At 52.6% G+C, this 99,242-nt stretch carries 81 protein-coding genes and 1 pseudogene; 51 read left to right on the top strand and 31 right to left on the bottom strand.

Annotated features, from left to right (window positions below; all coding sequences use genetic code 11):
• A pseudogene (locus B152_RS25790) lies at positions 1-215 on the top strand (IS1595 family transposase); the annotation flags it as partial.
• A 54-nt stretch (positions 216-269) separates the two neighbouring features.
• On the opposite strand, the gene B152_RS0107465 reads toward B152_RS25790, so the two are convergent.
• Positions 270-788, bottom strand: a complete 519-nt coding sequence (locus B152_RS0107465; RefSeq protein ID WP_026261365.1) for an adenine phosphoribosyltransferase — start codon at positions 786-788, stop codon at positions 270-272.
• Positions 789-1,097: 309 nt separating this feature from the next.
• Here B152_RS0107465 and B152_RS0107460 point away from each other — a divergent pair, with 309 nt between their 5' ends.
• The 5 genes from B152_RS0107460 (at position 1,098) to B152_RS0107440 (ending at position 5,332) form a co-directional block, all read left to right on the top strand.
• Positions 1,098-1,634, top strand: coding sequence for a DUF302 domain-containing protein (locus tag B152_RS0107460; RefSeq protein ID WP_020591784.1), 537 nt, complete (start codon positions 1,098-1,100; stop codon positions 1,632-1,634).
• A 244-nt stretch (positions 1,635-1,878) separates the two neighbouring features.
• Positions 1,879-2,535 carry a class I SAM-dependent methyltransferase gene (locus tag B152_RS0107455; protein ID WP_020591783.1) on the top strand — a complete coding sequence of 219 codons (657 nt, stop codon included), beginning with the start codon at positions 1,879-1,881 and terminating at the stop codon, positions 2,533-2,535.
• Positions 2,536-2,661: 126 nt separating this feature from the next.
• Complete coding sequence (locus B152_RS0107450) at positions 2,662-3,459, top strand: substrate-binding periplasmic protein (protein ID WP_020591782.1); 798 nt, start codon at positions 2,662-2,664, stop codon at positions 3,457-3,459.
• A 338-nt stretch (positions 3,460-3,797) separates the two neighbouring features.
• Positions 3,798-4,907, top strand: coding sequence for a SpbR family protein (spbR, locus tag B152_RS0107445; protein WP_020591781.1), 1,110 nt, complete (start codon positions 3,798-3,800; stop codon positions 4,905-4,907).
• A gap of 182 nt (positions 4,908-5,089) precedes the next feature.
• A complete protein-coding gene (locus tag B152_RS0107440) occupies positions 5,090-5,332 on the top strand; it encodes a hypothetical protein (protein WP_020591780.1) in 243 nt (80 codons plus the stop codon).
• 28 nt (positions 5,333-5,360) lie between these two features.
• On the opposite strand, the gene B152_RS26205 is transcribed toward B152_RS0107440, so the two are convergent.
• The gene (locus B152_RS26205; protein ID WP_020591779.1) at positions 5,361-5,747 is read right to left on the bottom strand and encodes a hypothetical protein; all 387 of its coding nucleotides are present in this window, start codon (positions 5,745-5,747) and stop codon (positions 5,361-5,363) included.
• A 98-nt stretch (positions 5,748-5,845) separates the two neighbouring features.
• Between B152_RS26205 and B152_RS22915 the strand changes: the two genes are divergently transcribed.
• From B152_RS22915 to B152_RS0107405, 6 genes are all read left to right on the top strand, one after another.
• Entirely contained in the window at positions 5,846-6,427 is a 582-nt protein-coding gene (locus B152_RS22915) for a VOC family protein (RefSeq protein WP_211212156.1), read from the top strand.
• 91 nt (positions 6,428-6,518) lie between these two features.
• On the top strand, positions 6,519-7,805 hold the full coding sequence (gabT, locus tag B152_RS0107425) for a 4-aminobutyrate--2-oxoglutarate transaminase (protein ID WP_020591777.1): 1,287 nt from the start codon (positions 6,519-6,521) through the stop codon (positions 7,803-7,805).
• Between the two features lie 130 nt (positions 7,806-7,935).
• Positions 7,936-8,799: a carbon-nitrogen hydrolase family protein gene (locus B152_RS0107420; RefSeq protein ID WP_026261363.1), complete on the top strand. Its 864-nt coding sequence runs from the start codon at positions 7,936-7,938 to the stop codon at positions 8,797-8,799.
• A gap of 159 nt (positions 8,800-8,958) precedes the next feature.
• Positions 8,959-11,724 carry an aminotransferase class I/II-fold pyridoxal phosphate-dependent enzyme gene (locus B152_RS0107415; RefSeq protein WP_020591775.1) on the top strand — a complete coding sequence of 922 codons (2,766 nt, stop codon included), beginning with the start codon at positions 8,959-8,961 and terminating at the stop codon, positions 11,722-11,724.
• Positions 11,725-11,765: 41 nt separating this feature from the next.
• Complete coding sequence (locus tag B152_RS0107410; protein WP_020591774.1) at positions 11,766-13,286, top strand: biotin carboxylase; 1,521 nt, start codon at positions 11,766-11,768, stop codon at positions 13,284-13,286.
• Positions 13,287-13,318: 32 nt separating this feature from the next.
• Positions 13,319-14,305: a C45 family autoproteolytic acyltransferase/hydrolase gene (locus tag B152_RS0107405; protein ID WP_020591773.1), complete on the top strand. Its 987-nt coding sequence runs from the start codon at positions 13,319-13,321 to the stop codon at positions 14,303-14,305.
• A gap of 82 nt (positions 14,306-14,387) precedes the next feature.
• Here the strand turns inward: B152_RS0107405 and B152_RS0107400 are convergent, their stop codons facing one another.
• The 6 genes from B152_RS0107400 to B152_RS0107370 form a co-directional block, all read right to left on the bottom strand.
• Positions 14,388-16,085, bottom strand: coding sequence for a methyl-accepting chemotaxis protein (locus tag B152_RS0107400; RefSeq protein WP_020591772.1), 1,698 nt, complete (start codon positions 16,083-16,085; stop codon positions 14,388-14,390).
• Between the two features lie 186 nt (positions 16,086-16,271).
• Positions 16,272-17,165 (bottom strand): DMT family transporter, encoded by an 894-nt coding sequence (locus B152_RS0107395; protein ID WP_020591771.1) that lies wholly within the window; start codon positions 17,163-17,165, stop codon positions 16,272-16,274.
• Positions 17,166-17,294: 129 nt separating this feature from the next.
• The gene (locus B152_RS0107390; RefSeq protein WP_020591770.1) at positions 17,295-18,017 is read right to left on the bottom strand and encodes a hypothetical protein; all 723 of its coding nucleotides are present in this window, start codon (positions 18,015-18,017) and stop codon (positions 17,295-17,297) included.
• Positions 18,018-18,138: 121 nt separating this feature from the next.
• A complete protein-coding gene (locus tag B152_RS0107385) occupies positions 18,139-18,753 on the bottom strand; it encodes a LysE family translocator (protein WP_020591769.1) in 615 nt (204 codons plus the stop codon).
• Positions 18,754-18,937: 184 nt separating this feature from the next.
• Positions 18,938-19,996, bottom strand: a complete 1,059-nt coding sequence (locus B152_RS0107380) for a polyprenyl synthetase family protein (protein ID WP_020591768.1) — start codon at positions 19,994-19,996, stop codon at positions 18,938-18,940.
• Positions 19,997-20,248: 252 nt separating this feature from the next.
• A complete protein-coding gene (locus B152_RS0107370; protein WP_020591766.1) occupies positions 20,249-21,064 on the bottom strand; it encodes a glutathione S-transferase family protein in 816 nt (271 codons plus the stop codon).
• A gap of 168 nt (positions 21,065-21,232) precedes the next feature.
• On the opposite strand from B152_RS0107370, the gene B152_RS0107365 reads away from it, so the two are divergent.
• From B152_RS0107365 to B152_RS0107330, 8 genes are all read left to right on the top strand, one after another.
• Positions 21,233-22,222 carry a LysR family transcriptional regulator gene (locus B152_RS0107365; RefSeq protein ID WP_020591765.1) on the top strand — a complete coding sequence of 330 codons (990 nt, stop codon included), beginning with the start codon at positions 21,233-21,235 and terminating at the stop codon, positions 22,220-22,222.
• 711 nt (positions 22,223-22,933) lie between these two features.
• On the top strand, positions 22,934-23,935 hold the full coding sequence (locus B152_RS0107360) for a UDP-glucuronic acid decarboxylase family protein (protein ID WP_020591764.1): 1,002 nt from the start codon (positions 22,934-22,936) through the stop codon (positions 23,933-23,935).
• Positions 23,928-24,911 (top strand): UDP-glucose 4-epimerase GalE, encoded by a 984-nt coding sequence (galE, locus tag B152_RS0107355; RefSeq protein ID WP_020591763.1) that lies wholly within the window; start codon positions 23,928-23,930, stop codon positions 24,909-24,911. The genes B152_RS0107360 and galE overlap by 8 nt, the downstream gene beginning before the upstream one ends.
• A 41-nt stretch (positions 24,912-24,952) precedes the next feature.
• Positions 24,953-25,921: a glycosyltransferase family 2 protein gene (locus B152_RS22910; RefSeq protein WP_020591762.1), complete on the top strand. Its 969-nt coding sequence runs from the start codon at positions 24,953-24,955 to the stop codon at positions 25,919-25,921.
• The gene (locus tag B152_RS0107345; RefSeq protein WP_083921832.1) at positions 25,918-27,267 is read left to right on the top strand and encodes an ATP-grasp domain-containing protein; all 1,350 of its coding nucleotides are present in this window, start codon (positions 25,918-25,920) and stop codon (positions 27,265-27,267) included. The genes B152_RS22910 and B152_RS0107345 overlap by 4 nt, the downstream gene beginning before the upstream one ends.
• Entirely contained in the window at positions 27,268-27,990 is a 723-nt protein-coding gene (locus tag B152_RS22905) for a hypothetical protein (protein WP_020591760.1), read from the top strand.
• The gene (locus tag B152_RS0107335; RefSeq protein ID WP_020591759.1) at positions 27,987-29,141 is read left to right on the top strand and encodes a GNAT family N-acetyltransferase; all 1,155 of its coding nucleotides are present in this window, start codon (positions 27,987-27,989) and stop codon (positions 29,139-29,141) included. Before B152_RS22905 ends, B152_RS0107335 begins: the two co-directional genes overlap by 4 nt.
• Entirely contained in the window at positions 29,138-30,385 is a 1,248-nt protein-coding gene (locus B152_RS0107330) for an MATE family efflux transporter (RefSeq protein WP_020591758.1), read from the top strand. The genes B152_RS0107335 and B152_RS0107330 overlap by 4 nt, the downstream gene beginning before the upstream one ends.
• A 32-nt stretch (positions 30,386-30,417) precedes the next feature.
• Here B152_RS0107330 and B152_RS0107325 read toward each other — a convergent pair whose 3' ends face one another.
• Both B152_RS0107325 and B152_RS0107320 read right to left on the bottom strand, forming a co-directional pair.
• A complete protein-coding gene (locus B152_RS0107325; RefSeq protein ID WP_020591757.1) occupies positions 30,418-30,636 on the bottom strand; it encodes a helix-turn-helix domain-containing protein in 219 nt (72 codons plus the stop codon).
• Between the two features lie 51 nt (positions 30,637-30,687).
• Positions 30,688-31,359 (bottom strand): DUF2975 domain-containing protein, encoded by a 672-nt coding sequence (locus B152_RS0107320; RefSeq protein WP_020591756.1) that lies wholly within the window; start codon positions 31,357-31,359, stop codon positions 30,688-30,690.
• 348 nt (positions 31,360-31,707) lie between these two features.
• On the opposite strand from B152_RS0107320, the gene B152_RS25175 reads away from it, so the two are divergent.
• The 8 genes from B152_RS25175 to ppdK all read left to right on the top strand — a co-directional run bounded on the left by B152_RS25175 (position 31,708) and on the right by ppdK (position 40,588).
• Positions 31,708-32,310 (top strand): outer membrane protein, encoded by a 603-nt coding sequence (locus B152_RS25175; protein ID WP_157230943.1) that lies wholly within the window; start codon positions 31,708-31,710, stop codon positions 32,308-32,310.
• 123 nt (positions 32,311-32,433) lie between these two features.
• Positions 32,434-32,667: a putative signal transducing protein gene (locus tag B152_RS0107310; RefSeq protein ID WP_020591754.1), complete on the top strand. Its 234-nt coding sequence runs from the start codon at positions 32,434-32,436 to the stop codon at positions 32,665-32,667.
• Positions 32,664-33,404, top strand: a complete 741-nt coding sequence (locus B152_RS22895) for a tRNA1(Val) (adenine(37)-N6)-methyltransferase (RefSeq protein WP_020591753.1) — start codon at positions 32,664-32,666, stop codon at positions 33,402-33,404. The genes B152_RS0107310 and B152_RS22895 overlap by 4 nt, the downstream gene beginning before the upstream one ends.
• Positions 33,405-33,513: 109 nt before the next feature.
• Positions 33,514-34,386 (top strand): S49 family peptidase, encoded by an 873-nt coding sequence (locus B152_RS0107300; protein ID WP_020591752.1) that lies wholly within the window; start codon positions 33,514-33,516, stop codon positions 34,384-34,386.
• Positions 34,387-34,517: 131 nt separating this feature from the next.
• On the top strand, positions 34,518-34,766 hold the full coding sequence (locus B152_RS0107295) for a hypothetical protein (RefSeq protein WP_020591751.1): 249 nt from the start codon (positions 34,518-34,520) through the stop codon (positions 34,764-34,766).
• Positions 34,767-34,874: 108 nt separating this feature from the next.
• Positions 34,875-35,834, top strand: coding sequence for a glycine--tRNA ligase subunit alpha (locus tag B152_RS0107290; protein ID WP_020591750.1), 960 nt, complete (start codon positions 34,875-34,877; stop codon positions 35,832-35,834).
• A 3-nt stretch (positions 35,835-35,837) separates the two neighbouring features.
• Positions 35,838-37,919 carry a glycine--tRNA ligase subunit beta gene (gene glyS / locus B152_RS0107285; RefSeq protein WP_020591749.1) on the top strand — a complete coding sequence of 694 codons (2,082 nt, stop codon included), beginning with the start codon at positions 35,838-35,840 and terminating at the stop codon, positions 37,917-37,919.
• Between the two features lie 8 nt (positions 37,920-37,927).
• Positions 37,928-40,588, top strand: a complete 2,661-nt coding sequence (ppdK, locus tag B152_RS0107280) for a pyruvate, phosphate dikinase (protein ID WP_020591748.1) — start codon at positions 37,928-37,930, stop codon at positions 40,586-40,588.
• Positions 40,589-40,662: 74 nt separating this feature from the next.
• On the opposite strand, the gene B152_RS22890 is transcribed toward ppdK, so the two are convergent.
• Positions 40,663-41,592, bottom strand: a complete 930-nt coding sequence (locus B152_RS22890; RefSeq protein ID WP_020591747.1) for a DMT family transporter — start codon at positions 41,590-41,592, stop codon at positions 40,663-40,665.
• A 361-nt stretch (positions 41,593-41,953) separates the two neighbouring features.
• Between B152_RS22890 and B152_RS0107270 the strand changes: the two genes are divergently transcribed.
• The 4 genes from B152_RS0107270 to B152_RS25170 all read left to right on the top strand — a co-directional run bounded on the left by B152_RS0107270 (position 41,954) and on the right by B152_RS25170 (position 45,735).
• Complete coding sequence (locus B152_RS0107270; RefSeq protein WP_020591746.1) at positions 41,954-43,111, top strand: ABC transporter substrate-binding protein; 1,158 nt, start codon at positions 41,954-41,956, stop codon at positions 43,109-43,111.
• A gap of 67 nt (positions 43,112-43,178) precedes the next feature.
• Positions 43,179-44,240, top strand: a complete 1,062-nt coding sequence (locus B152_RS0107265; RefSeq protein ID WP_020591745.1) for a FecCD family ABC transporter permease — start codon at positions 43,179-43,181, stop codon at positions 44,238-44,240.
• Positions 44,237-45,013: an ABC transporter ATP-binding protein gene (locus B152_RS0107260; protein WP_020591744.1), complete on the top strand. Its 777-nt coding sequence runs from the start codon at positions 44,237-44,239 to the stop codon at positions 45,011-45,013. The genes B152_RS0107265 and B152_RS0107260 overlap by 4 nt, the downstream gene beginning before the upstream one ends.
• A 92-nt stretch (positions 45,014-45,105) precedes the next feature.
• Positions 45,106-45,735: a HutD/Ves family protein gene (locus B152_RS25170; protein ID WP_020591743.1), complete on the top strand. Its 630-nt coding sequence runs from the start codon at positions 45,106-45,108 to the stop codon at positions 45,733-45,735.
• A 37-nt stretch (positions 45,736-45,772) separates the two neighbouring features.
• On the opposite strand, the gene B152_RS0107250 is transcribed toward B152_RS25170, so the two are convergent.
• The gene (locus B152_RS0107250; protein ID WP_020591742.1) at positions 45,773-46,318 is read right to left on the bottom strand and encodes a hypothetical protein; all 546 of its coding nucleotides are present in this window, start codon (positions 46,316-46,318) and stop codon (positions 45,773-45,775) included.
• Between the two features lie 330 nt (positions 46,319-46,648).
• On the opposite strand from B152_RS0107250, the gene amaB reads away from it, so the two are divergent.
• Positions 46,649-48,154 (top strand): L-piperidine-6-carboxylate dehydrogenase, encoded by a 1,506-nt coding sequence (gene amaB, locus B152_RS0107240; RefSeq protein WP_020591740.1) that lies wholly within the window; start codon positions 46,649-46,651, stop codon positions 48,152-48,154.
• A 77-nt stretch (positions 48,155-48,231) separates the two neighbouring features.
• Here the strand turns inward: amaB and B152_RS22880 are convergent, their stop codons facing one another.
• From B152_RS22880 to B152_RS22870, 9 genes are all read right to left on the bottom strand, one after another.
• Positions 48,232-49,101 (bottom strand): ABC transporter ATP-binding protein, encoded by an 870-nt coding sequence (locus tag B152_RS22880; RefSeq protein WP_157230941.1) that lies wholly within the window; start codon positions 49,099-49,101, stop codon positions 48,232-48,234.
• An 8-nt stretch (positions 49,102-49,109) separates the two neighbouring features.
• Entirely contained in the window at positions 49,110-50,201 is a 1,092-nt protein-coding gene (locus B152_RS0107230; RefSeq protein ID WP_020591738.1) for a FecCD family ABC transporter permease, read from the bottom strand.
• Between the two features lie 6 nt (positions 50,202-50,207).
• Entirely contained in the window at positions 50,208-51,242 is a 1,035-nt protein-coding gene (locus B152_RS0107225) for a FecCD family ABC transporter permease (RefSeq protein ID WP_020591737.1), read from the bottom strand.
• Between the two features lie 95 nt (positions 51,243-51,337).
• A complete protein-coding gene (locus B152_RS0107220) occupies positions 51,338-52,771 on the bottom strand; it encodes an MATE family efflux transporter (RefSeq protein WP_020591736.1) in 1,434 nt (477 codons plus the stop codon).
• 4 nt (positions 52,772-52,775) lie between these two features.
• Positions 52,776-53,810, bottom strand: coding sequence for a PLP-dependent cysteine synthase family protein (locus B152_RS0107215; protein ID WP_020591735.1), 1,035 nt, complete (start codon positions 53,808-53,810; stop codon positions 52,776-52,778).
• Positions 53,801-55,351 (bottom strand): alanine racemase, encoded by a 1,551-nt coding sequence (locus B152_RS22875; protein WP_020591734.1) that lies wholly within the window; start codon positions 55,349-55,351, stop codon positions 53,801-53,803. The genes B152_RS0107215 and B152_RS22875 overlap by 10 nt, the downstream gene beginning before the upstream one ends.
• Positions 55,345-56,367 carry an ornithine cyclodeaminase family protein gene (locus B152_RS0107205; protein WP_020591733.1) on the bottom strand — a complete coding sequence of 341 codons (1,023 nt, stop codon included), beginning with the start codon at positions 56,365-56,367 and terminating at the stop codon, positions 55,345-55,347. Before B152_RS0107205 ends, B152_RS22875 begins: the two co-directional genes overlap by 7 nt.
• Positions 56,368-56,648: 281 nt before the next feature.
• Positions 56,649-57,626 carry an ABC transporter substrate-binding protein gene (locus tag B152_RS0107195; protein WP_020591731.1) on the bottom strand — a complete coding sequence of 326 codons (978 nt, stop codon included), beginning with the start codon at positions 57,624-57,626 and terminating at the stop codon, positions 56,649-56,651.
• A gap of 101 nt (positions 57,627-57,727) precedes the next feature.
• Complete coding sequence (locus tag B152_RS22870) at positions 57,728-58,186, bottom strand: ParB N-terminal domain-containing protein (RefSeq protein ID WP_020591730.1); 459 nt, start codon at positions 58,184-58,186, stop codon at positions 57,728-57,730.
• 409 nt (positions 58,187-58,595) lie between these two features.
• Between B152_RS22870 and B152_RS25165 the strand changes: the two genes are divergently transcribed.
• Together B152_RS25165 and B152_RS0107180 are read left to right on the top strand one after the other, a co-directional pair.
• Positions 58,596-59,060 carry a glycine zipper 2TM domain-containing protein gene (locus B152_RS25165; protein ID WP_020591729.1) on the top strand — a complete coding sequence of 155 codons (465 nt, stop codon included), beginning with the start codon at positions 58,596-58,598 and terminating at the stop codon, positions 59,058-59,060.
• A complete protein-coding gene (locus B152_RS0107180) occupies positions 59,045-59,689 on the top strand; it encodes a COG3904 family protein (protein ID WP_020591728.1) in 645 nt (214 codons plus the stop codon). The genes B152_RS25165 and B152_RS0107180 overlap by 16 nt, the downstream gene beginning before the upstream one ends.
• 2 nt (positions 59,690-59,691) lie before the next feature.
• On the opposite strand, the gene B152_RS25160 is transcribed toward B152_RS0107180, so the two are convergent.
• Positions 59,692-60,357, bottom strand: a complete 666-nt coding sequence (locus B152_RS25160) for a TetR/AcrR family transcriptional regulator (RefSeq protein WP_020591727.1) — start codon at positions 60,355-60,357, stop codon at positions 59,692-59,694.
• A gap of 220 nt (positions 60,358-60,577) precedes the next feature.
• On the opposite strand from B152_RS25160, the gene B152_RS0107170 reads away from it, so the two are divergent.
• From B152_RS0107170 to B152_RS0107155, 4 genes are all read left to right on the top strand, one after another.
• Positions 60,578-62,920: an efflux RND transporter permease subunit gene (locus B152_RS0107170; RefSeq protein WP_020591726.1), complete on the top strand. Its 2,343-nt coding sequence runs from the start codon at positions 60,578-60,580 to the stop codon at positions 62,918-62,920.
• Positions 62,921-63,024: 104 nt separating this feature from the next.
• The gene (locus B152_RS0107165) at positions 63,025-63,843 is read left to right on the top strand and encodes an outer membrane lipoprotein-sorting protein (RefSeq protein WP_020591725.1); all 819 of its coding nucleotides are present in this window, start codon (positions 63,025-63,027) and stop codon (positions 63,841-63,843) included.
• Between the two features lie 11 nt (positions 63,844-63,854).
• Positions 63,855-65,150, top strand: a complete 1,296-nt coding sequence (locus B152_RS0107160) for a hypothetical protein (RefSeq protein ID WP_020591724.1) — start codon at positions 63,855-63,857, stop codon at positions 65,148-65,150.
• A gap of 177 nt (positions 65,151-65,327) precedes the next feature.
• The gene (locus B152_RS0107155; RefSeq protein WP_026261353.1) at positions 65,328-65,876 is read left to right on the top strand and encodes a DUF1697 domain-containing protein; all 549 of its coding nucleotides are present in this window, start codon (positions 65,328-65,330) and stop codon (positions 65,874-65,876) included.
• Here the strand turns inward: B152_RS0107155 and B152_RS25155 are convergent.
• The 3 genes from B152_RS25155 to B152_RS22850 form a co-directional block, all read right to left on the bottom strand.
• Positions 65,873-68,167, bottom strand: a complete 2,295-nt coding sequence (locus tag B152_RS25155) for a mechanosensitive ion channel family protein (RefSeq protein ID WP_211212154.1) — start codon at positions 68,165-68,167, stop codon at positions 65,873-65,875. The two genes, B152_RS0107155 and B152_RS25155, sit on opposite strands and share 4 nt — an antisense overlap.
• 236 nt (positions 68,168-68,403) lie before the next feature.
• Positions 68,404-68,835 carry a VOC family protein gene (locus tag B152_RS0107145; protein ID WP_020591721.1) on the bottom strand — a complete coding sequence of 144 codons (432 nt, stop codon included), beginning with the start codon at positions 68,833-68,835 and terminating at the stop codon, positions 68,404-68,406.
• A gap of 57 nt (positions 68,836-68,892) precedes the next feature.
• Positions 68,893-69,819, bottom strand: coding sequence for a class I SAM-dependent methyltransferase (locus B152_RS22850; protein ID WP_157230939.1), 927 nt, complete (start codon positions 69,817-69,819; stop codon positions 68,893-68,895).
• 337 nt (positions 69,820-70,156) lie between these two features.
• Between B152_RS22850 and B152_RS0107135 the strand changes: the two genes are divergently transcribed.
• The gene (locus tag B152_RS0107135; RefSeq protein WP_033405878.1) at positions 70,157-71,131 is read left to right on the top strand and encodes an ArgK/MeaB family GTPase; all 975 of its coding nucleotides are present in this window, start codon (positions 70,157-70,159) and stop codon (positions 71,129-71,131) included.
• A 43-nt stretch (positions 71,132-71,174) separates the two neighbouring features.
• Entirely contained in the window at positions 71,175-72,437 is a 1,263-nt protein-coding gene (locus tag B152_RS0107130; protein ID WP_020591718.1) for a Card1-like endonuclease domain-containing protein, read from the top strand.
• 12 nt (positions 72,438-72,449) lie between these two features.
• Here B152_RS0107130 and B152_RS0107125 read toward each other — a convergent pair whose 3' ends face one another.
• A complete protein-coding gene (locus tag B152_RS0107125; protein ID WP_020591717.1) occupies positions 72,450-73,409 on the bottom strand; it encodes a methyltransferase in 960 nt (319 codons plus the stop codon).
• Positions 73,410-73,463: 54 nt separating this feature from the next.
• Complete coding sequence (locus tag B152_RS0107120; protein WP_157230937.1) at positions 73,464-74,534, bottom strand: hypothetical protein; 1,071 nt, start codon at positions 74,532-74,534, stop codon at positions 73,464-73,466.
• Between the two features lie 96 nt (positions 74,535-74,630).
• On the opposite strand from B152_RS0107120, the gene B152_RS0107115 reads away from it, so the two are divergent.
• Together B152_RS0107115 and B152_RS0107110 are read left to right on the top strand one after the other, a co-directional pair.
• Positions 74,631-74,981, top strand: coding sequence for a metalloregulator ArsR/SmtB family transcription factor (locus tag B152_RS0107115; protein ID WP_020591715.1), 351 nt, complete (start codon positions 74,631-74,633; stop codon positions 74,979-74,981).
• A 42-nt stretch (positions 74,982-75,023) separates the two neighbouring features.
• On the top strand, positions 75,024-75,356 hold the full coding sequence (locus tag B152_RS0107110) for a DMT family transporter (protein ID WP_020591714.1): 333 nt from the start codon (positions 75,024-75,026) through the stop codon (positions 75,354-75,356).
• Here B152_RS0107110 and B152_RS25150 read toward each other — a convergent pair.
• Positions 75,336-75,887 carry a GNAT family N-acetyltransferase gene (locus B152_RS25150; protein WP_020591713.1) on the bottom strand — a complete coding sequence of 184 codons (552 nt, stop codon included), beginning with the start codon at positions 75,885-75,887 and terminating at the stop codon, positions 75,336-75,338. The two genes, B152_RS0107110 and B152_RS25150, sit on opposite strands and share 21 nt — an antisense overlap.
• A 25-nt stretch (positions 75,888-75,912) precedes the next feature.
• On the bottom strand, positions 75,913-76,830 hold the full coding sequence (ygfZ, locus tag B152_RS0107100; protein ID WP_020591712.1) for a CAF17-like 4Fe-4S cluster assembly/insertion protein YgfZ: 918 nt from the start codon (positions 76,828-76,830) through the stop codon (positions 75,913-75,915).
• Between the two features lie 166 nt (positions 76,831-76,996).
• Here ygfZ and B152_RS0107095 point away from each other — a divergent pair, with 166 nt between their 5' ends.
• Together B152_RS0107095 and B152_RS0107090 are read left to right on the top strand one after the other, a co-directional pair.
• The gene (locus B152_RS0107095; RefSeq protein WP_026261351.1) at positions 76,997-77,953 is read left to right on the top strand and encodes a glycosyltransferase family 9 protein; all 957 of its coding nucleotides are present in this window, start codon (positions 76,997-76,999) and stop codon (positions 77,951-77,953) included.
• Positions 77,950-78,768: a glycosyltransferase family 2 protein gene (locus B152_RS0107090; RefSeq protein WP_020591710.1), complete on the top strand. Its 819-nt coding sequence runs from the start codon at positions 77,950-77,952 to the stop codon at positions 78,766-78,768. Before B152_RS0107095 ends, B152_RS0107090 begins: the two co-directional genes overlap by 4 nt.
• 171 nt (positions 78,769-78,939) lie before the next feature.
• On the opposite strand, the gene B152_RS0107085 is transcribed toward B152_RS0107090, so the two are convergent.
• Positions 78,940-80,025: a glycosyltransferase family 9 protein gene (locus B152_RS0107085; RefSeq protein ID WP_020591709.1), complete on the bottom strand. Its 1,086-nt coding sequence runs from the start codon at positions 80,023-80,025 to the stop codon at positions 78,940-78,942.
• Between the two features lie 457 nt (positions 80,026-80,482).
• On the opposite strand from B152_RS0107085, the gene B152_RS0107075 reads away from it, so the two are divergent.
• From B152_RS0107075 to B152_RS0107065, 3 genes are all read left to right on the top strand, one after another.
• Positions 80,483-81,529 carry a glycosyltransferase gene (locus B152_RS0107075; RefSeq protein WP_157230935.1) on the top strand — a complete coding sequence of 349 codons (1,047 nt, stop codon included), beginning with the start codon at positions 80,483-80,485 and terminating at the stop codon, positions 81,527-81,529.
• Positions 81,530-81,627: 98 nt separating this feature from the next.
• Positions 81,628-82,974: a dihydroorotase gene (locus B152_RS0107070; protein ID WP_020591706.1), complete on the top strand. Its 1,347-nt coding sequence runs from the start codon at positions 81,628-81,630 to the stop codon at positions 82,972-82,974.
• 57 nt (positions 82,975-83,031) lie between these two features.
• The gene (locus B152_RS0107065; RefSeq protein ID WP_020591705.1) at positions 83,032-83,742 is read left to right on the top strand and encodes an MOSC domain-containing protein; all 711 of its coding nucleotides are present in this window, start codon (positions 83,032-83,034) and stop codon (positions 83,740-83,742) included.
• Positions 83,743-83,805: 63 nt separating this feature from the next.
• Here B152_RS0107065 and B152_RS0107060 read toward each other — a convergent pair whose 3' ends face one another.
• A complete protein-coding gene (locus tag B152_RS0107060) occupies positions 83,806-84,432 on the bottom strand; it encodes a 2-hydroxychromene-2-carboxylate isomerase (RefSeq protein ID WP_020591704.1) in 627 nt (208 codons plus the stop codon).
• A gap of 416 nt (positions 84,433-84,848) precedes the next feature.
• Here B152_RS0107060 and B152_RS0107055 point away from each other — a divergent pair, with 416 nt between their 5' ends.
• The 3 genes from B152_RS0107055 to B152_RS26115 all read left to right on the top strand — a co-directional run.
• Positions 84,849-91,118 carry a DUF5801 repeats-in-toxin domain-containing protein gene (locus B152_RS0107055; RefSeq protein WP_020591703.1) on the top strand — a complete coding sequence of 2,090 codons (6,270 nt, stop codon included), beginning with the start codon at positions 84,849-84,851 and terminating at the stop codon, positions 91,116-91,118.
• A 364-nt stretch (positions 91,119-91,482) separates the two neighbouring features.
• Positions 91,483-97,764, top strand: coding sequence for a DUF5801 repeats-in-toxin domain-containing protein (locus B152_RS0107045; RefSeq protein ID WP_020591701.1), 6,282 nt, complete (start codon positions 91,483-91,485; stop codon positions 97,762-97,764).
• Between the two features lie 333 nt (positions 97,765-98,097).
• The coding region (locus tag B152_RS26115) for a hypothetical protein (RefSeq protein ID WP_020591699.1) at positions 98,098-99,242 on the top strand (1,145 nt) is incomplete at its 3' end.

Here is a 99,242-nt window from a genome sequence, read left to right as displayed (position 1 = left end):
TCAACCATTCAAAGCTCTTTGCCGACAAGCAGAATCATATCAACGGGATCGAGAACTTTTGGAACCAAGCCAAGCGCCACATGCGCAAGTACAACGGCATCAAGCCGGACAATTTCTACTGGTTCTTGAAGGAGTGTGAATGGCGCTTCAACGGAGGCAACCATGCAGACCTCCTGAAGCAGCTAAAATCATGGTATAAACACGCGAAACACTAACCATTAGCTACTTCAGCCCCTTTTTTTATTTCTTTTTACTAGGTGCAATCGACCCTAGTCGTCGTACTGGATCAGGGTGGTGACGGGTAGTCCGGCGAGGCGCTCGCGGCCCTTGAGGAAATTCAGCTCGATAATGCAGGCGGCCATGCGCACATCGGCACCAGCCTGCTTCAGCAGGGCAACAGCAGCTTCCATGGTGCCGCCTGTGGCGAGCAGGTCGTCAAGCATGACCACCCGCTGGCCCGGTTTGATCGCGTCTTCCTGAATTTCGATGGTATCGCTGCCGTATTCCAGATCATAGCTGTAGGGGATGGTCTTGCCCGGGAGCTTGCCTTTTTTACGGACCATGATGAAGCCCAGACCCAGGCGCAGTGCCAGAGGCGCAGCCAACAGAAAGCCGCGAGATTCAATGCCTGCAAGCACATCGGGCTTTTCTTTTTCGATAATTGCAGCAAGGCGTTCGATGGTTTCGTGCCAGGCCGCCGGATGGGCAAGCAGGGTCGAGATATCATAAAAGAGGATACCGGGTTTGGGATAGTCTGGAACCGGCCGGATATGATCTTTCAAATCGATGGTCATCTGCTTCTGGTTCCTTTTCGTGATCTGGCTGATCTCAGTCAGAATAAGTCCTGCACCCGGTCAGGGAGCTATGTTGTGGCCTTGATGTGACCCAAGCGCGATTAATGCAGAATTATGACGGATTCTGCAACAGAACCTTTTTTTTGCGTAAAAGCCTGGCCTGTTCCTTGTCCGGCGTTCTGCTGTGGCAAAGTCAGGGTCGGGATCACGTTACAGTGAGGGGCGCTTGCTGTCGTGCGGGGGCTATGCTGCAATCGCTTTCCGGGATGCCCCGGCCTTATTATTCACTCAGGAGAAGTCCTTATGATCCGGCGTCGCTATACTTTTTTTCAGACCCTCTTTCCGACTGAGGGCGGGGTCTTGTCTCTCTTTACCGGGCTTCTTATGGGGTTGGGGCTGATTATTGCGCCGTCTTCTTTTTCTCCGGCGCGGGCTGATCAGGGTTTCCCCCAGGACGGCATGGTGGTGATCAAGACAGATAAGGTCTTCCCGGTGCTGGTTGCCGATTTGGAGACAGCTATCAAGGATAACAAGATGGGCCTTGTCACCCGGGCATCGGCCAGCGCGGGTGCGGCCGGGCAGGGTATTACCATTCCCGGAAATATGGTGGTGGGTGTCTATCGTAATGACTTTGCCCGGCGCATGTTGGAAGCTTCCCTGCCCGCAGGAATAGAAGCACCGATCCGTTTCTATCTGACGGAAAATGAAGACAAAACGGCCAATCTGACCTATCAGAAACCCACGGCGGTCTTTGCCCCATATGGCAATGCTGACCTTGATGTTATGGCGGCGGAACTGGACGTGATTTTTGCCTCAATTGCCAAGGGGGCAACGAAATAGACCGGGCTGATTTAATTCAGAGGCATCTGAACAGCTAGAGTATAAAGGGAGTTGCCGGAGCTGATCCGGGGCGTCTTTTGCCTTGTTCTTCAGGTGCCTTATTTTTCAGGCGTTAAAGCAGTTTACCGGGGAAGCGGTATCGCGTAGAAAATATCAGGATGTGCCAAGTGCCTTATTACCTATCTTTTGTTAGAGGCAGGGCGGCAGGGAATATTCAGTTCCAACAGAATACGAGACAAGCAAGGTGCGCAAAAAAGACAGGACTGATAACGGGGATCTGGCTGTTCCCATTGATCCAGGTGAGGATCAGTCCGACGTGCTGTTTTGTGATTTTGCCGGAGGGGCGGTGGGGCACCGTCGGCGCTTTGGCGGGGGACGGGGACAGGATCTGCCTAAAGCCGCTGGCTTTACCAAAGGGCGCACACCGGATGTGGTTGACGCGACGGCCGGATTTGGCCGTGATGCTTTTCTGCTGGCTTCGCTTGGCGCCGAAGTTACGCTGATCGAACGCTCACCGGAAGTCCATGCCATGCTTGAAACTGGGATGGCGCGAGCGCGTGAGGCTGACGAGAAGCTGGCGCAGATTATCGCCCGTATGACCTTGCTTTTTGGAGATGCGAAAGAGCTTCTGCCCGGACTTTCACCTGAGGTTGTGATCGTTGATCCCATGCATCCTCCGCGCAAAACCAAGGCGTTGGTGAAAAAGGAAATGCGGGTTTTGCGTTCTTTTGTCGGGGCTGACCCGGATGCGGAAGACTTGATGAAAATGGCTTTGTCAGTTGCGAAAAAACGGGTGGTCCTGAAGTGGCCAGCCAAGGCTGATCCTCTGGCCGGAATCAGGAAACCTTCTCACCAGATCATCGGCAAGTCGACGCGCTATGACGTCTTTATGATCGGCTAATGCCGAAAGGACGTTATTCCTTTGTCGGTTTGCTTCTGGTATCTTTGAAGACTGAGAGGGTAGAATAGGGGCGAGATTTCGTCTCCAATATTGCGCAGCATTGTTGCTCCGGTGATGAGGGCTAAGATGATCTACCTGTTGAGGTTTCTCCTGATTATCACCCCCCTGTACCTGGGCTGGAGTGGTGGATCCACTGCTCGGGCGGAGGTTCTTAAAATAGCTGCGATAGACTGGTGTCCGCAAGTTTGCCCCAATGATCTCCGCCAAGGTTATGTTGTTGATACCGTTAAAGAGATCTTTGCCGGGAGTCCCTTTGAGTTGGAAATCAATATCTATTCCTGGGTGCATGCGATCGAGTTGACACGCTCGGGCAAAGCCCATGCGCTGTTGTCCCCTGCCAGATCCGAAGCGCCGGGGCTGCTCTTTCCTGATGAAGGGGTTGGGACCCAGAAGATGTGTTTCTTCGTCTCTCGTGAGTCCGACTGGCGCTATATCGGTGAAGATTCTTTGCAAAATCAGCGCATCGGGGTCATCAGTGGAGGGTCGATTGAGGAACTCAACGATTACATGAGCAAACATCAAGAGAACTTCTACATTAATTCCTATACCGCCAAATATGTCCCTTTGAGTGCCCGGATGGTCGAGAAAAAGAGGCTGGACAGCTTTATTTTTACACTGAATTCGACCTTGTATGAGCTGAAAAAGGCACAGCTGTCCGAGCGGATTAAAACAGCTGGCTGCGTCTCTACTGCCAAGATCTATATGGCCTTTAGTCCTGATGCGACACAGGGCGATCTCATTCAGCGGGCGATGGCCCTTTTTGACCAGAGGATGTCCGAAATGATTGCCCAAGGCAGGATCACGTCGATTATGGGCAGCTATGGCCTGGCAGATTGGAAAAGCGGAGACAAAACCATTTTCTGACAGGGGCAACTGGAAGCGTTTTTCTTTTAAGATTGCGTATTTATGATTGTGTGTTTGCGATATTTATCAATTTATGCGGAATTCCTTTGACGAGAATTTTTGTCTTTTGTGATATAGTTGTGTCATGCTTTAGTTGTGATCAAGATGCAAAATCTTGGTAAGCTGTTGAAAAATATTAAAATATTATGTTGTCTTGAGGATGTTTTTTACAAATATGAGGCAAATTTTATTTTGTTATTAAACATGAATTAACGGGACGTCCTGATAATAGGGGCTGAAAGAGTCGGGATACCATTCCGGTATAGGCCGATGCGCAGGTTGAAAGAAGCTGGAGAGCTATGAGTCTATCGCAGCAAGATGTCGCCAAACTTCTGGCAGATCCTTCTCCCGTCGTCCGGGCCCAGACAACGGCGAAAATTGCCTCACACTTTGAGTCGAAAGAGTTTACGGCTGAGGAAAGGGCAATTGCCGAAGATATTTTTCGGGCCCTGGTCAAGGATGCTGAACTTGTTGTTCGTGAAGCCTTGGCCAATACTCTCAAGGCTTCCGAGGATCTACCCAGGGATGTTGCTCTGGCTATGGCACGGGATGTGGAATCTGTTTCCCTGCCCGTGTTGAAATATTCAGAAGTATTCTCTGATGAGGACCTGATTGCCATTCTCCGTTCGGAAGGCGCGGCCAAGCAGGAGGCTATTGCCCTGCGGTCCAACGTGTCCGAAGCTGTGTCCGAGGCTGTTATTGATACGGGAAATGAAAACGCCGTTGCCAAGCTGGTCTCTAACGAAGGTGCGGCGATTACTGAAAAATCCTATGGCAGGGTGATGAACGAGTACAAGGAAAGCGATATGGTTTCGGGATCTCTATCCCGTCGCCCTTCGCTTCCCGCCTCAATTGCCCAACGCCTGATGAGTTCCCTGTCTGACCGTCTGCAGGAATACGTGGTCAGCAGGAAAGATCTCGATTTTGATCAGGCTTCCAATCTGATCCTGCAAGTTCGTGAACGGGCGACTGTTTCCCTGCTTAAAAATGGGTCAAGCCATGAGGAGCTGGTCAAACTGGTCAAGCAGCTGAACAAGAGCGGTAAGTTAACCCCGTCACTGGTCCTGCGGGCACTTTGTACTGGCGATATGATGTTTTTTGAATGTGCCATGTCGGAGCTGGCAGGTATTCCCCTGAAGAATGCTCAGGCCCTGATCCATGATGAAGGCGCTCTGGGTCTGAAATCACTCTATACCAAAGCCGGGATGTTGATGGCCTATTTCCCCTTTGTAAAAGCGGCGATCCGAGTGCATCGGGAAATGGATTACAGCGGTGAACAGAATGACCGCGAGGTTTTTGCCAGCCGGTTGCTTGAGCGGCTTCTAACCGTCTTTGAATTGCCTGATCAGGAACTCAGCCCGAACGAGGTGGAATATCTGGTAACCAAGCTTCAGCAATATTCTGCCTGATTCACCATATCATTCCTATTGAAAAACGGTCCTGCTAACAGGGCCGTTTTTTTTGCGTAAGGATCATTTCTCAACCGCAGCTGATCATTCAGCTTGATTGTATGCCGGGCAGATAATATCTGATCAGGCAAGAAGAGGCCGTACTTTCGCGGTTTTTAGAAACTCTGTATCAGCGAGACACAATGCCGGGACCGGATTTATATGAAACCCTGGCTGTTATGGCAGGGGCTGCAGCTGTTGTGGCTGCAGCGGGATGGTGGGCGAGCCGTCCGCGGGTTCCGGGAACAATCCGCTGGATCTCACCGACGGCGATCCAGTTTCTTGGTGTGATTGTCTTTGTATTGATGGTACCGCATTTGCTGGGACTGCTGGGTGGCCCCGATCTGTTGCAGGCACTTTCGTCCCAACGCGGGTACCGCGGCTGATCACTGCTTCACAAAGACCCTCAGGATGTTATGGGGCATAAAAACCCTGAGGAATCGGGGCAAGGTCCTCGTCTTCCTCGTCTATACCTGTCAGGTCGCCGATGGGTTCAAGATCATTTCTGGTCCACCAGTAACGGAAACCCTGGGCGCGGAGCCAACGCTCGACCCGGGCCAGATCATTCCATTCCCGGCCAAACCCGCGGGCTGAATTGATCCGGGCAAGTTGCCCGTCGACATAAACCAGAACTCCCCAAGAAAAGGGATGTTTGCTCTGGTCGCCAAAGCCCCCGCCTTTTTGCTGTCGGTGAACCCGATAGACCACCGGAAATTCACCCAGCCTTGCTGCCGTCCGCAGAAAAGGCAGGTCGGACTGTGTAATGGTCAGGGTCACGCCTAACGCTACATCTTGATCCATGTTGTTGACAGGTTCCTTTTTTTACTACAGCATGATCCATGATGAATTTTAAGTAATAGCATCCCCGGAGATGCAGTGAAAGAAGATAGAGGTAAAAATTGGCGCGAAAGATTAACCCGGTACCCAAGGGATACCATACATCTACGCCGGTTCTTGTGGTGCAGGATGCTGCGGCAGCCATTGAGTTCTATTGTGAGATTTTTGGCGCCAAAGAGCTTTCAAGACTGCTATCCGATGATGGTCTGACGATTTTAAGATCAGAACTGAAAATCGGAAACTCCGTTATTTTGCTCAACGATGAAATGCCCGCCTATGGTATCCTGTCTCCTGCTTCTTTGGGCGGGGCACCCACAGCCTTGCAGCTCTATCTTCCGGAACTGGATGCCGTTTGGGCGCGTGCAGTCAAAGCCTATTCCCATGTGTTGCTGCCGCTGGAAGATGTCTATTGGGGCGAGCGGACGGGGAAACTGGTCGATCCTTTTGGGCATGTCTGGATCCTGAGTAAAAAAACCGAGGTTCTCAGTCAGGAAGAGATCAAAAAACGCGCTGCCCTTATCAGCCCTCTTGCTTTTGGGCAGGACAACAATGAGAATACATCTGTTCAAAATTCTGAACAGCCCTTGTCCTCCGGGCAGGATGCGGTTCCGATTATTGATATCGCAATGGCATTAAACGGCTGAAAATGGCCGACTGGCTGAGAAACCCCGACGCTTTCCGAAAGGTGTGTCAGGGAGGTTTTGCAGCCTTTCTCAATCAGATAAGGAAAAGATGATGAATAATTCTTCACTCACGACAAGACGGGATAATGCGATTCCGCGCGGTGTGGCGACAGCAACAAATGTCTTTGCTGACCGGGCTGAAAATGCCGAGCTGTGGGATGTTGAAGGCCGACGTTATGTTGACTTTGCGGGCGGGATTGCTGTGCTGAATACTGGACACCGCCATCCCGACGTTATGGCGGCGGTTCAGCAGCAGCTGGAGCGTTTCACCCATACGGCCTATCAGGTTGTGCCTTATGAAACCTATGTGGAGCTTGCCGAACGTCTCAACCGTCTGGCGCCCGGGCCGACCCCGAAAAAAACCCTGTTCCTGACGACCGGTGCAGAGGCAGTGGAGAATGCGATCAAGATTGCCCGCGCCCACACAGGACGCCCGGGTGTCATTGCTTTTTCTGGCGGATTTCATGGCCGCACCAACCTGACCATGGGGCTGACGGGTAAAGTTGTTCCCTATAAAGTTGGTTTTGGTCCCTTCCCGGGTGATATCTTCCATATACCTTACCCGATGCCAAACCATGGCGTGAGCGAAGAAGATTCACTTGAGGCGCTCAAGACGATCTTTAAAGCAGATGTTGATCCCAATCGCATTGCCGCTTTGATCATCGAGCCTGTGCAGGGAGAAGGGGGCTTTTATATCGCGTCCCCTGGGTTCATCGGCAAGCTGCGCGAGATCTGTGATGAATATGGTATCCTTTTGATCGCAGATGAAATCCAGACCGGTTTTGCCCGGACAGGAAAAACCTTTGCTATCGAACATTCCGGCGTTGAACCGGATATGATTACCATGGCCAAAAGCTTGGCTGGTGGCTTCCCGCTTTCCGGTGTTGTCGGCAAGGCACACATTATGGATGCGCCGGCTCCTGGCGGTCTGGGCGGAACCTACGGCGGTAGCCCGCTTGGCTGTGCTGCGGCCCTGGCTGTTCTTGATGTGATTGAAAAAGAAGGTCTGAATGGCAAGGCGGTCGCACTGGGCAAGAAAGCGACGGATCGGCTGCATGCGCTGAGCAACCGCAATGATGTTCCGGCAATCGGAGCCGTTCGTAATCTCGGAGGCATGATTGCTTTTGAGCTGATGAAAGACAAATCCGGAAACACACCTGACCCTGATATGGCCAAGAAGCTTTGTGCCAAGGCCCTGGAAAATGGTCTTATCCTGCTGTCCTGTGGTATATATGGGAATACGATCCGCATTCTGGTGCCTCTGACGGCTTCTGATGTTGTGGTTGACGAGGGGCTTGATCTTCTGGAGACCGCACTGGTTCAGTGTGCCGTGGGCTAGACAGCGCGCAGGTTAATGTGTTCTGCTATGTCCTCTATCAGATTTTTGTCTGATAGAGGACGGGCAGTTCGATCTAAATTATTGTTTCTGATCTTTTTCTGAGGGATCGGAATAAATTGAAAAGAGATAGATGACACCGTTTTCGATCGCAGGGATACAGATGTATGTATCCGCAAGTCAGGAAAATATCTCTGCCATGAAGTTGCGGGTTGAGGTTGCTCTTGCTCGTTTCCCCTGGCTCGATATGATCCTTTTTAGCGAGCTTGCTCCCTTTGGCCCGCTACAAGGTAATCACCCTGAAACAATATCCACGCAGATAGAGATTTTTCAGGAACTGGCTGCTCAGCATAAAATCTGGCTGATACCCGGTTCGATGTTTGAACGCCGCGAAACCGGTATTTACAACAGCTCGGTCGTGATCAATCCCAATGGCGAGATCGTGGGTCGCTATGACAAGATGTTCCCCTTTATGCCTTACGAAACCGGGGTTACTGGCGGGACAGAGTTCCTGGTGTTTGATGTTCCCCAGGTCGGGCGTTTCGGTTTCTCGATCTGTTATGATATCTGGTTCCCGGAAACCACCCGGACGCTTGCGGCCATGGGGGCGGAAGTCTTGCTGCATCCGGTCCTGACGGGAACGACAGACAGGGATGTCGAGCTTGCCATTGCCCGGGCTACTGCGGCCCAGTTCCAGTGTTATGTTTTTGATATCAATGGTATCGGAGCGGGCGGTATTGGACGATCCTGTGTGGTTGGACCGGGTGGGAACATGCTTTACGAAGCCCGGGGCAGCGAGGAAATCATCCCGATTGAGATCGATATGGATCTGGTGCGTCGTCAGCGCGCACTGGGGCAGAATGGGTTGGGGCAGGTTCTCAAAAGCTTCCGTGACCGCAATGTCGATTTCTCTGTCTATGACAGATCCCGCTTTAGTCACGAATATCACGACAGTCTGGGGCCTCTTCAGATGCCCCACCGCAATATTCACAGTTAAACATATAGACGCTGTCAGTTCATCTGGGTCACAGGTGAACTGACAGCAGTGGATTTTCCAAGAAGACAATGGAAGGAACAGCCCGGAAAGAGGCTAAGGTTACAAAAAATCGGTACCCATAATCATGTTAAAAAATAAGTTAGCAGGGAAGAGGGACAAATGGCGAAAGCTAAAAAGATTTATAACCAGCAATCACTCAGTCATTATTACAACGCCTCGCAGTTTCGCATTGATACCTGGAACAAATTAAAAAGCACCACCCGCCAGATTGCCAATGGCGGTACGAACCGGGAAAAAAATATTGAAAAGGTCCGCGAGCTGCTCGCCTATCTTGCTCCGGTCGAAATCTACTGGGCCTTTCCGGGATCCCAAGTTTTCCAACAACTGGTTCGTGATGAACAGCTCGAAGAATTTGATCTTCTCGCGAACAAGGTCTCCCGGATAGCTTCTGCACTGCTCAGCGGTGAATATCGCAGAAAACATATCATTCTTGATGGTGCTGCCGAGACCGAAGCTGAACGGGATTCTGGCATTGAATCAGCCCCCTATACCAGTTTTGATCGCGCCCGAAAGCGCCCCTATTTTGAAGTCCTGATCGTCGATGACCTGACCAATGCCCAAGCGGAATCCCAACGGGCGGCGCTGGCAGGAATGCGTCGGGACGAAGACCGCTGTACCTACGCGCCGATTTTTGTCCCAAGTCTTGATGATGCCCTGATCGCAGTTTCCTTTAACCACAGCATTCAGTCGGTGGTGATCCGGTTCAATTTTGATCTCCATTCTGAAAATGGCTTGCCGGTTCTGAGTAAGTATCTCAGGGATACCAAACTTGACGGTATTGATGATGTTGATTCCAGCGAATACGGAATCATTCTTGCCGATGCAATTTCCCGCATCCGGCCCGAGGTTGATCTGTTTCTTGTAACTGATCAGTCGGTTGAGGATGTGGCGGGGCGGGTTGGTAAGACCTGTCGCCGGGTGTTCTATAACAGTGAAGATTTTTTTGAACTGCACCTGAATATCGTGCGTGGGGTAGAAGACCGCTACAAGACCCCGTTTTTTACCGCACTGAAAACATACTCTTCCAAGCCGACGGGCGTGTTTCATGCGCTGCCAATTTCCCGCGGCAAGTCGATTATCAAGTCCCACTGGATCCAGGACATGGGAGAGTTTTACGGGATCAATATCTTCCTCGCAGAAACCTCATCGACCTCGGGCGGGCTTGATTCCTTGCTCGAGCCAAGCGGGCCGATCAAGGAAGCCCAGGATCTTGCTTCCAGGGCTTTTGGATCCAAGCAGACTTTCTTTGCCACCAACGGCACCTCGACCTGTAACAAGATTGTGGTTCAGGCGCTGGTCCGTCCCGATGATATTGTGCTGGTTGATCGCGACTGCCACAAATCCCATCACTACGGCATGGTGTTGGCCGGAGCGAATGTGGTCTATCTGGATTCCTATCCGCTCAGTGAATATTCCATGTACGGGGCGGTGCCGCTCAAGGTGATCAAGGAAAGCCTTCTGAAACTGCGCAGTGAAGGCAAGCTTGACCGGGTCAAGATGCTGCTTTTGACCAACTGTACTTTTGACGGGGTTATCTACAATGTCCAGCGGGTGATGGAAGAATGTCTGGCGATCAAACCTGATCTGGTTTTCCTCTGGGATGAGGCCTGGTTCGGCTTTGCCCGTTTCGGCCCCACCTATCGCCAGCGTACAGCGATGTTTTCGGCGGCGCATCTGCGCGAGAGGTACAAGTCGGAAAGCTATCGCGAAGAGTACACACGTTATCAGGATGAAACAGCGGACCTTGACCCGGATGATCATGAGGCCTGGCTCAGCCGCCGGCTTTACCCCGATCCTGATCAGGTGCGGATCCGCGCCTATGCGACCCAGTCTACACACAAAACACTGACATCGCTGCGCCAGGGATCGATGATCCATGTTCACGACCAGGATTTCAAATCTAAGGTCGAGGAGTCCTTTCACGAAGCCTATATGACCCACACCTCAACCTCGCCGAACTACCAGATCCTGGCATCGCTGGATGTGGGGCGGCGACAGGTCGAGCTGGAAGGTTTCGAGCTGGTACAAAAGCAGGTCGAGATGGCGATGGTCCTGCGCCAGACTGTGATGACCCATCCCCAGCTGCGCAAATTCTTCCGTATTCTCACGGTGGGGGACATGGTGCCTGCCGAGTTCCGGGAGTCCGGTATCCAGAGTTATTACGATCTGGAACAGGGCTGGAATGATATCTGGAATGCCTGGGAAATTGACGAGTTCTGCCTTGATGCGACCCGCATTACACTCTATGTCGGCCAAACCGGGATGGACGGGGATACCTTTAAGAACAAAGTCCTGATGGACAAGTATGGTATCCAGGTCAACAAGACCTCGCGTAATTCGGTGCTGTTTATGACCAACATCGGCACCACGCGCAGTTCTGTCGCCTATCTGATCGAGGTTCTGGTCAAGATTGCCAACGACCTGGAACAGGAAATTGAGGACATGAGCCCGGCCGAACGCCGTATCCATGAACTGAAGGTCAAGTCGGTTGTCGAAGATCTGCCCCCCCTCCCGGACTTTTCGCGGTTTCACGACGCGTTCCGTCCCAGTGGAGAGTTGCCCGGAGATGAAGGAGATTCGCGGACGGCCTTTTTCCTCGCTTATGATGCGAACAATTGTGAATACATGAGCCTGGGTGACCGCTCGCTCGATGATGCGATGGAAGCAGGGCGTGATGTGGTTTCTGCCTCCTTTATCATCCCCTATCCCCCGGGCTTTCCGATCCTGGTGCCGGGGCAGGTGGCAAGCATGGAAATTATCGAGTTTCTCCGCAAGCTGGATGTGAAGGAAATCCATGGCTATCGGCCCGAACTGGGCCTGCGGGTCTTTACCGAAGAGGCAATCCAGCACCAGATGAAACGCTAAGCCAATACCGAAATACAACGCTATAAACAGGGAGGCTATTTATGAATAATAAAGCCGTAAAAAAAGTTGTTAAAAAAGCCGTGGTTTCAGGGAAAAGCTCATCAGCTAAAAAAGCAGTTAAGACACTGAATAACATGTCAGAAATCCGGCGATTTTTTCACCGGAACGAACAGCCGATTTTCTTTGTGTCAGCGACCAATTTCAATCTGTTAGGGATTGATGAATGGTGCCGTAATTTCAAGTACATCAGCTATATAGACTGTTTTGATGGCCGCCATCCAAACGTTTTTGTTCCGAGTGAAGCGGAACATCCGGAATTTGAATCGATTGAGGATATCAATGTTTACCTGCTGGAGCACAAAGAAGTCATTGATCTGATCAAGTCTTCCAAGAAAAAGCCCAAGGTGGTTTTCCTGATGTTTGATGCCCGGATCGAAAAGATCTGTAAAGAACTCGGGATCGACGTCTGGTTCCCCAAAGCTGCCCTGCGCGAGAAGATCGACCACAAGATCGAAACGGTGCGTATTGGCAATGCGGCAGGGGTTCCGTCAGTACCAAACGTTCTGAGTGTGGTGAAAAGCTGGAAACACCTTCAGGAGGTGTCCAAGCCAATCGGGACAGATCTGGTTTTGCAGTCGGCCTTTGGTGATTCCGGCCATACAACTTTCTTTATCAAGAGCGAAAAAGACTTTAAACGCTATGAACAGAAAATCGTCGGGCAGGGCGAAATCAAGATCATGAAGCGGATCAACAACCGGGGTTCTGCCATTGAGGCCTGTGCGACCAAGGCCGGAACAGTTGTCGGACCTTTGATGACTGAACTGGTCGGTTTCAAGCAGCTGACACCTTATCGCGGTGGCTGGTGTGGCAACGAAATTTTCCCGGGGTCTTTTAGCGAGTCTATTCTGGAAAAAGCCCGGCGCTATACCGAGAGCTTTGGCAATCAACTGGTCAAGGAAGGCTATCGCGGCTATTTCGAGCTGGACTTCCTGATCGATACCGATGACGGGGAAGTTTATCTGGGTGAATGTAACCCGCGGGTCACCGGGGCCAGTTCCATGACCAACCACGCGGCCTTTGCCCATGCGGATGCACCGCTGTTCCTGTTCCATCTGCTGGAATTTTCCAATGTGCCGTTCAAGCTGGATGTCAATGAATTGAACGAACGCTGGGCGGACAGTGAAAACATTGATGACTGGTGCCAGATGGTGATCAAGCATACGGACGACAACGTGGATATCCTGACCGAGGCACCTGAAAGCGGGATCTGGCGACTTCTGCCGGATGGGACGGTTGAGTATGATCGTTTCGATTACCATCGCCGGGCGGTAAACAGTGAAACCGAGGCCTTCTTCCTGCGCATCCTGATGCCGGGTGATTATCGCTATGAAGGGGCTGATTTGGGTATTCTGGTGACCCGGGGCCGGGCGATGAACAAGGCGTTCCAGCTCAATGCCAGATCCAAACAATGGATTGACGGGATCAAGTCAAAATTCAAGGCAACGCCGTTACCAACGGCAGAAGCTTTGCCAGTTGCTGATCCGGCTTTCAAGATCATGTAAGGTCGACCTGGTTTCGGCAGAAGTGTAGCAAGATGGATCTTGTTTTTGAAAAGCTCTATGAGACCAAGGCTGGCCCGGCCTGGAAGGATCTGTTTGATCGTTTGTGGCCAGCCTATGAAAAGTGGTTTCTGAGCGAGGGCATCGCAGCCAGACAGACCTATCTTGCCGGACTTCGGGCAATGAAACGCTACATGCCGGAACTGGTGCCGACCTACGAACATCTTTGTGAACTGGCGGGCGGCGGAGATCTCGCCGCCCGTTTTCTCAGTTTTTATCGCCCGCCACTTTACCTTTCCGGCTGTTCACAAGCGGTCTGGCTGGGGGATGAGCCCATGCTGGTGCGGAACTATGACTATGCCCCAGAACTTTGTGACGGGGTCCTGCTCGACAGTGCCTGGAATGGTCGCCGGGTCATGGCAATTTCCGATGGTATGTGGGGCGTGGTTGATGGCCTTAACGATGCGGGGCTGGCGATTTCGCTGACCTTTGGCGGGCGGCGGGTCGTGGGCAATGGCTTCGGTGTGCCGCTGATCCTGCGCTATATCCTGGAGTTTTGTGATACAACAAAAGAGGCTATTGCCGTTCTGCGCCGTATTCCCTGTCATATGGCCTATAATGTGACCTGTGTGGATCGTTCCGGGGCCTATGTGACGGTATATCTTTCGCCGGACCGGGACGTTCTGGTCAAGGATACCCGGGTTGCGACCAACCATCAGGAACACGTTGAATGGCATCTGCATGCGCGGGTAACAGCAACCGTTGAGCGTGAGCGGTTTTTGTTGCAGCGTCTGACCATGCATGAGGAGCCCGCCGAAAAATTTATCGGTGCCTTCCTCAAGCCACCGCTCTATTCAACGAACTTCTCCCGTGGCTTTGGCACGCTCTATACCTCGGTCTACTGGCCGCTTCGGGGGGGGATCGATATCCATTGGCCGGGAGCTGTCTGGTCGCACAGTTTTGCCGAACCCACCATTGAAAAGCGCCAGATCCGTTACCCGGACCATGTACCACTTTACTGACAGATAAAACCAAAGAGCAGAAACGAGTAGACCCCGGAAAACTGCGGGATCTACTCGTTTCAAAAACACGGGAGAGGTAAAATCAGGCGATCCTGACTTTACTGAGGAAGGCTTCAACTTCCTTGCCGAGTTTGTCGGCGTGGTCGGTCATTTCCAGGATCATCCCTTCGACCGCCTGTGCAGCAGAGCTGGTATTCTCTGCAGTGCTGCGGACACGGTCGACGGTGTCTGTAACCTGTCCTGTGCTATAGGAGGCTTCCTGAACATTTTGGGCAATATCATGTGTCGCCTGATTCTGACGCGAGACGGATTCAGAAATGGTCCCGGCAATTTCGTCGATCCGGGTGATGATGTCCTGAATACCCTTGATCGCACCGACGGCTGTTCCGGTCGCACTTTGCATTGACATGATCTGTTCCGAAATCTCCTCGGTTGCCTTAGCCGTCTGGGTTGCCAGGGATTTCACCTCAGAGGCAACAACCGCAAAGCCCTTGCCTGCTTCTCCGGCACGGGCGGCCTCAATCGTCGCGTTGAGTGCCAGGAGGTTGGTCTGCTCGGCGATATCGGAAATCAGACCGACCACATCGCCGATTTTACGGGCTGCTTCGGAAAGACCCTCGACTTCCTTGTTGGTCTTTTCAATCTGGATCACGGCGTCGCTGGCAACGGAAGAAGACTCCCGTACCCGCTGGTCAATTTCTTCGATAGAAGAGGTCAGGAGCTGGGAAGCATTGGTCACGGCGTTGACACTTCGCGAGGCGGTGTGCGAGATCTCGACGATGGCACGGGCTTCTTCGCTGGTGGCAACGGCGACAGCTGCCATTTCCTGGGCTCCGGCACTGGATTGAACTGCACTGTCGGCAACTTTTTGTGTCAGGGCGCCAACAGACTGCTCAAAGTTGTGGGCCAGGTCGCTCAGCATTTTCTGTTTTTCGTCCTGTGCCCGGCGTTGCTGTTCTTCCTGCTCGCTCTGCAGGCGCTGCCGTTCGCTGGCATTGCGGTGGAAGACCTCCATCGCTTCTGCCATATCCTTGATTTCATCGTTGAAGCTTGGTTGCGGGATCTCTGTATCGGTCTTTCCGGTGGCCAGGTCCATCATCGCGTTAGTCATCCGCCCCAGAGGGCCTGTAATGCTGCGGGTGACAGCAATGGAGATGACAATGGTGGTGATCAGGGCAACGGCAATAATGGCAATCAGCAACTGGATACGTTCAAGCAGCGCGGCATCAAAATCATCCATATAAACGCCGGTACCGATAATCCAGCCCCAGTTTTTGGTGCTCTGGACATAAGAAAGTTTTTCGACGGGTTCTTCCTGTCCGGGTTTGGGCCAGAGATAGTCGACATAGCCGCCACCGGACGTCTTGACGGCACTGACAAAGGCCGGGAAGATCAATTTGCCGTTGGGGTCTTCCAGTTTGCTCAGATCTTGGCCATCAAGTGCCGGTTTGACGGCATGCATGATCATGACGGAATTAATATCGTTCACCCAGAGATAATCACCATCTCCATAACGGATGCCATTGATCGCCTGTAGGGCATTTTTCTGGGCATCAGCTTCGGATAGCTCGCCATTTTGGGCACGGGCGTGATAGCTGTCGGCAATACCTACCGCCGATTCAATAATATGCTTGAGTTCCAGCTGTTTCTGGTTGAGCAGGTCATTTCTGAGATTGTTAATGGAAAAACCACCAACGATAAGAAGACCTACCGAGGAAACAATGATCAGGGCGATCAGGCGATGCCCGATGCGAAAGCCCGCGTTTTTTATCAGTTGCATTCTTCTTCCCGGTTTTTTTTGTGAAGCCAGGATTACGAAGATAAGTCATAAAGATTAAAATATCTTTTTCATCTGCAAATATTGTAATTATTGCCAAAGTATCTGTCAGTAACGGTGAATGATCTGTCGTGATTTGTTTTAAAAGATTGTTTTTGCTTGCAAATAAATGGTTTGTATCAAGGGAAATCAGCCGATGAAAATCAGGCCCGTACCACAGACGACCAGGACAGCCCCGATCCAGGCACCTGCTGCGGGGCGTTCCTTGGTCCGGAACCACATCATCGGTAACATCAGAACCGGGGTGGTTGCCGAGAGAGTTGCAACGACCCCGACATCCCCCTGGGCGAGGGCATAGAGGATCAGCGTCATACCGACACACATCCCCAGAAAGCCCGAGATAATCACGAGACCCAGGGTTTCGCGGTCAAGCGGGTTTTTCATTTTGAAGGCCTGAATGCGGGTCGAGGCCAGAATGGTCAGGCCAAGCGCGGTAATGCCCACACGCACTGCGGCTACGGCCACAGGATCAGCACCAGAAGCCATAACAGGCTTGGCAACAAGAGAGCCAAGAGACTGCCCCAGCGCTGCGAGCAGGCCCATTGCGACGCCGACGATCAGGGGACCTTTTATTTCTTCCCACTTGTGAAGCTGGGCACGGCGCTTGCCATAGACAATCGCCAGAACAACCCCGGCAATGACCAGCAGGGTTCCGGCAAGGGCGGAAGGCGAGAGAACTTCATCAAGGAAGACCCAGCCCAGCAGGGTGCTCATGGGAGCGTTGGTGGAAAAGAGAATGGCAGTTCTGCGCGGGCCAAGACGGTTGAGGGTGGCAAAAAGCGCGGTATCCCCCAAGAGGATACCGATCAGTCCGGACACCAGCACTTCGGCCATCTGGTCTGGACGGATGCTGTCCCAACCGCCAAATATCGTAACATAAGCCGCCAGCATAACAAAAACCAGCTGCATACGGATACGGTTAAAGCCGATGGTGCCAAGGCGCTCTGCGGGTGTGGTTGATACCATTCCCCCGATCGCCCATACGGCGGCGGCAGAGAGGGCTGCAATCTCAACAAGAAACATCTGCTCACCATATCGGGGATTTGGGTAATTATTGTGCCCGGACTCTACCCGTTCTGATGTTTCTGGCAAGAGGATAAAATCTATTCGTCAGGATTAGATTTTTTAATCCGGGAAAGGGGGCGAGCTGGTCTAGCTTTTATTGCTGTTGGCTGCTGAAGAATCTTTCTCCCCGCCCGGGGTTACAGCCGGAGCATTTTTGGGATCCCAGATCCGCCACAGACATATGGCCCCCCAAAGCAGAGGAAGCGGTGCAAGCAGGGAATGCCAATGGTTTTCCATCAGGTTATTGATCAGGGCAAAGAATATCAGAGCAGTTGTTGCCACCATGATGGTCTTACTCAGCCGGGAGGGCGGCCCGATCAGGCGCTTGCGTTTGATCTTTTTGTCGTCGGGAGAGCTTTCAAAAGGACTGGCTTTGGCCCAATCAGGCTCTGCTCTTGCATCTCCACGATGATGTGATGCCTGGGCCTGGTCTGAAGAATCAGCGTTTTGCCCAACAGAGGGATGGTGGTTCTCTTCCTCAAGAATTTCCGCATCAATAATCTTGGGCTGATATTTATTCTCGGAAAACTTCTGAGCGGCACCAGCTTGTCGGGAAGGATATTTCCAGTCTCTATCAAGTAACTTGTCGAGCCATTTACTGAACATTTCAGCAAGGACGGCTGTAATCCGGACGGAAATCCAGACAACAATACCGATGGCCAGCATGATACCACCGAATTTTATAATCTCAAAACCTGCTGGAAAGCGTTGGTTCTTCAGAACGACGACAGCAATGAAAATCAGGGGCACAACAATGGCAAGAATGATGCTTAAACGGCTCACGGCCTGTGATGTCCGGATTATCTTCATGTAATCATACCTGTCAGCTCCTGTGACGAAGAGCTTAATCGAACAGGATTGACAGAAAGTTAATGTTCATTAACCTTCGTTATCCTGAGAATTTCGGTGCGTAATCTGAAATCCCGGGAAGCTATTGTTCGCTGAAAGCAAGCTTGATACCAAAGCCGGCAAAAGCCGTTGCTGTGGTGCGGCGGAACCAGCGCATGAAGGTTTCGCTGCCGAGCGCGACCTCTCGCAAGGCAGAGGCAAAAAGACCATAGAGACTGAAAACGACAAAAGTCATGGCCATAAAGATCCCGCCGAGAAGCAGGGTTTCCCCCGCCCAGTTGGCGGAGACGGGATCGACAAACTGGGGCAGAAAGGCGAGGAAAAAGATCGAGAGTTTGGGATTGAGCAAGTTGATCAATATTCCGCTCTGAATAATTTTGGTTTTACTGACGGGCAAATTTCCAGCCTCGCTGATTTTCAGCGGGCCTTGGGATTTCAGGGCCTGATAAGCCAGATAGAGCAGATAGACGACACCACAAATCTTTATGCCCTGAAACAGCACCGCGCTGGTGTGCAGAATAGCGGCGAGGCCAAAAATTGCTGCCGCCATATGGGGGGCAATAGCCAGCGTACACCCGAAAGCCGCAAAGATACTGGAGAGCCGACCTGCAGCAAGACCTGTCGCAATGGTGTAGACCGCACCCGTGCCGGGAATAACGATAATGACAAGAGATGTCAGCAGGAATTCAGGGGTCATGGCGGTGTTTTCTCTGGCAGGGGGTTGCAAGTAAAGCCGGTATTCTGGGCGAGTTTTGTCCCAAGAGCCCGGCAAGCCTAGTCTGCTTTGTGAAAAAAAACAACCATAAGGTCAGGAATATGACCAAGCTGTCCCGGTTGGCGGGGCAGGTCGGTTAATATCTGGTCGGTTAAAATCCGGGCAGTTAAAATTCGCGGGAAATCGAGAATTCGACCGCCCCGACGAGGGCATTTTTTTCCGGGCTGTCGGGGAAAATCGACAGGGCATCGATTGCTTTTTGGACGTAATCACGTGCAAACGCCATACTGTCTTCCAGTGCATTATGTTTGTGCATCAGGGCAATTGCCTGTGCCAGATCGTCTTCGGTCTGATCAAGCTCCTCGATCACACGTTTCCAGAAAGAAAGTTCCTCGACATTATTATCAGCTGTGGCTTTTTCGTAAGCCAGGATGATCGGCAGGGTCATCTTGCCTTCGCGGAAATCATCACCGACAGTTTTGCCCAGTGCGGCCTGTTTGGCGGAATAGTCAAGAATATCGTCGACCAGCTGGAAGGCGATGCCGAGATACTGTCCATAGGATTCCAGTGCGTCGGCTTCGCTCTGCGGGCGGTCGGCAACCACAGCGCCGAGTTGACAGGAGGCGGCAAAGAGCACGGCGGTTTTGCCACTGATAACCTTGAGATAGGCATCACGGTCTGTTTCCAGATCGTTGCTGGTCATCAACTGCTGAACTTCACCTTCGGCAATCACGGCGGATGCATCGGATAGAATACGGATGACTTCCAGCGAACTGTCGCGCGACATCAGCTGAAAAGCACGGCTGAAGAGAAAATCACCAACCAGAACCGATGGCTTGTTGCCAAAAAGGGCGTTGGCGGTATCGCGTCCGCGACGCAGGTCACTTTCGTCGACCACGTCATCGTGCAACAGGGTCGCGGTGTGAATAAATTCGATACAGGCAGCAAGGCCAAGGTGACGATCGCCTTGGTAGCCGCAAAGTCTGGAAGAAGCCAGGGTCAGAAGGGGGCGCAGGCGCTTGCCACCAGCCGCAATAAGATGTCCGGCCAGTTGCGGGATCAATACAACATCCGACTGCATGTGTTTCATGATCAGGGCGTTGACGGCCTTGAGATCATCTGACACGAGGTCGAGAAGAACATCCATGCCGTTTTTGGCCTGGTTATTCTTTGACGGAGTTGCACTCTGATCAGCTTTTACATCCGCAGCGATGGCCACGTTCATCCCCTAATATCTGCTACCGGCACAGGGCCGGACCCGTGGTTCCCGCGATCCAGGATCAACCAGAGATCACGCAAGTTCGTTCTTATAGGAAGCGGGGAAGCGAGTAAACCGGATAACAGCTTTTTTATTGGAGGAAGCGGGGATCTGAAAGGCATTCTCGGTTGGTGCTTTCCTCGAACAGGAGATCTGTATCTTTGACGGGAAGCATCCAGCTGTGAAAGGGAACTTGCAGTCTCTGCAGTTTTTCTCTGATCACTTTCTGTTGGGCTCTCCCAGAAAGAGATCATCGGGGATCAGTCCTGAGAGACTGGAATTTTTACGCCTGAGAAACGCGAGAAGCAGATCAGGGTAGTCTGCTCTGACCGCTGATTTGACCGAAGGACGCAAGCCCAGAGCTGTTCGATAGTTTCTGACTTTGGGGGCGTTCCGGAAAAAATCAAAATCACAAAAGCTTTCGAAGACATCAAAATACCTGAAAACGGGTGCATAAGCGGCATCCACCAGACGAAAATTGCTGTCGGAAAAATAGCTGTGCTCTTTCAGACTTTGCTCAAGCCATGAAAATTTTTCCGTTAACAGTTGTGCCTGTTCTTCCAGCTTTTGCCGGGTTGAAGCGCTGTAGAAACCTGAAATTGTCGCGAGGATAGAGGAAGAAAACTCGATCCAGGAGCGATGCCGTGCCTTCTCAAAAGCACTTTCCGGATGAAGAGAGGTTCCTGCTGTTTCATCAAGATATTCCAATATAACGGCAGATTCAAAAAGAGTACCGGCGGGTGTTACAAGCAGAGGAACCTTGCCCAAGGGTGAGAGTTTGTTGAACCAGTCCGGCTTATTTGCCAGATCAATATAGCTGCGTTTGTGCGGGATACCTTTTTCTGTCAGCAGGATAATCGCCCTTTGGACATAGGGGCAGAGGTTAAAGCTGACCAGTTCCAGTTGGCTGTCTGGCTGGGGGGGAGTTCTGGTAATGTCCCGGGTAAGGCCATGGATAAGGTCTTGGGGGGGAGCGGGGGCAATCCCAGTTCCTGCTGCGGGGTATTTTTGCGGGGTGAGAAGAGGGGCGGTCATGATCGTACTCCTGTTTTGTCATTTGCTCTGGTCTGCCCGAGGTTTGAACATAAGGCTGTTTTCCGTAGGGAGCCCGGGGATTTGTTATTGCTCTTGTTGCCTGCTTCCTGCTGATTTAATCTGTTTGTTTGTGGATAACAATTATCCAAAAATGGAGATTACCTTTGCATGAATGAACAGGGGGAATATTGGCGTGATCTGCGCACGGTGCTGGCAGTTGCTGAAGCGGGCTCTCTTTCCGCTGCGGCACGGAACCTGGGCATCAGCCATGCAACGGTGTTTCGTCATATCAACCAGATAGAAGAAAAGCTGGCCGCCAAATTATTTGAGCGCGGCCGGGATGGTTACAGTCTGACAGCTGCAGGAGAAAGACTTGCGGCGCTGACGGGCCGGTTTGACCAGGATCTGGTTGGTCTGGAACGCCAGATTTTGGGACAGGAGCTTGAGCCTGCGGGGCTGGTACGGATCACCACGACGGATACGCTGCTGATCAATTTTCTTTCGCCGATATTGGTCGCTTTGCAAAAGAGATTTCCAGAAATTGAGCTGGAAATCGACTGTTCAAACGAGATCGTCAATCTGAACCGTCGTGATGCAGATATTGCGCTCCGGCCAAGCAAGGAGGCTGGAGATAACATGATCGGACGTCGTCTTTCAGATATTGCCATGGCGGTTTACTGTCACAAAAGTTATGCGCAACAACATCTGGAGGACAGAGTTCCTGAGGGGTCGCTGGCCGGTTCATCTGGTAGATCACCTGCTGGCTTGAAGGATGTCCCCAGGGATGTGCCCCTGACGGTCCCTTTGGCCGTTTTGCAACAGCAGGTCTGGGTTGGTCCGGGTGAGAAGCTGTTTTATCTCCCCCTTGCACGATGGTTGCGTGAAAAGGGATTGCAGCCTTCTGTGCGCACCCGCCACAACAGCCTTCTGGCAGTCGCCGATGCTGTGCGGGCCGGTGCCGGTCTGGCTATTCTGCCCTGCTTTATGGCTGATGAAGACAGCAGTCTGCTGCGACTTGCCGGGCCTTTGCCAGAACTGACCGGGGAGCTCTGGCTCTTGACCCATCCCGATCTGCGTAGTGTTGGACGTATCAGGGCCTGCATGGATTTTTTGGCAGGTGAGCTGGTTCAGCGCCGGTCACTGCTGGAAGGGCAGTAATAGCAGCGAGGTTCTAAAGGTGTCTTGTGCCCAATTGAGACCAAAGCTGTGACTGAAAAAATTGCCAGTTTAAGTCGGGGAACTAATGAGGGCGGTTCCACTTCGAAGTAAGTTGCAGCCACGGCAAGGGAGCTCAATACAAAAACCGAAGGTTTGCGCAGTCAGACGGAAAGCTTCCTGACAAACATCCGGGCGGTGTAAACAGGTTGTATCAAGCAACGTTACTTTAGGGCTTGTGTTTATCGCTTGTCAGGACTTCTTGGGTACTGAGCTGTTTTGCTTAAGTCTAGTTCTGTCTGTTCCACGAAAAGTCCAGATATTACCTTAATAATTGTATATTATAATCAAAAATCATAACGCCTTAAGGCGTTATTTTCTCTGGATAAAAGGTATTCTTCTACTCTGAATTTTTCAAAAAATTTCCAAAACTAAGTGAATTAGGTAGCGGGATTCGATTTTTTGCTATAGGTAATGTATACGATTTTTCAATGAATTATCTTTTTGGTATCGCAAATTGTGCTTTAATTCTGTCTCTTAAACATCATCATGAAAGTTGATTTTCAAGAGGTGAAAATATAGCCGCAGTCGATTGCAAATATAGATAAAAATAATAATTCTGGAAGCAGGTTTCTGGCTTGTTAATTCGGAAATAAAACGCAGTGGTTGAGTTCTGAAGAAAGACCGGCACTGCAAACAGGGAGCTTGACTAACGTGACGAGGACAACCACGCCTGTACTGGTGACGGGGGGTGCGGGTTTTATCGGTTCACATCTATGCGAAGCACTGATTGCCCGAGGCGATTATGTTCTTTGTGTCGATAATTTGATGACCGGAAGCCTGGATAATCTTTCCGATTTTATGCGACATCCGAGATTTGAGTTTCGTCGGCATGATATTACCGAGCCGCTCGAACTGAAAGTCAGCGCAATCTATAATTTGGCTTGCCCGGCATCACCCGTCGATTACCAACGCGACCCGGTGCATACGCTGAGAACCTGTGTGCAGGGGGCTTTGAATATGCTTGAGCTGGCGCGGAGCTGTGATGTGCCGATCCTGCAGGCCTCGACCAGTGAGGTATACGGTGATCCTCTACAGCATCCACAGGTGGAGAACTACTGGGGTAATGTAAACCCCATTGGTTCGCGGTCCTGCTATGACGAGGGTAAACGCTGCGCAGAAACCCTGTTTTATGATTACTTCCGGATGCACGGTGTTGATACCCGGGTGATCCGTATTTTCAATACCTATGGCCCCCGGATGCAGGCCAGCGATGGCAGGGTGGTATCCAATTTTATTGTCAGTGCCCTGAAAGGGATGCCTCTAACTATTTATGGCGATGGCCAGCAAACCCGTTCTTTCTGTTATGTGGATGATCTGGTTCGTCTTATTATTGCCTGTATGGACAATAAGACCAGGCATGAGACGCCGATCAACGCGGGAAATCCGGAAGAGTACACCATGCTTGAGCTGGCCGAACTGGTTTGTGAGCTGGTCGGGGGAGCTTCCGCGCTGACTCATCTGGCTCTGCCCGAGGATGACCCCAAAAGACGCAAGCCCGATATTGAACAGGCCCGGACCGTGCTGGATTGGAAACCTGAAGTTTCTGTGCGGGAGGGGCTGACGCGAACCAGAGATTATTTTAGGGCCGCTTTGATACCGGAGCGGGCGAGAAAAGAAAGTTCTCTGGAGACGAGAGAAGCTGCACATGCCTGAGCTTATTCCTGTATTGGTTACCGGAGGTGCCGGCTATGTTGGCAGTCATGTTTGTAAGCTGCTCCATCAAAGCGGGTTTTTGCCGATTACCTATGATGACTTGAGTACGGGGCACGAAAAGGCTGTTCGCTGGGGGCCTTTCATTCAAGGGGACATTGCGGATGGTGAAAAGCTCGTCGAGGTGTTCCGGGAATACCAGCCAGTAGCGGTTCTGCATTTTGCCGCCAAAGCCTACATCGGTGAATCAATGGTACTCCCGGCGGAGTATTACAGAACAAATGTGGCGGGAAGCCTTTCGTTACTAGAGGCAATGCGCCGGGTCGGAATTACGAAGCTGGTCTTTTCCAGCAGTTGCGCGACCTATGGTATTCCTGCACAACAGCCAATAACAGAAGATGAGGTCCAGGCACCGATCAATCCCTATGGACAGACCAAACTGATTGTTGAGAAGGTACTGCAGGATTTTGCTGCTGCCTATCAGTTCTCTTCGGCAATATTGCGGTATTTTAATGCGGCAGGGGCTGATCCGGAAGGGGAGATCGGGGAAGAGCATGACCCCGAGCCGCATTTGATTCCGAACGTCCTGAAGGCGGTATCAGGAGGCGATCCACTGGTCATTCATGGCGCGGACTATCCTACCCCAGATGGAACCTGCATCCGGGATTATATCCATGTCTGCGATCTGGCAACAGCGCATGTTGCAGCTCTTAGAGCACTGCTTGAAGGTAGAACTTCCTTCGCTTGCAATCTTGGCACGGGGCGGGGCAGTTCTGTTTTGGAAATTTTGACTGCGGTTAAAAAGATAACAGGAAAGTCTGTTCCCCACGATTTTGGCCCCCGTCGCCCCGGGGATCCGGCAGAGCTCGTCGCTTTGACAGCAAGAGCGCATGACCTGCTCGGGTGGAAACCCTCTCATAGTGATCTTGAAACCATCATTAAAACGGCCTGGCAATGGCACCAAAGCCAGCTGGATTAATCTGATTTATTGACGACCGACATTCAAAGGGTAGAAATACCATGAAGATTTCTGCAATTGTTCCTTGTTACAACGAGGAAGAAAATCTTGACGCCGCCTATGAGGCTTTTACCAAGGCATTGTCACCTTACGAAGACTACGAAATCATCTTTACAGATGATGGCAGCACAGATCGCTCGCTGGAGATAATCAAGTCTTTTGCAGCCAAGGACAGCCGGGTTAAATATATTGCTTTCTCGCGTAACTTTGGCAACTGTGCAGCCTTTCGTATCGGCTATCGATACGCTGTGCATGACTGGTGTATCCAGTATGATTGTGATCTCCAGTCGCCGCCTGAAGAGTCTTACAAGCTGATCGAAAAAGCCCAGGAAGGCTATGATGTGGTTTTTGGTATTCGCCGGGACCGCGATGATCCGCTATATCGGGTCTGGGGCACCAAAATCCAGCAGTTTATTGCCGGAAGTCTCTTCGGTATTGAAGTGCCAGTCGGCGCATCGGTCTTTCGGGTTATGCGGACAGCTGTTGCCCGGGATGTGATCAACTATCCGGCGCGGGCCCAGTATTTTATCGTGACCGTGCCAAAGGTTACACATAACTATATTTCTGTGGAGACTGATCATCACGCCCGCCGGGCTGGTGAGTCCAAATGGACGCTCTACAAGATGTTCCAGCACAGTTTTGATCTGTTTCTCGGCTTTTCGACCATGCCGCTGACAGTTCTGTGGCTTTTGGCCGGGGTCGCGGTTGTTGCGGCCATGATCGGCGGGTTTATCGGCAGCGAAGGCATGGCCTATACCGGGGCGGCTATCGCTGTGGGCAACCTGTTCGGGCTGGCAATCATGGGGGAATATATCAAGCGCCCCTTTAGCAATAACCTGCCGTATAAACAGGTTTATGTCAGGGAAAGCAATATTCCCGCCTGTCAAGCCGACTTCACGACGCGTGATTTACTACAGTATGGCAAGCCGACACCGACATTGGTTGCCTCTTCCGGGGAAGGGAAACGATGATGGAATCTGATGTTCTTGAACGGCCTGGAGATGAACAAGAGGAACTGGTTGCTTCTGCTGTGGTGCAGGTCAAAACCCAAATCGGACATGCGGCAGGAAAAACAATCCTTATTCTTGGGGCAAGTCCGGATCAGCTGCCTCTTTATCAGGCGGCGAAGGCTGCTGGAGCTTATGTTATCGGCGCTGATGCCAACCCGAATTCCATGGCGCGTCCGTTTGCTGACAGGTTTCTGCTGCTGACAAGCCGATCTGCTGAAGATATTATCATCCAGCTGGAAGGAGAGGTTCTGGACGGCGTTGCATCGCCCGGTAATGATTCCTTTCACCAGACTATTTATGATTTGAGCCAACATTACGGTTTGCCCAATCCCCCAAGTTCTGCTGCGGTTGCAGCATCTTGTGACAAAGGTTACTTCTCGTCACGGGCTGAGGAGATGGGGATCTTTGCTCCGGCACATTGTGAATCAAAAGACCCTTTGGTGTTGCTGGCGTTTGCTCGGGGGCGTGCACTGCCGCTGATCGTCAAGCCGGCTGACTCTTCTGGCAGCAAGGGTTTAAGCTTTCTGGAAGATCTCGATCAGTTTCCGGCGGCTTTTGACAAGGCCTCATCGACCTCTCCGACTGGACTGGTCATCATCGAAGACTATGTGACAGGGGATCAGTTCGGGGTGGAAGCCTTTCGCCTTGATGGACGCTGTATGCTGACTGCGACAAGTAAACGCGGACATACGGGGCCACCTGATTTTCTGGTTACTCGCCACAGCGTCGGTTTTCCTTTGCCTGCCGTACTTGAAACCGATTTGGTTCCGGCCATTGATCGCATAGCTGATGCACTAGATATCACAAGTGGTCCTTTGAATTTTGATCTGATAGTTACCCCGGACGGGCGAATTTGTTTCATTGAAATGGGGGCGCGGCTGTCTGGAAACGGGTTCCCGGCGCTGGTACGTGAAACCTATGGTGTCGATACCCAGGACTGGGTACTGCGATTGGCTTTGGGTATCGAAATAGTAAAGCCTGATCAGTTTCTCCGGCCAAGGGGATATGGAATCCAACAGGTTTTGACTGCAAAAGAAACGGGTCGGCTGTCGGCCGTTTCTGGACTGGAAATATTGCGGGCACACCCGGCCTGCAAGCAGGATACTTTCTTTGTAAAACCGGGAGAACGGGTACAGCAGTTTAAACGAACGGTTGACCGTCTCGGGGTCGTCTTGCTGGCACACGAAGAAAAGGCTCGGGTAAATGAAGCGCTGTCCTGCCTTGAGACCAGTGTTGCTTTCGTTATTGATGACGATAATCTATCACCAAATTTATCCCCAAATTTATGCGGGAATCAGGAGTACTAAATGTCGCGCTCTACCAAGTGGTCACTTTTCTTTGGCATTTGTGCCCTGATTCTTGGGGGCTATGCAATTCTGTTCCTGCCCTCTGAGCGGGAAGTGAAAAGCCTCGGAATTTTTCTGTTCAAGTTAACGCCTTTTTCCCTCGCAGCCCTGGCGATTGCGCTGTTTGATCCGGAACTCTTCCGTCGTTTTCGCTTAACGGTGCCTTTATCTTATCTGTGTTTTGCCGTGTTTTTCTTTTTCTATGTACCAAAAATGTTTTTTGATGTGGCCTTCAGAGAAGCGGACAATCTCTATTACATGACGCTTCTGATCGTGCCTTGCCTGATTCTTGCCTTTGCCCTGATCCACCGGATGGGCGGTGGGACAACCGGGACAGTCTTGCGTATTGCTTTTGGTATGCTGGTGTTGATGTTATCGGGCATAGAAGATCTGGCGTTTTTGACAATCAATCCTCATGAAGCTGGTTCCAAATACAACCCGATCCCCGAAGTCTGGGGCTGGGCGTCACACATGAAAGTTCGCTTAGGGCATTTCCCAAGCAAGCACGAGGCCTTTGCCTTTATCGGGGTGCATGTGGTTCTGGCTCTGATAATTGCGTTTTATCACTTCCGATGGCTTCATCCTCTGGGGCGCTATTTCGGAGTGGCGGAACTAAGTGATGGCACCTCTGATGCAAGCACTTCCGGTTCAACATCTTCTGGAAAGGTTTCTGCCGCTTCATGAGCACCTGCCGTATCATGGTGAGCGAAGATCCAGCGGCTGTTTCAGCCGTTGCCTGGGATGCCGTTGCTCAATACAGTCTGATGTCCAGCCACCGCTGGCAGTCTTTCTGGGCGGCGGCACAGGCGCCAAGTTTGCCCCGCAGCCGTACTGCTGTGATCGCGGTTTATGACGGTGACCATATGGTCGGGCATTGCGGGGCCTATCGCTATCCTTATCCCTTGCCTTTCAAACAGGCGTGGCAGCGGCGGGCCGTGCGTTCGGTGATGTGGCCTATTAACCCGGTGAATTTTCACAAGCCTCCCCAGGTTCATCCAGAGGCAGATCCGGATCAGGTTTTACCCTTGCTGCTTAAGGGAATTGATCAGCTCCGTTTGAAGTGGCTGGCTCCGGCAGCCAGGATGGTCATGCTGGATCAGAGACGCGATGCCTGTTTGCTTGGGCATTTACAACAGCAAGGCTATGTGATTGCGCCGGGAATTACCGATACGCAGCTGGATCTTGTCTGGTCCAGCTTTCAGGATTATCTCGGGCAGGGCCTGCAGGGGCGGCATCGGAATTATCTGGCGAGATGTTATCGAAAGGCGGTCGAAGCCGGAGTAGAGTTGCGGGTGATTAAAAGTCCTTTAGCCTGTCAAGATCAAATCATGGCCCTGCTGCGCAATGTTGCGGCGCAGAATCGCAGCGAGACGCTTTATGATGACAGCTTTCTCAAAGCAGCAGAGCAGTATCTCAGACAGGATGACGTTATTGTCATCGGGGCGTGGGTAAAGGGGCAGATGGCGGCCTGTACCATCAATTATCGCGATGGTAACAGCATGATCCAGAAGTCTCTGGGGATGGATTATGCGTTGGCTCAACCCCTTAATCTCTATCGCCTGATCATGGCCGAAGGCATCAAATATGCACTTGATTCCGGATTGAATAGTATCCGCTGTGGGTTCAGTCAATACGACATCAAGGGGCGTTTGGGTTTTGAACAGGTTGATACCCTTACAGCGATCAAGGCCTCACCATCAGCACTGGCCCGGCTGTTTACCTATCGCTCTGGAGCGATGCAAACAGAAGGGAAAACACTGGATCGTTCTCCGGCAGGTAGCTCTTCCAGCAGAGCGAGAGGCAATCTGTCGGGGAAAGCGGGGCCTTCCCTGTGACATCTCCTGTAAGGGCATTGGCAGATAAATTTCACCTGTTGCGCAATCTGGTTTTTCTCACTGGATCAATGGTGTTGTTGCGGGTTCTTTCCGCGACGACAACTATTGTTCTTACCCACTGGCTGGTGGTTGAGGATTATGGCCGCTTTTCCTATGGGCAATCGGTTGCACTGTTGCTGATGTTCGGTGTTTCTGTTGGCTTGCCAACCTATATCGTCAAAGAACTGGCGGGGAAAAACGAGACAGCGGGTGCGCTGTTGAAGGCCTGTTTGAAATTGATCATGGGGCTGGCCTTTTTAGAGTGGCTGATCCTGGCGGGTGTCTTTTTACTTGGAATATTGCCAGCAGATTTGGCTCGAACAGTGTTACCGATGGCTGTCGGTGGAGCCGCGCTTGCCGGGAATATGGTTTTTCAGGGTTTTTTCAGGGCTTTTGATCGCTTCTCCTTACAGTCAAGTTTATTGATTCTACAGGGGATTTTGATGCTGGTGATCTTATTGTCCAGCGCCAGGATCTATAGTTCTTCAGAAGCCGTGGCTTGGGCTTTTGCCGGAACAGCAGGAGGGATATTTCTGCTCCACGGCTTCTGTGCTTACCGTCTTGCTGGTTGGTCCCGTCAGGGAGAGCCCGAAACGCGGGTGCTTTTGAAAGGCACCCTGCCGTTTGGTCTGATTGACTGGATTATGGCGGGGTATCCGCTGGTGGTTGGAACAGGGTTACTGTTCTCTGGCGGCGAGGCCGAGGTTGGGATTTTTTATGCCGGTTTTGCTGTCTTTAGCGCTGTGGCAATTACAGCATTGGTCCTGGATCAGGTCTTCGTTCGGGAAATTATGCGGTCGGGCGCGGAGCAGCGGGAACGCATGACGCTGCTCTATATTTTGGCGGCGCTTGGAGCTGGCCTTGCTGTCGGAGTGGTACTGTTTTTGTTGGCAGAACAGCTCGCTTCTCTGTTCTTCGGGGGAGAACAGCCCGCGTTGGTTATGGTTTTGAAGATGTTGTCGCTGGCCGTGACTTTTCGTTTTGTCAGCCTCGCCTCCAGCAGTATTGAACGGCTTAATGGCGCACAAAACAGGGTCTTGTTTATTCATGCCTGTGGATTGTTTTTCCTGATGCTGTCTGTCCCGGTTGCCCTGCGCTGGGGACTTGTGGGTGGTACGGCATCGGTTGTGGTTCTTGAAGGTTGTCTTGCGGGTCTTTTCCTGTTGCGCAGGCGAAAGCTGATCTCGGCACTGTGCTTCACATAACGTTCGCGGCTAGCTATCTATTCTTCGGCGATCTATTCTTCGGGGCTATTTTTTTCATACATCAGAATGTCTGCAGGCTGGCAGTCAAGAACGTCGCAGATTTTCTCGAGAGTCTCAAAGCGCAACCCCTTAACTTTCCCTGACTTTAACAGAGATATATTCTGTTCCGTAATGTTGACGAACTGGGCGAGGTCTTTTGATCGCATTTTCCGCTTGGCCAGCATGACGTCCAGGGTAACGATTATGGGCATGTCGGTGACTTTGTTCCGTGTTTGACCTTCTAGTGATAGAGCCTTCGAGGCTTAAATAAAAGACTGGTTTTCTTCTGATATCTTTGTTGCCTCACGCAAGATGCGTCCGACAAGTACCATGAGCAACCCGATAACAATGGCAAAAGCATCAAGCTGTTCTACCCCGACAATAGAAAAAAGAGTAAGATCATGCCCGTTGTAACTTGTCAAAATGGACAGGGGGCTGGGGGTTACAAGGATGGCTTTTAAGATCCAGTATTCTTCAAGGCTTGTTACAGGCGCGAGGAGGACAACGGACCAGCCTATACGCGCCAGGCGGTTGGCTGACGTTTCTGTAAAAATATTACCCCGGCGATATCCCCGGAATAAGCGTAAAGCATAAAACAGGGCATAGAGCCCAAGAAAGCTGCTGAGAAGGGGAATAATGAAGAAGAGCGCGCGGAATTCCAGGGAATAGCTCGGCGGTAAAGGGTAGCCGATTATACCATTGGCGACAGCTTCTTTGAAATCAGGGCTCTCGCCAATATTTTCCCGAACAAAACTCATTATTTCCGCGATTTCATCGGGGCTGATTACCGCTGTGCGAAAGCTTTCTATCATAAGCCAGATAATCAGTGTAATCCCGATTATTGCTATAATTTGAGCTGTCCGTGCCAGTGAACGGATTTTGTCGGGCACGCCTTCGGCAGTAGAAATTGCAAGTGGTAAATTGTATCTGGCCACGGGAAAATTCCTTTATCAAAGCAGGGATCGTGCCGACCGGGAAGGGGTGGCATTTTGTTCTGGCATCTTCAACCTATGAAAAAGCGATCCCAATGTAAATGATATTCATAAAAATATAATTTGAATTAATTATCGTTTTACAATAATAATTTCTCATTATTTATTGATTCGATTCCGACAGGAAGCTTCAACATACATATGAGGAAAGTTAAAGTGATCGATTTGAAATCTAGGCCTGCTTTTTTCGGTAACCTCAAGATCCGGAAGGAGATCCGAACCGGGATTGGAAAAATTCGATCAGGGTTTTTCGGTATAGTCTTTGCTGGTACTGTGATTTTGGCAGGGACAATGACGGGAAAAACTGCATCCGCACAGGGAAGCGGCGTGGTTGATAACTGGACTGGCCCCTATCTTGGTTTAACGGTTGGTGTGAACTCGTCAAATACCTACATTGATGATGATGCCAGTAACGACCTGAAACTGGATGACAGCGGTGTGTCTGCCGGTGTTGTCGGTGGGTATAATTTTGCCCCGTTCGGCCAGTCGGATAGTGGTCAGTGGCTCGTGGGGCTTGAAGCTGATCTGCAAAACCTGGACAGCAATGACAGGAAGTCAAACGCTTCTTTGGGCGCGGCCAAACAGGAAAGTATATGGCTGGCCTCGACAAGGGTACGCGCGGGTTATGCCTGGGAAAATGTTCACCTCTATGGAACTGCCGGGCTCGCTTATTCTGATCTGCAGGTGCAGACGGTTAATGACAAAGGGGATGACTTCAGTGTTGGTCTGGCGTTGGGACTTGGTGCCGAGATGGTTCTGACAGAGAACTGGACCGGACGGTTGGAAGGAATGGTTTATGGATTTGGAGAAGAGGATCGTAAAATCAATAATTCTGACCACGATATTGGCATGGGTGTAAGTGTTGTGCGTCTTGGTGTGACACGCAGATTTTAAAACGACTTACCGCGATAGTAAAAAGTAGCAGGGCTGGCAGAATAAACACTTTCGCCAGCCTTGTTGTTTTTTCACCAAGCCGCTAGGTTCTGGAGATAATAAACAGTTCTTCGGGCCCAGCGTGTGATTGAAATCTATCGAACCAATGATATTGTCAAACTTTCCTGGCTGCAGGCCCTGATGGCCGATGCGGGGATCGACTGTCTGGTGCTGGACCAGCACGCCTCAATCATGGATGGCTCTATCGGGGCGGTGCAACGCCGTCTTGTGGTGAGCGAAGATGATGCGATCCGGGCGACGCGGCTGTTGACCGACGCAGGAGAGTTGAGCGCTGAAGAGGCGAGGTCCCTGTTGTGACAGCCCTGAGCGAAGACGAGTTTATTGGCGGCGGGATAAAGGTGCTGCAACCGGTCAAGGGCTACCGCGCGGGCATTGATGCGGTACTGCTGGCCGCAACGGTTGAGGCCAGAGCAGGGGAGGAGATCCTTGATCTTGGCTGTGGTGTCGGCACGGCGGGGCTCTGTCTGATGGGGCGGCTTCCCAAAGTCAGAGTGACCGGGCTTGAGCTGCAATCTGTACTTTATGATATCGCCTTGAAGAATCGTGTCCTTAACAAACTTGAAGGTCGCTGGTCGCTGGTGCAGGGCGATCTGCTGCATCTGCCTGCGGAACTATCCTTGGGCTCATTTGACCAGGTTATCTGTAATCCGCCCTTTATGCCCAAAGGCCGTTCCAATGCCTCGCCTGACCCGATCAAGCTGTTGGCGAACCACGAAGGCGAAGCCCTGCTGCGGGACTGGATACTGGCAGCGCTGAAGCTGGTGAAGCACAAGGGAGCCGTGACCATCGTTCACCGGGCGGATCGACTGGATGAAATACTTGAGGTGTTCCGTGAAAAAAAAGCGGGGGCCGTTCAGATTTTTCCTCTCTGGCCCTATGCCGGTCAGGCGGCAAAGCGGGTGGTGGTCCGCGCGCGGCGCTCGGTCTCTGGTCCCCTGTCAATCTGCGCCGGACAGACCCTGCATAACGACGACGGTTCCTATAGCGATGTGATCGACGGGGCATTAAGAAAGGGTCTTGCACTTCCATTTTAGGGAAACCTGCCCATTTTAAGGAAACTTGCTTGTGAGGGAGTGGTTCCCGGTTGTGGGATCCTTGCTCTACGGGTAAAACAACGTTGAAACAATCAAGCCAAGGCGTGTCATGAAGTTCAAAAATCTGCTCCGGAAACTTCCGATCAAACATTTCCGCAATCCTCCGGCCAAGGTCGCGGTTGTTGCCCTTAATGGTGTGATCGGCGGAGGCGGCCCCTTGCGTCCCGGCCTGTCATTGGCAACTGTCGAAGATCAGCTGGAAGCTGCTTTCAAAATTGATGGCATCAAGGCTGTTGCCCTGACGATCAATTCCCCCGGTGGCTCCCCGGTGCAGTCAGATCTGATCGGTCGGCGGGTCCGTGATTTAGCGGACAAACACGAAGTGAAGGTCTATGCCTTTTGTGAGGACGTCGCGGCTTCTGGTGGATATTGGCTGGCCTGTGCCGCCGACGAGATCTATGCCATGGACTCTTCTATCATCGGCTCGATCGGGGTGATCTCTGCTGGATTTGGTTTTCCCGAACTGATCAAGAAACACGGTATCGAGCGCCGGGTGCGCACGGCGGGTGATCTCAAATCCACGCTTGATCCTTTCGAGGCGGAAAAGCCGGCCGATGTGAAGCGTCTGGAAAAAATCCTGACTGAACTCCACGAAAATTTCATGGAATGGGTGCGCGAACGCCGGATGACCAAACTGAAAGGCGAGGAGAAAGAGCTTTTCTCCGGCCTGTTCTGGACCGGAAAAGTCGCCAAGGAATACGGTCTGATCGACGGGCTTGGTTCGCTGCACCAGATCATGCGCTTTGAGTTTGGTGACAAGGTCAAACTGATCAAGGTCGAAGGCAAACGCAGCTGGCTGAAGGGCAAACTGGGCCTTGATGCCGGTGTTGCCGGGATATCTGGTCTGAACCCGGGTGATATTGCCAGTGGCTTGCTGGCAAGTGTTGAGGAACGGGCACACTGGAATCGCTTTGGTCTCTAGTGGTTCGATTCCAACATTTGCATCTCTTCTCGGCAAGTTCAGGTGCAAATGTTGAAAATCTCTGTTGTCAGGGAATCTATATAAATAACCTGCCAGACACCTGTCGGTGTCGCCGGGAAAAGTGAGGGATAATGTTCGGAATACCGTCACTGGGAAAATTACTGGTGCTGGGGATTGTTATCGCCGGTGTCTATCTGGTGTTCAAAACCATTGGACGTCGCGGTCAAAGTCCAACCTCCGGTAGCGGCGGCAGCGACAAAAACAGGCAGTCCAGCCAAAAGAATCAGGACATTAGCGGTTCACTGGATATGATCCAGTGCCCGGCCTGTCATGCCTATATTCCCGCAAAGAGCAAATGCTCCTGTGGAGGCGCGGGTTAGAAACGACAAAAAATCTTCGGATTCCGCCATGGTGCCTGTTGATTCCTTCCGCGGGTCACTATAAGTTCAATCAAATTTTCGCACTGCAGCAAAATGACAGAAAACAATATGTCCCAGCCTGGTGTCCCAAAGCCCAAGGTCATCGTTGACCCTGAAAAGTGCTTTCAAAGACTCGTTCTCAAACTCCAGGACTACTGGGCCCGGCAGGGCTGTGTAATTCTTCAACCCTATGATATGGAAGTCGGCGCCGGAACATTTCATCCCGCGACAACACTTCGGTCCCTCGGCCCCCAGACCTGGCGCGCCGCCTATGTGCAGCCAAGCCGCCGTCCGGCCGATGGTCGCTATGGGGAAAATCCGAACCGCCTGCAGCACTATTACCAGTTTCAGGTCATCATGAAGCCGTCGCCTGCCAATTCGCAGGAGCTTTATCTTGGATCGCTTGATGCCATCGGTATCGATCCGACCAAACACGATCTGCGTTTTGTCGAGGACGACTGGGAAAGCCCGACGCTGGGTGCCTGGGGGCTGGGCTGGGAAGTCTGGTGCGACGGCATGGAAGTCAGCCAGTTCACCTATTTTCAACAGGTCGGCGGGATTGACTGTGATCCTGTGCCGCTGGAGCTGACCTATGGTCTGGAACGCCTGTTCATGTATGTGCAGGGTGTGGAGAATGTCTACGATCTCGACTGGGATGGTGTTCCAGCCGAAGAGGGCGGCAAGACTTACGGCGATGTGTTCCATCAGGCCGAAGTCGAATTCTCGACCTATAACTTCGAGGTCGCTTCAACCGACGAGCTGTTCCAGCATTTCAAGGATGCCGAGGCCGAATGTGCCCGTATCCTGAAATTTGGTGAAGCCAATGCGGAAAAAAATGGCCGGGCAAAAGGCAATCTTTTGCCCTTGCCTGCCTATGACCAGTGCATGAAAGCCAGTCACCTTTTCAACCTGCTTGATGCCCGGGGCGTGATCTCGGTAACCGAGCGCCAGGCCTATATCGGTCGCGTGCGCGAGTTGGCAAAAGCCTGTTGCGAAGCCTGGTACAAAACCCAGATGGAAGGGGTTTAGCTCATGTCTGAATTTCTGCTCGAACTCCATTCCGAGGAAATCCCGGCCCGTATGCAGGGCAAGGCCGCTGATGATCTCAAAAAGCTGGTTACAGATCGCCTGAAAGAAGCTGGTCTGGTCTTTACCGATGCCCGGGCCTTTGTTACGCCACGCCGTCTGGCACTGGTGGTCGACGGCTTGCCTGCGCGGCAACCGGATGTCAGCGAAGAGAAAAAAGGCCCGAAGGTCGGCGCACCGGAAAAGGCGCTCGAAGGTTTTATGCGGGCCAACAATCTGACTTCGATTGATCAGGCCGAGGTGCGTGAAACCCCCAAGGGTGATTTCTATTTCCTGATGAACCAGATCAAGGGCCGGGCAACCGCCGAGGTTCTGTCTGATATCATTATCGAAACGCTGAAAGCCTTCCCCTGGCCCAAGTCGATGAAATGGTCGCGCAACAGCTTTCGCTGGGTGCGTCCGCTGCATTCGATTTTGGCGATTTTTGACGGGCAAACCCTGAACGGATCGTTTGATTTTGGCACTCAGCAGCTGACTTTTGGAAACAAAACCCGGGGGCACCGTTTTCTGGCACCGGACTGGTTCGAGGTTAAAAACCTTGATGATTACCTGCACAAGCTGCGTTTGGCCAAGGTTCTGGTCGATGCCGAGGAACGCCGCAAGCTGATCGCGGAACAGGCAGACAAACTCTGTGCTGCGGAAGGTCTTGTTCTTAAGGAAGACCCAGGGCTTTTGACCGAGGTTGCCGGGCTGGTTGAATGGCCAGTTGTGCTGATGGGCAAGATTCTTGATCGCTTTATGTCGGTGCCGCACGAAGTTCTTTCAACCTCAATGAAAGAGCATCAGAAGTATTTCTCGGTTCTGGACAAGGATGGCAAGCTGGCGAACAGGTTCGTCTTTGCTGCCAATACCGAAGCGGTTGACGCGGGGCTGACCATCATTGCCGGGAACGAACGGGTGCTGGCGTCGCGCCTGTCCGATGCCGAGTTCTTTTGGGAGCAGGACAAAAAACACCGTCTCGACAGCCGGATTACTGCGCTGAAATCCATCGTGTTCCAGGCCAAACTGGGCACGGTTGCGGACAAGATGAACCGCGTGCAGGATCTTGCTGGCTCTCTTGCCGAGCAAACGGGATGTAATCCGGTTTATGCACGCCGTGCAGCCGAGCTTGCCAAAGCAGATTTAAGCACTGGGATGGTCTCGGAATTCCCTGAGCTGCAAGGCATCATGGGGCGGTATTATGCGTTACATGATGGCGAAAGCCCTCTTGTCGCCGAAGCCATCGCGGACCACTATTCGCCGCTTGGTCCCTCTGATCGTTGCCCTTCTGCACCGATATCTGTTGCTGTGGCTCTGGCGGACAAGCTGGACACACTGGTTGGTTTCTTCGGCATTAACGAACTGCCAACGGGCTCAAAAGATCCCTTTGCCTTGCGTCGCGCGGCTCTGGGTGTGATCCGCCTGATCACAGAAAACAATCTACGAATTTCCCTGACTCAGGCTTTGAAAGACAGCTTTGGGGCCTATTCAGGTCAATTGACCGAAGCTGAGGCTGCAACAGTCAATGCACTGATGGCCTTTTTTGCCGATCGTCTCAAGGTCGCTCTGAAAGACCAGGGCGTACGCCATGATCTGGTCACAGCCGTGTTCGAGCTGGGCGACGAAGATGATCTGGTGCGTTTGTTGGCCCGGGTCTCTGCGCTGGCAGAGCTGCTGGAAACCGACGATGGTGAGAACCTTCTGGCAGCCTATCGCCGGGCGATGAACATCGTGCGCATCGAAGAGAAAAAAGACAAAACGGCCTACGACGGATCTGTCGATGCCGCATTGCTGCAACAGCCAGAAGAAAAGGCGTTGCATGAGGCTTTGGAAAAAGCTTCAGGAGAGGCTGTAAAAGCTCTCGCAAGTGAAGATTTCAAAGTGGCGATGTCGGCCCTGGCCGGTCTTCGTCCTCCTATGGACGCGTTTTTCGACAAGGTAACGGTCAACGATGATGATCCCTCCTTGCGCAAAAACCGTCTCGGCCTGCTTTCCCGGGTTGGCGTGATCCTGGGGCAGGTTGCAGATTTCTCACGAATAGAAGGATAGATGAGAAAATGACCAAATGGGTCTACAGTTTCGGTAGTGGCAAGGCTGACGGCAAAGCCGACATGAAGGAACTTCTCGGCGGCAAGGGGGCTAACCTTGCCGAGATGTCATCTCTGGGATTGCCTGTTCCCCCCGGATTTACAATCTCCACCGAAGTCTGTACGGCCTATTATGACAATGACCGGAACTATCCTGCCGATCTGTCCGGTCAGGTTGACGAAGCTGTTGCCGAGATCGAGAACATCGTCGGCATGCGCTTTGGCGACACCGCAAATCCGCTGCTGGTTTCTGTCCGTTCCGGTGCCCGTGCGTCGATGCCGGGCATGATGGACACAGTCCTCAACCTTGGTCTTAACGATGAAACGGTCGCGGGTCTGGCCAAGGTATCCGGCGACGAGCGTTTTGCTTTTGACAGCTATCGCCGTTTTATCCAGATGTACAGCGATGTGGTGCTGGAAGTTGACCATCACTTCTTCGAGGAAATTCTCGAGCTGCACAAGGAAGACAATGGTCTGATCCTTGATACCGAACTTTCCGCTGATGACTGGAAAGGCGTGATCGAGCAGTACAAGAAGGTCGTCCAGGAAGAATACGGACAGCCTTTCCCGCAGGACCCGCGCGAACAGCTCTGGGGCGCGGTTTCTGCCGTGTTCGGTTCCTGGATGAATGCCCGGGCGACGACCTATCGCAAGCTTAATAACATTCCGGCAGCCTGGGGCACGGCAGTCAACGTTCAGGCCATGGTCTTTGGCAACATGGGCGATGACTGTGCCACCGGTGTTGCCTTTACCCGTAACCCTTCTACGGGCGAAAACCTGTTCTACGGCGAATATCTGATCAACGCCCAGGGCGAAGATGTGGTCGCCGGAATTCGGACCCCGCAGAACCTGACCATCCAGGGCAAGGAAGAACAGAGTTCTGATCTGCCTGCCATGGAAGAGGTCATGCCGGAAGTGTTCAAACAGCTGGACGATGTGCGCCATATTCTGGAACAGCATTATCGTGACATGCAGGACATCGAGTTTACGGTTCAGTCGGGCAAACTCTTTATGCTGCAGACCCGGGCTGGCAAGCGGACCACTGCTGCCGCGCTCCAGATCGCTGTTGATATGGTTGATGAAGGCCTGATCTCTGAGCGTGAAGCCGTCATGCGGGTGGAGCCTGCGGCTCTGGATCAGCTTTTGCATCCAACGCTTGATCCCAAAGCCGTACGTAATGTCATTGGCCGTGGCCTGCCTGCTTCTCCCGGTGCGGCCTCGGGACAGATTGTCTTTTCCGCTGATGAAGCCGAGAAAATGGCCCATGCTGGCAAGAGTGTAATCCTTTGCCGGATCGAGACATCGCCGGAAGATATTCACGGCATGCACGCAGCCAAGGGTATCCTGACGTCACGTGGCGGCATGACCTCGCACGCGGCGGTGGTTGCCCGTGGTATGGGGCGTCCCTGTGTGTCCGGTGCGGGTGAACTGCGCATGGATTACAAGAACGGTACCATCATTGTGCGCGATCAGACCCTCAAAGCCGGGGATATCCTGACCATCGACGGCAGCACTGGTGAAGTGATGATTGGTGAAATCCCGACAATCCAGCCGGAAATGTCAGGAAACTTTGGCAAGCTGATGGCCTGGGCGGATGCGATCCGTACCATGAAGGTCCGCACCAATGCCGAAACCCCGAATGATTGCCGCACCGCCCGCAGCTTTGGCGCCGAGGGCATTGGCCTGTGCCGGACCGAGCATATGTTTTTTGATGCGGATCGTATTGTCGCCGTACGCGAGATGATCCTGTCGGACAGCGAAGAAGACCGTCGCAAGGCGCTGGACAAGATCCTGCCGATGCAACGCGATGACTTTGTCGAGATCTTCAAGATCATGGCGGGCCTGCCTGTGACCATCCGTTTGCTCGATCCACCTTTGCACGAGTTCCTGCCCCACGGCGAAGCGGAAATGCAGGAAGTGGCCGATGCAGCAGGTGTGCCGATTGAAAAACTGCATGCCCGGGCGGCGAAGATGTCTGAATCCAACCCGATGCTGGGGCACCGCGGCTGTCGTCTCGGGATTTCCTATCCGGAGATCTATGAGATGCAGGCCCGTGCGATTTTCGAGGCAACCGCCCGTGTGGCCAAGGAAGAAGGCCAGACCGTGCGTCCTGAGGTCATGATCCCGCTGGTGGGCATGAAGAAGGAACTGGAAATTCTCAAGGCTCTGGTTGACCGGGTTGCCAAGGAAGTCATGGCAGCTGAAGGTGTCGAGATGACCTATCTGGTCGGGACCATGATTGAGCTGCCGCGTGCAGCCTTGCGTGCGGGTGATATTGCCGAAGAAGCCGAGTTCTTCAGCTTTGGCACCAACGATCTGACCCAGACAACCTTTGGTCTGTCACGCGATGATGCCGGGAACTTCCTTGGTGCCTACGAACAACGTGGCATTATCGAACAGGACCCCTTTATCTCCCTTGATCAGGAAGGTGTGGGCGAGCTGGTTGAAATCGCGGTTGAACGTGGCCGCAAGACCCGCGGTGATATCAAACTGGGCATCTGTGGAGAACATGGCGGTGATCCCGCATCGATCCACTTCTGCCAGCGCACAGGTCTTGACTATGTATCCTGCTCGCCGTTTCGTGTGCCGATTGCCCGTCTGGCAGCGGCACAGGCAGCGATCAAAAAGTAACGTTTATCTGATGAACGTATCAGGTGAGAAGAGGGTGGCAACGGCCACCCTCTTTGCGTAGCGGAACAGCAGAGCTAGACTTCCTTCATCCTGTCCTGTTTTACCATAGGAGCATGATCTGATTTCCGGCGTTTGTGTGCGGCAATTGCCACACCGACGGCAGCAACGGCCATGCCGATCCAGGCGACGGGCGGCATTTCTTCACCCAGCAGCAGCCAGCCGAACAGGGCGGCCAGCGGTGGTACGAGAAACATCAAGGAAGACACGCGGGAGACTTCCCCGGCGCGGATCATGGCAAGTAACAGGCTGATGGCGAGAATGGAATTGCCAATAGCCAGATAGCCAAGCGCCGCAATAAATTCTCCGTTCCACTGGACCTGCATGGTCTCGAAGAAAAAGGCAATGGGAAACACGACAGAGAAACCGGCTGCGTACTGCACAATGTTGGCAACGATGGGGTGGGCAGTGCCACCAAAGCGTTTTTCATAGAGCACGCCGCTGGTTATGCCGAGCAGGCCCATAATGCTGAAGCCAACCCCGATGACCGTCGGTGGTTCGATATCTGATCGGGCGATGATAACAATCAAAACCCCGGCAAGCCCGAGCAACAGGCCGAACCAGCGCTTCCAGCTGACGTTTTCTCTGGCCAGGGTTGGTGCCAGAATGGCGACAAGTATGGGCTGGAGCGACATGAAAATTGCCAGGACACCTGCCGAGACACCTGTTCGGAAGGCCCACCAGCAAAATCCGAAATAGACCGCCTGGACCAGAACCCCAACGACAACCAGATGGAGCCAGTCAGCCCGACGCTTGGGCAGAGCGGGTCTCAGGTACAGGTAAAAGGGGACCAGCAAAATCACCACGGTGGAAAAGCGCAGGGAAAGCAGGGTCATGGGCTCTGCATATTGAAGACCAACCTTGGCGACACCATAGCCTCCGGCCCAGAGCAGCGTAAAGATGACGGGAGCCAGTACCAGCCAAAGTGGTTTCTTTGCGTCGTTCATGACAGATTGATCCGGGAAAAAAGAAGAGAGCCAACAGTATCGTTCTGTTGATCCGGTTTCTATAGCCAGTTTCAAGGGAACGTTATAGACAGTTTATCTTATCACTTTGCAATAGCTCGATTTTGAAGCGTCGTGTTCTGTTCATTTTTCGTCATGTTGCCCGTCTTACAAACATAATTTGCGAATCATTTGCATTCTCATTTATCCTGCCGTAAGGTGCGTTCTATCGATACTTTTGAATGAAAATGTGTGGGCTGGATCGCTGATTCAGCTCAGGGGAGCGCTTTGCTTGATGAGCAGGGATGCCTGCATTTTTATCGTTGTTCAGTTGCCGGAATTATAGACGTTGGAAGGAATACTGATGAAATTCAGGAATGTGAACCGCAAGGCAAAAGCCTTGGCCGGAATGATAGCCCTTAGTCTGGGAATGCATGTGGCGACTGCCCAGGCAGAAAAGATTACGATCACGGATATTGCTGGCCGGAGTGTCGAGGTCGAGAAAAATCCCTCGAAGATCGTTCTGGGCGAAGGACGGATGATCTATTCCCTTGCGGTCCTGGATCGGGAGAACCCCTTCAAACGTGTGGTTGGCTGGAAAGACGACATGATCAAGTACGATCCTGATGCTTACCGAAAGTACGTGGAAAAATTCCCGAAAGCAGCAGATATCCAGAACCTCGGGAGTCCCTATGCGGCTGAATACAGTCTTGAAACCCTGATTTCTCTGGGAACTGAAGTTGTTTTCCTCAATCTGGGTAACCTGCTCAAAGCGCAGGAAAGCGGGATTATCGAAAAGCTGGAGAAAGCTGGCGTGGCGGTTGTTTTTCTGGACTTCAGGCAGCGTCCGACCCAACACACGGCCCCGAGCATCCAGATCCTCGGGCGTATTTTTGATCAGCGCGACCGGGCCGATGAATATCTCGATTTCTATCAGCAACAGATGATGACTGTGTTCTCCCGGGTAGAAGGTATCAAGGATGAGGACAAGCCGGTTGTCTTTGTCGAACGTGGAGCGGGTTATGACCCAGATGATTGTTGTGGGACTTTTGGCGGCGCGAACATGGGGCGCCTGGTTGATCTGGCCGGGGGCATTAACTGGGGATCTCGCAAATTCCCGGGCTTCGGCGGCAAGGTGAATCCGGAAGTTATCTTTACGGATAACCCCGACATCATCATTGGTACAGGGGCAAACTGGGCCGAAGCGAAACCTGATAACATTGCTGTCCTCTTTGGGTATGATGCAAGCAGGGACATGGTACAGCAACGTCTGGCCGGGCTGGCGGCAAGAAAAGGCTGGGGCGAGCTGAAGGCGGTGAAAAACGGACAGTTTCATTCGATCTATCACCAGTTTTACAACAGTCCTTACCACTTCGTGGCTCTGCAGGCCTTTGCCAAGTGGATGCATCCGGAACTCTTTGCCGATCTCGATCCGGAAGCGGCCTTCATCGAGCTGCACGAACGTTTCCTGCCGATTGAGTACAGCGGTATTTTCTGGGGATCTCTCGAAACACCACAATAACTAAGTAAAAGCAGTGCCTCTTCTCTCCTCGTGAAAGAAGAGGCACTGTGCTTTTGGGAGGGAAAACATGGTGGCAAATACCGACGTCAACCTGACCCGGCAGGGCTATCAAACCCGTGTCGGGCACCGATTTTTTGCCCTAGCACTGGTTGCTGTGCTGTTGCTGATCAGCTTTCTGGTAGATCTGACCAATGGCCCGGGGAATTTCCCTCTGCCTATGGTTCTTGAAACCCTGATGGATCGCAATGCGCATGGTGTCCAGATGGAAGTGATTATCTGGGATTACCGCTTGCCTGTTGCGGTGACGGCAATCCTTGTTGGCGGTCTGCTGGCGCTGTCCGGGGCACAGATGCAGACCGTCCTGAACAACCCGCTTGCAGAACCTTTTACGCTCGGGGTTTCTTCTGCCGCCAGCTTTGGCGCGGCGCTGGCGATCGTGCTGGGCTGGAGCATTGTTCCGGGGATCGGATATATGCTGGTCACGGTCAATGCCTTTGTTTTTGCGCTGCTGACTTGCGGTTTTATTCTGATCGCCACCAGGGTCAAAGGGGTTGGCACCGAAACCATGGTGCTGTTCGGGATCGCGATCTTTTTTACCTTTAACGCCGCGCTGGCCTTGATGCAGTACATGTCATCGGAAGATCAGCTGGCGCGGATAGTTTTCTGGATGATGGGCTCGCTGGCACGGGCAAGCTGGGAAAAGATTGCTCTGGGGGCCATTTTGCTCAGCCTTGCGCTGCCTTACAGTCTGTTTCGGACATGGCAGTTGACGGCATTACGGATGGGGGATGATACCGCGCTCAGCCTGGGCATTGACGTTGCGCGTCTGCGGGTCGAGATGCTGATTGTCATTTCCATTCTGGCAGCAACAGCGGTGGCCTTTGTTGGCACTGTCGGCTTTATCGGCCTCGTCGGCCCTCATATTGCCCGGCTGATTGTAGGGGAAGATCAGCGGTTTTTTCTTCCTCTCTCGGTTCTGGTCGGGGCACTGGTTCTGTCACTGACTTCTCTTGCCAGCAAGATGATCACTCCGGGGGTGATCTATCCCATCGGGATTATCACGGCCCTGATCGGGGTGCCGGTGTTTGTTTCGCTTATTCTTTCCAGTCGTCGGGAGCGTTTGTCATGAGCAGTTTGAATATTACTGATCTGAATGCCGGATATGGCAAGGTTACGATTCTAAAAGGTATTACTCTTTCCGATGTGAAGCCGGGAGAGTTTGTCGGTCTGATCGGACCGAATGCCTCGGGGAAATCGACACTTTTCAAATCAATCGCCGGAATTGTCCGCCCCAGAACGGGGACGATCCGTCTGGGAGATATTGATCTGGTGACTGCGGGGCGGGCACAGCGTTCCCGCCGGGTGGCCTATATGCCGCAGGCCTATGGATGTAACGCCGTGCTGAGTGTTTTTGAATGTATCCTGCTGGCCTTGAAACAGGCCAGCCGCTGGCGGGTTTCCAGTGATGATCTGGACCGGGTTGCCGATATTCTGGTTGAACTGGAACTGTCGCATCTGGCTGACAAGGGTATTTCCCAGCTCAGCGGGGGCCAGGCACAGATGGTCGCGGTTGCCCAGACACTGGTGCGTCAACCCGATCTGGTCTTATTGGATGAGCCGACCTCGGCTCTGGATTTACATCATCAACTTTCCATTCTCGCCACAGTCCGTCGGGTGATGAAACAGCGCGGTACGATCGTTATTGCGGCTTTGCATGATCTTAATCTGGCTGCGCAGTTTTGCGACCGGCTGGTGTTGCTGGGATCAGGAGAGATCCTGGCCGATGGCCCGCCCGGCAAGGTCTTGGCGCTCTCGTCTATCGAAGAAATCTACCGGGTAAAAACCACCTTGGAGCAGACCCGTCGCAATACCTTCTATGTCGATGCAAGACTGTCGGCCTGAAGAAAGAAGAACGTCCCTCTTTTTGCTGTTCGGGCAGGAAGCTTTCTTGTAATGCTGAACTCTTTATCAGAGATCAAGACAGAGCAGGCAGGATGAAACAGCATCTGAGGGTGGCAGACTATAAAAACATGCCGTGGAAAAACGGTCTGGGAACAACCGTTGAACTTGCTGTTGCATCTCACAGTTCTGTCGGCTTGCCAGATCGGGATGACAGTCCGTTTCTCTGGCGGATCAGTATCGCCTCTGTCGCTCAGGATGGGCCTTTTTCCTGCTTCCCCCATATCGACCGCAGTCTCATGATACTGGAGGGAAAGGGGATGGTTCTGGCGGTGGCAGGACAAGAGAACTTGAAGTTGGAAGAACCCTTTCATCCGGTTAAGTTTGCAGGTGATATCGCTGTTGAGTCACAGCTGACGGGTGGACCGATCACAGACTTTAATGTCATGGCCGACCGCCGCTACGCCCGGGCAAAAGTTGCTGTGTTGCAGTCTGGCCTGGAAAAACAGGAGATTGAGCTGTCCGGTGGAACGGACTTTTTTCACGTTCCCGCGAACGCATCAGCAGCGATATTTGTCGCTGGAGATCAGAATTTCCGGCTTGCAGCAGGGGAAAGCTGTCATCTGACTGGTGAAAACGGGCGGGTCTTTCTTGTTTCGGATGAAACTGTGGCTAAGGAAAAAACTTCATCGCCTGTCATCCATGTCGCCATCGGGCTTGTCTGACCAAGATTTTTACCCGGATCCAGTCCAAATTCCTGATTTATTTGCGGCGTTCGCTCTCGATCCAGGCAACAGCCTTGTCCCTGTCGGTGAAAACGTTGAAGATCTGGTTCGGGAGAACGGCCCTGATTGCCTTGATCAGGATACTGAAGCTTTTCTGGTCGGATAAAAAGGCCGTGCGCCTTTTCGGGCCTTTCCCGCCGAAATGATGATCCCACTGGTCCCCGATTTCCTTGACGGTATGCCAGCCGGCATTGCCCCGGTGGAAACGCAGATCAATGACATTGTCATAGCGCTCCAGATCAGGGATCTGCTGCCATATCTCTTTGAGTTCGACCAGAAGCTGATCTGTATGCAGATGTCCGACATAGGTCATGTGTCGAATGAACCTTGTTTGGTCGAGGTGGCACTCAACACGGGGAGGTCGCGCTGCGGGAGGACTCTTGAGGCTGTAGTTCGCCGGAAGCGGAAAGGGGCATTCTTTTAAGGAGTCCGCAGTCTTCTTTTCAGAAAAATTTTCCTGAAAATCCTCCGGGATCATGCCATCGCTGCCCCTTCCGGCGATCTTGCAATCGTCAAAGGTCATTTCTGAAGGAGCCTCGCCTAAAAAGAAAATAAGGTGGTTCTTTATACAATTAAGAGGGTAGAGGAGGCAACAGTTTACAGGCAAAAATTACATGAGAATGACCACGTCATGAGATAATATCATGAGATTGCGATTATTTCTTGCTTTGTCTGGCTTTGCACTGGCATTACCTTACGACTGTAGAAAATATCCAATCCAGCTAACGGTTGGTAAATCCGGGGAAAACAGGGCAGCGAGGTCTTGCCGGGTCTGAACATTGGCTGATAAACACATGCTATCCTGCGCAGCTCAACCAGGACTGTCGCAGTTTGATACTTCAAGGAGAGACGCATGAGCTATTCTGATATTCTGGAACGTCTGGGCCTGACCCAGGCTGAAACAACCGGCGGCTCCCTGAAGGTGACATCTCCGGTGGATGGTGTTGAAATTGCCGCTGTGGCTGAAATTAAAGCGGCAGACGTTCCTGCTGTGATCGCCTCTGCCAAGTCGGCTTTCAACAGCTGGAAAGCTGTGCCAGCCCCGCGCCGTGGTGAACTTGTTCGTCTGCTGGGCGAAGAATTGCGTGCGGCGAAGGAAGACCTCGGCCGTCTGGTGACACTGGAATGCGGCAAGATCTATGAAGAAGGTCTGGGCGAAGTCCAGGAAATGATCGACATCTGTGATTTTGCGGTTGGTCTGTCGCGTCAGCTTTATGGCTTGACGATTGCGTCTGAACGCCCGGGTCACCACATGCGCGAAACCTGGCATCCCGTGGGTGTCTGCGGTGTGATCTCTGCCTTCAACTTCCCGGTTGCGGTCTGGTCCTGGAACACGGCCCTGGCACTGGTTTGCGGTAACGCAGTGATCTGGAAACCTTCCGAGAAAACACCTTTGACGGCTCTGGCCTGTCAGAAAATTCTTGAAAAAGCCCTGGCCCGCTTTGGTGATGATGCCCCTGAAGGTCTGCATCATGTGCTGATCGGTGGTCGCGATGTCGGCGATGCCATGGTCAGCAGCGAAGATGTGCCGATCGTTTCTGCCACAGGCAGTACCGCGATGGGTCGTCAGGTCGGACCAAAGGTTGCCGCCCGTTTCGGCCGCTCCATTCTTGAGCTTGGCGGCAACAACGCCATGATCGTGACGCCTTCTGCTGATCTGGATATGGCGGTGCGTGCGATCCTTTTCTCTGCTGTTGGAACAGCCGGTCAGCGTTGCACCAGCCTGCGTCGCCTGATCGTGCACAAGGACATCTATGAGCAGCTGATGCCGCGCGTGATCGCAGCTTATGCATCGGTCAAGGTTGGCAACCCGCTGGAAAAAGGCACACTGGTCGGTCCGTTGATTGATCAGGGTTCTTTCGACAACATGCAGTCCGCGCTGGCGGCAGCCAAGGCATCGGGCGGTAAAGTCCACGGTGGAGATCGTGAACTGGCTGCTGAATTCCCGGACGGCTATTATGTGCGTCCTGCCGTGGTTGAAATGCCGGTTCAGAACGCGGTGGTCGAGACAGAAACCTTTGCACCGATCCTCTATGCCATGAAGTACGAAGGCTTTGATGCTGCAATTGAAATGCAGAATGCTGTACCGCAGGGTCTGTCATCCTGTGTCTTCACCACGGATGTGCGTGAGGCAGAACAGTTCCTGTCTGATGTCGGTTCTGACTGTGGTATTGCCAACGTCAATATCGGCCCGAGCGGGGCGGAAATTGGGGGAGCTTTTGGGGGCGAGAAGGAAACCGGCGGTGGACGCGAGTCCGGCTCTGATGCCTGGAAAGCCTACATGCGCCGCCAGACCAACACGGTGAACTATTCCCGTTCTCTACCACTGGCCCAGGGTATTACCTTTGATATCGACTGATTTCTGATCAGGCGGCAGGTTTTAAAAGGGTCGCATCGGCGGCCCTTTTTGTTTGCTGTATAGCCTGAGGGATAAATTCAGGCGGTGCGAAAGAGAGGCGAGGGACGTTTGCGCCGCTGCGAGCCTGTGGCGATATGCAAGGGGCCGTGCCCGGGAATATTGAGATAATGCCCCTGGATTGCAAAAACACTTTCGATCAATCCGGATGTCACCAGTTCCTGCGGCGGTCCGGAGTAGAGCAATTTCCCCTTGGCAAGCAAGGTCAGGCTATCGGCGAACATCAGGGCGTGATTGATCTCATGCAGGGAAAGCGCAATGGTCAAACCTTGTGTCATCGAGAGTTCCTGTAACAGTTCAAGAACCTCCAGTTGATGCCCGAGATCAAGATAGGTTGTCGGTTCGTCAAGCAGCAGAATGGATGCCTGCTGGGCCAGCGCGGTCGCAATCCAAGCACGCTGGCGTTCTCCACCGGAAACGGTGCGCATTGACCGGTCGCGATATTCCAGAAGACCTGTCTGTTCAAGTGCCCAGCTGACCGCATCCCGGTCTTCGCCAGTCAGTGCACTGATCAGGCCGCGGTGGGCAAAACGCCCCTGTTCCACCAGCTGGCCGATGGTCATGTTTTCAGGAACTTCGGGAGCCTGGGGTAAAAAAGACAGGGCCCGGGCCAGCGTCCGTCGCTGCCAGCTGTGCAGTTCTTTCCCCTGCAGAACAGCAGAGCCACGGGCGGGTTTGAGCAATCCGGCCATGGCGCGCAACAGCGTGCTTTTACCACAGCCGTTGGGGCCGATCAGGATGTTGACCTTGCCTTGCTGAAGGGACAGCGAAAGATCTTGCACCACTGGCTGGCTGTTATAGCCCAGGGTGACATTGTTGAGTGAAATCGCGGTGTTGTCTTTGGGGGTGACCGAAGAAAAGACGGTGGTTTCGGGGAGGGAGCTGAGCATGGTGAGGGTCATCCATAACGGCGGAGCAAGACAAGAAAAACCGGAACACCAAGCAAGGCAGCGATGATTCCGACGGGAACTTCATCGGGGCTGAGCAGCAGGCGACCAATCAGATCTGATCCAACCACCAGTCCGGCCCCGAGCAGGGCGACGATGAAAATGTAATAACGTTCGTTGTTGCCCCGGCAGAGAATACGGGCGAGGTGTGGCACGACGAGCCCGACAAAACCGACAGGGCCAACCACACCAACTGCACTGGCTGCAAGTCCGGCTCCGACCGCCAGGGCGAGACTGCGCCAGAGGGGGACAGAAAGGCCAAAGGAGGCCGCGCAGTCGTCTTCGAGCTGTAACAGGTGTAAGGGGCGCCGGAGTAACGGCAGGAAAAACAGGCTGGCCAGGGTCCAGGGCAGGAGATAGACCAGATGATCCCAGCCCCGGGCATAGAGACTGCCGGACATCCAGAGCAAAATACTTTCCATCCGGGTTGATCCCCATCCGGCCAGCAGTCCCATGGCCAGGGCATGCAGCACAGCCCCCAAAGCAATCCCCATCAGCGTTAATCGCAAGGGAGAAAGGCCGCTTTGCCAGGACAGAAGATAGACCGCAAATCCGGCAACCAGTCCGCCGAAGCACCCGGCCAGGGGCAGGTACTCCACGGGGATGGCAAAAAGCTGGCTGCCATCACTGTTTCCGGCATAAACGGCAAACATTAAAAAAAGCATTACAGCCAGTGTTGCCCCCTGAGAGACACCGAGAATAGTAGGATCGGCAAGCGGGTTGCGGGTGATTGCCTGGAGCAAGGCACCGGAAAGAGCAAAGTGAACCCCGACGAGCAAGCCGACAATGACACGGGGCAAACGTTGGGATGCGATGATGGTGTCGCTGCGCTGGCTGCCATCCCCCAACAGGGCAAGCAGGGTATCGGTTGATTCAAGATCAACAGTACCGAGAAAGATTGCCAGAATAACGACAAGAGGAACGCACAGTAAAACAAGGCCAAGCGCCCAGCTGGATGTGGGGGATCCGGATATTTTCTGTATCTGTGGCTTTTCGTGGCCCTTGGCAACAGGGGATATGCCGGAAGAGGGAGCGTGTGGCATGTGCTCTCAGGCCTTCTGTCGATAGATAATGGCAAGGAAAATAGGTCCGCCGATCAGGGCGGTTATCATGCCGATTGGCAGTTCCCGTGGCGCGGCAAGTGTTCGGGCGAAGAGATCGGCACTGACCAGCAACAGTGCGCCAAGCGTGAGAGAAAGCGTGGCAGCAGTCCCTGTTGTGCGGGCACCAAGCATCCGGGCCATATGCGGCACACAAAGACCGACAAAGGCAATCGGGCCGGCAACAGAGACAACCCCTGCACTCAGGCAAATTGCCAACAGGGCAAGCAATGTGCGCCAGAGACGGACATTGGCCCCCATGGCCTGAGCGACTTCATCGCCAAGAGACAGGAGCGTAAGCGGGCGCAGACAGACAAAAACACAAGCCAGTCCAGGAACAACCCAGGGCAGCATAATCGCCAGCTGGGTCCAGCTGCGCCCCTGAAGCCCACCGGAGAGCCAGAAAAGCAGAGTCCCGGTTTGCGGCCCGGCAGAAAGCAGGGTCAGCGTCGTTACCGAAGCGGCCAGAAAAGAAACAGAGACCCCGGCAAGGGCGAGACGCAGGGGCGAGGACAAGCCAGGCCCGCTGAGAAAAAGGGTGATGCTTGCCGCCGCTGTCCCGCCCAGGAGCGCCAGAAAGGGATAATAGAAAGGGGTGATCATGTGGGGCAAACAGACAAAAGCCAGAACCACAAACATGGCCGCACCGGATGTAACCCCAGTAAGAGAGGGGGAGGCCAGCGGGTTTCTGGTAATGCTTTGTAACAGATAACCGGCAACGGCCAGTCCTGCACCGGCCAGGAGGGCTATTATCATGCGGGGCAGACGCAGTTCCCAGAGAATAATGCTCGAGACGCTGTCATCAGGAAGCCAGATGACACGAATGATTTCAGAAAAAGGAATGGGTTGTGCGCCAATACCAAGGCCGAACAGGCCGACAGCCAATGCCGCAGCCGCAGTTCCTGCGGCAAACAGATAGGGGGCTGCTTTGGGTCGCCGGGCGGCCCCGCATCTGTTTGCGGAGAGTGTTTGGAAATTTGACACGTGTTTTTGCGTTCTGTCATATCAATCAATGGTAGTTAATGATAATGATACGCAATAGCGTGGTCAACAGTTGTATGGCAATTCCCAAGCAAATTTCAGATGCTTTGTAAAACCCCGCTATGTCGTGTCCGGGAAAAATATTCAAAGGCAAAAATCATCATGCATGCTGTCGCGGCAACGCCGACCAGCAGGCCAATCCAGATTCCGCTGGCCCCCTGATGCTGGTCGATAGCCAGAAACCAGGCTGCGGGAAGCCCGATAAACCAGTAACCAGCCACGGTAATCCAGAAACCTCTGGAGGCTTGTCCGAGGCCACGCAAGGTGCCGATGGCAATGTTTTGCAGAGCATCAAAGACCTGAAGTACTCCTGCGATCAGCAGCAGTTTGCTCGCCAGTGTGATGACTTCAACGGGCTGCTGTCCGCTTTTTAGAGTTACCAGCGCGACAAGACGTTCCGGGGCAAGAAAATAGAGCACCGCGATGATGGACATGATTATCCCGCCCAGGAAGAAGGCAGTTCGCCCAACCCTGCGGATGATTTCTCCGGCCGATCTTTGTCCTGAAGTGGTCCCTGAGTTTATCTGGTTGTTCTTTTGGGCAGCTCTTTGGGAACTGGTGCCCTGACCAACGGCTTCGCTGATGCCGACCGAAGCTGCATGGGACAGACCGACCGCAACCATAAAGACGATATAGACCATCTGGTTAACCAGGGTATGCGCCGCCAGTGCGGTCTGGCCCAACGTCCCCATCATCAAGGCTATGACAGCAAAAAAGCCAGCTTCAGATCCATAGGAGGCTGAGGTCGGGAGGCCTATTTTGAGAAGATCCCGCGCATTTTGCCAAACCCTGACCATGTCAATGCGAAGCTTGCCAAAATCAATCTGGCTGTGCGTCAGAACCGCCAGGGCAATAAAGGAGAGCAGGAAAACCAGACTGCTGGCTGCGGCAATACCGGCGAGTCCGAGTTTGGGTAACCCAAAAAGGCCTTCGATCAGAATATAATTCAAACCGGCATTCACCCCAATGGAAACCAGGGTAATCCATAACAGCGGCCCAGCTTTGCGCAGCCCGACACTGACCCCGCGATAACTGTAAAACCAGAAAGCGGGTAATATTCCCGGCGCCATCCAGACCAGGTATTCGGCAGTCTGGGCGACGATATTCGGATCTTGCCCCAGAAAGATCAATCCGTCGGGGCCAAAAAGCATGATCAGGGCAGCACAGACACCCGCAGTTGTGGAGACGGCCAGCCCGGCAAAAAGACAGTCGGCAAGGGCGCTGTCCCTGCCTGCGCCGCCGGCTTCGGCGACCATGTTCGACAGGCCGACAACCAGGCCAAAGCCCATGGTCCGCAACAGGTTGAAAATAAAAAACGCCAGGCCGCCAGCGGCGAGGCTCATTTCCCCAAGCAGACCCATCATGACAATGTCAGTGGTTGAGATGGCGACCTGGGCAAGCTGTGTCAGAATGAGTGGTGAAGCGAGGCGCAGCAGTGACTGCGCCTCAATCAGATAGCCCCGGATAAACATGGGATCAACTGTTCCTTTTGCCAAAAAAGAGATCGAGCTCAGCTGAAATTTCCGACCTTAACAGATTGCGTTCTGTCATCCAGTCGTCATCGTAATAGCTGTCGAGATACTTGTCGCCTGCATCGGGAATGATGACAACAATCGTGCCGGTAAGGAATTTTTCCCGGATCGCCCGGATTGCGGCGTAAAGCGCCCCGCCCGCCGAGCCACCAAGCAGCAGGCCAAAACGTTGCGCGATATAACGAGCCGTGTTGAAGGCCGAGATATCGTCCACCTTTACCCCGAGACTGATCTGGTCATAGTCAACACAGGTCCCGATCTCGGCACCGGGCGGGGTTCCGGTGCCTGACTGATAATAAGAACCACCCGGACCCCCAAAGATGATAGAGCCTTCTGGTTCAACCCCGAGGCTATAGAGTTCAGGTGTGGTTTGTCGCAGGGCCTTTGCGGTACCGCAGAGCGAACCGCCCGTGCCGGCAGCGCCAACCAGCGCGTTGATTTCGGGGCCGAGAATTTCCAGAAGCTCTTCAGCCAGTGCCGTATAGCCATCAGGATTGGCCCTGTTGTTGTGCTGTTCGGTCCAGAAACTGCCGGGATCTTCCGCTGCAATTCTGGCGGCGGTTTCGTCACGCAGGGCGGTTGAAAGTTCCCCATCGTCACTGTCTTCATCGACGAAGACAATATCGGCGCCAAGTGCGCGCATGGCCCGCAGTTTGTCTTTGGCTGCGTGGCTGTCGACAATCGCGGTGAAACGGTATCCCCGTTCTGCAGCAATGGCCGCCAGCCCCAGTCCGGTGTTGCCGGAGGTGCTTTCGACAATGCGCCCACCGGGTTTGAGCTGGCCGGATGCTTCGGCTGCATTGACCATGTTGAGCGCCATGCGGAATTTCATATTGCCCATGGGGTTGAACTGTTCAAGTTTGAGCAGCAGCCTGGCCTCGTGATGGGGAACAGGCAACTGTAGAAGAGGGGTGTGGCCTACAGTCTGGCTATAGCTGGTAACAATGCCCCGGTTGTGGCTGTGTTGTTTCAGTTCCATGATGAATAGTCCTCGGCAAGAACGGCACAATAGTCGGTATCCCGGCACCAGGCCGCGACACCATTGTCCAGGAAGAGACAAATTTTCTGGGGGAGAGGCAGTCCGTGGAATTCCGATTCATTGGAATCCATCTGATAGCCCGCGGTATTCAGATAACAGAGCAGATCACCGACTTCGGGTTTTCCGGGGAAGGCAATTTTGCGCCAGCTCAGCATGTCGCTGTCCAGACAGCTGACCCCGCCGATGGCTGCCCGGAAAAGCGGCGAAAATTCGCGGTTTTCCGAAGCGGAAATTCGTGGGGAAAGCAGTCTGGGGTCTGGTAAAAATTCGCTGTCGAACCACTGTTCGGAAAGGCTGAAGCTGGTGCCGTCAACCGTAATGATGCCATAGCTGCCTTCTGGTGTTTGTAAGGATGCTTCCGGTTTTCTTTCCTTGACGCCCTGAACCGAAAAAAGCGTGACACCGCTTTGATCGAGCAAGGCCCGACCAGGTTCCAGCATCAGCTCAAGATCGTGTGCCCGCAGAAGATCTGCCAGATCGCCTTCGCCCGCGGGGTTCGGGGTTTCCAGAATGGTACGAAGGGCATCCAGTCCGGCGCTTTCGCAGTGATAGGGATAAAAGCCGCCACCAAACTGTTTGCCGCCGTGATAGTCCTCGGGGTTCTGGCTTGCCTGAAAATCCTGCCAGGCAGGCGCTGAAGCATAGGAGAGAGGAAGACCACCGCCAATATTGAGACGACGACAATGAGGGAAACGGGAGGACAGCTCTGTAATCAGGGAAATGGCTGTGAAGGCCATTGCCGCGCGTTCCGCAGTATCATAACCGGAAAGGTGAAACGACAGGCCCTCCAGCCGGATGGTTTCTTTGCTGCGGTTCAGCTGGTCGATCTGATGCCAGAGTTCGGGCAGGTCATCCGGGGCAAAACCAAATCGGCTTTTTATCTGGTTATTCGGGCGTAACCGGATCAGGCAACGCAGGGACTTGTCGAGCTGGCGGGCCAAGCTGGCTGCTCTTTGCAGCTCGTCCACGGCATCTATGGCAAGCAGGCATCCCTGTTGCAGGGCGAGAATGAGCAGGCGATCGCTCTTGGCAGGGCCTGTAATTCCGATCAGTTGCGGCGGAACTCCGCCTTTTAGTGCCGCGACAAGCTCTTCGATGCTGGCTGTATCAATACCAAGTCCAAGCTGGGCACATTCCTGGACAAAGCTTGCAGCCTTGTTGGCCTTCTTGGCAAAAAAGATCTGGTGCCTGAGAGAGAAGCGTTCCAGCAGTTTTTTGTAATCCCGGACTGTTTCCCTGAAAATCTGGGGAAACAGCAGATGGACAGGCCCGCCAAACCCGGATTTCAGGCTCTGCAGCAAACCGGTCTGGCCAAGGAAATACTCGACCCGGGGATCGACTGTCGGCGGCAGGCCGGGAACCTGCCGCTTTGTTTCCAGTGCATTATCCTGTTGAAGATCTTTGGGTTGAGGGCCTGTCAGCCGGGCAGCAGAGCGGGCCCAATCGGGAGCTGCATCGTCGAGTTTTTTTACGGCTACCATATCGACACCTTGCTGCCGAGACCCCGGGCGATGGCGGCTTCATAGAGTGCCCGTCCAACAGCAACATCGGTGATGATCAGGCCGCTGTTATAGGAGAAGACGCGCTGATCATCACTCAGGCGGCCTTTGGCACGTCCGGCCAGAATGGCGGGAAGTTCGGCATCAATTGCCGGGAAGCTTCCATCGGGCAGGGCAAAGTCCTGACCTGTGACCTGCATCTGCTCTTCGCTGGTGGCAGTACGGTAGTCTGCCTGATGGAACACATCGGCGTGCAGTCCGTAACCGACCAATATCGAAAGTGCCCCCGGTTTGAGCCAGTCAGCCTGCACGTTGTCCAGCGAGGCCGGTCCCGAAACACCGATAATGACATCGGCATCACGCACAGCGGTTTCGAAATCGGTTGCGACCTTGAGCTGACGCCCCGGGCAGCAGTGGCTAAAGAATTCCTGTGCTGTCTTGAGGCCTTCCTGATAGCGGCCATGAATAGAGATTTCCTCAAGCTGAGGGCAGGCTTCGGCCAGCATGGGGCCTGCATACTGGGCCTGCATACCTGAGCCCACAATCAGGGCCTTGCGGGCGTTCCTGCTGATGGACCCCTTGGCGAGAAGGGCAGAGACAGCAGGGGTACGGGCAGCGGTAATCCAGGAACAGTCAGCCAGGGCCAGAGGCTGTCCGTTTGTGTCATCAAAAATCAGCAGTGTGGTGTAGTAGCGCTGCATCTGGCGCTTGGGACCGCCAAAGTATTTGTAGGACAGTTTCATGCCGACCGTTGCCGGGTCTGCCAGGGCGCCCATCATGGCATAGTTCATGGCCCGCTCACCGGGGGATTCCATCTCGATCTTTGCCGGATTGAGAGCAAGGCCGGCCCCGAGATCCCGCAGGGCTGTCTCGACGGTGGCGAGCAGGGTTTTGTGGTCCAGGGCTACCTTGGCAATGTCTTGCCGTGAAAGAAGCGTAACCCGGTGATCCAGGTCGGATTTTTTGTGCAGGTCTTCCGGAATAAGGACGGTGGTCATAGGCGTCTGCTTTCTATGGTTTAGCTTTGATCTGGGGTTTAGCTTTGATCTGGGGTTTGGCTTTGAACTGGCTTTAGATTTTGCGCAGGTTAATGGCTTGGGCAGGCAACACGTCCTGCCCAACAGGTGAGGCGATGAAACAGGGGAATGTAGAAGCGGTCGTGTGGACCGATCCGCGGCAGCCCCGACCTGATCTCCCGATCAGCCCCGGTGTGTTCTAGATAGGGGGGAGATGATGAGAGATCAGGTTGTTCAGGCTTGCAGTGTTTGCTTGCGGGTGATCAGTTACTGATAATCGCAGGGATCAGCTTGGTTGCTTCTGCACGAACATCAATTTCCGGGAAGGTTTCCGGATAGAGGAAATGCGCGGCTTCGCGCAGTACCATCTGGCGGGCAATCGGCCCGTGTGATTCGATCCAGTGGTCCTGGACAAAATGCACCCGGTCATTTTTAACGGCATCCAGCTGTGACCAGATCGGGTTGTTCTCGAAGGGACGGTCAGGGCCGTAGTCATAGACAAAAATAACCTCGGGGTTTTGCGCCAGCATGTATTCCAGGCTCATTTCATAAGCGGTGTTGTCTGGAACGTGCGGGGTGGGGTTGGAGCCAGAAATATTCTGGCCGCCGAGGGCCGTAACCAGAGCCGAAGTCATGTGTTCGTTGTAATAGGCCCAGGGAGATTCTCCGCCGCCCCAGATAAACAGATATTTAGGGCCAGTTCCTTCGGGGATTTTCTTGGCATAGCTTTCGAGATCTGCATGGAACTGTTTATTGAGGCCGGAGGCCTCTGTTCCCTTGCCCAGCAGGGAACCCATCTGGAGAATAGAGCGATCACTGTCGCCAAAGGTTTCAAGATTGAAGGCCAGATAAGGCGCCACCGCGTTGAACTGCTTGGCACTGCCTTCGGTATAGCGGCGAATGGCGACAATCAGGTCGGGCTCTGAATCTGCCAGCAGTTCCATGTTGGGGCTGGCACGCTGACCAAGCTTCTTGGCATCGGAGAGGTAGTCAAGCAGGTAATCCGGGTTGCGGTCCTCAATCATGTAGGTACTGGCGACCGGTTGCAGTCCGAGCGCCAGGGCCGTATCCGCCGCAAAGAAGGAAATCGCGGCAATTTTTTTGGGTTCCTGTTCAACCGTGACCACAACCCCGCGGTCATCGATAACCGACACAGGACCAGCCGTGACGGAAGCTATCGTCATAAACGACAGGCCAAGGCCCAAGGCGCTGAGGTATCCGATTTTTTTCAATTTTTGCATGAGCTGTTTTCTTTCTGCTCTGAGGAATTTATAGGGTGAATTTACTCTGTATCTGTATCTGGATCAGGGTATCTGGATCAGGAAGAGCCCGCCTGGAATGATCAGGCGCTGATCGCCAGATCCGGGGCAGTGCTGTTCGCGGGCTGTTGCAATGCTCCTGTTTGGAAATCTTGTCCCGTGGATTGCAACAGGCCGAGGGGAATGGCGCAGGAGAGATTGTTTTCGGGGAAGAAATGCCTGGTTGTCTTGTAGGGATAAAGCAGTCTCATGGAGGCTCGTTGTTTCAGAGCCTGCTCTGAAACAAGGTAACGTTTCTTGCGACTGATTACAGGAATATCATCATAGCTGAGCAACAGGACCGGCACCCTGTTCAGGCCCAGTTTTCTGGCAACACAAAGCCGGTGATGCCCATCCATAACAAACAGATCGTTTTCCTCGACACAGATCGGACGGGTCCAGACTGCTTCACGCAACAGCTTTTTCTGAAGCGCGGCAACCCTGCGGGGTTTTATCCATTCTGTGGGAACCAGCTGGTCTACGGGCAATAAAATCAGTCCCATTATCACACCCTTATATTAGAAAAATAAAAACAAGGTTGTATTTATGGTTGCTTTATTTATTGCGAATAATTCTCAATGTCAATTAAAAATTATTATAGATTTCATAAAATCTTGTTTATCCCCGAAAAGTCGAGATTCAAGATTATCTCTACTTTTCGACGAGTTAGGCGCTGTTTCCGGAAAGAGAACAGGAAGAATCAGGCGGTGTGTCATCGCTGTGACCAGACTGATTTCCGGCTTGGGGAAGGTGGTCTGGCAAGGGAAGACGACATTTCGCCGATCGACTTTGGCAAAAATATAAAAATAGTGAGTTTTGTGAAATATATTCCACTAAAAGTATTATTTATTGACCTCGAAGTCGCTAAAACCGAGGATGGTTGCGGGACGAGTAGAATTATTGGGGTGAGACATGAAAAAAATCACAGGGGTTGGGATAATCCTGACGCTCCTGCTGTCCAGCGGCTGTGCGAATAAGCAACAGACTGGGGCCGTTATCGGGGCTGTTGTTGGCGTTGCTGTTGGTTCTCTGGTTGGCAAGGGAGATGGTCAAGCACTTGGCATGCTTGTTGGTGGAGCCGTAGGTGGACTGGTCGGAAATTCTATTGGCCAGACTCTGGACGAGCTGGATGAGGCAGAAAAAGCCAAGGCTGAACGGGCTTCACTTGATGCACTCGAACAGGATGATGGCAAGAAAATCGAATGGAACAGTGATGATGACGAGGAAATCAGCGGCTCGGCTGAGTTGATCGGGGGTGGGTATGAAAAGCAGGGGGAGAGCTGCCGGCCCGTACGGGAACTCGTCGTTATTGACGGCGTTTCCAGTTCAAAAGTGGTTGAATACTGTCTGAAAGGGAATTCATGGGTCGCTTCCTGATCTGCTTTTGGGCCGTTCTTCTGGCTATCCCCTTTTCGATGCCAGTGCAGGCCCTGGATTACCGGATCGGGACGAGCGGAGATTCCGCGATCATCCTGGCTGAGGGAGACTTTGAAGAGGGAGACAGCGATCGTCTCGAACGCTTGTTGAGGAAAGCCAGAAACAAGCCCCACACAGTCTGGCTGGTATCAGACGGGGGCGCTGCCCATGAGGGGATGCTTGTGGGGGAAACAATCCGGGCCCACAAGATGGCAACTCATGTGCCCAACAAAGTTGACTGTGCCAGTGCCTGTGTTCTTGCCTTTCTCGGGGGGGTGATCCGGTCAAAATCATCAGGTGGGCGGATCGGGGTACATATGGCTTCGGCAGCGTCGAGCGAAGAGTACATTTCCTCTTTAAAGGAAATTCTTCTAAAACCCGAATATGATCTGGATGCCCGGATTCAGTTGATTACTATGATTAACGAAACCTATTCAGCACGGATCATGGCGCTTATGGCGAACTATGTCCAAAAAATGGGTGTGTCTCTGCGGGTGCTTTTTCCCAGTACAGCAACCAGTCATATGGATATTCACTGGCTGACTGATTATGAACTGGAAAGCTATAACGTGATTAACACCGTTAACTGAGGTCACTCGGCAGCAGAGTTCTGGCGCGGCAATATGCCATAGAGAAAACGCTTCACTACGCCTTGGACGATTTTTTCGATTTCCGCTTTGCTTGGTTGCGGCGCTGCCGTGATCAGGCAGTTGAGATAGCGGGCGCCAAAGAGGGCCGAAAAGAAGCTTTGGGCGGCTTCTTCCAACGGGTCATCACAGACAATTTCACCTGTCTCGCGTTTTTCGCGCAGGTAATCAGCCAGCATTCCCGAAGAGATTTTCGGCCCCTGTTCCATAAAGGCGATGCCATGGCTCGGATCATTTTCCGCCTGGGCGATCAGTATTCTGAAAAGCGAAATTGACCCGTGATAGTGCAGCATCTGCAAAAAAGTAATCCCGAGTTTGGTCAGGCATTCTTCGGGAGCCAGGCTGTGGTCCGGTTTGACATCAAGCTCATCACGTTTGAGCGAGCAGATGTTCTTCATGATCTCGGCAAAGAGTTCTTCCTTGGAGCCAAAGTGGCTGTAAACAGTACGTTTTGATACGCCTGCTTCCGCCGCAATCTTGTCCATGCTGGCGACTTCAAAGCTCTGGTCCATGAAGATTTTAATGGCTGCGTCCCGAATGGCGTTCCGCTTTTTCTCGCTTCTTGTCAGACTGTGACAGAGCTTGCCCAGGGCGCATGTATCTTTTTTCAAACCCGACTCCAATAAAACTACACCGTGTAGTTTACATATAATAAAAAATAAGTAAACTGCACCGACTAGTTTACTTTGATGCATTACCTTACAGCTAATAGGGTAATAGCGCAAAATGGCCCAAACTGGAAGACTTTGTCGGAACTGTTTAGCGGCCATCGCGCGTTACAGAAATTTCCTCTGGCATCAGAAACAAAAAATAATTTCGGAGCTTAAGGTAATGAGCAGATTTCTGGACCGTTTATCGGTGTCCTATGCCAAGGGAGTGATCCGCTGGCGCTGGCTTGTTCTTCTGATGGCGCTACTGGCCACGCTGGCAGCTGCATCGGGAGGGCGTTTCCTTTCTTTTACCAGTGATTACCGGGTGTTCTTCGGGGAAGACAATCCCCAGCTGATGGCCTATGAAGGCCTGCAGAACATCTATACCAAAACGGATAATATTCTTTTTGTTCTCAAGCCGAGAGAAGGCACGATCTTTACGCCGAAGTGGCTTGAGATAGTCAAGGATCTGACCGAAGAATCCTGGCAGGTTCCCTATTCCATCCGGGTCGATTCGATCACGAACTTTCAAAATACCGAAGCGGTCGAAGATGATTTGACCGTGGCGGATCTGGTTGAAGAAACCGGCGGATTGTCCAAGGCCGGACTGGAGCGGATTGAAGAGATTGCCCAGAGCGAACCGGTATTGGCCGGCCGTATTATTTCTGATGACAGTAAAACCACGGGCGTCCAGGTCACTCTGCAGTTGCCGACTGACGATGCTGTTGCACTGAACGATGCGGTGACTTTCGCCGAGAATATGGCGGCAGAAATCGAGGCAGCCAACCCGGATCTGGAAGTGGCGATCACGGGCCTTGCGCCGCTGAGTAATGCCTTCCCAAGAGCATCCATTGCAGATATGAGCACACTGACACCCCTGATGTTCCTGATCATCATTGTTTGTCTGGTGGGCTTTCTGCGGTCTTTCTGGGGAACACTGGGCACGCTTCTGGTCACGATTTTCTCGGTCCTGGTTGCCATGGGGGCAGCCGGTTTCGCCGGAATTAAGCTGACGCCGCCGTCTGCCATGGCTCCCACGATTATCCTGACCATTGCCATTGCTGACTGTGTACATATTCTGGTGACAATGTTTCACGAGATGCGTCATGGTAAAGACAAACGCGAAGCGATTGTTGAAAGTATGCGCGTGAATATGCAGCCGGTCTTTCTGACTAGCTTTACCACCGTCATCGGCTTCCTCAGCCTCAATTTTTCCGAAGCGCCACCGTTCCATGATCTTGGAAACATTGCGGCGGTTGGGGTTGTGGCTGCCTGGGTGATCTCCATTGCCTTCCTGCCGGCTTTCATGGCGGTTGTTCCGGTCCGGGTTAAGGCCGTTGTCGAAGGCAATTCCAGCTTTATGGAACGTTTCGGTGACTTTGTTGTTGCCCAGCGGACCAAACTGCTGGTTGTCATGGGGTTTATCGTGGTCGGCACCTCCTCGATGATCAGCATGATCAAGCTGGATGACCGTTTTATTGAATACTTTGATACCTCCGTGCCTTTCCGGGTTGATAGTGACTTCACCCGTGAAAATCTGACCGGTGTCTACCAGATCGAGTTTTCGATCAGTGGTGATGGTACAGGCGGGGTCTCGAACCCTGTGTATCTGGCACATCTTGAAGATTTTTCAAACTGGCTGCGGGCACAACCGGGTGTGGTGCATGTCAACTCCATGACCGACATCATGAAACGCCTGAACAAGTCGATGCACGGTGATGATGAAAGCTTCTACAAGCTGCCACAGGAACGCGATCTGGCAGCCCAGTATCTGCTGCTTTATGAAATGTCCCTGCCTTACGGTCTGGATCTGAACAGCCAGATCAACATTGACAAATCAGCCAGCCGCATGACCGTGACCCTGGATGATGTGTCTTCTAACGAGATGCGGGAACTGGCGGAGGAAGCCCGTGGCTGGCTTCAGAAAAATGCACCGGGATACATGGATGCCGAAGGCACCGGAGCAGCGGTGATGTTCTCCTACATTGCCGACCGGAACATCAAGTCCATGCTGATGGGAACTGCACTTGCTTTTGTGCTGATCTCCCTCTCGATGGTCGTGGCGTTGCGCAACCTCAAGCTTGGCCTTCTGAGCCTGATTCCCAACATGGTCCCGGCTGCAATGGCTTTCGGAATTTGGGGTCTGGTTGTCGGGCAGGTCGGTCTGGCGGTTTCCGTGATTGCGGCAACCTCTCTGGGACTGATTGTGGATGCATCGGTACACTTCCTGAGCAAATATGATCGGGCGCGGCGCGAACGGAATGCCTCACCGGAAGATGCAGTACGCTATGGTTTCAAGACTGTTGGAACGGCTCTGTGGGTAACCACGGCGGTTCTGGTGGCAGGCTTTGCGGTTCTCGCGCTTTCAACTTTCAGCGTGAATGCCGACATGGGACTGCTGACCGCGATCACGATTGCGATTGCGCTGGCTGTTGACTTCCTGCTGTTGCCTCCTTTGTTGATGCTGTTTGACCGGGAAAAGGCAACTGCTCCGGCAGCGACAGCAGCTTCGGCGGCAGAATAAATACACCCCCCCCTGTTGTTCTTCGGAATGACGGGGGGACAAGGATACACCGATCAGCAGTTTTGAAAACTGCGTCAGCTATCGGGAAAAAAGTGGAGAAAACGATGAATAAAATTCTGTTGGCCAGCGTGTTTTCGCTGTCTCTTGCTGTCTTTGCCGGAAGCCTTTCTTCCGCTCCTGCCCTGGCAGACAACAGTGATCCTGTTGCCAAGGGCACGGCCGTTGCCGAAGAGTGGGACCGTCGGGACCAGGGCTTTGGGGACAGCGAAGCCATCATGAAGATGGAGCTGGAAAACCGCCATGGCGAAAAATCCCTGCGCGAAATGCGTCAGCAAATATTTGAAATCAAGGAAGATGGTCTGGGGGATAAAAGTCTGACCATCTTTGACGAACCACGTGATGTGAAAGGCACGGCTTTCCTCAGCTTTGCCAAAACCTTTGATCCGGATGACCAGTGGCTCTATTTGCCTGCGCTCAAACGGGTGAAACGTATTTCCTCGAAAAACAAATCCGGTCCTTTTGTCGGTTCCGAGTTTGCCTATGAAGATCTGTCGGCCCAGGAATTGAAAAAATATACCTATACCTGGCTGCGCGATGAGGCCTGTGGCGAGTTGCAGTGTGCCGTGGTCGAACAGATCCCGGTTTACGAAGATTCCGGCTATACCCGGATGGTGACCTGGTATGACCTGTCTGAATACCGTCAGCAGAAAATCGATTATTATGATCGTAAAAACGAGTTGTTGAAAACGCTGAATTTTGGCGATTATCGTCAGTATCTCGACAAGTACTGGCGTTCGCATGACATGTTCATGGTCAATCACCAGACCGGTAAAAAGACCCGGCTTGTTTTTGAAAAAATCGAATTCCAGACAGGTCTGCAGGAAAGTGACCTGACCAAGAACAGCCTCAAGCGGGTTAACTGACGGGGATGGGAATGCGATTTGCCAATAACTGGTTGATGGGCAAGAACCACGCCACGCAAAATGCTGCCCTGGTCACAATGACCAGGGGGGCCGTGCTGGCCGGGGCATTTATGGGTGCTGTGGCTTTTTCTGCTCAGGTTCGGGCTGATGATGACGAGGGTGGTAACTGGGATTTTTCCGGCTTTGCCGCGATGGATCTTCGGGTCTTCCCAGATTCAGCCCTGCACAGTGGTCAACGTGACCAGCACCTCAATCCGTCGCTGGTTCTCCAGCCCGAAATTTCCTATGAATGGAATGACGGGGATGACCGGATTGACTTTATTCCCTACCTGCGGATTGATCCGCAGGACAGCGAGCGCCGCCATGCGGATATACGCGAGCTGAAATATCTGCATATTGATGATGGCTGGGATCTCAAGGTCGGGGCCGACAAGGTTTTCTGGGGCGTGACGGAATCCCGTCATCTGGTCGATATTATCAACCAGACCGACGCGGTCGAGGATGTGGACGGCGAAGACAAGCTCGGTCAACCCATGATCAACCTGGGTCTGCAGAACGAATGGGGCGATGTGAATTTCTTTGCCATGCCCTATTTCCGCGAACGGACGTTCCCCGGGCGCAAGGGACGGCTGCGCGGTTCCATTCCGGTAGATACAGACAAGGCCGAGTATGAATCGGATATGGAGGAATTCCATCCCGATTTCGCCCTGCGCTATACTACTGTTCTCGGGGATTGGGATCTGGGGCTGGCGCATTTTTACGGAACCTCCCGTGAACCGCGTCTGTTGGCCCGTCCCGATGCCAATGGCCAGATTACCCTGATCCCGCGCTATGACATTATCAACCAGAGTTCGGTGGATGTGCAGGCAACCTTTGATGAATGGCTCTGGAAACTAGAGAGCATCTATCGTCAGGGGCAGGGGGATGACTTCTTCGCCGTCTCAGGCGGGGTGGAATACACCTTCTTTGGGGCCATCGGGGATGCCGGGGATCTGGGTGTTCTGGCGGAATATCACTATGATGGCCGCGATGAAGATGATGCTCCGGCGACCGTGTTCAACGACGATATCTTTGTTGGGGCCCGTATCACCCTCAACGATACGGCAGACACAGACTTTCTGGCCGGAGTGGTTTTTGACCGCCTGGATCACGACCGGAGCTTCTCTGTCGAGGCCAACCGTCGCCTGACCGACCACTGGACCATCGAAGGAGAGTTACGTTTGTCTGACGGCATAAGCGAGAGCAGTCCGCTTTACGACGCCCGCCGGGATGACCATTTGCAAGTCCGCCTCAATTATTATTTCTAGGCCGTTTGGCCTTGAAAGCTTGTGCGCTGTGGCCTCTTTGATCCCCCGTCGAAGAGCCACAGCTGCGGCAGGAAGAAAAGGACCCTCCTGTGATTGATCCGGGGTCCTTTTCTTTTGTCCGGGGGCTGGTTTGTTGATAAATTTTCTATCGTTACAAAAAATCTGGGGGGAGAAGATATGGCTGTCTATCTGGCACTGCTGCGGGCGATCAATGTCGGAGGCCACAACAGGCTCCCCATGGCGGATCTGAAGGCGCTTTGTACCGAGCGGTCGATGGGCGAGGTCCAGATTTACCTGCAGACGGGCAACCTGCTCTTTTCAAGGAAGACGGTTCCTGACGCAAGTTTTATCCAGGAGTTCGAAGACGCGCTTGAAGCCCGCTTTGCTTTTCGCCCCCGCGTGCTGATCCGTTCCGAAGGGGAGTTGGCCAAGGTGATTGCGGACAATCCTTTTGCCGATCAACCGGAAATAGATCCCAAACAACTGCTGGTGTTCTTCTTGGAAACCGAGCCGACAAGAGAAGGCCTGGAGGCTCTTAAATCTGCGATCAAAGACGGCGAAGAAATCCGGTTGATCGGAAAAACGCTCTATGTTTCCTACCACCCCCACGGCATTGGCAAGTCCAAACTGACCAACGCTGTGATTGAAAGAAAGCTTGGCCTGGAGGGCAGCGGGCGCAACTGGAACAGTGTGACCAGATTGCTGGAACTGGCCGGGGGTTTCTAGACTTTCTTCTCTTGATCTGACTCATCAATAATAACCCGTGCCGCAGAGGTAATAATCTGTTTGTCTGCGTTGTCTAATCGTTTTTCTGTGCTGTTGTCTGCAAGGCGGACGGTGACTTCCCGGTTGGCAAATTGGATACCATTGGCATTGAAGAGTTTGTGAATTTCATTGAGCACAAATCTGCGAACGACAAACTGATCCCCGGGCCGCGTGGTGAACTTCACACGCATGATCATGGCTGAATCTTCCATGGCCATTACCCCTTGTGACTTTAAGGGGTTCAGGAACATATGACCTATTTCAGGGTGCGTGAGCAGCTCTTCGCCAAGTTTTTTTATCATTTTGCGGACTTTGTTCGCGTCGGTGTCATAAGTCAGCCGAAGTGGCAACTTCATGATAATCCAGTCGCGGGAAAAGTTGGTCAGATAGCTGATTTCTCCGAAGGGGATCGTATTCAGCGGACCCTTGTGATGGCGCAGTTGCATCGACCGGATCGAAATCTTCTCAACCGTTCCCTTGACGGAACCGACATCGATGTACTCGCCTTTACGAAAGGCATCATCAATAAGAAAAAATATGCCGGAAAAAATATCTTTGACCAGGGTTTGCGCTCCAAAGCCCACGGCGAGGCCGACAATACCTGCCCCTGCCAGCAGAGGGGTCACATTGATGCCAAGTTGTTCCAGGATGGACAGGAATGCCATAATCAATATGAAAGTCAGGCCGGTCCATCTAATCAGGGGCATAAGCGTCCCCAGACGCGTTCCCCCTTGCCCGCCCTCACCATCAGACTGGCTATCTCCCTCGGCATCAATACCCATGGTGACACGTTCTATAGCCACCTGCCGGTCTGCGAAAATGTTGAGCAGTTCGGAGAGGCCATAGGCGATAAAGCTGATTATAACGATTTCGACCAAAGCCCTGGCAAACTGTGCTCCTACCCCTTGAGATGCCAGATCCCTGAGATCAAGTCCCCAGAGTTTGGCAATGCCGAGAACAAGCAGGGAAACAGCAATAATCCGGCCAAAGCGAATGAGGCCTGCCTGGGTAAGTTTATGGGCAGCCTGAAGAGCAGGGGGGTGTTCGGGGTTCTTTGGCCAGATTGACAGAACCACGGCAGGGATCGCCAACTCCAGAAGCGGTAACGACATCAGGATTATCAGGGTCAGGTTGATCGCCGTCGGTGACAGGCTTTTTACATTTCCTGTCGCAATATAGAGCTCAACGACCAACCACTGCAGAGCGACCAGCCCGATGGCGATAAGGGGCCATATCTCGGCAAATTTTTGCCAGGTGCGACTGCTTTTCTCATTGCCTAATATCGCGGTTGTAATGCTTTTTCTTCCCTGCCAGAAAGTCAGGATAATCAGGAGATTAAAGGCCAGGAAGATCCAGACCTGTATCCGGACTTCAGCATCCTCCCAGCCGAACTGGTTGAGATTTGTCATATGGCCAATAAAGAAGGACGCAATAGCAAAGATTATGGCTGTTCTTCTGGTAAAGAGTTTTGCACTGTCATCGTCAAGATTACACAGCCGTAAATCAGGCCGGTCGGGCGACATAACGAACCGGGCCAGCATAATGGCGAACACGGTATAGCCAACTGCCTCGATCACATAGCGTACAAAAATGCGATCCATCGGGTCGGACGCGTTAATGACTTTATCCGCCATGAAAGCCGCCGCAACAAAAGCGAGGAGCTGTATCCCCTGCAGGGCAAAGCGGGCAGAGATTATCTTCATTCTCGACCAGAGCCCTGTCGGGTGTGATTGATCCAGTCGGGCGCGCTGTTGTTTCGTCACCTGACGGACAAATCCGGTTGCCAGACCCCCGGCAAGGAAACAGATCAGGAGAACAAGGGGAATACGCCACAGGCTGGAGTTTTCCCGTTTGGCCGCGAAGTTGGCAAAGGTCGTGGTAATTTTGGGGGCCATATAGGGTGTCGCGTGAATGGTTTTAAGCCAGCTCTGTTGAAGCGCTGTTCCCCAACCGATAATCACATCCGTTGCTGATTCTTCGGATTTCTTTGCCAGTTCCTTTTCTCTCAGGGCGATCTTCTGATCCAGCTCCTGAAGCAGTAGTTCCCTGGCCTGGACATCGCTTAAGCCAGAAAGAATGTCGCGGACAGCCTGACGCGTTATGGGTTCTGAAAAGGCAGGTGCTGTGACGCTGGGAGCACTATTATCTGGCAAGGGCAGCGCGGTTTGAGCCAGAGCGAGATTATTGCCAAAAAGCAACATCATCATAAAAAGACCAACCCTGTAGAGCTGATGCAATCGTTGGTGTGTCACTGAGCCTCCTGCGGAAATGAGAGGTGTTCCTGTGTGGGGGATCACCTTGAATCGGAATTCGTCAGGGTCTGGCCCGGATAGACAAGCGCCTGTCAGAGCTGGAGAAGCATTTTCTGCGCGCACCATTCCCGTCAGAGGGCGGGTTGAGCTTGGTTAAATCTGTACAGCTATCCTCCCGTTTTTAGCTGATATCGTCAAGGCAGATGAAGCACGATCGTTACTGCGCTGTCCTGTCATTAGGTTGCAAAGAGGTTTTTTTCGATATCGTGGAAGCCTTTGAATTCGAGGGCGTTGCCGCTGGGGTCGGTGAAGAACATGGTGCCCTGTTCACCGGGTTGTCCCTGGAAGCGGACGTAGGGCTCGATGATGAATTCCTCAATGGTATTACGCATTTTCTCGGCCAGCTTTTCCCAGTCTTCAAAGGTCAGGACCACGCCGCAATGGGGCACGGGGACGCCGTGGCCATCAACCGCGTTTTTGATCAGGGGGATTGTGCCGTCCTTGCCGATGCTTTCGTTCAGATGGACGACAAACTGGTGGCCGTACATGTTGAAATCGATCCAGTGATCGCTGCTGCGCCCCTCCGCAAAACCCATTTTCTTCCCGTAAAATTCACGGGCTTCGTCAATGTCGCGCACGGCAACGGCAATATGAAAGGGCGTTAGCATGTCAGGCTCCTGGGGAAAAATTCATAAGTCATTATGAATGCAAAAAAGCACCATGGGTCAGGCAATCTTCTGGAAAACGCCCTGCATTACCTGAAGCTTGCCGTTGCTAAGGTTCTGCTTCAGGTTTTGTGCACGCAGCTTGAGATCCTGGCCAATGAGCAGGCGCGGGTCGAGCCCGGGGATTTTACTTTTTTGCGGGTTGCCATCGACTGAGCTGAGGTACCACAGTAGGGTTTCGGCCGTGACATCGTTCCAGACCTCGCGCAGGAACCCAAGCTCGGCGAGCAGATCCCGGGTCAGTTCGCTATAGGTCAGGTGGCTGTATTTCTCTTCACTGGCCCAGGGAACCGGGAGCAGGATTTCTGTGGTCTTTCCTGCAGTGTCCGGATGTAGGAAAATATCGTGAAACAGCAGCATACCACCGGGTTTGAGGACGCGGTGGATTTCGGCATAAAAGCCTTCCTTGGCGGCAATGTTCATCGAGGTATGCTGGGTCCAGACGGTATCGAAGCTGTTGTCGGGATAGGGCAAATCCAGCGCGCTGCCATGGGTGATGGTGATTTTTTTGTCGAGACCGGAGAGATGGTTGAACAGTTCGGCGGTTTCACAGAAATCTTTGGTCAGATCAATCCCGTCGACATGACAGGCAAACTGTTCGGCAAGATAGCGGGCGGGACCGCCGATGCCGCAGCCGATATCAAGAATACGGGCTCCCGGATTGAGCGGCAGGAACTCGCTCATTTCCTTCGTCGCGACAAGTCCGCGGGTATGCAGGTGGTCAAAGGGCGGGAAGTCACTGGCGTTGAAGGGGGGAACTTCATATTTTGTCGCGAGGATATCTTTCAGCGCGGGTGCTGTGTCGCCCAGCAGCAGAGTGGCGAGATGCTGCGCGAGGCTGTCCTGGTTGCTGTAGCCGGACTCTTTTTTTGCCACCGCTGCTGGTTTGCCGCTTGCCGCTGATCGTGATTTTTTTTTGTCTTTCACGTTGTCTCTCACATCACTTGTTTGTTTATTTTTTTGATGTTTTTTCATGCCCGGCCCTGTTGTAACTATAGCAGGCCAGCCCCCTGTCGTCTTTGATGGATAGCATGTCTGGAGAACTTGGTGCTGAAAAAAATGAAAAAATTATAATGAATTGCCCCGGGGGAACCGCTACCCTTGATCGGCAAGGGAAGGGTGGGCCGCGGTTATCATGTTTCATAAAAATAAGTATCCGGGAGCTGCTGGGCAGCCGACTGAGCAGAGGCCCGAGCAGAAGCCCGAGCAGAAGCCCGAGCAGAAGCCCGGACAGAAGCCGGGACCGCAAGAAGCAATTGCGACAATGACGCGCGAGCAGCTGCTTGCGGGAGGCAAGCTGGCCCTGTCGCGTACGCTGTCCTTGCTGGAGCAAAATGCGCAGGCGGTGTTGCCTTTGCTGAGCGACTGTTATCATCACCCTGCAGCCCAGGTTCTTGGCATCACCGGACCACCGGGCGTCGGCAAATCCAGCCTGTTGGCGGAACTGATCATTCGTTACCGGACCGCTGGGCGCACTATTGGTGTGATTGCTGTTGATCCTTCCTCGAAACGCTCCGGCGGGGCCTTTCTCGGTGACCGGGTGCGTTTTACGACCGATCCGGAAGATCAGGGTGTTTTTGTCCGCTCCATGGCTGCGCGAGAACGTCTGGGTGGGCTGGCGGACCAGACTATCGCCGCCATGATCCTGATGCGGGCCGTGTTCGATATTGTTCTGATCGAAACGGTGGGTGTGGGGCAATCGGAAACTGATGTGTCGGCCGTAAGCGATACGGTTGTATTTTGTGTCCAGCCCGGATCGGGAGATTCCCTGCAGTTTATGAAAGCGGGCATTGCCGAAATTCCCCACATCGCGCTGGTGACCAAGGCAGATATGGGCGGGGTTGCCGAACGAACTCTGGCAGATTTGCGCGGAGCCCTGTCACTGGCCTGCGAGGGAGATAACAACTGGCCTGTAAAGGTTCTGGGCCTTTCTGCCAGTGAAAAGCAGGGACTTGATGGCTTTATTTCTGCTGTTGATGCGCATTATCAGTGGCTGTGTGACAACGATAAGCTGTCCCGGCAACGAGGGGAACAGGCGGAGCAATGGTTGCGCGAAGCCATCCGGGAACTTTATGGCCGGGAGGGGCTGACCTTTGTTGAGAAGAGCCTTGCTGCAAACCTTCTTGGCAGAGAAAAGGGACTTCTGCCTCAGCAACGATCTCCTTTTGATGTTTTGGCAGATCTTCGCGCCTCTATGGGGTTTAGCTGGGCAGAGACTGCCGGAACTTTACCGAAATAACACAATTTTCCGAGAAAAGCGGGGAACAAAAAAGAAATAAAATATGACAAGAAGTGATCAGGATTCAGAGCAGGGCGGAACAATTTTGCGGAACGGGCCGGTTCACATCTGTCTGGTTTCTGATCAGGCTCTGGCCAATATCAACCCGGCTCTGGCTCCTGAACCCAACAGGGATTATTTCCCAGCGCGACGGGTGATTTTGATCTGCGATCAGGAACATCTGGAACAGGCGCGCTATCAGAAACAGGTGCTGCTGGATCACGATATTCCCACGGATATCCATGCAGTTGTGCAGGGCTTTGATCCACTTGATATCTCGGCTTTGGTTGGTCAGGTCTCAGCCGTTTTTGACACGCTGAGTCCGGCAGAAAAGCTGGCTGTGGTCCTCAATGCCTCGGGGGGATCAAAAGCACTTTCCCTTGCGGCTGTTTCGGTATTCATGCGTAACAATCTCCCTGTTTTTCTGGTCGATGCACGCAATGACCGGCTGGTGTGGTTGAGCGGTGAGGAAAAAGAAGCCTTTGATATTCCCGACAGGGCTGATCTTGAGGATGTTTTTGCCAGTAATGGTTTTCAGATTATTGGCCCTGCACCGGTCCGCCACAGCCTGCAACCGAAGCTGCTGCGTCTGGGGCAACGGATGGCAAAAAATGTAGCCGCCTTTGCCAAGGTTATTGGCCCCTTTAATGGCTATATGAGCCGGGCCAAAGACGAAGGCGGGATATATCGGGCGGGGCCCGTAGCGCACAAACTGCGGGAAAATGCAGATTTTCACCGCATGGTCGAATGTTTTTGTGACACAGGACTGGTGTCCTGGAAAGGTCAACATCTGGTGTTTCGGGGGATCGAAGCAGCCCGTTTCCTGCGCGGAGGCTGGTTTGAGCTCTATGCCTATGCGGTGATCGACCAGTTGCGTCGGGACTGGGCCAAAAGCAACTATCCCGTACAGATCGGCGATCTGGCCAGCGGGGTCAATATCGAGGCTCCGACCGGGTCCCGTAACGAGATTGACGTTGCCTTTCTCTGTAACAACCGCCTCTATCTGATTGAATGCAAAACCGGATACTTTGATGCAGATGCCCACCCCACTGGCCCGGCCAGTACCATGCTCTATAAACTTGACTGGCTCGGGGATATTGGTGCCCCGGTCAGTAAGACGGCTATTTTCAGCTATCGCCCGATCCCTGAACACGACCGGAGCCGCGCTCGCCAGATGAATATTGATGTCATTGCGGGCGGGCAGGAAATCCTGCGGTTGCGGGAGTTCCTGGAACAGTGGATTGAAGTTCCCGCGGAAGCAGGGTAAGCGGGGAATACTCTAGCGCTTTCTTCTTTGCCAAGCTGTGCGTCGGGGGAACCATTTGGGAACCTCGGCCTGATAGATTGCCCAGCGGGGGTCTTTTTCCCCGATATCGCAGCTGCCATTGCAGACATGTTTGAAGACGATAAACAGGCCAAATGCTACAAGCGCCGAGAGGGAAACCGGCAAGGCGTGCAGGACAACACCCCACCAGAACATCATCAGGCAGATCCCAAGCTGCATCGGGTTGGACAGATATGCATAAATCCCGCCGGTAACCAGCCGTTTTGGCGGATCATAGGGAAAGGCGGTACCTTCGCCTTCTGTGGCAAACTGCCAGATGGCTGCGGCGAGCAGAAGCGCGGGAAGCAGCAGGGGAAGAGCGTAGGCCAGGGTAAGCCAGAGCGGGCGCTGAAAAAGCGGTTGCCAGCTGTAATCGGGGTGCTGAAACAACAGGGCAGGCAATAGCCACAAGAGTACAGCTGTCCAGGCCACTGACTGGAGAGTACTTCGCAGGAGCGGGTAGTGGTCCCGGGTTGTCCAGTGTCCTAGCATCAGGGATGGGATGAGAGAGAAGGTCACAAGACTGGTCAAAAACAGGACATTCCCGTTGGTGAAGGGCAGAACCGGGCTCTGGGTATAAAGCACAACCATGGCTGTCCCGCCGAACAACAGCTTTGGAAACAGCGACCGATTTCGTACCCCCAATGTGATGACAGAACCCAGCAGGATGCTCTGTGCGGCAATGAAGTCGGCAGGGAGACCCAGAAAAAGGGCTGATTGCGGCGGTACATTCCAATTCTGCCACTGCTGGAACAGCAGGCTCAGGACAAAGGTGCTGACAAATTGCCAGACAAAGGCAAAGAGGGAAGCTGCTTTTTCCCGGGGGGAGGTACTCGCGTTGGCCAACAGGAGTGCCCAGACAAGGACGGCACCTGATATCAAGAGATTTTTAAACAGCCCGATGGTGAGGATCATGAGGAATTGTTCTCCGGGGGCCTGCCTTGTAGCAGAAACGGTCCTGAATAGTAGTCAGAGTTTTGCGGGAACAGGCGCAGAGCGGGGCATGGCAACATTTTCGATAAAGATGTCAGCGACCTTTCCAACCACATATTCCTGGAGAGGGGCAAAGTACCACGCCGGATCAAGCTTGCGGCTGTAGGTCAGATTCCAGGTGACCTCGGTATGTCCGGAATCTATGGGCTTGAGGTTTACTTCGGTGGTCTTCCAGGTCAGATAGTTTGACAGATAGCTGGTATCACTGATGACCCGGGAACGAATGCGGGTTTCTGTTGCGTCTTCAATCTGGGCGACCACTTCGCCCCTGTGTGCATTGAAAAAGACCCATTTGTTATAAACAAAGCTCATACGGCGTTGGTCACCGATGGCGAGGCCGCTGCCTTCGATGGCGAGGGGCAGGGGGAAAAGCCTGACCAGAACCGGGCGGGGTTTGTCAAAGCTTGGCACCTGGGCCAGACGTTGGCGCACCTGGTGCAAATTTCCCTCGACGACAGCCGAACGGGTGACCAGATTTTCTCTTTCAAAGGACAAGAGGTCATGTGTTCCCTCGAGTGCAAAAACACCGAACAGGGAGACAACCAGGGCGGACTTTAGCCTGTCTGAACCGCGATCTTTACGCGTGGAATAGATGAAATAATCAATCGCAATAGCGACGGCCCCAACGACACCATACATCAAAGGCGCGGCCATGATGACACAGATGAAGCCTTCCTGCAGAAGTGGAAACGACAGAAGAAGCAGATAGGTCAAGGCAATCATGGATTTTCCGGTTATGGAACCCGATCGTGGCAAGAGGGTCACGAGATAGACTATGACCAGGGGGATACCGATATAAAGCAGGGCGGTGTCCGACAGCTTTTGACGAAAGAGCACGGAGGCGATGGCAACGGCAAGAAAACCGATGATCATCAAGGCCCCGCGGGAAGGCAGTTTCGGCAGACCATGATTGCTGAAGTATGAATTCCACGATCGGGCAGAGGAAAAATTATCGGACGTTTGGGGCGAAGAAAGAGGTGAAATGTCTTCGCCCAACGCCGTTGGTTTTTCCCCGGAAGGGTGATTCTGCTTGTTCTTTTCTGTCATCTGTACCATATTTAGCTAAATGGCTAATTGCTAAAATTTACCGCATTTATACATTTAGTCAATTATCTAAATGTGTAGAGATTCATTCCGGGGAATATGGGAAAAGTTTTTCAGGCGCTTTCGTCAGACATCCGACGTAAAATTCTTGCATATCTTTCTGCCAGCAGCATGACTGCGGGCGAGATTGCAGAACGTTTTGACATTTCCAAGCCTTCGTTGTCCAAGCATCTGGGGATCCTGGAAAATGCCGGGCTTGTTTCCAGCGAGAAAAAAGGCCAGTTCGTTCATTACAGTCTGGTCGAAGATAACCTGCTGAACACCCTGAACAGCTTCATTCACGAAGTTTGCCCTTGCGGGAAAATCTATGTAGAAGAAAGTCGTGAAAAGGCCCGGGCCCAAACGCCTGGCCGTGAAGTGTCCCAAACGGAAAAACCGCAAAGGGACTAGAGCAGACCGGTAAACCGGATCGTTATTTATTGGGGGTGGAAAATGCCGGTTTACTGGATGCTGGGGATCGCCATCGTATGTGAAGTTGTTGCCACGCTTTCACTTAAAGTGACGGATGGTTTCACCCGCCCTTTGCCCACATTGGTGGTTGCCGTGGGCTATGCCTGTGCCTTTTATCTTTTGTCACTGGTGACGCGCCAGCTTTCCATTGGCGTGACCTATGCGGTCTGGTCGGGGGCTGGCATTGTCCTGACCGCAGGTTTCGGTATTGTTTTCTTTGGGGAAAAGATGGATCTGGCCGGGGCAGTTGGTATCGCCATGATCATCGGCGGGGTTCTGTTGCTCAATCTGGTTTCAAAAGCCTCGGGGCACTAGCTCTCGATCCTGGCGTAAAGCCAGGTGATAGCTGAATTCTTCGGTCCTGCTTTTGTCCTGGAGTTTTCTGGTTTCAGGGCCTTTGGTGAAACCGTATTTCTCGTAAAGCCCATGAGCCTTGGTAAAGCGGGTGTCGGTCCAGAGCATCAGCTCTTGTGCTGCTGAAGACCTGGCCTGTTCGATAATATGGTCGAGCAGGCGCTTGCCGCCCCCCTGTCCACGATGCCCGGGGCAGACGTAAAGCTTCTTGACCTCAAGACAGCCAGAAGCCGTTTCCTGATACCCGCCAATACCAGCCAGTATTTCCGGCTGGTTCTGGGGGACGAGAGCAAAAATCTCGCCGCCTGCCTGATGAAAAGCCGTGGCCAGCTGTTTCAGGTCGTTTTCTTCGTCGAGATCAAACACCACACCCTGGTCGGCGTATTCCAAATAGCTGCGTTGAACCAGATCAATTGCTGCAGCTGAATCCCTGTCGGTAATGGGTCGAAGGAGGTACGACAATCTGGCAGTATCTTGTGAATACTTGGTCATCTCGGCTATTTTCGGCTGCAGATTATCAGGAAGCGATCTCGATCCAGTCCGGAATTTTTGGTTGAAGTGTTGCCTCCCCGCAGATCAGGTCCTGTTGGTCCAGGACATCAATACGGAGGGTTGCCAGCCCGATATCATCGCAGAGCGACCGCAAGGTGCCAACGGCTTTACCCTGATGGATAATGTCAGTTCCTGGAACCGGAGCTGGACCAGAAATCTGTACCGGAACAAGGCGCTTTTTGATCAGGGCGCGGTATTTGGTTCTCGCAGTCAGTTCCTGCCCGATAAAACAGCCTTTTTTCCAATCGATGGCATCAAGTTCGTTGAAGCCGTTTTCGAGCAGGATTGATTTTTCAACTTCAAGATCCCGACTGCCATCAGGAATGCCTAGGCCAAGGCGCAGCCGGTCATGATTTGCGAGAGATCCTTGCGGCAGGTCCATGACGGCGAGGAAATCATCGAGATGTTTTCGAGGTATAACGGCACGAGCTCCTAAATCAGTGTGCCGGGGGTCGATAAAAACCTGCCCTTTTGTATCAGAAAAATCAACAAAACGACTGTGGCCTTTATCTGCGGATAACCCGAGTTTTTCAGGAATCCCCGCGCCGTAAAGTGCCAGCACAGCATAGTCATCTGTCCGGTTTTCAAGGGTAACTTTGGAGCGCATGCGATAAAGTCCCAGGCGACGCAGGAGATCTGCGGCACGGTCCTTTTCGCAATCCAGGAGAAACCCGCCTGCAGGGGAGGCACAAAGGAAAAATTCATGGAGAAACTTCCCCTGAGGTGTCAGGAAGGCTGACCAGACTGCACGATCTGGTGATACCCTGCTGACATCCTGGGTTACCAGCCCTTGCAGAAAGGGCAACAGGTCTTCTCCGTCCAAAGCCAGAACGCCGCGATGTTCAAGAACAATAATCTCTGCCCGGGTGTTACGCTGTGCCATGCTGTTGACGTCCGCCTCGAATCTGCTGTTTGGTCATGAGTATTTCTGTCGGTCAAAGCCGACTGTTCCACTCTGATATCTGTGATATATAAGCGCTTAGAACTGTTGATGAAAGAGGCAGCTTGGCAATAAAGTTTCTGGCCCCTATAAACGGAGGCGGAGGATCATGGTGAGAATACTATTTATTACATCAAACCGTATTGGCGACGCTGTACTCTCGAACGGGGTTTTGCAATCAATGCTGGAACAGTATCCGGGTGCCCGGGTCACAGTGGTGGCCGGGGGGGCTGCGGCGTCCCTGTATGAAGCTGTTCCGGGGCTGGAAGAGATCATTTCCCTGAAGAAAGAGAAACATCACATCCATTGGCTCAAACTTTGGGGGCGTTGTTTCCTGCGGTATTGGGATGTCGTGGTCGATATGCGTCGCTCTGGTGTCAGCTATTTCCTGCTGACAGGGCGCCGCCTGATTGTGCCGGTCAAGGACGAGAAGCTACACCGGATTGTCGAGCTGTCGCGTATGCTGAAGAACGAAACGACACCGTCTCCTGTTGTCTGGACCGATCCACTGCACGATGGACGGGCTCTTGAACTTGTTCCTACAGGATTGCCTGTTCTTGCGGTGGGGCCTGCCGCTAACTGGTCAGGCAAACAATGGCCAATTGATCGTTTTATTGCGTTGGTTGAGCAACTGACGGGCGACGGCGGGATCTTGCCGGGAGCTCGGTTGGCAATCTTGGCTGCGCCACAGGAGCGTGAGCAGATTTTGTCACTTTATTCCGTTTTGCCGCAGGAACGCGTGATTGATCTGGTTGGTCAGGATCTGGTGACCGTCGCAGCATGCCTGCGCCGCTGTGACCTGTTTATCGGGAATGATTCTGGCCTGATGCATCTGGCAGCAGCGGCGGGAACGCGTACGCTTGGTCTGTTCGGACCGAGCCCGGAATGGCGATATCATCCCTGGGGGGCTGACTGTGCCTGCGTAAGAACACCTGAAGGCTATAAAGAAATGACCAATCATCCGGAGTTCGATTACAGCCATGGGGTACCCAGCTATATGGAAAACCTGAAGCTCGAAACGGTCGTTACGGCAGCCGAGGAACTCTATCGCCGGGGGATGAAATGACGGAAGTACAGGTGGTTCTGGATAACAAGAAGATTTTTTTGTCTGCCTTATTGGTGGTTCATAACGAGGAAAAACGTATTCGAGACTGCCTCGAAAGAGTAAAATTCTGTGACGAGATCGTCGTGGTGCTGGATCGCTGTACTGATGGTACCAAGGATATCGTTCTTGAATACACGGACTGTCTTCTCGAGGGAGGCTGGCCGATTGAAGGGGATCGCCGGAACGCCGGGAATGCAGCCTGTCGGGGGGAGTGGGTGCTCGAGATTGATGCTGACGAACACATTTCTCCGGAACTGGCGCAGGAGATCCGGGCGACAGTCGAGCGGGCGGAGGCAGATTATTATCTGATCCCGGTGGATAACTATATTGGCAGTCATCTTGTCCGATATGGCTGGGGAGCACAGTTTGGTAAGTCATCAGCTTCATGCCTTTGCCGCAAAGGAATCAAACGCTGGGGGCGGGACCGAGTTCATCCATCGCTCTATTGGAAAGACGGTGCCAAAAAAGGTGACAAGCTAAAGACCCGGCTACTCCATTATGTTGATAATAATATTTCCGACATGATCCGGCGTTTTGACTCCTATACAACAGCCCGGGCAAAGGATCTGATTGAGAGCGGAACAATTGGTACAATGCGGGGGAATGTCCGTCGGATTTTCAGTCGTTTCTGGCGTTGTTATATCAGGCGCAAGGGCTATCGCGAAGGTGGTTATGGCTTTCTGATTGCCACTTTTGCTGCACTTTACCCCGTAGTGTCGCATATCAAGGCGCGTTATGAGGCGGAACAGTTGTTGCCTGACTACAAAGTGAAGTGATGCGCTTGTTCATGCTGTGATGATGTCGTGACATTTACTTTAGGTTGTATATTTTTGTGGACAAATCGATTTGGTTGAGTCTACTCTATGGCCTGCATGTTCTTGAACATGAAGCCAAGACTTATTGCCCCCTTTGCAAAAGGCGTCCCCTTGTGGGACGCCTCTTTTTTATCAGTCCAGCTGTGCTGCGGGGAGTGAGGCTGTAACTTCTTCAAGAGAAAGATCCTGGAGATCATCAGCCTGGATGATCTGAACGTCAGGGCCGATTGGCGAAATCTTGTTGGGGTCGGATGCTGCAGAAAAAAGTACAATGGTCGGGCAGCCTGCGGCAGAAATCAGGTGCATGGGACCGGTGTCATTACCAATGGCAAACTGTGATCTTCGAGCGATCACCGCAATCTGCTCCAGCGATGTTGCGCGACAGAGGTTGCGTACGGCTGGGCAGAGGCCCTTGATCGTGTCACATTCTGCCTGTTCCGCGCTGCCACCGATGATGACGGGCGTAATACCCAGGTGAGTCAGGTGATGGGCGAGGTCGGCATAATTTTCTACAGGCCAGCGTTTTTGTGGTCGGTGAGCTGCACCCCCGGGAACCAGCATGGCATATGCTCTTGGCAGGTGCAGCTCTTCAATTTCCGCTTTGATAAAGGAAAGATCGGGCAGCTGGATGTTTTTGATACCAGCAAGCTCCAGTTGGGCCTTTTCCCTGACGGCGATGTGGTAAACCCCGTTTTCCGGTTTTTTGTAATAGTGAGAACAGCCCTTTATTGTGCCGATCCACTCTGGTTTGTTCAGGGGGAGCAGGCGATAATAAAGGTGGCTCCGGTCATTGCGTTGCAGATCATAAACCCGGCTGAAATGACCCGAGTGCAGATCTTTGCGCAGCTTGAACAGGGCCGGGATATCATAAATTCTCGGTCGCTTGTCGATCCAGACAGAGTTGAAGCAGCCACTGGTCCGGGCAAGGGCAGCATAAGGGGCTGTGGTCAACAGGGTGATGTCGGCTTTGGGGTGGTGGGCACGTATTGCCTGAAAAGAGCGGATAGAGAGAATGAAATCACCAAAAGCGGAAAGCTTGATGACCAGAATATGTTTGTGGTCATTACTGCCAACCGACTGTGGATCAGGCTCAAAGTCCTGGGGAACCATATCCGGATCTTCCGGCATTTTCTCAGATGAAGGTGCAAGCTTAATTGCTTTTGCTGGGGCATTCATTTTTTCCTGGCCTTTCTCTCCCCCGGAATGATCGATGCTCATTACTCTCGCTTACCCCTTAATTATCAGCCAAAATCTTAACTCTCGCTTACCCCTTAATTATCAGCCAAAATCTTATGCCCGGTTTTGCAAGGGCAATTTCGCTCGCCTGATTTCCTTCAAGATTACACCGAAAGCTCTTAACGGCAAAATCCGAAAAGGCAAAACCTAATTGTCGGTCGATAGATTAGGAGGGATTTCCTGCCCGAGATCCATGTCGTGCTTTCTATCACAGTTTATCCAGTTTAGGGCAGACTGTGGGGTCATCAGGTGATTATTATGTGATAATTCTTATCCCGTTGAGAGCATTATCTCGTTTTGTGAAGATTTATCTTTTCTCTGTCTCCTCATGTTTTCTTTCTCGGATAATTCCGTTAAACAAAAGGGAATACTAAAGAATCGCGGTAAAGAGTTCAGGGGCTCTCAGGGTACAAAGCATAAAAAGCAGGAGTAAAGCAGGTTGCGGATTTTACTGGTTATGGGGGCTGGCGGTGAGGGAGGTGCGGAAACATTTTTCACACAGCTTACGCTAGCTCTGCACCGGGCAGGAGTCGAAACACAGGCAGTTATCGGCCCGAATGAAAACCGTTTTTCGACCTTGCGCAGCAACGGGATCGAGACGCTCGAGCTGCCATTCCGCCAGGTTCTGGATTTCAAGACCAAGCCGGGTCTCAAGGCCAGAATCAAACAATACCATCCTGATGTTGTGCTGACTTTTATGAACCGGGCAAGCAAGCTTTGTCCAAAAGGTGATTTTTTGCACGTCGCCCGACTGGGGGGCTATTATAAACTCAAGAATTATAAAAAATGTGATCACCTGATTGGCAATACCAAGGATATCGTCCGTTATCTTGAGCAGGCGGGTTGGCCTGAAGACCGGGTTCACCACGTTCCTAATTTTGCCTCGGTTGATCGGGACGCTTTCCCGGTATCACGTGCTGAGCTGGATACGCCGGAAGATGTTCCCCTGATCGTCTCACTTGGACGTCTGCACGAGAACAAGGCCTTTGATATCCTGCTTCGTGCGGCCACCCTTGAAACCCGCCCCTTTATCTGGATTGCCGGAGAGGGGCCTCTTCGGACGGAGTTGGAGCAGATGGCCGAGGCTCTTGGGGTGGCACAGAGGGTGCGATTTCTTGGCTGGCGCAATGATCGCGGTGCATTGCTGGCAGCGGCAGATTTTTGCGTTTTCCCCTCCCGCTTCGAGCCCTTTGGGTCCGTTATGATTGAAGCCTGGGCAATGAAGTGTCCTTTGATCACAACCCGCACGGCGGGGGCACTGGAAATGGCAACAGCTGACAAGGACGCGCTTATTGTTCCGATCGATGATGCGGACGCCATGGCGGCGGCGATGACCCGCTTGATCGATGAGAAAGGCCTGCCTGAAGATCTGGTAAAAGCAGGTTGGGAGAGCTATGAAAAAGGCTATACTGAAGAAGTTTGTGTACAGAATTACATAGATCTTTTTACAAGGTTGATGGCTGAACGAGAGCAGGTTTTCAGGTAACATAACCTGTTTTCAGCAATTATTTTTCTGTCCGGGGTTTCTGTCCTTGAAGAGACAGAGTTACAGGGCTGAGTACAGCGAACAAGGGGCTGCGGTTAATGAGCGAAAGTTATGATCTTCTGATCACCGGGGGACAGGTTGTGACCCCCAACGGTATCGAAACGATTGATGTCGGGGTCAAAGGCGGGCGTATAGTGGCGCTTGGCAAGCTGTCGGGAGCGACAGCCCGCGAGCAGTATGACGCAACAGGGCAGCATGTCTTGCCTGGTGCCATTGATACCCAGGTGCATTTCCGTGAACCGGGACTGGAACACAAGGAAGATCTTGCCTGTGGAACCGCTGCGGCTGCACTCGGCGGGATTGTGGCGGTTTTTGAGATGCCGAACACTCAGCCCAACACTCTGGGGGCTGCCGAACTGGCCGACAAGCTGGCGCGCTGTGAAAACCGGGCCTGGACTGATCATGCTTTCTTTATCGGCGCGGCGGAAGAAAACGTCGATGAACTGGCCGAGCTGGAAAGACTGCCGGGCTGTGCCGGGATCAAGATCTTTATGGGCTCCTCTACCGGAAGCCTTCTGGTTGAAAAAGAAGAGCTGCTGCTTCGGGTGCTGAAGAATGGCAATCGCCGCTGCCCGATCCATGCCGAAGACGAAGACCGTCTGCGGGAACGCTTTGCTCTGGTGCGCGACGGGGCTGACCCGGTGATGCACCCGGTTTGGCGTGATACCGAAGCGGCGGTTATTGCCACCACCCGCATCTGTCGTCTGGCGCGCCAGACTGGACGCCGCATTCAGGTTCTTCACATTACCAGCAAGGACGAGCTGCCGATTTTGGCGGCGCACAAGGATCTGGTGACGGTCGAGACCACGCCGCAACATCTGACGCTTTCTGCGCCGGACTGTTACGAACGTCTGGGGACCTTTGCCCAGATGAACCCGCCGATCCGCGACGAAGAACATCGTCTGGGTCTGTGGGAAGGCATTCGCAACGGGATCGTGGATGTTCTTGGGTCGGACCATGCGCCGCACACGATCGAAGAAAAGAACAAACCCTATCCGAAGTCTCCTTCGGGCATGCCCGGTGTCCAGACGCTGATCCCCTTGATGCTGGATCATGTGAACAAGGGCAATCTGTCGCTGGAGCGGCTGGTGGATCTGACATCGGCTGGCCCGGCACGGGTTTATAATATTGCGGGCAAGGGCCGGATCGCCTGCGGTTTTGATGCTGATTTCACCATTGTTGACATGAACCGCGAGGAAACCATTACCAAGGAATGGCTGGCTTACAAGTGCGGCTGGTCTCCCTTCGATGGTGTGAAGGTCAAGGGCTGGCCGATGGCGACAGTGATCCGCGGGACTATCGTGATGAAGGATGGTGAACTGCTGGGTGATCCCCAGGGTAAACCAGTGCGCTTTACCGATACCGAGCCTTTTCGGGCTTCTTGATCAAGAGTTTCTGATCACAGGTGATGGGATCACAGGTATCGGATCAGTGGGAAAATAATGACGAAGCAAAATTACAGGATTGATACGATCCTGACGGGCATGGCTGTTCCTTTTGGTCCTAAGGGGCAGCCAAGCGCCATTGCCAAACAGTCCTTGGAAGGTTCTGTTTCGATTACGAAGCTTGGTCTGGTCGGCGATGAGCAGGCTGATTCGCGCCATCACGGCGGACCAGAAAAGGCCCTGCATCACTACGCGTCGGATCATTATCCGGCCTGGGCCCGTGAATGTGCCAGTGAAGCAGCAGAAATTTCACTAGAAAAACTGGTCCCCGGTGGCTTTGGCGAGAATATATCGACAAAGGGCCTGAGTGAAGCAGATGTCTGTGTCGGCGATATCTATCGACTGGGCACTGCATTGGTACAGGTATCACAGGGCCGACAGCCCTGCTGGAAACTGAATGTCCGGTTTGGCTGGCCGAAGATGGCGAGTGCTGTTCAGTTATCGGGGCGAACGGGTTGGTACTACCGGGTACTGGAAGAAGGCAAGGTACAGGCTGGCGATAGCCTTGAGTTGAGAGATCGTCTGGCGGAGCATTGGTCACTGGCTGATATACATAATGTACTTTATGTGGATACTCTCAATCAGGAGAAGCTGAAGTCCTTGGTTGCGCTGGAACTTTTGACCGAGAGTTGGCAGGCTCTGGCGCAAAAGCGTCTGGCCCGTTGTGAGGTTGAGGACTGGTCCCGGCGTTTGGAAACACCGCTTTAAAGGCAAGAGCCTGTAACAGTCCGGTTACAGGCTCTTGGCTTCCAGGAATGTTTCTCCCCAGATTTATTTTGGCGAGGCGTGTTTCGATAAGGCCCGTTCGACAAAGTCCAGCCGGTCCTGTCCGTAGAAATTTTCGCCCTCAACAAAATAGGTCGGCGCGCCGATGACGCCGCGCATGATGGCTTCGCGACAGTTCCGTTCCAGTTCGGCCTGAACTGCCGGGCTCATTGCTTCGACGATCAGGGCTTTGGCATCGGCAAAATTTGCTTCTTCGCAGAGCTCGCTAATCACAGTTTCATCGGCAATGTCCCTGTCATCGCGCCACAGAGCTTCGAGAACCTTGAGACTGAGCAGATCAACGTCTCCCGCTTCGCCCCTTGTCACGGCGCGCTGTCCGGCGATGACGATCCCGGAGGGCAGTTCGACCGGGCCATCGTGGTGGATCGGCTCGCGTTGCAGGGATATCCCCAGATGATCGGCACAGCGCAGGGCATCGTTCATGGCATAGTTGCGCAACATGGTTGGCCGGGCATCAAAAGGCATCCCCCCAATCGGTGGCATAATGACAGACAGCAGGATTGGTCTATGGACAATTCTCCGGCTATGCTTTTTTGCCAGGGCATTCAGACGTGCCGCCCCCAGATAGGTGAAATTTGAGCGGGTCGAGTAATAGTAATCAATGGTTTTCATTCTGATGTGCCAATTTCTCTGAGGGATCGGGTGTTTGCCCTGATCAGGACGATTTGTTTGCCAGATTGTCTGATGCGCTTCAAGCCTGGTAAACGAATTGTGACTGTTTCTGAACGGTTAGCTTTACTTATCTATGATTGTGTCTTCCGCGTTCCAATCGCAAGCATCCTCTCATCTTTTTAATAAATCGCCGGATGGAGCTGTTCATTCATTTTGCAATGATCAGGAATTTAACAGGTACTAAAGAATAAAAAACCAAGTGAAAGCTTGTATATCATACATAATGCTGCTGTTTTTGGGCGTCTAAAGGTTGATCAATTCAGAACGTCAGGTAAGGTAGTCGTCAATAAATTCCTATGTATCCCCGCTGTCCTTTTCTATGGGCATGCTGGTCTCAACAAACGAACGGGATAAAGATGACTGATAATCTGACGCAGGACACTACAGAACTGACCTCTTCTGAAAATATTTCAGGAGCTGAGAGCCGGGACTATGTTGTCGGTCAGGCTGCTGCTGTCTCCATTGCAGCACCGACAGAAGCCGGACAAACCATCGAACAGCGTCTTGAAAATGGTCAGCAGGCGGTTCTGAACTTTGATGCCGCTGCGGCAACTCCTTCGGTTGATGGCAACAACTTTGTTCTGTCGTTTGACAGCAATGGTGACGGTGCTGCCGACAGCCAGATTATCTTTCTTGATCTTGTTTCCCAGTCCCAGGATGCGGATGCTCCTGTTCTGGTGATCAACGGTGTTGAAATTGCGGCCAATCAGCTGATCGGTCAGGCTCTGGCGCTGGCAGACGGCGACGGAACGCTTGAAACCGCGGCTGGCGGAACTGGCGCAGGTAACGGCCCGGCCGGGGGTGGTGGCAGTACCTACAGCGACGACACTGGCGAAAGCATTGACCTGCTCAATGCCCAGGGTGTTATCGAAGGCACAGAGGGATCCCTGATCGGGGTTCCGACTGGTGCAGATGCCCCTGATCCGGCGGAAGGGGTGTTCAGCTTTACCTTTGCAACGACAGTTGTTGATGGCGCAGACGTAAACGGTTCTTTTGTCGGTGGGTTTGAAGACTGGCAGGCGAACCAGCATCTCGGTGATGAAACAGAATCTCCGATGCAGATCGCCTTTACCTTTGTTCCGGCAGATAACGAGGTGGTTGATTCCATTGATATTACCTCTTTGCCTGTTGGTGTGACACTTTATGTCGGTGGTTTTGCCCCGGAAAACATCGTGTTCAGCAGTGTTCCAGGTTCTGAAATTGGTACTCTACCAATCAATATTCTCGGCACTGATCTTGGTGAGGTCTATCTGCAAGGTGATGAGCACAGCGACGCGGATATTCCCGTTACCATCACAGCGAATATTTCTGACCCCGACAGCGGCGAAACTGCCTCTATCACAGCATCCGGCACAGCCATTATTGATGCAGCTGCAGATAAGCCTGATGTGGATATTGTGGCCAAAGAAGGCACCGTCATTGAAAATGCTTTTTCCGATCTATCTGACTGGACGGTTCTAACGTCAGCTGGAAAGTTGGTTGAGATAAATGGTGGCAATGATGCACTTTTTGCATTTGGTGGGAACCCAGGAGGGGTAAACGTTTCTGATATAGAGACATCTCTGGGGCTTACTGATGGTACATTTGAAGATTTGCGTACCGTACAGAACGATAATAATGAAGGTTTCTTCGACGGGGTCGCAATGTCTGGTACATTCCAGGTTGCTGCGGGCCAGACCCTGACACTTGATTATGAGTTTTTGGTCAACGAAGTTGGTGACAACTTTAATGATGCTCTGTTTATTGTCATCAATGGCACAGCCTATAAATTGAGTGAAAACCTGGAAGCACCAAACGGCGCGACCCAAAGCTTTGACGGCGAAAACTGGGATGAAAGTTCTGGCGCAAAAAGTTTTACCCATACGTTTGCTGAATCTGGCGACGCGACAATCAGTTTTGTTCTCTTTAACGAAGGGGACAGCATCAATGGGATCTTTGATCCTGCTGTAATTCTGGACAACCTTTCCACCGAAGGAAAGATCATCAGCCAGGACGAAGAAACTCCTGAACTCACGACTATTCCTGTGTCTTTGACCTTTGCCGATTTCGCGGATGGATCAGAAACACACGAGGTCAAACTTGAAGGCGTTCCGGCTGACTGGGTTTTGGATCTGGAAGGAACCTTTGGTGTTCACGCTGGCCTGGTCACTGTCTCAACCGAAACATCCGGTGGTTTTGTTACCTATACTTTTGATATCACGGACTATGTTGACAGACTGAATGGTATTGATCCGGTTACGGACACCCCGGATGGTGTTGTCGGTGATGGTAGCGTAACTATTGACTTTACCTTTGACCCACTGGATTGGACATCACAGCGTTTGAACGATGGTTCTTTGAACGAAAATGGTCCTGCTGAAATCACGGTGACGGCTACAGCAAGTGAAACAAACCTGAGTGGTGGTGATCTGACAGATCTGAATAATGTGTCCACAACTGTGGATGCTGTGGTTGTCGATATTCAAGAAGATGTGCCTGAAGTACAGGACGCGACACTGGTTCATGATGAAAGCCGATGGGTACAAAACGATGCTAACGATGTCTGGTGGGTCGAAAGTTCCACTGGCATTGCGCTTGCTTTAAGTGGATTTCATTTCGATAAAGTTGATTCCGTTCCGGGTTTACTCGGTTTTGCTCAGAATGAGGTTGCAGTTAATTTCTTCTCTGACGGACCCAATACAGGGGACGCGGCAACAGATTCAACCGTTGACGATAATAATGTTGGGCAAGAGAGCTTTGAATTCCAGTCCTATGATGGAACACTGAGTGTACTTCAGACAACAGCGGGTGAAGCAATCTATCTGCATACAGATCCTGCGAACCCAAATATCGTTTGGGGTCTGACAGATGATGGCGAAGCGGTTTTTGCGGTTCACCTAGAACAGCCCTCTGCTGGGGAAAACAGCAGCCTCACAGCTACCTTTGTTCAATTTCAGGCTGTTCATAATCCTGATGCTGGTACATACGATGAAGGTAACCACGACGAAGTTACAGCTGCACTTAATCTGCAAATTCGCGCCATCGATGATGAAGGTGACGCCAGCGAATACGCAAACCTGGCCGTGACAATCCAGGATGATGGCCCAAGCATTGGCTATATCCGTAATAATAATGATGACCTTAAAGAATCTAATCTGACGCGGGGAGATCACAAGGATGAGATCTCTGGCAAAATCTATGCTGATTTCGGAGTTGATGGTGGCAAATTCACTGGCCTCGAACTGAAATCTGTCACAGATCCGGATGGCACGGCTGGTGATACTGTTGCCCCCGGGTTCGACGGTAGCTTGACATCAAATGGTGTGGCCGTTGTCTTTGGTCCTGCCGTGGTTATTAATGGCAAGCTGACGTTGATCGGGAAAGCGGGTGATGCTGAAATCATCAAGGTTACACTGAATGAAGATTCCGGGTCATTCAAAGCAACCTTGCTTGGTCCAATTGATCACCCTGATCAGAATGGTGACCAGCAGGTTGGATCGCGTGATCAACTCAAGTTGACCTTTACGGCCACAGTTACCGACGGTGACGGTGATACAGCTTCGAAAGATTTCTCCGTTCGGATCAAGGACGATGGTCCGGATGCTGATAATGAATACAGAACCCACAAAAGTTCCTGGGCGTCTGAACATGACATCCTGCATGGTGGTGCCTCTATTGCCGGAACGCTTGATGTCGATTTCGGCGGCGATGGCGGTTCTGTCACAGGTGTTGAATTTATCCGTTGGTCAGATACTGAAGACAATAATCCCAATGGCACGATACTGACTTCTGGTGGAGAAGCTGTAACCTTTGGCCCTGCTGAAATGATCGGTGGTCAGCTGGTTATGGTTGGAACTGTATCTGACGGTGTAGGTGGTACAACACCAGTTGTAACTGTGACAATCAACCCGGCAACTGGTGCGTATTCTGTGGATGTATCCAAAGGACTTGATCATCCTGATCTCAGCCTGGAAGACGATGCGAATGATAAAGATCCACTGAGCCTGGAGTTCCGCTATACCATTACTGATGCGGATGGCGACACCGATAGCGCCAAGCTGGTGGTCGTTGTTGAAGATGACGAAGCCGATGCGCATGATACCTTCACAGCGGGTGAGCTTTCCGAAGTAAATCTTCTGGATCAAGACAGCAGCAACGATGTTGTCAGCGGTACACTGGATATCGATCACAATGCAGATGGTATCAAGGTTGTCGATCTGTGGTTCGAGGGCTGGGAAGACAGTGAAGATGGCAACCCGGATGGTTCTGTTCTCAAATCCGGTGGTCAGGATGTCATTTTCGGCCCGGCAACGGATGATGGTTCTGGCAATCTTGTGATGATCGGAACAATCAACGGCGGGGCGACAACGATTATTACCCTGACCGTGAATGCGCAGACAGGTGCTTATGACATCGCTCTGCAGGGTGCGATCGATCACCCCGATCAGTCCACGGACGGCAGCAATTCGGTTGATCCCCTGACCCTCGACTTTGGCTTCAAGGTTCGTGATGGCGATGGTGATGAAGACGAAGAAACCCTGAGTGTCGTCGTGCACGACGGTGAACCGTCAGCAATCGCAAACACAGCTGTCATGCTCGACGACGATGATGTTGTCGGCGCAGGTGGTCATGCCGGGGGCACCGGTGATGATGATGCCACTGTCGCGACAGGGACCCTCGGGCACAATCTGGGCGCGGATGGTCCTGGCACTGTCCTGTTGCAGGATACGGGAGCACCGCTTGGTTTTACCTACGAGCTCAACGCAAACGGAACCGTATTGACCGTCAAGCAGGGCGCACTGGCGGTTATGACTGTATCGCTGGCCGACAGAACGTCCGGGGTCTATGCCGTGGCCCAGTTGGCGGCAATTGTGCATCCTGAAGGGGCCGACGAAAATAACATCGATTTCACCTTCAACTATCAGGTGACTGATGGGGACGGGGACGTTGCCACCGGGACACTGAGTGTGTCTGTCGATGATGACAGCCCGCTTGCTGTTTTGGATAGTGGCGTAGTTACAGAAGCTGCAACGCTGACAGTTCTGGCAGCGGATGGTGTTCTCGCCAACGATCATCAGGGGGCTGATGGTGCCGTTGTATCCGGTGTTGCTGCGGGGGCGGGCACTCCTGTGGCATTGGGTGCTGCGATTGAAACCGCTTACGGCTTCCTGACCATGAATGCCGATGGTTCTTACACTTACGAAGCCAAATCCGACACGATCAGCGACGATGTGGTTGATAGCTTTACCTATGAAATCAAAGATGCGGACGGTGATGTTTCCACCGCAACCTTGAACATCACCGTTAAAGATGCTGTGCCAACGGTGAACAACGCCAATAATGCACGCATAAAACTGGATGACGATGCCCTTGCGGGTGGTCATGCCGGTGGTGTTGGTGATGCTGATCCTGATAACGAAAACTTGACCGGAACACTTGATTTCGATGCTGGTGCTGATGGTATTCAAAGCATTGTTCTGACTACTATGTCAGTCGGAGGTGGGGCTACGCCCTCTCTTGGGATTTATGTTAGTCCTACGGAGATCACTCTTGCCCAAGATATCGAAGGCGATGGTAGCTACGTCAATATATTCAAGATTACTCTGAGTGATACAACATCAGGTGCGTATACAATCACACAGCTAGCTCCTTTGCATCATGTCAGTGGAATAGATGAAAACAACGCTAAATTCAGTATACACTATCAGGTTACCGATAATGATGGAGATATTGCAAACGGACAGATCGGGCTTGACCTGAACGATGACAGCCCGCTTGCTGTAGTTGACAGCGGTGATGTAAACGAGGGTGAAACCCTTACCGTGCTTGCTGCGGCTGGCGTGTTGGTCAATGACCATCTTGGTGCTGACGGTGCGGTTGTAACTGGCGTCGTTGCCGGGGATGGCACACCTGTGGCATTGGGCACACCGATTGAAACGGCTTACGGTACTCTGACGCTCAGCGAAGATGGTTCTTACTCCTACGCAGCCAAGGCAGATGTGACAGACAGCGATCTGGTTGACAGCTTTACCTATCAGATTACTGATGCGGATGGCGATACTTCTACGGCGAAACTGGATATCAATGTTACAGCAGTGACAGCACCCCCGCCGGATACGGATGATACCATTACATTTGCTGTCGGCTCCCCGGTTGATGGTGAGGGCGGTTTTGATACCCTGACCATTCCTGTAACCAGTGGAAATGCATCGCTTTGGGTGACACCAGGTGGCGGCGGAAGTATCAGTTTTGATACCGATTTGGTTAAAAACATCGAAGTCATCGACATGACCAACGGTAGCACGGATTACGAGGACTTTGGTGTCTATGGTGGACCAAATCCTTCGTTAACTTCGACCGGGATGCTTTCGGTGCAGGATGTGATCGACATGACTGATGGGGATAATACTCTGTTTATCCTCGGTGACGGTGCCAAAGATGGGGTTAATCTTGAGGCTGGAGCCGCTGTTGGCTCATCGGGGGATTCCGAAATTGCCTGGACACAGACTGCAACGGGTATTGTTGGCACAGAAGGATCAACAGCGGGGCATACTTTCAACGAATATAGCGGGACCGGTGCTCTTGGTGAGACAGTCAAGCTCTACGTCGAAGATGACCTTACCGTAACGGTATACGGTACTGTCTGATATCGTTAAGCACGGTCTAATGAACGAGCAAAACCCCGGATCGCAAGGTTCGGGGTTTTGTGCTGTTAGGGAGAGGTCTTAACGTTCACAATTTTCTGGAAGGCTTCTTGCGCGCGGGTGAATTCCGCAGTCACGAACTTGCAGCAGAGTTTTTTCCTACTGTTTATGCTTATAAAATTTAACAGATGTTTAAATTTAAAAGAATCCATTCCTAGATAAATATCATACATATTACTGTAGGTTTTTGGATCGTCAGGGTTGTAAATTTGAAAATATCCTCTAGCTTGGTTCTCAATTAATTCATCTAAAAAGGGTGGCTCTGTTCCTAGGGCGACCTGCTATCAAAAACATGAACGGGACTCATATGACTGATAATCTGACTCAGGACACGCCTGAATTGACTTCTGGCGATGACAGCCGGGACTATGTGGTTGGCCAGGCCGCTGTTCTTTCGATTGAGGCGCCGACCCAGGTTGGGCAGACCATCGAACAGCGTCTTGAAGGCGGCCAGCAGGCGGTTCTGAACTTTGATGCCGCCGCCGCGACCCCTTCGGTTGATGGTGACAACTTTGTCCTGTCGTTCGATGCGAATGGCGACGGCGCTTCTGACAGCCAGATTATCTTCCTTGGTCTGGTTGCCCAGTCGCAGAATGCGGATGCCCCTGTACTGGTGATCAATGGTGTTGAAATCGCTGCCAACCAGCTGATTGGTCAGGCCCTGGCGCTTGCGGATGGCGACGGCACACTTGAAACGGCGGCTGGTGGAACCGGCGCGGGTAACGGCCCTGCCGGTGGTGGTGGCAGTACCTACAGCGACGATACTGGTGAAAGCATCGACCTGCTCAACGCCCAGGGTGTTATTGGTCGTACAGAGCTAGGTTTTGGTCTGTTGGCAAATGTCGACGAAACCACCGATCCGGCTGAAGGCACGTTTGATATTACCTTCCTGAGCGTCCAGACCAATGTTCCCGGTGAAGGCGGTGAGGGTCCGGAAAACTATGTTTCCGGTTCTTTCGCTGGCGGTTTCGAAGACTGGGCACCGAACCAGCATCTCGGTGACAATACCAACGCACCGATGCAGGTGGAGTTCAACTTTACCCCGGCAGATAACGAAACACTTGATTCAGTTGTGCTCGAAGCGCCGTCCAACGGTGCGGTTCTCTATATCGGTGGAACAGAAGCAATCAACATTTACGCTGGTCCTTTCCCGGTAACCGTGCTGCCAGAGAATTTCGAGCAGGTCTATATCAAGCCAGCCGATGATTCCGACGCGGATATCACACTTAATGCAACGGCCAATATTTCTGACCCAGATTCCGGCGATTCAGCTTCTATTCAGGTCACCGTTGTTGCCGTGATTGATGCGGCGGCAGACAAGCCTGTGTTTAATGATCTGGAAGATGACCGTTCTCGTGCGGTTGTCGATGGGCCACTTGAAGAAGAGGCCCTGGTTGATATTCCTGTAAATGTCACTTTTGGTGATTTCGCCGACGGATCGGAGGCTCATTTCCTGACGCTGGGTGGTGTTCCCGGAGACTGGGATCTCAAGCTTGAGAATAGCTTTGCTCATTTGTTGAGCCCAGGTGATGGTCCCGTTAGTAATTATGTTAAAATTGTCTCTTCCGGGGTGGGGATAGACGGTTTTATGACCCATGTTCTGGATGTCAGCGGACTGGTTGATCTGCTGGGGGGCACAATTGATACCAACATTGTTTTTGATCCAAAAGACTGGACATCTCAACGTCTGGATGATGGTTCCGAACATTCGAATGGCGCGGCGGTAATTAGAGTTGTGGCCACGGCGAATGAGGCAAACCTGACGGATACAGACCTTACCACAGAAAACAACACTGCGACGACATCAAAGACGGTAACGGTTGATATCGCAGAAGATATTCCAACTGTAAAAGATGCAGCTATCGCACTTGATGAAAGTGATGATTTGCAGACTGACTCCGAGAAGCGCGTTGAAAACGGCCAGCATACCGTGCGTGTCGATGCTGGTCAGGTTGATGTAAAGGCTGCACTGCTTGCTGCGGGCCTGACAGTTGGTGAGCCTGTGAGTTCTGGTTATAGCGAACTCGACAGAATTGACATGGAAAGTGATGGCACGACAGACGCAAACCCAGCGGATGTTGATGGCCAGGAAAGCATTCAGTTCACAGCCTATAACGGTCTGAATTCCGGCCTGACTACCACAGCAGGCGATAATATCTATCTGTTCAGTTCCGCATCCAACCCTGCCGTGGTTTTCGGTATCGTGGATTATGTTCTTGATAACAGTGGTAACCTGATTGGTGGCCGAGTAGCGCTGACAGCAACGATTGATTCTGATCTGGTGAATGAAAACAATACCATTCACATGTACATCGAGCAGTATGAGAGCCTCAAACATCCAAACGAGAACAGCCACGACGAAACGATCCAACTAAATCTGAACTACTTTGTTACGGATGATGAAGGCGATCAGAGTAATACTGCGCAGATTCAAATCCAGTTCCGCGATGACGGTCCGACCATTGACAACGAGAATGCGGCGGTCGTTATAGATGACGATAATGTTCCTAGTGCTAACGGTAATCCCGGTGGTGTGGGTGATGACGCAGAGGCGAATGTAACAGGAACACTGGAACACAATTATGGGGCAGATGAAGCGGGTGCAACCACTCTTCTGCTCGATACTGGTGCGCCAGCCGGCTTTACCTATGAGTTGAACGGCGATGGTACTGTTCTGACCGTTAAGCAGGGTGCTGTTGCTGTGATGACCGTCACGCTGGATGATGCAACATCCGGTGGCTATACCGTTGCCCAGCTCGCCCCGATTTCCCATCCGGACGGCTCAGACGAGAACAATGTTGAGTTCACCTTCAATTATCGGGTTAAAGATGGCGATGGCGATACCGTTGATGGCAAGCTTTCTGTTTCTGTCGATGATGATACACCTGTCTTTAAAGACAATGCGCTGCAAACAGTTGATCTGAGCGAAGTCGCTCTGCCACCGGTTGGCGGCATCTACAGCCTGGTTGGGGTGACAGAGCCTGTAACGGTCGAGCTGGCGAAAATTGCCCATGCAGATTCAGCCGGCTATAACAGCTCCTATGGTTACTTCTTCATCAACGAAGCAGGAGAGCCAATTTCAGGGACTGTTCTGTGGGATAACGTCAAGCATGAAGACGGCCAGACCGACAGCTTTACGATTGATCCTGCGGCACTGCCTTCCGGCGCAGTCGGTTTCGGTTTCTTCCTGATCCCGAACGGTGATTCCCGCAATGGCGGTCTGGGCGATGATACCGAGGTCACATTCAAGCAAGTCGATGGCAAGTGGACTGCTTTTGCTGGTGACACAGCGCTTAAAGGAAGCGGGGCTCCTGCCTTCTTCAGCAAGCCTGACCTGAATCCTGACGGTGGCAAAGACCACGAAGTTGATAACAATCTGCCAGGCAACTCGAACTGGGAAGACCTGTTGATCCCTGCTGGTGACGGTGATTTCAACGATGTGAACATCAATGTGGTGGTCAAGGGTGCGCCTTGTGCCCATGTTTCCGGCGCCTTGAGCTTTGCTGTTGGTGCTGATCTGGCGGGGGCTTCCCTCAAGCTGGTGGATGAAGTCAGTGATGTGACCTCTGCTGGGCAGCCTGTAACCGCAACACTCAGTGCAGATGGCTCGCAGATTGTTGGCATGACGGCTGCTGGTGAAGTGGTTTATGTGGTCACCTTGAAAGATGTGGATCTGGCGAACGGATCTGCCAAGTACGACTTTGTCCAGTTCCGCCAGATTGATCATGCGGGTGATGAGGGAGCGGTTCTGCCCGTGAAATTCTCGGTCACGCTGACCGATGGCGATGTAGATACCACCACGACCAATATCGTGATCAACCTGACCGACAGCGGCCCGACCGCTGCTGTTGCACGGGTAATCTTTGATGAGACCAAAGGCAATCAGGGCAATGAAGAGCGCAATCTGACGTCTGCCGAGCAGGCTGAGGGCATGATTTCCAAAGCAACCCAGGCGCTGGCGTTTGATTTTGGCAAGGATCACATCGGTGGCCAGATTGCCCTGACTGACAAAGACGGCAATGCTTTCAATGGTGCGGTATCTGATCTGACCGATACCCAGAGCGGCCAGAAAATCTATCTCTTCACCGAAGGCAACGAAGTTGTCGGGCGTGTTGGCAGTGGCGGGGCCGCTGATGCCGGAGGCGCGATTGCTTTCAAAGCATCCCTGGACCAGATGGGAACACACGATGCTGCCGATTTTGTGATCGAACAGTTCCGGGCCTTCAAACACACCAATACCAGCCAGCACAACGACCAGACATCTCTTGATGATATTCACTACGTGGTGACCGATGGCGACGGCGATAAAACCGCTGCCCAGAAAATCACCATCAACATCAAGGATGATGGCCCGACTGCCCACAGTGATAACAATGATGCCGATGCGGTTCAGGAAGATCTGGACCAGACGGCCTCTGGTAATGTGCTGACCAATGATGATCAGGGTGCCGATGGGGCTATTGTTACAACGACATCAGCCATGGTTGGGACCTATGGTACCGTCACGATTGATGCCAATGGTGCTTACAGTTATGTTCTGAACAATGCTGCGGCGAATGTTCAGGCACTGGCCGATGGCGAAACCGTCTATGACACCTTCGGTTATGAAATTAAAGATGGCGATGGTGATGTATCTACCTCGACCCTGAAAATCAAGATTTCCGGCACAAACGATGCGCCTGTGGCTGTTGCTGATGGTGTTCATGTCGCGGGTGTCGAGCTTGCCTCGGGAGATGTTGATCTTTTGACGAAGGCTGATCCGATTGACTCTGAAGTCTTTGATTTTGGGGCCGGAAATGCAGGCCGATCTGTCACTGTTTCCTTTGATGCCACCACGGGTGGGACCTGGGATCAGGGAGCAGGCAGCCTACAGGATACCTTTACCGTCGAGATTAATGGTGTTGAGGTTCTTGTCACTCACGATCGTGGCACAAACAGCTACAGCTTTGAGGCGATGACCGACAATGAAGGCAAAGTGACCGTTGATTTCACCGCCGATGTCACCGGGTCTGATGAGACATTGGCTGTCAGTCATCTGGTCGTCAAAACCGGAGCTGGTTCAGATTGGCCGAACCTCTTCACTGATGAAAATGCCTCTGTCGTTATTGACGTACTGGCAAACGACACCGATGTTGATCATGGAGACAGCCCTGCAACCTTCTCGCTGGATGCTGCAAGCTTTGCTTCCGGTGTGCCTGCGGTTCCAACTGCAACAGCAACAATCTCCGGCAACAAGCTGGTCTTCAATCCCGGTACGGATTTTGACTATCTTGCTGATGGTGAGACAGCTACTGTGGTTATCGACTACACCATGAGCGATGATAGTGGTGCGAGCTCCAGTTCCACAGCGACCATTATTGTCACAGGCACCAACGATGCTCCGGTTCTCAGCCCCTTGAGCCTGCTGACCAACAATGCTGAGGCCTTCTCGTTTGAGGGCGACCTTCTGGGGCGTTATGTCTCTGATGCGGAAGGCCAGGACATTATCATATCACCAACGGGTATTACGGTAGGAGCGGGTGAAAACTCTTTTGGGTACTCTGCAACCGATGTTCCTGCAACTGGGGCAGCTGAAAGCACAGACGGAGTTGTTGCTGTCAGTCGCCAGCGTGGTGATACTGTAAATGGTACAGGGGCAGATGAGATCCTTGTTGGTCGTGATCTGATCGCAGTGGATCGAAGTGTAACAGCAAAGGTTCGTGGCAATGACAGTTATTACGCAAGCAACTTCTATAATTTCGCGTTTAATTCGGCTGTAGCTGGCGAGTATATCACTTCCATTACAATCAACTTGCGCGGTGGTACTGATCGTGATGCGAGTTTTGATCTTAAAGGTTGGGGTTCTTATGGCCCTGAATTTGGCAATAACTCTAATGGCCTAGTGTCATCTGATGTTACCTTTAGCCAAAATGATAATCCTGTTCTGACGATTAACTTTAAAGATGGTGCCTTTGGAAACGGTGATGTTCTGAGTTTTGGTGCTGATACTGATGACCTCGGCAATGATGATGCCAACGCATTTGCATTGGCGGGGGTTACTTTCTCGGTAACTTTGAACGATGGGACTGTACTAAACGGTACCTATGGGGAGGTTCGTGGTGTTAACGAGTCAAGGGCTACAGTTACGGATAGCAAACTTGTACCCGTTGATGACGTTCTCAACGGCGATGGGGGTGACGATACCCTGCTCGGGCTTGCTGGCGATGATATTCTGATCGGCGGTGCCGGAGATGATGTTCTTGTCGGTGGTTCCGGTGCTGATCGTTTTGTCTTCAAAGCCGATACGCTGGGTGATACCGATACCATCAAGGATTTCAACCTCGGTGATGGTGATGTGCTGGACCTTGGCGAACTGTTGACCGGCTTTAGCGCCGGGGTTGACAACGAAGCAACAGCGACGGCATTGCAAGATTACCTGTCTATTTCCAAAGATGGTGCGCATACGGTTATCACGGTTGATGCCGATGGTGCCGGAGCAGGTACGGATGTGACAACCATTCGTCTGGAAAACATCGACCTTCTGGGCAGTGGCCTGGAGCACGATGCGATTAAGGCGCTGCTGGACGGCGGAAATATCGACGTTCTCTAGTCTCTGACTGGTTCAGGGCAGATCCTGTCCCTGAATAAAACAGCCCCGGATCGTAAGGTCCGGGGCTGTTTTTATGGAAACTGATTTTATGTCCTTCTGGTTGGCTATCTTTGGGAGGGGAAAGGGCAAATATCTAAAATTAAAGATATATTTTAAGAAAATGAAAATTTACCCATTGGTAAAAAATCATACATATTGCCATATGTTTTTGAGATTTAAAGATTGTGCCATATCAGCCTTTTGTTAATATCCAGGCCGATTGAAACTAATATGATTAGGTTGTTTTGGTAGGATACGGGGCAGCTTTCCCATTATGGAAACTGGAGTATATTGATGGCTGGCAAACAGATGCAGCAGACGGGCGATTTGGCTTCTGGTACAGAGGGCCGTGATTTTGTGTTGGGGCAGGCTGCTTCAATTGTGCTGCAGGCCCCAACCCAGGCTGGTCAGACCATCGAACAGCGTCTGGAAAGCGGTCAACAGGCGGTGCTGGATTTTGATGCTGCTGCGGCGACCCCATCCGTCGAGGGCGACAACTTTGTTTTGTCTTTCGATACTGATGGGGACGGCGCTTCTGACAGCCAGGTTATTTTCCTTGGTCTGGTGGCCCAGTCGCAGGTTGCGGACGCGCCTGTACTTGTGATCAACGGTGTTGAAATTGCTGCCAACCAGCTGATTGGCCAGGCTCTGGCGCTGGCCGAGGGCGACGGAACGCTGGAAACTGCAGCTGGAACCGGTGCAGGTAACGGCCCCGCTGGTGGTGGTGGTGGCAGCAGTTACAGCGACGACACTGGTGAAAGTATTGATCTGCTCAACGCCCAGGGTGTTTTGGGGGAGACTGGGCTTGGCGCGACGCGTTTTCTGAATCCCGATGATGCCACGTTGAGCAATTTCCCGACGATTACTGCTGCCAATGAAACCGTTATTCTCGATGACGATGACTTTGGTGCGCATGGGAATTCTGGCGGTGTTGGTGATGATACGCCGATCAATGTCGAAGGCACACTTTCTCATAATTACGGCGGGGACGGTGCGGGTTCTGTTCTGCTGCTGGGGACCGGGGCTCCGGCTGGTTTTTCCTATGCCGTGACTGCGGGCGGGACGCTTCTGACGATCACACAAAACGGCGTGGCGGTGATGACTGTCGCGCTGGGGGATACCACATCCGGCAATTACAAGATTACTCAGCTTGCGCCGATTACCCATCCCGCTGGCGATGATGAAAACAATGTGGATTTCATCTTTAACTACCGGGTGACCGATGGCAGTGGTGATTCGGTTGATGGAAGCCTGAGACTTTCTGTGGACGACGACACACCAGTCGCCGCGGATCCGATTACGGACAGCGTTGACGAAAGCGCTATCCAGGGCGACACCTGGGCTGTTGCCAAGGGCACGATCACGGCTGATTTTGGTGCTGACGGCGGCAAGTTCAGCGATGTGACGCTGGATACGAACGGTCTTACTGCTGCTGGTCA

The sequence above is a fragment of the Kiloniella laminariae DSM 19542 genome (genome assembly GCF_000374005.1).
Lineage (GTDB): Bacteria > Pseudomonadota > Alphaproteobacteria > Kiloniellales > Kiloniellaceae > Kiloniella > Kiloniella laminariae.
The sequence above is the reverse complement of the archived record's forward strand: the minus strand, read 5'-3'. Positions and strand labels throughout refer to the sequence as shown.

What these genes read in the sequence shown, in the direction of transcription:
- B152_RS0107085 (WP_020591709.1), bottom strand. Translation starts at nt 80,025, where the DNA reads ATGAGCATCGATCATTCCGGGGGAGAGAAAGGCCAGGAAAAAATGAAT.
- B152_RS0107415 (WP_020591775.1), top strand. Translation starts at nt 8,959, where the DNA reads ATGGCGAAAGCTAAAAAGATTTATAACCAGCAATCACTCAGTCATTAT.
- B152_RS25150 (WP_020591713.1), bottom strand. Translation starts at nt 75,887, where the DNA reads ATGACCAAGTATTCACAAGATACTGCCAGATTGTCGTACCTCCTTCGA.
- B152_RS0107165 (WP_020591725.1), top strand. Translation starts at nt 63,025, where the DNA reads ATGAATAAAATTCTGTTGGCCAGCGTGTTTTCGCTGTCTCTTGCTGTC.
- B152_RS0107045 (WP_020591701.1), top strand. Translation starts at nt 91,483, where the DNA reads ATGACTGATAATCTGACTCAGGACACGCCTGAATTGACTTCTGGCGAT.
- B152_RS0107180 (WP_020591728.1), top strand. Translation starts at nt 59,045, where the DNA reads ATGGGTCGCTTCCTGATCTGCTTTTGGGCCGTTCTTCTGGCTATCCCC.
- B152_RS0107420 (WP_026261363.1), top strand. Translation starts at nt 7,936, where the DNA reads ATGACACCGTTTTCGATCGCAGGGATACAGATGTATGTATCCGCAAGT.
- B152_RS0107170 (WP_020591726.1), top strand. Translation starts at nt 60,578, where the DNA reads ATGAGCAGATTTCTGGACCGTTTATCGGTGTCCTATGCCAAGGGAGTG.
- B152_RS0107220 (WP_020591736.1), bottom strand. Translation starts at nt 52,771, where the DNA reads ATGTTTATCCGGGGCTATCTGATTGAGGCGCAGTCACTGCTGCGCCTC.
- B152_RS22875 (WP_020591734.1), bottom strand. Translation starts at nt 55,351, where the DNA reads ATGGTAGCCGTAAAAAAACTCGACGATGCAGCTCCCGATTGGGCCCGC.
- B152_RS25175 (WP_157230943.1), top strand. Translation starts at nt 31,708, where the DNA reads ATGACGGGAAAAACTGCATCCGCACAGGGAAGCGGCGTGGTTGATAAC.
- B152_RS0107215 (WP_020591735.1), bottom strand. Translation starts at nt 53,810, where the DNA reads ATGGAACTGAAACAACACAGCCACAACCGGGGCATTGTTACCAGCTAT.
- B152_RS0107160 (WP_020591724.1), top strand. Translation starts at nt 63,855, where the DNA reads ATGCGATTTGCCAATAACTGGTTGATGGGCAAGAACCACGCCACGCAA.
- B152_RS22870 (WP_020591730.1), bottom strand. Translation starts at nt 58,186, where the DNA reads ATGGGACTGATTTTATTGCCCGTAGACCAGCTGGTTCCCACAGAATGG.
- B152_RS0107380 (WP_020591768.1), bottom strand. Translation starts at nt 19,996, where the DNA reads ATGAACGTGGCCATCGCTGCGGATGTAAAAGCTGATCAGAGTGCAACT.
- B152_RS0107440 (WP_020591780.1), top strand. Translation starts at nt 5,090, where the DNA reads ATGCCGGGACCGGATTTATATGAAACCCTGGCTGTTATGGCAGGGGCT.
- B152_RS0107115 (WP_020591715.1), top strand. Translation starts at nt 74,631, where the DNA reads ATGGGAAAAGTTTTTCAGGCGCTTTCGTCAGACATCCGACGTAAAATT.
- B152_RS0107120 (WP_157230937.1), bottom strand. Translation starts at nt 74,534, where the DNA reads ATGACAGAAAAGAACAAGCAGAATCACCCTTCCGGGGAAAAACCAACG.
- B152_RS22890 (WP_020591747.1), bottom strand. Translation starts at nt 41,592, where the DNA reads ATGAACGACGCAAAGAAACCACTTTGGCTGGTACTGGCTCCCGTCATC.
- B152_RS0107400 (WP_020591772.1), bottom strand. Translation starts at nt 16,085, where the DNA reads ATGCAACTGATAAAAAACGCGGGCTTTCGCATCGGGCATCGCCTGATC.
- glyS (WP_020591749.1), top strand. Translation starts at nt 35,838, where the DNA reads ATGTCTGAATTTCTGCTCGAACTCCATTCCGAGGAAATCCCGGCCCGT.
- B152_RS0107290 (WP_020591750.1), top strand. Translation starts at nt 34,875, where the DNA reads ATGTCCCAGCCTGGTGTCCCAAAGCCCAAGGTCATCGTTGACCCTGAA.
- B152_RS0107250 (WP_020591742.1), bottom strand. Translation starts at nt 46,318, where the DNA reads ATGACCTTTGACGATTGCAAGATCGCCGGAAGGGGCAGCGATGGCATG.
- B152_RS0107110 (WP_020591714.1), top strand. Translation starts at nt 75,024, where the DNA reads ATGCCGGTTTACTGGATGCTGGGGATCGCCATCGTATGTGAAGTTGTT.
- B152_RS0107195 (WP_020591731.1), bottom strand. Translation starts at nt 57,626, where the DNA reads ATGCAAAAATTGAAAAAAATCGGATACCTCAGCGCCTTGGGCCTTGGC.
- B152_RS0107300 (WP_020591752.1), top strand. Translation starts at nt 33,514, where the DNA reads ATGAAGTTCAAAAATCTGCTCCGGAAACTTCCGATCAAACATTTCCGC.
- B152_RS0107365 (WP_020591765.1), top strand. Translation starts at nt 21,233, where the DNA reads ATGAATGAACAGGGGGAATATTGGCGTGATCTGCGCACGGTGCTGGCA.
- B152_RS0107260 (WP_020591744.1), top strand. Translation starts at nt 44,237, where the DNA reads ATGAGCAGTTTGAATATTACTGATCTGAATGCCGGATATGGCAAGGTT.
- ppdK (WP_020591748.1), top strand. Translation starts at nt 37,928, where the DNA reads ATGACCAAATGGGTCTACAGTTTCGGTAGTGGCAAGGCTGACGGCAAA.
- gabT (WP_020591777.1), top strand. Translation starts at nt 6,519, where the DNA reads ATGAATAATTCTTCACTCACGACAAGACGGGATAATGCGATTCCGCGC.
- B152_RS0107205 (WP_020591733.1), bottom strand. Translation starts at nt 56,367, where the DNA reads ATGACCACCGTCCTTATTCCGGAAGACCTGCACAAAAAATCCGACCTG.
- B152_RS0107325 (WP_020591757.1), bottom strand. Translation starts at nt 30,636, where the DNA reads ATGCCCATAATCGTTACCCTGGACGTCATGCTGGCCAAGCGGAAAATG.
- B152_RS0107405 (WP_020591773.1), top strand. Translation starts at nt 13,319, where the DNA reads ATGGATCTTGTTTTTGAAAAGCTCTATGAGACCAAGGCTGGCCCGGCC.
- B152_RS0107065 (WP_020591705.1), top strand. Translation starts at nt 83,032, where the DNA reads ATGACGAAGCAAAATTACAGGATTGATACGATCCTGACGGGCATGGCT.
- B152_RS0107155 (WP_026261353.1), top strand. Translation starts at nt 65,328, where the DNA reads ATGGCTGTCTATCTGGCACTGCTGCGGGCGATCAATGTCGGAGGCCAC.
- B152_RS0107145 (WP_020591721.1), bottom strand. Translation starts at nt 68,835, where the DNA reads ATGCTAACGCCCTTTCATATTGCCGTTGCCGTGCGCGACATTGACGAA.
- B152_RS0107060 (WP_020591704.1), bottom strand. Translation starts at nt 84,432, where the DNA reads ATGAAAACCATTGATTACTATTACTCGACCCGCTCAAATTTCACCTAT.
- B152_RS0107265 (WP_020591745.1), top strand. Translation starts at nt 43,179, where the DNA reads ATGGTGGCAAATACCGACGTCAACCTGACCCGGCAGGGCTATCAAACC.
- B152_RS0107410 (WP_020591774.1), top strand. Translation starts at nt 11,766, where the DNA reads ATGAATAATAAAGCCGTAAAAAAAGTTGTTAAAAAAGCCGTGGTTTCA.
- B152_RS22910 (WP_020591762.1), top strand. Translation starts at nt 24,953, where the DNA reads ATGAAGATTTCTGCAATTGTTCCTTGTTACAACGAGGAAGAAAATCTT.
- B152_RS0107460 (WP_020591784.1), top strand. Translation starts at nt 1,098, where the DNA reads ATGATCCGGCGTCGCTATACTTTTTTTCAGACCCTCTTTCCGACTGAG.
- ygfZ (WP_020591712.1), bottom strand. Translation starts at nt 76,830, where the DNA reads ATGGCACAGCGTAACACCCGGGCAGAGATTATTGTTCTTGAACATCGC.
- B152_RS0107450 (WP_020591782.1), top strand. Translation starts at nt 2,662, where the DNA reads ATGATCTACCTGTTGAGGTTTCTCCTGATTATCACCCCCCTGTACCTG.
- B152_RS0107385 (WP_020591769.1), bottom strand. Translation starts at nt 18,753, where the DNA reads ATGACCCCTGAATTCCTGCTGACATCTCTTGTCATTATCGTTATTCCC.
- B152_RS0107395 (WP_020591771.1), bottom strand. Translation starts at nt 17,165, where the DNA reads ATGTTTCTTGTTGAGATTGCAGCCCTCTCTGCCGCCGCCGTATGGGCG.
- B152_RS0107125 (WP_020591717.1), bottom strand. Translation starts at nt 73,409, where the DNA reads ATGATCCTCACCATCGGGCTGTTTAAAAATCTCTTGATATCAGGTGCC.
- B152_RS26205 (WP_020591779.1), bottom strand. Translation starts at nt 5,747, where the DNA reads ATGGATCAAGATGTAGCGTTAGGCGTGACCCTGACCATTACACAGTCC.
- B152_RS0107135 (WP_033405878.1), top strand. Translation starts at nt 70,157, where the DNA reads ATGACGCGCGAGCAGCTGCTTGCGGGAGGCAAGCTGGCCCTGTCGCGT.
- B152_RS0107345 (WP_083921832.1), top strand. Translation starts at nt 25,918, where the DNA reads ATGATGGAATCTGATGTTCTTGAACGGCCTGGAGATGAACAAGAGGAA.
- B152_RS0107370 (WP_020591766.1), bottom strand. Translation starts at nt 21,064, where the DNA reads ATGACCGCCCCTCTTCTCACCCCGCAAAAATACCCCGCAGCAGGAACT.
- B152_RS22880 (WP_157230941.1), bottom strand. Translation starts at nt 49,101, where the DNA reads ATGCTCAGCTCCCTCCCCGAAACCACCGTCTTTTCTTCGGTCACCCCC.
- B152_RS0107130 (WP_020591718.1), top strand. Translation starts at nt 71,175, where the DNA reads ATGACAAGAAGTGATCAGGATTCAGAGCAGGGCGGAACAATTTTGCGG.
- B152_RS0107295 (WP_020591751.1), top strand. Translation starts at nt 34,518, where the DNA reads ATGTTCGGAATACCGTCACTGGGAAAATTACTGGTGCTGGGGATTGTT.
- B152_RS0107095 (WP_026261351.1), top strand. Translation starts at nt 76,997, where the DNA reads ATGGTGAGAATACTATTTATTACATCAAACCGTATTGGCGACGCTGTA.
- B152_RS0107055 (WP_020591703.1), top strand. Translation starts at nt 84,849, where the DNA reads ATGACTGATAATCTGACGCAGGACACTACAGAACTGACCTCTTCTGAA.
- B152_RS0107335 (WP_020591759.1), top strand. Translation starts at nt 27,987, where the DNA reads ATGAGCACCTGCCGTATCATGGTGAGCGAAGATCCAGCGGCTGTTTCA.
- B152_RS0107270 (WP_020591746.1), top strand. Translation starts at nt 41,954, where the DNA reads ATGAAATTCAGGAATGTGAACCGCAAGGCAAAAGCCTTGGCCGGAATG.
- amaB (WP_020591740.1), top strand. Translation starts at nt 46,649, where the DNA reads ATGAGCTATTCTGATATTCTGGAACGTCTGGGCCTGACCCAGGCTGAA.
- spbR (WP_020591781.1), top strand. Translation starts at nt 3,798, where the DNA reads ATGAGTCTATCGCAGCAAGATGTCGCCAAACTTCTGGCAGATCCTTCT.
- B152_RS0107390 (WP_020591770.1), bottom strand. Translation starts at nt 18,017, where the DNA reads ATGAAGATAATCCGGACATCACAGGCCGTGAGCCGTTTAAGCATCATT.
- galE (WP_020591763.1), top strand. Translation starts at nt 23,928, where the DNA reads ATGCCTGAGCTTATTCCTGTATTGGTTACCGGAGGTGCCGGCTATGTT.
- B152_RS0107230 (WP_020591738.1), bottom strand. Translation starts at nt 50,201, where the DNA reads ATGCCACACGCTCCCTCTTCCGGCATATCCCCTGTTGCCAAGGGCCAC.
- B152_RS0107070 (WP_020591706.1), top strand. Translation starts at nt 81,628, where the DNA reads ATGAGCGAAAGTTATGATCTTCTGATCACCGGGGGACAGGTTGTGACC.
- B152_RS25170 (WP_020591743.1), top strand. Translation starts at nt 45,106, where the DNA reads ATGAAACAGCATCTGAGGGTGGCAGACTATAAAAACATGCCGTGGAAA.
- B152_RS22905 (WP_020591760.1), top strand. Translation starts at nt 27,268, where the DNA reads ATGTCGCGCTCTACCAAGTGGTCACTTTTCTTTGGCATTTGTGCCCTG.
- B152_RS0107090 (WP_020591710.1), top strand. Translation starts at nt 77,950, where the DNA reads ATGACGGAAGTACAGGTGGTTCTGGATAACAAGAAGATTTTTTTGTCT.
- B152_RS25165 (WP_020591729.1), top strand. Translation starts at nt 58,596, where the DNA reads ATGAAAAAAATCACAGGGGTTGGGATAATCCTGACGCTCCTGCTGTCC.